84 protein-coding genes and 1 pseudogene (1 of these 85 only partly in view) are annotated in these 82310 nt (G+C 70.5%); 32 read left to right on the top strand and 53 right to left on the bottom strand.

Features of this window, described 5'->3' with window-relative positions; translation table 11 throughout:
* Positions 1-113: 113 nt before the first annotated feature.
* From C1A38_RS04940 to C1A38_RS04920, 5 genes are all read left to right on the top strand, one after another.
* Entirely contained in the window at positions 114-1325 is a 1212-nt protein-coding gene (locus C1A38_RS04940) for a tetratricopeptide repeat protein (RefSeq protein WP_146017427.1), read from the top strand.
* Between the two features lie 262 nt (positions 1326-1587).
* On the top strand, positions 1588-2079 hold the full coding sequence (gene moaC / locus C1A38_RS04935; RefSeq protein WP_102656627.1) for a cyclic pyranopterin monophosphate synthase MoaC: 492 nt from the start codon (positions 1588-1590) through the stop codon (positions 2077-2079).
* Entirely contained in the window at positions 2076-2546 is a 471-nt protein-coding gene (locus tag C1A38_RS04930) for a MogA/MoaB family molybdenum cofactor biosynthesis protein (RefSeq protein ID WP_102656626.1), read from the top strand. The genes moaC and C1A38_RS04930 overlap by 4 nt, the downstream gene beginning before the upstream one ends.
* Positions 2547-2607: 61 nt before the next feature.
* The gene (locus C1A38_RS04925; RefSeq protein WP_102656625.1) at positions 2608-3816 is read left to right on the top strand and encodes a molybdopterin molybdotransferase MoeA; all 1209 of its coding nucleotides are present in this window, start codon (positions 2608-2610) and stop codon (positions 3814-3816) included.
* The gene (locus tag C1A38_RS04920; protein WP_102656624.1) at positions 3810-4229 is read left to right on the top strand and encodes a molybdenum cofactor biosynthesis protein MoaE; all 420 of its coding nucleotides are present in this window, start codon (positions 3810-3812) and stop codon (positions 4227-4229) included. Before C1A38_RS04925 ends, C1A38_RS04920 begins: the two co-directional genes overlap by 7 nt.
* A 4-nt stretch (positions 4230-4233) precedes the next feature.
* Here the strand turns inward: C1A38_RS04920 and C1A38_RS04915 are convergent, their stop codons facing one another.
* Both C1A38_RS04915 and C1A38_RS04910 read right to left on the bottom strand, forming a co-directional pair.
* Complete coding sequence (locus C1A38_RS04915; RefSeq protein ID WP_102656623.1) at positions 4234-5676, bottom strand: glycosyltransferase 87 family protein; 1443 nt, start codon at positions 5674-5676, stop codon at positions 4234-4236.
* A 204-nt stretch (positions 5677-5880) separates the two neighbouring features.
* Positions 5881-6426, bottom strand: a complete 546-nt coding sequence (locus C1A38_RS04910; protein ID WP_102656622.1) for a DoxX family protein — start codon at positions 6424-6426, stop codon at positions 5881-5883.
* A 134-nt stretch (positions 6427-6560) separates the two neighbouring features.
* Here C1A38_RS04910 and C1A38_RS04905 point away from each other — a divergent pair, with 134 nt between their 5' ends.
* A complete protein-coding gene (locus C1A38_RS04905) occupies positions 6561-7106 on the top strand; it encodes a GNAT family N-acetyltransferase (RefSeq protein ID WP_102656621.1) in 546 nt (181 codons plus the stop codon).
* A 20-nt stretch (positions 7107-7126) separates the two neighbouring features.
* On the opposite strand, the gene C1A38_RS04900 is transcribed toward C1A38_RS04905, so the two are convergent.
* On the bottom strand, positions 7127-7417 hold the full coding sequence (locus tag C1A38_RS04900; protein WP_233196622.1) for a hypothetical protein: 291 nt from the start codon (positions 7415-7417) through the stop codon (positions 7127-7129).
* 229 nt (positions 7418-7646) lie between these two features.
* Between C1A38_RS04900 and C1A38_RS04895 the strand changes: the two genes are divergently transcribed.
* Together C1A38_RS04895 and C1A38_RS04890 are read left to right on the top strand one after the other, a co-directional pair.
* Positions 7647-8414, top strand: a complete 768-nt coding sequence (locus C1A38_RS04895; RefSeq protein ID WP_102656620.1) for a DUF5753 domain-containing protein — start codon at positions 7647-7649, stop codon at positions 8412-8414.
* A complete protein-coding gene (locus C1A38_RS04890; protein WP_102656646.1) occupies positions 8411-8605 on the top strand; it encodes a DUF397 domain-containing protein in 195 nt (64 codons plus the stop codon). Before C1A38_RS04895 ends, C1A38_RS04890 begins: the two co-directional genes overlap by 4 nt.
* Before the next feature lie 27 nt (positions 8606-8632).
* Here C1A38_RS04890 and C1A38_RS04885 read toward each other — a convergent pair whose 3' ends face one another.
* The 7 genes from C1A38_RS04885 to C1A38_RS04855 form a co-directional block, all read right to left on the bottom strand.
* Positions 8633-9874 carry an ATP-binding protein gene (locus C1A38_RS04885; protein WP_102656619.1) on the bottom strand — a complete coding sequence of 414 codons (1242 nt, stop codon included), beginning with the start codon at positions 9872-9874 and terminating at the stop codon, positions 8633-8635.
* A gap of 135 nt (positions 9875-10009) precedes the next feature.
* The gene (locus tag C1A38_RS32540) at positions 10010-10507 is read right to left on the bottom strand and encodes an LppU/SCO3897 family protein (protein ID WP_102656645.1); all 498 of its coding nucleotides are present in this window, start codon (positions 10505-10507) and stop codon (positions 10010-10012) included.
* A 399-nt stretch (positions 10508-10906) separates the two neighbouring features.
* Positions 10907-14101: a UvrD-helicase domain-containing protein gene (locus C1A38_RS04875; protein WP_102656618.1), complete on the bottom strand. Its 3195-nt coding sequence runs from the start codon at positions 14099-14101 to the stop codon at positions 10907-10909.
* Positions 14102-14162: 61 nt separating this feature from the next.
* Positions 14163-15536: a metallophosphoesterase gene (locus C1A38_RS04870; protein ID WP_102656617.1), complete on the bottom strand. Its 1374-nt coding sequence runs from the start codon at positions 15534-15536 to the stop codon at positions 14163-14165.
* A gap of 14 nt (positions 15537-15550) precedes the next feature.
* Positions 15551-15796: a MoaD/ThiS family protein gene (locus C1A38_RS04865; protein WP_102656616.1), complete on the bottom strand. Its 246-nt coding sequence runs from the start codon at positions 15794-15796 to the stop codon at positions 15551-15553.
* Between the two features lie 2 nt (positions 15797-15798).
* On the bottom strand, positions 15799-16809 hold the full coding sequence (moaA, locus tag C1A38_RS04860; protein WP_102656615.1) for a GTP 3',8-cyclase MoaA: 1011 nt from the start codon (positions 16807-16809) through the stop codon (positions 15799-15801).
* A complete protein-coding gene (locus C1A38_RS04855; RefSeq protein ID WP_102656614.1) occupies positions 16806-17720 on the bottom strand; it encodes a fructosamine kinase family protein in 915 nt (304 codons plus the stop codon). Before C1A38_RS04855 ends, moaA begins: the two co-directional genes overlap by 4 nt.
* Before the next feature lie 228 nt (positions 17721-17948).
* Here C1A38_RS04855 and C1A38_RS04850 point away from each other — a divergent pair, with 228 nt between their 5' ends.
* Both C1A38_RS04850 and C1A38_RS04845 read left to right on the top strand, forming a co-directional pair.
* Positions 17949-18986, top strand: coding sequence for a DUF4192 domain-containing protein (locus C1A38_RS04850; RefSeq protein WP_102656613.1), 1038 nt, complete (start codon positions 17949-17951; stop codon positions 18984-18986).
* Between the two features lie 76 nt (positions 18987-19062).
* Complete coding sequence (locus C1A38_RS04845) at positions 19063-19773, top strand: GAP family protein (protein ID WP_102656612.1); 711 nt, start codon at positions 19063-19065, stop codon at positions 19771-19773.
* Between the two features lie 108 nt (positions 19774-19881).
* Here C1A38_RS04845 and fdhD read toward each other — a convergent pair whose 3' ends face one another.
* Positions 19882-20736 (bottom strand): formate dehydrogenase accessory sulfurtransferase FdhD, encoded by an 855-nt coding sequence (gene fdhD / locus C1A38_RS04840; protein WP_102656611.1) that lies wholly within the window; start codon positions 20734-20736, stop codon positions 19882-19884.
* A 73-nt stretch (positions 20737-20809) separates the two neighbouring features.
* Here fdhD and mobA point away from each other — a divergent pair, with 73 nt between their 5' ends.
* The 3 genes from mobA to C1A38_RS04825 all read left to right on the top strand — a co-directional run bounded on the left by mobA (position 20810) and on the right by C1A38_RS04825 (position 22886).
* Positions 20810-21475, top strand: coding sequence for a molybdenum cofactor guanylyltransferase (gene mobA, locus C1A38_RS04835; RefSeq protein WP_102656610.1), 666 nt, complete (start codon positions 20810-20812; stop codon positions 21473-21475).
* Positions 21472-21720, top strand: coding sequence for a DUF6457 domain-containing protein (locus C1A38_RS04830; RefSeq protein ID WP_013736545.1), 249 nt, complete (start codon positions 21472-21474; stop codon positions 21718-21720). Before mobA ends, C1A38_RS04830 begins: the two co-directional genes overlap by 4 nt.
* Before the next feature lie 86 nt (positions 21721-21806).
* Positions 21807-22886, top strand: a complete 1080-nt coding sequence (locus C1A38_RS04825) for a T3SS (YopN, CesT) and YbjN peptide-binding chaperone 1 (protein WP_102656609.1) — start codon at positions 21807-21809, stop codon at positions 22884-22886.
* Between the two features lie 128 nt (positions 22887-23014).
* Here C1A38_RS04825 and C1A38_RS04820 read toward each other — a convergent pair whose 3' ends face one another.
* The gene (locus C1A38_RS04820; RefSeq protein WP_102656644.1) at positions 23015-24898 is read right to left on the bottom strand and encodes a beta-propeller domain-containing protein; all 1884 of its coding nucleotides are present in this window, start codon (positions 24896-24898) and stop codon (positions 23015-23017) included.
* A gap of 66 nt (positions 24899-24964) precedes the next feature.
* The gene (locus C1A38_RS04815; RefSeq protein ID WP_102656608.1) at positions 24965-25423 is read right to left on the bottom strand and encodes an Lrp/AsnC family transcriptional regulator; all 459 of its coding nucleotides are present in this window, start codon (positions 25421-25423) and stop codon (positions 24965-24967) included.
* 68 nt (positions 25424-25491) lie between these two features.
* Here C1A38_RS04815 and ddaH point away from each other — a divergent pair, with 68 nt between their 5' ends.
* Entirely contained in the window at positions 25492-26316 is an 825-nt protein-coding gene (gene ddaH, locus C1A38_RS04810; protein WP_353505508.1) for a dimethylargininase, read from the top strand.
* 83 nt (positions 26317-26399) lie between these two features.
* Here ddaH and C1A38_RS04805 read toward each other — a convergent pair whose 3' ends face one another.
* Positions 26400-27596 carry an ABC transporter substrate-binding protein gene (locus C1A38_RS04805; protein WP_102656607.1) on the bottom strand — a complete coding sequence of 399 codons (1197 nt, stop codon included), beginning with the start codon at positions 27594-27596 and terminating at the stop codon, positions 26400-26402.
* Between the two features lie 77 nt (positions 27597-27673).
* Positions 27674-28471, bottom strand: a complete 798-nt coding sequence (locus C1A38_RS04800; RefSeq protein ID WP_102656606.1) for an alpha/beta hydrolase family protein — start codon at positions 28469-28471, stop codon at positions 27674-27676.
* 98 nt (positions 28472-28569) lie between these two features.
* Between C1A38_RS04800 and C1A38_RS04795 the strand changes: the two genes are divergently transcribed.
* Entirely contained in the window at positions 28570-29175 is a 606-nt protein-coding gene (locus C1A38_RS04795) for a bacterial proteasome activator family protein (RefSeq protein ID WP_102656605.1), read from the top strand.
* Between the two features lie 39 nt (positions 29176-29214).
* Here the strand turns inward: C1A38_RS04795 and C1A38_RS04790 are convergent, their stop codons facing one another.
* From C1A38_RS04790 to C1A38_RS04780, 3 genes are all read right to left on the bottom strand, one after another.
* The gene (locus C1A38_RS04790; RefSeq protein ID WP_102656604.1) at positions 29215-30030 is read right to left on the bottom strand and encodes an HAD family hydrolase; all 816 of its coding nucleotides are present in this window, start codon (positions 30028-30030) and stop codon (positions 29215-29217) included.
* Positions 30030-30851: an HAD family hydrolase gene (locus tag C1A38_RS04785; RefSeq protein WP_102656603.1), complete on the bottom strand. Its 822-nt coding sequence runs from the start codon at positions 30849-30851 to the stop codon at positions 30030-30032. The genes C1A38_RS04790 and C1A38_RS04785 overlap by 1 nt, the downstream gene beginning before the upstream one ends.
* A 220-nt stretch (positions 30852-31071) precedes the next feature.
* Positions 31072-31773, bottom strand: a complete 702-nt coding sequence (locus C1A38_RS04780; RefSeq protein ID WP_102656602.1) for a hypothetical protein — start codon at positions 31771-31773, stop codon at positions 31072-31074.
* A 203-nt stretch (positions 31774-31976) separates the two neighbouring features.
* Here C1A38_RS04780 and C1A38_RS04775 point away from each other — a divergent pair, with 203 nt between their 5' ends.
* The 3 genes from C1A38_RS04775 to C1A38_RS04765 all read left to right on the top strand — a co-directional run bounded on the left by C1A38_RS04775 (position 31977) and on the right by C1A38_RS04765 (position 33652).
* A complete protein-coding gene (locus tag C1A38_RS04775; protein ID WP_013736534.1) occupies positions 31977-32408 on the top strand; it encodes an OsmC family protein in 432 nt (143 codons plus the stop codon).
* Between the two features lie 125 nt (positions 32409-32533).
* A complete protein-coding gene (locus tag C1A38_RS04770) occupies positions 32534-32878 on the top strand; it encodes a metallopeptidase family protein (protein ID WP_199180080.1) in 345 nt (114 codons plus the stop codon).
* Positions 32879-32935: 57 nt separating this feature from the next.
* On the top strand, positions 32936-33652 hold the full coding sequence (locus tag C1A38_RS04765; RefSeq protein ID WP_102656601.1) for an AIM24 family protein: 717 nt from the start codon (positions 32936-32938) through the stop codon (positions 33650-33652).
* A gap of 6 nt (positions 33653-33658) precedes the next feature.
* Here the strand turns inward: C1A38_RS04765 and pheA are convergent, their stop codons facing one another.
* The 4 genes and pseudogenes from pheA to C1A38_RS04745 all read right to left on the bottom strand — a co-directional run bounded on the left by pheA (position 33659) and on the right by C1A38_RS04745 (position 36785).
* Positions 33659-34615: a prephenate dehydratase gene (gene pheA / locus C1A38_RS04760; RefSeq protein WP_102656641.1), complete on the bottom strand. Its 957-nt coding sequence runs from the start codon at positions 34613-34615 to the stop codon at positions 33659-33661.
* A gap of 127 nt (positions 34616-34742) precedes the next feature.
* Positions 34743-35222, bottom strand: a pseudogene (locus tag C1A38_RS04755) (hypothetical protein); the annotation flags it as partial.
* A 196-nt stretch (positions 35223-35418) separates the two neighbouring features.
* Positions 35419-35877: a hypothetical protein gene (locus C1A38_RS04750; RefSeq protein WP_102656600.1), complete on the bottom strand. Its 459-nt coding sequence runs from the start codon at positions 35875-35877 to the stop codon at positions 35419-35421.
* Positions 35878-36050: 173 nt separating this feature from the next.
* On the bottom strand, positions 36051-36785 hold the full coding sequence (locus tag C1A38_RS04745; RefSeq protein WP_102656640.1) for a hypothetical protein: 735 nt from the start codon (positions 36783-36785) through the stop codon (positions 36051-36053).
* Between the two features lie 163 nt (positions 36786-36948).
* Between C1A38_RS04745 and C1A38_RS04740 the strand changes: the two genes are divergently transcribed.
* Positions 36949-38148, top strand: a complete 1200-nt coding sequence (locus C1A38_RS04740; RefSeq protein WP_102656599.1) for an arginine deiminase — start codon at positions 36949-36951, stop codon at positions 38146-38148.
* Between the two features lie 12 nt (positions 38149-38160).
* On the opposite strand, the gene C1A38_RS04735 is transcribed toward C1A38_RS04740, so the two are convergent.
* The 12 genes from C1A38_RS04735 to C1A38_RS04680 form a co-directional block, all read right to left on the bottom strand.
* A complete protein-coding gene (locus tag C1A38_RS04735) occupies positions 38161-39045 on the bottom strand; it encodes a DUF5926 family protein (RefSeq protein ID WP_102656598.1) in 885 nt (294 codons plus the stop codon).
* Positions 39046-39115: 70 nt separating this feature from the next.
* On the bottom strand, positions 39116-39529 hold the full coding sequence (locus tag C1A38_RS04730; protein ID WP_233196627.1) for an ATP-binding protein: 414 nt from the start codon (positions 39527-39529) through the stop codon (positions 39116-39118).
* 67 nt (positions 39530-39596) lie between these two features.
* Positions 39597-40847 carry a sensor histidine kinase gene (locus C1A38_RS04725; RefSeq protein WP_102656596.1) on the bottom strand — a complete coding sequence of 417 codons (1251 nt, stop codon included), beginning with the start codon at positions 40845-40847 and terminating at the stop codon, positions 39597-39599.
* Positions 40848-40896: 49 nt separating this feature from the next.
* On the bottom strand, positions 40897-41688 hold the full coding sequence (locus C1A38_RS04720) for a glycerophosphodiester phosphodiesterase (RefSeq protein ID WP_013736523.1): 792 nt from the start codon (positions 41686-41688) through the stop codon (positions 40897-40899).
* A 6-nt stretch (positions 41689-41694) separates the two neighbouring features.
* The gene (locus C1A38_RS04715; protein ID WP_043726098.1) at positions 41695-42030 is read right to left on the bottom strand and encodes a rhodanese-like domain-containing protein; all 336 of its coding nucleotides are present in this window, start codon (positions 42028-42030) and stop codon (positions 41695-41697) included.
* 59 nt (positions 42031-42089) lie between these two features.
* A complete protein-coding gene (locus C1A38_RS04710) occupies positions 42090-43055 on the bottom strand; it encodes an LCP family protein (protein ID WP_455565546.1) in 966 nt (321 codons plus the stop codon).
* A gap of 172 nt (positions 43056-43227) precedes the next feature.
* Complete coding sequence (locus C1A38_RS04705) at positions 43228-44259, bottom strand: LCP family protein (RefSeq protein ID WP_233196619.1); 1032 nt, start codon at positions 44257-44259, stop codon at positions 43228-43230.
* Positions 44260-44605: 346 nt separating this feature from the next.
* Positions 44606-45832 (bottom strand): LCP family protein, encoded by a 1227-nt coding sequence (locus C1A38_RS04700; RefSeq protein WP_102656594.1) that lies wholly within the window; start codon positions 45830-45832, stop codon positions 44606-44608.
* Positions 45833-45922: 90 nt separating this feature from the next.
* The gene (locus C1A38_RS04695) at positions 45923-46897 is read right to left on the bottom strand and encodes an NAD-dependent epimerase/dehydratase family protein (RefSeq protein ID WP_102656593.1); all 975 of its coding nucleotides are present in this window, start codon (positions 46895-46897) and stop codon (positions 45923-45925) included.
* Between the two features lie 74 nt (positions 46898-46971).
* Positions 46972-48648, bottom strand: coding sequence for a monocarboxylic acid transporter (locus C1A38_RS04690; protein ID WP_102656592.1), 1677 nt, complete (start codon positions 48646-48648; stop codon positions 46972-46974).
* A complete protein-coding gene (locus C1A38_RS04685) occupies positions 48645-48998 on the bottom strand; it encodes a DUF485 domain-containing protein (protein ID WP_013736516.1) in 354 nt (117 codons plus the stop codon). The genes C1A38_RS04690 and C1A38_RS04685 overlap by 4 nt, the downstream gene beginning before the upstream one ends.
* A 191-nt stretch (positions 48999-49189) precedes the next feature.
* Complete coding sequence (locus tag C1A38_RS04680; RefSeq protein ID WP_199180079.1) at positions 49190-49885, bottom strand: flavin reductase family protein; 696 nt, start codon at positions 49883-49885, stop codon at positions 49190-49192.
* Between the two features lie 488 nt (positions 49886-50373).
* Here C1A38_RS04680 and C1A38_RS04675 point away from each other — a divergent pair, with 488 nt between their 5' ends.
* Together C1A38_RS04675 and C1A38_RS04670 are read left to right on the top strand one after the other, a co-directional pair.
* Positions 50374-51159, top strand: a complete 786-nt coding sequence (locus C1A38_RS04675; RefSeq protein WP_102656591.1) for a helix-turn-helix domain-containing protein — start codon at positions 50374-50376, stop codon at positions 51157-51159.
* On the top strand, positions 51156-51362 hold the full coding sequence (locus C1A38_RS04670; RefSeq protein WP_102656590.1) for a DUF397 domain-containing protein: 207 nt from the start codon (positions 51156-51158) through the stop codon (positions 51360-51362). The genes C1A38_RS04675 and C1A38_RS04670 overlap by 4 nt, the downstream gene beginning before the upstream one ends.
* Before the next feature lie 770 nt (positions 51363-52132).
* On the opposite strand, the gene C1A38_RS04665 is transcribed toward C1A38_RS04670, so the two are convergent.
* The 9 genes from C1A38_RS04665 to C1A38_RS04625 all read right to left on the bottom strand — a co-directional run bounded on the left by C1A38_RS04665 (position 52133) and on the right by C1A38_RS04625 (position 64034).
* Entirely contained in the window at positions 52133-53824 is a 1692-nt protein-coding gene (locus C1A38_RS04665) for an ABC transporter permease (RefSeq protein WP_102656589.1), read from the bottom strand.
* Entirely contained in the window at positions 53809-54573 is a 765-nt protein-coding gene (locus C1A38_RS04660; RefSeq protein ID WP_102656588.1) for an ABC transporter ATP-binding protein, read from the bottom strand. The genes C1A38_RS04665 and C1A38_RS04660 overlap by 16 nt, the downstream gene beginning before the upstream one ends.
* A 145-nt stretch (positions 54574-54718) precedes the next feature.
* On the bottom strand, positions 54719-56359 hold the full coding sequence (locus C1A38_RS04655; RefSeq protein ID WP_102656587.1) for a sodium/solute symporter: 1641 nt from the start codon (positions 56357-56359) through the stop codon (positions 54719-54721).
* Between the two features lies 1 nt (position 56360).
* Positions 56361-56744: a hypothetical protein gene (locus tag C1A38_RS04650; RefSeq protein ID WP_102656637.1), complete on the bottom strand. Its 384-nt coding sequence runs from the start codon at positions 56742-56744 to the stop codon at positions 56361-56363.
* 346 nt (positions 56745-57090) lie between these two features.
* Positions 57091-59172 carry a carboxypeptidase-like regulatory domain-containing protein gene (locus C1A38_RS04645; RefSeq protein ID WP_102656586.1) on the bottom strand — a complete coding sequence of 694 codons (2082 nt, stop codon included), beginning with the start codon at positions 59170-59172 and terminating at the stop codon, positions 57091-57093.
* Between the two features lie 123 nt (positions 59173-59295).
* Positions 59296-60069: a LytR/AlgR family response regulator transcription factor gene (locus C1A38_RS04640; protein ID WP_102656585.1), complete on the bottom strand. Its 774-nt coding sequence runs from the start codon at positions 60067-60069 to the stop codon at positions 59296-59298.
* Positions 60066-61292: a sensor histidine kinase gene (locus tag C1A38_RS04635; RefSeq protein ID WP_102656584.1), complete on the bottom strand. Its 1227-nt coding sequence runs from the start codon at positions 61290-61292 to the stop codon at positions 60066-60068. Before C1A38_RS04635 ends, C1A38_RS04640 begins: the two co-directional genes overlap by 4 nt.
* 44 nt (positions 61293-61336) lie before the next feature.
* Entirely contained in the window at positions 61337-62908 is a 1572-nt protein-coding gene (locus C1A38_RS04630; RefSeq protein ID WP_102656636.1) for a sugar transferase, read from the bottom strand.
* 265 nt (positions 62909-63173) lie between these two features.
* Positions 63174-64034, bottom strand: coding sequence for an Fpg/Nei family DNA glycosylase (locus C1A38_RS04625; RefSeq protein ID WP_102656583.1), 861 nt, complete (start codon positions 64032-64034; stop codon positions 63174-63176).
* A gap of 80 nt (positions 64035-64114) precedes the next feature.
* Here C1A38_RS04625 and C1A38_RS04620 point away from each other — a divergent pair, with 80 nt between their 5' ends.
* Positions 64115-65446, top strand: a complete 1332-nt coding sequence (locus C1A38_RS04620; RefSeq protein ID WP_102656582.1) for a glycosyltransferase — start codon at positions 64115-64117, stop codon at positions 65444-65446.
* Positions 65447-65518: 72 nt separating this feature from the next.
* Here C1A38_RS04620 and C1A38_RS04615 read toward each other — a convergent pair whose 3' ends face one another.
* The 5 genes from C1A38_RS04615 to C1A38_RS04595 form a co-directional block, all read right to left on the bottom strand.
* Positions 65519-65866: a hypothetical protein gene (locus C1A38_RS04615; RefSeq protein ID WP_102656581.1), complete on the bottom strand. Its 348-nt coding sequence runs from the start codon at positions 65864-65866 to the stop codon at positions 65519-65521.
* Between the two features lie 182 nt (positions 65867-66048).
* Complete coding sequence (locus C1A38_RS04610) at positions 66049-66762, bottom strand: CDP-alcohol phosphatidyltransferase family protein (RefSeq protein WP_102656580.1); 714 nt, start codon at positions 66760-66762, stop codon at positions 66049-66051.
* Positions 66746-67813 (bottom strand): iron-containing alcohol dehydrogenase family protein, encoded by a 1068-nt coding sequence (locus tag C1A38_RS04605; RefSeq protein WP_102656579.1) that lies wholly within the window; start codon positions 67811-67813, stop codon positions 66746-66748. The genes C1A38_RS04610 and C1A38_RS04605 overlap by 17 nt, the downstream gene beginning before the upstream one ends.
* Positions 67801-68532 (bottom strand): phosphocholine cytidylyltransferase family protein, encoded by a 732-nt coding sequence (locus C1A38_RS04600; protein WP_102656578.1) that lies wholly within the window; start codon positions 68530-68532, stop codon positions 67801-67803. Before C1A38_RS04600 ends, C1A38_RS04605 begins: the two co-directional genes overlap by 13 nt.
* 245 nt (positions 68533-68777) lie before the next feature.
* Positions 68778-69227, bottom strand: coding sequence for an NUDIX domain-containing protein (locus tag C1A38_RS04595; RefSeq protein WP_102656577.1), 450 nt, complete (start codon positions 69225-69227; stop codon positions 68778-68780).
* Positions 69228-69571: 344 nt separating this feature from the next.
* Here C1A38_RS04595 and C1A38_RS04590 point away from each other — a divergent pair, with 344 nt between their 5' ends.
* The gene (locus C1A38_RS04590) at positions 69572-70129 is read left to right on the top strand and encodes a PH domain-containing protein (RefSeq protein WP_102656576.1); all 558 of its coding nucleotides are present in this window, start codon (positions 69572-69574) and stop codon (positions 70127-70129) included.
* 125 nt (positions 70130-70254) lie between these two features.
* On the opposite strand, the gene C1A38_RS04585 is transcribed toward C1A38_RS04590, so the two are convergent.
* Both C1A38_RS04585 and C1A38_RS04580 read right to left on the bottom strand, forming a co-directional pair.
* Positions 70255-70974, bottom strand: a complete 720-nt coding sequence (locus C1A38_RS04585; RefSeq protein ID WP_102656575.1) for a GtrA family protein — start codon at positions 70972-70974, stop codon at positions 70255-70257.
* A gap of 63 nt (positions 70975-71037) precedes the next feature.
* Positions 71038-71565: a GtrA family protein gene (locus C1A38_RS04580; RefSeq protein ID WP_233196626.1), complete on the bottom strand. Its 528-nt coding sequence runs from the start codon at positions 71563-71565 to the stop codon at positions 71038-71040.
* 417 nt (positions 71566-71982) lie between these two features.
* Between C1A38_RS04580 and C1A38_RS04575 the strand changes: the two genes are divergently transcribed.
* The 3 genes from C1A38_RS04575 (at position 71983) to C1A38_RS04565 (ending at position 75578) form a co-directional block, all read left to right on the top strand.
* Positions 71983-73833 carry a phosphoenolpyruvate carboxykinase (GTP) gene (locus C1A38_RS04575; protein ID WP_102656573.1) on the top strand — a complete coding sequence of 617 codons (1851 nt, stop codon included), beginning with the start codon at positions 71983-71985 and terminating at the stop codon, positions 73831-73833.
* 32 nt (positions 73834-73865) lie between these two features.
* Complete coding sequence (locus tag C1A38_RS04570; protein ID WP_102656572.1) at positions 73866-74717, top strand: hypothetical protein; 852 nt, start codon at positions 73866-73868, stop codon at positions 74715-74717.
* 90 nt (positions 74718-74807) lie between these two features.
* Complete coding sequence (locus tag C1A38_RS04565) at positions 74808-75578, top strand: isoprenyl transferase (protein WP_102656635.1); 771 nt, start codon at positions 74808-74810, stop codon at positions 75576-75578.
* A gap of 24 nt (positions 75579-75602) precedes the next feature.
* Here C1A38_RS04565 and otsB read toward each other — a convergent pair whose 3' ends face one another.
* From otsB to C1A38_RS04550, 3 genes are all read right to left on the bottom strand, one after another.
* On the bottom strand, positions 75603-76427 hold the full coding sequence (gene otsB / locus C1A38_RS04560; protein ID WP_102656571.1) for a trehalose-phosphatase: 825 nt from the start codon (positions 76425-76427) through the stop codon (positions 75603-75605).
* Between the two features lie 67 nt (positions 76428-76494).
* Positions 76495-76848: a hypothetical protein gene (locus C1A38_RS04555; protein ID WP_013731586.1), complete on the bottom strand. Its 354-nt coding sequence runs from the start codon at positions 76846-76848 to the stop codon at positions 76495-76497.
* A gap of 159 nt (positions 76849-77007) precedes the next feature.
* Entirely contained in the window at positions 77008-77451 is a 444-nt protein-coding gene (locus C1A38_RS04550) for a helix-turn-helix domain-containing protein (RefSeq protein ID WP_102656570.1), read from the bottom strand.
* A gap of 264 nt (positions 77452-77715) precedes the next feature.
* Here C1A38_RS04550 and C1A38_RS04545 point away from each other — a divergent pair, with 264 nt between their 5' ends.
* The 6 genes from C1A38_RS04545 to C1A38_RS04520 all read left to right on the top strand — a co-directional run.
* Entirely contained in the window at positions 77716-78060 is a 345-nt protein-coding gene (locus tag C1A38_RS04545; RefSeq protein WP_102656569.1) for a hypothetical protein, read from the top strand.
* Between the two features lie 28 nt (positions 78061-78088).
* Positions 78089-78427 (top strand): hypothetical protein, encoded by a 339-nt coding sequence (locus C1A38_RS04540; RefSeq protein ID WP_102656568.1) that lies wholly within the window; start codon positions 78089-78091, stop codon positions 78425-78427.
* Positions 78428-78794: 367 nt separating this feature from the next.
* On the top strand, positions 78795-80210 hold the full coding sequence (phoH2, locus tag C1A38_RS04535; RefSeq protein WP_102656567.1) for an RNA 5'-3' helicase PhoH2: 1416 nt from the start codon (positions 78795-78797) through the stop codon (positions 80208-80210).
* Between the two features lie 286 nt (positions 80211-80496).
* On the top strand, positions 80497-81177 hold the full coding sequence (locus C1A38_RS04530) for an aggregation-promoting factor C-terminal-like domain-containing protein (RefSeq protein ID WP_102656566.1): 681 nt from the start codon (positions 80497-80499) through the stop codon (positions 81175-81177).
* A 251-nt stretch (positions 81178-81428) separates the two neighbouring features.
* On the top strand, positions 81429-82289 hold the full coding sequence (locus C1A38_RS04525) for a helix-turn-helix transcriptional regulator (RefSeq protein WP_233196618.1): 861 nt from the start codon (positions 81429-81431) through the stop codon (positions 82287-82289).
* Positions 82286-82310 carry the 5' end (the start) of a helix-turn-helix domain-containing protein gene (locus C1A38_RS04520; protein WP_102656565.1) on the top strand. Its footprint extends 659 nt past the window's final position, so the window shows 25 of its 684 coding nt (coding positions 1-25); the start codon lies at positions 82286-82288; its stop codon lies off the right edge, out of view. Before C1A38_RS04525 ends, C1A38_RS04520 begins: the two co-directional genes overlap by 4 nt.

Raw genomic sequence — 82310 nt, 5'->3', positions numbered from 1 at the left:
CACCTGACTCACTTCGAATACCGCTACCTACCCGAATCTTGCTGAGATCACCTGAGTACGCCCACGAACTGTCCGTCACTCAGGACCGCGGGGTGACACGTGACCGGGCGTTGGTGGATCTGGTCGACATCATGCTGCATCTGTCGTTTCCCATCGCAGAAGAACTCGAGTCTCGGGGTGTGCGTAAGTACGTGTCACTCGATCCGCCGCGCCTGCCGGATCTCTTGGCCGTCACGGCATCGCGCACGAAAGAATGGATGGAGGATGAGCGATCGACTCTGGTGGCGCTCGTCGTGCGGGCCGGCGAATGGGGGCACCATGACCATTCCTGGCGCCTGGCCCGAGTGCTCTGGCGATTCCTCTATGTTCGCGGCTATTACGACGACATCATCCGTGCGCACCTTGCCGGGCTGGAAGCCGCGCGGGCAGCCAAGAACGAGCCCGCCGCCGCCATCATGCACAACTATGTCGCCTCTGCCTATCTCCGCAAAGGCAACTACGCCGAGGCGCTGAATCACGTCCGTGCGGCAGTGACGTCCGCCGAGCGGCGCGGTGACTTCATCAACGGCGACCGCTATCGGGCCAATCTGGTCGCTGTTCACTGGATTCGGGGCGAACTCCACGAGGCAGTGCGGGTCGGGCTCGAAGGACTGCGCTGGCGGAAAGGCTTCGATCTCGGTGAACTGCCCAGCCCTCTGCCGAACGTGGGGCTCGCCCTGGCCTTGCTCGGCCGATACGACGAGGCGCTGCGTCTGCACCGCCTGCACCTCTACCTGGCCCGCCAGCACGGTAATCAGTTCCACCTGCTCAACGCGCTGAGCCACATCGGCGCAGTGAAGTGCCGGGTCGGGCAGCACAACGCGGCAATACGCGTGTTGCGAGCGGCGCTGGCGCTGCGGGAGCGTACCGGCCACCGCTTCGCGGAGGCAGAGGTACGCAACGACCTCGGTATCGCGTTACGAGGTTTGGGGCGGGTTGCTGAAGCGGCCGTGCAGCACGAGGCCGCCCGACAGTTGGCATTCGAGGCGGGTGAGCCGCATGCGCAGGCGGCGGCGCTCAACGACCTGGCACTGACCATGGCGATCCTCGGTGACGACAGCCGTGCGTCCGACCTGCACCACGAAGCATTGCGGTTGGCAACCCGGATAGCCCACCCGTACGAGCAGGGGCGGGCGTTGGCTGGGTTGGCGGAGCATCTGCTCGCCACCGATCCGGCGGAGGCGCGCCGGCACTGGGAGCGGGCACTGGCGATCTTCCGGCGGATGGGTGTGCCGGAGCAGGCGGAGGTGGAACGCCGGCTGGCCCAGGCGGATCAGGGGAGCTGAACCGGCTGGCAGCTGCGGTCGAGGGCGAGCGGCATTCGGCAACTTCCCACCGGCAAGGTTCTTATCGAATTTTTATCGCCACGTTCGATAGCGTCCGACTGTTCGGCGACGGGGGAGATTCCGCTGACGAGGGATCTTGTCGCGACCACCGCCGTCAGGTGACCCCAGCTACCTGACGGCGGGCCGGTGAGGAAGGGGCGGCTCTGTGGGTGCCGCCCCTTCCCTCAGCGCAGGGACCACGCGCACAGATAGGCTCGCCGGCGTGACCCAACCCGCCGAACTCAGCCATGTCGACGAGAGCGGCGCGGCCCGCATGGTCGATGTCTCCGCCAAGGAGGTCACCGGCCGCCTGGCGGTCGCCGCCGGTCGGTTGCGTACCACCGCTGAGGTGATCGAGTTGTTGCGCCGCGACGGGCTGCCCAAGGGGGATGCGCTGGCGGTCGGGCGGCTGGCCGGGATCATGGGCGCGAAACGTACGCCGGACCTGATTCCGCTGTGCCATCCGATCGCGCTGCACGGCGTCACGGTCGACCTGGCCCTCACCACGGACACGGTCGAGATCACCGCGACCGCTCGCACCGCCGACCGTACCGGCGTCGAGATGGAGGCGTTGACCGCGGTCGCCGTCGCCGGGTTGACCCTGGTCGACATGGTCAAGGCGGTGGATCCGGCGGCGAGTGTCGAGGCGGTACGGGTGCTGCGCAAGGAGGGCGGCAAGACCGGCCTGTGGCAGCGTCCGCAGGACCGACCGTGATCCGGGCCCGGGTGGTGGTGGCGTCCAACCGGGCTGTCGCCGGTGTCTACGCCGACACGAGTGGTCCGCTGCTCGTCGCGGGACTGCGCGAGTGGGGCTGCACGGTGGACGATCCGGTGGTGGTGCCCGACGGGGAGCCGGTCGGTCTGGCGATCCGACAGGCCGTGGCGGACGCCGTCGACGTGGTGTTGACAAGCGGCGGGACGGGAATCACCCCGACCGACCGGACCCCGGACGTGACTCGGGCGCTGCTTGACTACGAGATCCCCGGCATCGCCGAGGCGATCCGCGCCCACAGCCGCGACAAGGTGCCCACGGCGGCGCTGTCCCGGGCGGTGGCCGGGGTGGCGGGTCGAACGCTCGTGGTGAACCTGCCCGGCTCGACCGGCGGAGCGCGGGACGGCCTCGCCGTGCTGGGGCCGATCCTCACGCACGCGGTCGAACAGTTGCGCGGTGGCGACCACTGACCGAACCGATAGGCTCTCGCTGGTGAGCACGAAAACCGCAGACGCCGCCGGGTCCGGGCCGATGGGCTGGGAACAGGCGCGGTCGCGGGCGTACGCGGTTGGCCTGGCTGCCGCGCTTCCCACAGTCGACGTGCCGCTCGCCGACGCCGACGGGCACACCCTCGCCGAGCCGCTGGCGCCCCGGACCGACCTGCCGGCGTTCACCACGTCCAGCGTGGACGGCTGGGCGGTACGCGGCCCCGGCCCGTGGCGGATCGTCGGGCGGGTGCTGGCCGGCACGACGCCGGCTCCGTTGACCGAGGACGGGACGACCGTCGAGATCGCGACGGGGGCGATGGTGCCCTCGGGGGCATCGGCCGTGCTGCGGGTGGAGGAGTCGACGCGTACCCATGAGGGGTTTGTCGACGGTGTGCCGCGACCGGCACCGGAGTGGCGGCTGCCCGGCGAGGAGGCTGCCGCCGGTGAGGAACTGCTGCCGGCCGGGACCCCGGTCGATCCGTCGGTGATCGGTCTCGCCGCCTCCTGCGGACACGACACCCTGCGGGTACGTGCGCAGCCTCGGGCCGCGTTGCTGGTCTTCGGTGACGAGTTGTTGACCGCCGGTCCGCCCGCCGCCGGCCGGATCCGCGACGCGCTCGGCCCGGCCGTCCCGGCCTGGCTGCGGCGGTACGGCTGCCAGGTGCGTACGACAGATGTGGTCGGGCCGGTCGCCGACACGTTGCCCGCCCACGAGGCGGCGCTGCGCAGCGCGTTGGCCGAGGTCGACCTCGTCTGCACCACCGGCGGCACCATGCACGGCCCGGTCGACCACCTGCACCCCGCGCTGGCGACACTGGGCGCGGACTACGTGGTCAACACCGTCGCGGTGCGACCCGGCTTTCCGATGCTGCTGGCCCGGGTGACCGGCCCCGACGGGCGGACCCGATTCGTGGCCGGCCTGCCGGGCAATCCGCAGTCCGCCGTCATCGCCCTGGTCTCGCTCGTCGCGCCGCTGCTGGCGGGTCTCGCCGGCCGGCCGATGCCGGTACTTCCGCACGCCACGCTCGCCGAGCCGATTCCCGGTCGGGGGAACCACACCCACCTGGCCCTGGTCCGGCTCGATCGGGCGGCCGGGACCGCGCATCCGGTGCGGCACGTTGGTTCGGCGATGTTGCGAGGGCTGTCCGGGGCCGACGGGTTCGCGGTCATCGCGCCGGGCAGTTCCGGAACGGTCGGGGATCAGGTGCCGGTCGTACCGTTGCCGTTGCTGCCCGGGGAGCGGACATGGTGATCCTGATCGGAACCGTCACCGAACAGCCGTTGGATCTTGCCGCGCACGAGGCCGCGGTGGCCGACCACCGGGCCGGCGCGGTGGTCTCGTTCGCCGGGGTGGTCCGCGACCACGACCACGGGCGAGCGGTGGCCAGCCTGGAGTACGAGGGCCATCCGAGCGCCGAGCGGGTGCTGCGGGAGGTGGCCGCCGAGATCGCCGCGGACCCCGAGGTGTACGCGGTGGCCGTGTCGCACCGGATCGGCCCACTGGCCATCGGCGACGCGGCCCTGGTGGCGGCGGTCAGCACCGCGCACCGCGCCGCCGCGTTCGCCGCCTGCGCTCGTCTGGTGGACGAGGTGAAGGCCCGCCTGCCGATCTGGAAGCGGCAGGTCTTCACCGACGGCACCGAGGAGTGGGTGAACTGCCCCTGATGCCCTACCGTCGGCCGTACAGGATGGCGTTGCGGGCCATCCGGTCGGTCAGGAAGGCCGGCTCTGCGCCGGGCCGCCACGGCAGCGCGGCGACAAGCACGATCAGGGCCAGGATCAGGGAGTTCTCCATCACCGCGCCGAACAGGCCGTCGGCGTAGTGCGAGACTTCCGGCAGCTGATGTTCGTACGGCCAGATCGGTGAGATCAGGAAGAGCAGGTAGAGCCCGACGGCGGCGATGCCGTGCCGGATGCCGGTCAACGTCGGGTACCAGATCGGCGGGCGTAGCGCGGCCACTCCCGGAGGGCCGCCGTAGGGCCCTGCCGTGGCTCGGGCGACAAGTCCCCGACTCGCGTCGCGGCGGCGGATCGCCGCGTCGGCCAGCACGATGATCGCCGGGATCACCCAGACGAGATGGTGCGTCCAGGAGATCGGGCTGATCACGTTGGCGGTCAACCCGACCAGGGTGAAGGCGGTCAGTTCGTCGCCGTCGGAGTGCGCGTTGGCGGCCCGGGACAGACCGAGCGTGAGCACCAGTACGGCGAACGCGAGCCAGAGCAGGCCGGGGGTCTCGATCGAATCGTAGAGTCGGGCCAGGAGCCCGGCCAGCGACTGGTTGGGCGTCATGTCGGCCGCACCGACCCGCTCGGTCTGCCACAGCACGCTGCCGAAGTAGGCCCGGGATTCGGCTCCGACGATGCCGAAGCTGCCGATGGTGACGCCGACCGTGGTACCGATGGCCGTCCAGGCGACCCGCCACTGTCGAGTGATGATCAGATAGAAGATGAACAGGGCCGGGGTCAGCTTGACCGCCGTGGCCAGCCCGATGCCCACGCCGGCCCAGGCGCCGCTGTAGATGAACCGCAGCACTGGGCCGTCGGTGTCGGCCTGGTGCGTACCGCGACGGGACCGCCAGCGCAGGGCCACCATGTCCGCCATGATCAGGGCGAACAGCAGCAGGTTGACCTGCCCGTATCCGAGGGTCTCCCGGACCGGTTCGATGGCGGTCGCCAGCGGCGTGGCGATGGCCACCGTGTACCACAGTGGCCATCCCATCCGGTCGACGATCGGGCGCAGCAGCGCGGCCAGCACCACGGCCAGGGCGGCGATGCTCATCAACGCGTTCACCAGACCAGCCATGGTCACCGGCAGGTGCGCCATGGGCAGCATGGCCAGGCCCGCGAAGGGTGGATAGGTGAAACCCAATGTGGTGTCGGGTGCGACAAACTCGTACAGCTCATGACCGCTCGCCCACCAGACCACCGCACCGTGGTAGATCTTCATGTCGAAGAAGTTGTACGGCCGCCCGAATGCACCGATGGCAAGCCAAGCGGCATAGGCGACGGCGGCCACGATGCCGGTCCGTACGACTCTTCTTCGATCGATCCCACGCGTTACGCGACGGACTGCGGCGAGGCGGTCCAGCCTTCTACCGACATTCGTCGGCATGGCGTGGCCACCCCCGTACCAAGGTCGTCCTACCCGTCCAGGTCCGGTAGGGAGCCTAGAACGGCGCCTCACGTCAGTGCCTCCCGCGTTATGCGACCGTGTCCGATCCCACACATTCTTTTGACATTTCCACCGCGTTAACGCCTAGCGGGCGGTTCAGGTGATTCGCGGCCTTAGCGGGGGGTGGGGGCCGGTAATCGCAGGTCAGCCGGGAAGTCGACGGGCGGTGGCTGCGGACACGGCGGCGATGCGGGCCTCACGGCGGGCGGTACGCACGGCGCGGCTCACCGACCGTCGAGAGTGGTCGATGCGGTGCCCGGCCCGCCAACGCAGCCCCGGCTTTCCCTGAGTGTCGGCGGCGGCGAGCAGCAGTCCACCGAAGAGACCGATGTTCTTCAGGAAGTGAGTCTGGTGGTTGTGGCGCTGCGCCGGGTCCTCTTGACGCCAGAATGGATGCCCGGCCAGCGTCACCGGGACCAGGGTGCCCGCCAGGACCAGCGCCGCCGGCCGGGTGAACCGCCCGGTGGCGAGCATCAGTCCGGCACCGACCTGAACGGCGGCGTTTGCGCGGATCAGCGTCGCGGTGTCGGTGGGGATGCTCGGATGAATCCGTTGCAGCAGGGGCGTCACTCGATCGGTGATGGGCTCGGCTGCGGGTACCAGGCGCTCCGGCTGGGTGAAGTTGCGAGCGCCGCTGACCAGGAAGATGCCGCTGAGCATGGCGCGGGCGAGGAACCGTACGGGCGTCATGGACCAGTCATACCCTCTTCGGGCCGCGGTCACTCGCCACAACGGCGGATCTCGATCGACCGGGTGATGACGGACGGCGCGCCGATTCCAGCGACCATCGCGGATGGACGGGCCACAGGCGGTAACCTCGCGGCGTGACGACGCTGCGGCTACGACCCGAGGAGCCGGCTGACACCGGCGCGGTCCGTCGGGTGCTGGCTGCGGCCTTCGCCCGGCCGGACGTGGCAACCCCGCCAGAGGTACGGCTCGTCGAGGAGCTGCGCGGCGGCGACGCCTGGCTTCCGGAGCTGGCGATGGTCGCCGAGTACGGCGGTGAGATCGTCGGCTACGCCCTGTTCACCCGGGTCCTCGTGTGCGCGGACGAGCACACCGCCCCGGCACTGGCACTCGGCCCGGTGGCGGTGGCACCCCACCGTCAGCGGATCGGGCTCGGCACCTCCGTGGTGCAGGCCGGCCTGGAGGCGGCCACGGAACTCGGTGAGCGACTGGTCGTGGTGCTCGGCGACCCGGCGTACTACAGGCGTTTCGGGTTCAGCCGGGCCGACCGGATGGGTCTGACGAGCCCCTGGTCGGGGCTTGGTGAGCCGTGGCAGGCCCTGGTGCTGCCGCCGTCGACGAGCGGTGAGCCAGCCCCGCCGCAGGGCGAAGTCGTCTTCCCGCCACCCTGGTCCAAGGTCTGACTGTTCCCCGTGCGGACACCTCACCGGCTGGTCCGCGCCGAAGCGCGTCGAGCGGGGTACGGGACCGGCGCGACGTGCACCGGGCGGATCCCCTCCGGCATCACGAACAACTGACGCTTCTCGGTCGCGTCTCCGTGCCGGTCGAGCTGGTAGCAGTCGATCCACGTCCAGCCGTACGGCGGGTGGCGGTCGGTCAGTTCGCGGATCACGCGGACCAGGATCGGCACGTGGAACTGCGGAGACGCGTCCCGGTTCAGCAGGTAGACGCCGGGGCTCACCCGGGGAATCCCGTCCTCCCGACGGCCGGTCACCGGGCATCACGGTCGGACACGGGTGCCTCCTCGGCTACCAGCAGAGATGGAAGGGGCCGCCCCGGAGGTGCTCGCCGGGTCGGGGCGGCCCCGACAGCGCGACCAGCGGGTTCGGGTCCTCCACTGGCAGCGCCGTCCTGATTTCCACCTTTCCGGCGATTGCGTCCCCCATACACCCCGTATCGGAGTGGAGACTGAGTGTCCCGGGACGTCCAGGAGGGACCGCAGAGTGAACCGTGCCGTTGTAGCAGCCATGACCGAGGCGGGCGAGACCGCCGACACCCTCGCGGCGCAGGTCGGTGTCGACCCGAAGACCGCCGCGCGGTGGGCGAGCCATGGACGCATCCCGCGTCCGCAGACACGCCGGAGGGTCGCCGCGGTCCTCGGTCGCGAGGTGACCGAGCTGTGGCCAGACGTTCTCAAGCGGCGCGAGCCGGCCTGGTTCCGGCGGTGGGTGGACATCGAGCGCGAGGCGGTGGCGCTGCGCGCTTTCCAGTTGGCCTGGGTGCCGGGTCTGCTCCAGACCGAGGCGTACGCGCGGGCGACGCTGGCCGGGGAAAAGCTGACCACCGACGATGTCGGACGATTAGTGGAGGCCCGCCTTCAACGGCAGGCGATCCTGCGGCGGGACAACCCACCGATGCTGGTCGTGGTGCTCGACGAGTTGGTGCTGCGTCGGTCCGCCTACGGTGACCGGGCCCTGATGCGGGAACAGTGTGAGCACCTGGTGGCGTGCGGCACCCACCCCACCACGACGATCCACGTCGTGCCCGCGTCGGTCGGCATGTACCCCGGTCTGGGCGGACCCTTCACCCTCGCCGAACTGGACGACGGCAGCGTGCTCGGTCACGCCGACAGCCAGGCCGAGGCGAAGATCATCGATAACCCTGCGGACGTTGCTACCCTGGGCCGCAGGTGGGAACGCATCCGTGGCGAGGCCCTGTCGCGGACGCAGTCCCTGGAGCTGATCACGGAAGCGGCAGCATCATGGACATGACCGGTGCGCAGTGGCGTAAGAGCAGCAAGAGCGGCAACAACGGCGGTGACTGTGTCGAGGTCGCCGACAACCTCCCCGGCGTCGTCCTCGTCCGGGACACCAAGGACCGCGACGGCGGGACGCTCGCCTTCGAGCCGACGGCCTGGCACTCCTTCGTCGAGCTGGCAAAGGCCGGCAGCCCGACCGCCTGACACCCCTCAACCGAAGCCGGCCGACAGTCAGGCGGGTTGGGTGCGCAGGTAGCGGCCGAAGTGGGGGACGGTGAAGGCGACAGTGCCGCGTTCTCCGGAGTAGATAAGCCCCTTCTTGATCAGCGCGTCGCGGGCCGGGGAGAGGCTGGCGGGCTTACGACCGAGGGCGCGGGCGATCTCGGCGGTCGGCACCGCCGCGTCCATGTCGTCCCGTCCGCCGCCATCCGCTGCCCCCTCGACCAGGGAGAGGGCGGCCATCGCCCGCATGTACTCCCGTTCCGCCGGGGTGGCCCGCTCGAACCGGGAGCCGAAGAAGCCCACCGCCAACTCCGCCTCGGCCTCCGGCGCGGCAACCCGTACGTCGGCAGCGGTGATCGGTGAGCGGGGCGCGTGATCCCAGGTCGCCTTGCCGTACGCCTGGACGAAGTACGGGTAGCCGCCGGACTTCTCGTAGAGCAGGTCGAGCGCCTTCGCCTCGTACTCCACGTCCTCGCGCTCGGCCGGGGCGCAGAGTGCCTGGTCGGCGGCGATCCGGTCGAGCCGGTCGATGCGTTGGTAGCGGAACAGCCGCTCGGAGTACGACTTGGCCGCGCTCAGTACCGCCGGCAGGTGCGGCAGTCCCGCGCCGACCACGATGAGTGGCGCGCCGAGTTGGGACAGTTCGTGGCAGGCGGCGCAGAGCGCGGAGACCTCCTCCGGCCCGAGGTCCTGCATCTCGTCGATGAAGATGGCCACGCCGGTGCCGACGTCGCTGGCGACCGAGGCGGCGTCGGTGAGCAGCTCCACCAGGTCGATCTCGATGTCGCCGGAGTCGGCGCGTCCCCTGGCCGCCGGTACGTCGATGCCGGGCTGCCAGCGGTCCCGCAGCTTCGGGGCGGCACCACCCCGGCCGGTCGGGGCACCCCGTTGGGCGAAGGCTTTGAGCACCCCGAGGAAGGCGTCGATGCGGTCCGGTGCCCGGTGCCGGGGAGCGAGTTCCCGGACGGCCATGTGCAGGGCGGCGGCGATCGGTCGGCGCAGCGACTGATCCGGTCGAGCCTCGATCTTGCCGCTGCCCCAGAGCCGGTTGATGGCCTGCGATCGAAGCGTGTTGAGCAGTACGGTCTTGCCGACGCCCCGCAGGCCGGTGAGCATCAGGCTGCGTTCCGGTCGGCCGCGCGCGATCCGTTCCAGGACGATGTCGAAGACGTCCAGTTCCCGCCCCCGCCCGGCGAGTTCGGGCGGGCGCTGACCGGCGCCCGGAGCGTACGGGTTGCGGACCGGATCCACGAATCGCAGAGTATCGGGCCGTCTAGCCAAGGAGCTAGACATCGGTAGAGGAGGCTACGGCGTGTCGACCGTCGACATAAAACTAGTGCTGTCTAGCATCCACGCTAGACAGCACTAGTTTTGCCGATCGTCGACTCAGCCGCGTCGCTTCAGGCAGAGGACGAAGTCGAGCGAGTCCAACTCGCTGTCGTAGAAGTACCAGTTCGTGTAACCGTCGACCTTGGCGCACTTCGCCTCGGCGTCCTTCTCCCCGCTGGTCTTGCCGTCGAAGCGCTGCAACACCTCGTACGCCGAGGGTTCGCAGTCGGTGATCAGCAGCTTGGGTTTGCCGCCGGTCGGCGCGTCGTTGCGCACACACTGTCCCTGCTCGACGAACCGGGGATCGGTGGACGAGTTGGCGGCCGGGACCCCGGTCCCGGGGTCTTCCTCGTCGTCGGACGGATCGTCGGTCGGCAGCGGATCCTGGGTCGGCGCGGCCACCGCAGCGGGAGTCGACTCGTCCTGCCCGAGCAGGTAGAACGCCACCCCGCCGGCGGCGGCCAACACCAGCACCGCCACCAGCGCGGCGATCATCGGCGTACGACCGCGCCGACGCTCCGGCGGTGGCGTGGGTTGACCGGCGTACGCAGCCACCCCCGCGTCGTCCTGACGGACCTGGCCACCCTGCGGATACCCGCCATAGCCCTGCCCAGCCTCGTAGCCCTGCCCAGCGCCGTACCCCTGCCCAGCTTCATAGCCCTGCCCAGCGCCGTACCCCTGCCCAGCCTCGTAGCCGCCCTGGCCGGAGCCGTACACCTGCCCGGAGCCGTAGACGTGGCCGGAGTCGTACACCTGCCCGGGTTCGTGGGTCTGCCCGGAGCCGTACACCTGGCCGTGCACCTCGCCGGGTCGCGGCTCGTGCCACGGTTGCGGGCCGCCGCCCGGTGGTCCGTAGTTCGCCATGCACGCCCTCCTCCGTCACCCACGTCACGGTAGCGCGTACGCCGGCTCGGCTCGGCCCGGAAGGCAGCCGGTCAACTCTTCGCAGGTGGGTCAGATGAGCCGCAGCTGACGGTCCTTCGGACGGCGAGGTGCGTCAACGTCACCGAGTCGCTCGAACAGACCCGGATCGATCACATCAAGGAACGGCGACGGTCGGCAGTCGTGCTCCGAGCCGTGCCGGACCCGACGGGCCGCGTGGCTGACGTAGAGCCGATCCTGCGCCCGGGTCAGGCCGACGAAGAACAACCGGCGTTCCTCGGCGACCGCGTCGTCGTCGGGCGTCGAGCCCGGCCAGCGCAGCGGCAGCAGCCCGTCCTCGGCACCGACCAGGAAGACCACTGGGAACTCCAGGCCCTTCGCGGCGTGCAGGGTCAGCAGGGTGACCGCCTCGGCGCGCGGATCGAGGGCGTCCACCTCCGCGCCGGTGGCGAGCTGGGACAGGAACATCTCCAGGTCGTCGCCGCACCGGCGGGCCAGCGGCGTGAGCAGGTCGACGGCGGTCCGCACGTCCTCCGGGCGGACCCCGCCGGAACCGTCCAGGGTGGGGATGGCGAAGCGTTCGGCGAGGACCTGCCCGGCGAGGCGTACCCGGGCGGGCAGCGCGCCGTCCACGCCCGAGGCGTGCCGCAGCTCGCGGGCGATGGCCAGCACCCCGGGTCGGTCCCGCAGCCGGTCGTGCGAGCGCTTCTGCACCGGGATGTTCGCCCGGGACAGGGCATCCACGAGCGCGGCCGCCTGCGAATCGGTCCGGTAGAGCACGGCGATGTCGGAGAAGGACAGCGTGGTCGACCGGCCGTCGATCCGACCGGAGTCCAGCGACCGGTGCGACAGGCCGCCGACCAGTTCGTCGACGGTGCGTACCACGAAATCGGCCTCGTCGGCGACGGAGGCCGCGGCGTACCGACCCACCAGCGGGGCCTCGGGGTCGAGCCGGGCCGGATCCAGCCGGCGGCCCCGGACCAGCGACGACGGCGCGATCGCCTGTACCGCGGCGGCCAGGATCGGCGCGGAGGACCGGTAGTTGCGGTTGAGCCGGACCAGCCGGGCGTCGGTGAAGTCCTGGGAGAAGCGCAGGAAGTACCCGACGTCGGCGCCCCGGAACGAGTAGATGGCCTGGTCCGGGTCGCCGATCGCGCAGAGGTTGCCGTCGGCGGGGCTGAGCAGCCGCAACAGCTCGTACTGCACCGCGTCGACGTCCTGGTACTCGTCGACGAAGATCCACTGCCAGCGGTCCCGGTACCGCTGGACCAGCTTGCGGTTCTCGCGCAGCAGCGCGACCGGCACTGTGAGCAGCTCGTCCAGGTCGACCATGCCCTGCTTGCGCAGCAGCCCGGTGTACCGGGCCAGGTCGTCGCCGGCCTCCGCGCGAGCCGCTGCCCGCTCGGCGTCGTCGGCGATCCGGAAGTCGCCCGGCAGGCCCGCTGCCTCGGCGTTCTCCCGCAGGATGGTCAACCCGAGCGAGTGGAAGGTGCCCACCGTGACGTCCTCGGCGACCGGGCCGAGCAGGCCGTCGAGGCGGTGCCGAAGTTCCTCGGCAGCCCGTCGGGTGAAGGTGATCGCCAGACACTGCTCGGGGAAGACGTTCAGCTCGGCACAGAGGTACGCGATCCGGTGGGTGAGCGTACGGGTCTTGCCGGTACCCGGTCCGGCGACGATCAGCAGCGGACCACCGGGGGCCGAGGCGGCGACCCGTTGCATCGCGTCGAGCCGGTCGAGCAGCCCGGTGCCGACCTCCTCCATGCCGGCGAGCATCGGCTCGAACGGCTCGTGCGGAGAGGGCTGCGGGGCGATCGGCGGCGGTGGTGGGGCCGGTTGACGCTTCGGTTCGGCCTTGGTCGCCGGCCGCTTGACCTTGGCGACCGGCTTGTCCGCGTCGGCGGGTCGACGCTGCGCGGGGACCGGCACGTCGAACAGTGTCTCCTGGCCGCCCGAGGCGCCGGAGTTGCTCAACTCGGCCGGATCGAACAGCGTGATCACGCCGTACTCGCCGTCGTAGCCGGGCACCCGACGCACCTCGCCCCGGCGCAGCCGACCGATGCCCTCGGCGAGCAACTCCCCGCCGACCCGGCCGATCTCGTCCAACGGGGTACGGGTCAGGATCTCCAACTCGGGCCCGAGCGCGGCGACCAGGTCGGTGAGCTTCCCCTCGACCTTCTTCGATCGCGGCCCGACCTTGTTGATCTCACCGAGGATCTCGGCGAGCTGGATCAGATGGGTCACCTCACGGGCGTGCTCCGGCCGGTACCCGTGCGGGCGGTCGGCCAATTCCTCGACCCGACTGAGTACGCCCACCGTGAGCGGCTTGCCGCACTCCGGGCACCGCCCCCCGGCCTGCCGGGTGCGTTCGGGTGCCCAGTTCACCCCGCACAGCCGGTGGCCGTCGGCGTGGTACTTCCCCTCCTCGGGGAAGAACTCGATGGTGCCGGCCAACCCGTCGCCGGTGCGCAGCGCGTCCCGGATGCCGAAGTAGTCCCGAGGCGCGGCGAAGACGGTGGCCTCCCGGGCCAGCGCGGGCGGCGAGTGCGCGTCGGAGTTGGAGACCAGGCGGTAACGGTCCAGGCTGCCGACCCGCCAGTTCATCTCCGGGTCGCTGGAGAGCCCGGTCTCCACGGCGAAGATGTGCTCGGCCAGATCGGCATAGCAGTCGGCGATCGCGTCGAAGCCGGACTTCGAGCCCAACGCGGAGAACCACGGGGTCCAGATGTGCGCCGGGACCAGGTAGCCGTCCGGGCTCGCCTCCAGGGTGATCTCCAGCAGGTCCCGGGAGTCCAGGCCGAGGATCGGCCGGCCGTCCGAGCCCAGGTTGCCGATGCGGCCCAGCGCGGCGTTGAACCGGCCCACCGCGTCCAGATCCGGCAGATAGATCAGGTGGTGCACCTTGCGGGTCCGGTCGTCCCGCTTGTAGATCGTCGAGATCTCCACGCTGAGCATGAACCGGACCGGGTCGGTGTCCGCCTCGCTGGCCAGCCTCGGCGGCAGGCGGCGGGCGATGTCCCGCTCCATCTCCGCCGACAGCCGGTACAGGCCGGGCTCGGCCGGATGCAGCGTCTCGCGCAGATGGTCGTACCAGGCGGGGTGGGTGAAATCGCCGGTGCCGAGGACCGAGATGCCCTTGCGTCGCGCCCACCAGCCGAGATTCGGCAGGGTCAGATCACGGCTGCACGCTCGCGAGTATTTCGAGTGGATGTGCAGGTCCGCGACGAAGGGCGGCAGGCCACCGGGGGGTACGGCGCTGAACGGGGGCACGCCGCATCCTGCCACGACCGGTGGCGCTCCCGCGCGTCGCCACGCACGAAGGTGAGGTGCGCTATGCCGAGCGCAACTCCACGAGAGTGATCTGTGGCTCCGCGCCGACCCGGACCGGCGGGCCCCAGAAGCCGGCGCCGTTTGTGACGTACACCTTCGTGCCGTCCACCTCACCGAGGCCGGACACCACCGGCTGTTCGAGCCGTACCAGCAGATTGAACGGGACGATCTGGCCGCCGTGGGTGTGGCCGGACAGTTGCAGGTCGACGTTGTACTTCGCCGCCTCGAACGCGGCCACCGGCTGGTGTGCCAGCAGCACCACCGGGCGGGACGGGTCGCGGTCGGCGAGCGCGGCGGCGTAGTCGGCCGGGGCGGCCACCCCGGTACCCGCCGCGCTGACGTCGTTGACCCCGGCCAGGTCCAGTACACCGTTGCGGGTGGCGATCTCCAGCCGCTCGTTCTGGAGCACCCGCAGCCCGAGCCGGTCGACCTCGGCCACCCACTCCTCGACACCTGAGTAGTACTCGTGGTTGCCGGTGACGAAGTAGCTGCCGTGCCGGGCCCGCAGATCACGCAGGGGTGCCGCGGCCTCGCCCAACTCGGCCACCGTACCGTCGACCAGGTCGCCGACGACGGCGACGAGGTCGGCGTCCAGGCGGTTGATCGCGGCGACGATCCGCTCGGTGTGTATCCGACCGCGCAGCGGCCCGATGTGGATGTCGGAGACGGTGGCGATCCGCAGGCCGTCCATGCTGCGCGGCAGCTTGGCCAGCGGAATCTGCACCCGGTCCAGTCGCGGCGGACCCATCGCGGTGCGTACGCCACTGCCGACCAGACCGGCGGCGGTGAGCCCGGCGAAGATCGCGGCACCTCGGGCCAGCAGCAGCCGGCGCCCCGGATCGTGGTCCGGCCCGATCGCCCCGGCGGCCGGCGGCTCGCTCGCCTCGTCGGCGGTCGGTGGGGTGCCGGGCGTCGCCGGCTCGTCGGTCGCCGTGGTCGTGCCCGCCGTGCTGGTCGTGCCCGCCGTGCTGGTCGTGGCCGCCGTGCTGGTCGTGCCTGCCGTGGTGGTCGTGGCCGCCGTGCTCGGCGTGCTTGCCGGACCGACCAGCACCGGCTCCGGCGCGGCCACCGCCGTGCGACGGCGCAGCACCAGGCGGGCCGCCAGCATCGGGACTTCCAGCACCACGAGCAGCACCAGCAGGTAGAACATCAACGCGAGCCAGACGTAGCCCGGCCAGGCCAGCCAGTACATGCCGGCGCGGGTGCCCATCATCGTCGCCGGTACGAGCAGCGCCAGCACCACCGCGGTGACCGTGCCGATCCGCCGCCAGCGGCCGGGCCTGGTGGTGTCCTTGACCAGCCGCTTCCAGAGGTAAAGGTGGATCAGCCCGGTGATCAGGGCAAGGGTGGCCACGAAACCGAGTACCGCGAGCACGAGTGAAGTCCCCCTCAGCCGCCGGCGAAGGGAGGCAGGACGTCGATCGTCACTCCGGCCGGCAGCGGCTTGTTCCGATCATGACAGGTCACGCCATCGACCAAGAAGTTTGCCACGGCAAGCACAGGGGCCAGCCGACCGTGCCGCTCAGCCAGTTCGGTCAACAACCCGTCGAGCGTACGGCCCGCCGCAACGGTCTCCTCGCTGAGCCCGGCCGCAGCTCGCGCCCCGGCAAAGTAGCGGACGGTGACGGTCGCCATGGTCATCCTCCGATGGCCGACATCGGCCTGGCGGGTTGCAGGAAGCTCGGGTCGTCGATGCCGTGACCGGCCCGTTTGCGCCAGGTCGCGGCCGACCACCGCCGCGCCAACTCGTCGTCGTCGGCACCGGCGCGCAGCGCCCCGCGCAGATCCGTCTCCTCGGTGGCGAACAGGCAGTTGCGGACCTGACCGTCGGCGGTGATCCGGGTCCGGTCACAGTCGCCGCAGAACGGACGGGTCACCGTGCCGATCACCCCGACCCGGGCCGGACCGCCGTCGATCAGCCAGGTCTCCGCCGGGGCCGCGCCGCGTCCGGCCGGATCCGGGCTCAACTCGTACGCCCCACCCAACGTGGTCAGGATCTCCTCGGCGGTGACCATGCTCGCCCGGTCCCAGCCGTGCTGAGCGTCCAGCGGCATCTGCTCGATGAAACGCAACTCGTAGCCGTGGTCGAGGGCGAAGCGGAGCAACGCCGGTGCCTCGTCGTCGTTGACGCCGCGCATCAGCACGCTGTTCACCTTGACCGGGGTGAGCCCGGCGGCCGCTGCCCCGGCCAGTCCCGCCAGCACGTCGTCGAGGCGGTCCCGTCGGGTCAGCCGGAGGAAGCGATCACGATCCAGGGTGTCCAGCGAGACGTTCACCCGGTCCAACCCGGCGGCGTGCAGGGCCGGTGCCAGCCGGGCCAACCCGATGCCGTTTGTGGTCAACGAGATGCGGGGACGCGGGTCGAGGGCGGCCACGGCCGCCACGATGGCGGTCAGACCCGGACGGATCAGTGGCTCACCACCGGTGAACCGGACCTCGTCGACGCCGAACCGGTGCACCGCGAGCCGGACCAGCCGGATCACCTCGTCGTCGGTGAGCAGTTGCGGCCCGGCCAACCAGGGCAGCCCTTCGGCGGGCATGCAGTACGTGCAGCGCAGGTTGCACTTGTCGGTCAGGGAGACCCTCAGGTCCCGAGCGGTCCGGCCGTACCGGTCGACGAGGAGGCCCCCGGGCGGCGCGACGCTCATCCGTCGACGGTAGCGCGCCCGGCCCCGCTCAGGGCGGCGCGGGCCAGCCCGACGACCGAATCCCGGTACGCGGCTCCGAACAAGGCGGTGTGCACAAGCATCAGGTGCAACTGGTGCAGTGGCACCCGCTGTCGCCAACCGTCGGCCAGTGGCCAGGACTCGTCGTACGCGGCCATGATCCGGGCACCGTGCGGCGGGCCACCGAAGAGCGCGAGCTGCGCGAGGTCGGTCTCACGGTGCCCACCGTGCGCGGCCGGGTCGACCAACCACACCCGGTCGTCGGCTCCCCAGATCAGGTTGCCCGGCCACAGGTCGCCGTGGATGCGGGCCGGCGGCTCCTCCCCGCCGAACTCGTCGATCTGGGCGACGACCTCTTCGACGAGCCCGGCGGCGCGGCCGTCCAGGGCCTGGTTGTCGACGGAGCGGCGCAGGTAGGGCAGCAGCCTGGTCCGGGCGAACCAGTCCGCCCAGGGGCCGTCGTGCGGGGTGTTGTCCGCCGGCAGGGCCCCGATGAACCCGGGCCAGGACGCGCCGAAGGCGGACGCCCCGGCCCGGTGCAGGCCGGCCAGTTCCCGGCCGAAGCGTTCGGCGGCGTCGACGCTCGGCTCACCCGGCTCGATCCACTCCAGGGCGAGCAGGTCGGGCAGCGCCACCAGCACCTCGGGAACCGCGACCGTGTCGGCCTCCCGCAGCCAGCGCAGCCCGGCCGCCTCGGTGGCGAAGAAGCCCTCCGGCACCGGCTGCTGCGCCCGTTCCGGCCAGGTCTTCGCGAAGACCGAGTGGCCGTCGTCGAGCGTCAGCCGGGACGCGGCGCAGATGTCGCCGCCGCCGACCGGCGTCTCCCGGATCCGCTGGTGGGTCAGGAAGGTCGGCAGCTGCTCCGGATGCGCCCGCAGATACGCCAGATCCATGCCCCGCAAGGTATCGCCTCCGGCGGGAAGGAAGGGCACCTTATTAACGCCTCCGGTAGAGGAAGGGCCCCTTATTAACGCCTGCACCGTGGGCCTGTGCGTAGTGCAGGGGGTGGCGGACGGATCGAAACTGCGCCGACCAGGGAAAATACGCTGAGTAGCTGTGGATAACCGGCGTGTCGTCCACAGGGGCGGCGGCGCGTACCGCTCGGCTCGCAGGCTGGCCCCATGAACTCGACGGAGATTCCCCGGCTGACCGTCCGCTCGCCCGCCGACCTCATCGCCGCGGTGCCGTACCTGCTCGGCTTCCATCCGACCGACAGCGTCGTGGTGGTGGCGTTGTCGGCCTCCCGGGTGGTCTTCGTCGCCCGTGGCGACCTGCCCGGCGAGACCGAGCACGACGAAGCTGCCGGGCACATCGCGGCGGTCACCGCTCAGCAGAACGCCGATTCGGCAACCGTGATCGGGTACGGTCCGGCCGCCCGGGTGACCCCGGCGCTCGACGCGGTTCGAGGGGCGTTGACCGAGGCCGGCCTGGCCGTGCTCGACGCGCTGCGGGTCACCGACGGACGGTGGTGGTCGTACCTCTGCACCGAACCGGAGTGCTGCCCGCCGGAGGGAACCGCGTACGACCCGCAGGGCAGCGCGGTGCCAGCGGCGGCCGTCTTCGCCGGCCAGGTCGCCCTGCCCGACCGGGCGGCGCTCGCCGCTCAGCTCGCCCCGATCGGCGGGGCAGCGGCCCGGCACGCCGCGAAGCGGGCCGAGCAGCGGCTGACCGGGTTGCTGGCGGCGGCACCCCCGGCGGATCTGCTCGGCGCGCGGGCACTGCGGGCGGCGGGTGTGGCGGCGTACCGTGCCGCCCGGCGTCGGCACGACCGTGGTGCGCAGCTCACCGACGACGAGGTCGCCTGGCTGTGCCTGCTGCTGACCCACCTTCCGGTACGCGACCACGCCTGGGAGCGCACCGATGGCCGGGACGAGGACGTGGCGTTCTGGACGGAGTTGCTGCGTCGCGTCGAACCGGATCTGATCGCGGCTCCGGGGGCGCTGCTGGCCTTCGCCGCCTGGCGGGCCGGGCAGGGCGCCCTGGCGGCGGTGGCGTTGGAACGGGTGCTGGCCGTGCATCCGGAATACTCACTCGCCCTGCTGATCGACGACCTGCTGCGTCGCGGCGTGCCGCCGTCCCGGCTCGACGGGTGGCCGGCCGACGGGCCGGTGGTGGCACCCCGCCGAGAGCGGCGCAAGTCGCGCCCCCGTCGGCGATGACACATCTGACCGGGGCAGCGGGGTGGACCGCGACGCCGGATAATCGGCGGATGTTCCGGGCGGCGTCGGGGGGCGCATGAGCGTTGCACTGCTGCTCTCGCTCGTCGGGCTCGCCCTGATCGACAGCACCAGCATCGGCACGTTGTTCATCCCGGTGTGGCTGCTGCTGGCACCCGGCCCGGTCAGCGGCCGGCGGATCCTGACCTACCTGGGCACCATCGCCGGGTTCTATCTCGTGGTGGGGCTGGCACTCTACTTCGGCGGCAGCGGCCTGGCCGACGTGCTGGGCGGAGCGCTGGAGAACCGGCCGGTCATCTGGGCACAGATGGTGTTCGGGGTCGGCCTGCTGCTGGTGAGCTTCCGGTACGACGGCAAGCGCGGCGCCGGGACCGGTCGGGTGCTGCGCTGGCGGGATCGGGTCACCGCCGGTGACTCGTCCGGGCGCTGGCTGGTCGGGTTGGCGTTGTTCGCCGCGTTGGCCGAGGTGGCGACCATGCTGCCGTATCTGGGTGCCCTCGGTCTGTTGAGCACCTCGGGGCTGGACGTGCCGGCGGTGGTCGCCCTGCTCGGTGGATACTGCCTGGTCATGGTGCTGCCGGCGGTGGTGTTGCTGGGTGCGCGACTGGCCTGGCCGAGGCTGGTCGAGCCGGTCCTCGCCCGACTCAACGCGTGGATCGTCAGGTCGTCCGGGAGCATGCTCGGCTGGGTCCTGGGCATCGCCGGCTTCCTGATAGCCCGGGACGCCGCCGTCCGGCTGGGGCTGTTCGAGCTGCTCGCGAACCGCTGAGCGACCATGAGCCGCTCGCGAACCGCTGAGCCCGTGAGCCGCTGAATGCCCGTGAGCCGCTGAATGCTCGCGAGCCGCTGAATGCTCGCGAGCCGCTTAATGCTCGCGTCAGGCGCTCACCCGGTGCGGGCCGGTGTAGACGTTCATGGTCCGGCCGCGCAGGAAACCGACAAGGGTCATCCCGGCCTCGGCAGCGAGATCGACCGCGAGGGTGCTCGGTGCCGAGACCGCCGCGAGCAGCGGCACACCGGCCATCCACGCCTTCTGGGTCAGCTCGAAGCTGGCCCGTCCGGAGACGAGCAGGACGTGCCCGGCCAGCGGCAGTCGCCGTTCGCGTACCGCCCAGCCGATGACCTTGTCCACCGCGTTGTGCCGGCCCACGTCCTCGCGCAGCACCACCAGGTCACCGTCGGCGGTGAACAGCCCTGCGGCGTGCAGCCCGCCGGTACGGTCGAAGCCCCGCTGCCCGGCGCGCAGTCGCTGCGGCAACTCGGCCAGCAACTCCGCCGGCACGGTGAGCGGGTCGCCCGCCACCTCGAACATCGACCGGGTCCGCACCGCCTCGATGCTCTCCTTGCCGCAGACCCCGCAGGCGCTCGTGGTCGTGAACTGGCGGCTCGCCTCGGCAGCCGGCTCCGGCACGCCGGGTGCAAGCGCCACGTCGACCACGTTGTAGGTGTTCGGGGTCTCCGCGCCGGCACACAGCTGTGCGGTCGACACGTCGTCCGCCGACCGGATCAGTCCTTCGGCGAACAGGAAACCGAGCGCCAGGTCCAGGTCCGCGCCGGGGGTACGCATGGTGACCGACAGCGGGCGGCGGCGACCCGGCCCGGCCGCACCGACCCGGATCTCCAGCGGTTCCTCGGCGGCGAGGGTGTCCGGCCGACGGGTCAGTGTGCGCCCGTCGGCGGTGGCGTCGAGGTCCACGCGGAGCACCACGCGGCGGTCAGCAGCACGTCCCACCCCACCATCCTGCCCCGACCGCCGCGCCCCGGCCCGACCAGCCCTGGGAAGTGCGTGGCGTTACGGTGGCCCGGTGAGCGCGTACGCGGCGGTGGTGCTCGCCGGCGGTGCGGCCCGCCGGCTGGGCGGACTGGACAAGCCGGCGCTGCCCGTCGGCGGTGTGCCGATGCGGGAGCGGGTGCTCGCGGCGGTCGCCGACGCGTCGCCTCGGATCCTGGTCGGGCCCGGACCGGCCCCGGCGGGCGTACGACTGACCCGCGAGTCGCCACCGGGCGGTGGGCCGGTGGCCGCCACCGCAGCCGGGCTGGCCCTGCTCCACGCTGAGGTGCCGGCCGTCGCCCTGCTCGCGGCCGACCTGCCGCTGCTGACCCGGTCCGCCGTCGGTGAACTGCTGCGTCACCTCGACGCCCCACCCGCCGCGCCGAGCAGCGCCGAACCGTCCGCGCCGAGCAGCGCCCCACCTGCCGCGTCGAGCAGCGCGCGACCTGTCGACGGGGTCTGTTTCGTGGACGAGGACGGGCGGCGGCAGTTGCTCTGTGGGGTGTGGCGGCCCGCGGCGCTGCGCTCAGCCCTGGACCGGTTGACCGTTCGACGGGGCGATCTGGCCGGAGCCGCGTTGCGGGAACTGCTCGCCGACCTCGCCGTACGCGAGCTGACCTGGCCCGGTGACGGCCCTGCGCCCTGGTTCGACTGCGACACTGAGCGGGACCTGCGGCAGGCGGAGGAGTGGTCGCGATGACGGTGATGGACGACTGGCTCACGGCGGCCTGCGCGGAGTTGGGTGTCGACCCGGCCGACGTGCCGGTACAACCCGTGCTCGACCTGGCCCGGGACGTGGCCCATCAGGTGCTCCGGCCGGGTGCACCGGTCACCGCCTACCTGCTCGGTCTGGCGGTCGGCCGGGGTGCGGATCCCGCCGTGGCAGCTGCCCGGCTGACCGAGTTGGCCGGCACCTGGCCGGTCGAGTTGGGCGGCGACCGCTGACCGCGTGAGCGGTGTCCGATCACGGTCCGGGCTGATCCCTGTAGACGGCGGGCTCGGTAGGGTGGCCGGAACGGACGGAGGCGATCATGACGGCAGACCACCCCTCGGCACCGCCCGGCACGCCGGCACACCACGAGTCGATTCTGCTCGATGAGCCGAGCACGGCCGACCTACGGGCGAAGGTGACCCATGCGTGGCGGGAGTTCGCCCGGGCACTGGCCGACCGGCTGGCGGCCCTGCCACCGGGGGCCCACGTGGAGTTGACCCTCGACCCGACGGCCTCCGGTATCGACGACGCCGTCTACTCCGTCAGCGTCGACGTCACCGAGGACGGTGCGTTGACGGCGCGGGCGGTGGGCAACGCGACCCTGCCGCAGGGCTACCGGCTGGACCGGTCGGCGGTGGCTGACATGGTCGCGCTGGGCTGGTCGCCGCCGGGGGTGCTGGAGGGCTCCGGTGACCAGTTCGGCCTGCACTGCGCGGTGACCGAGAGCAGCCGGCTGGCCGCCCTGATCTCGCGTACGCTGCGCGACATCTACGGTGCGCCGCACCCGGCGTTCCTGGTCTACCTGATCGTCGACGCGGAGGGTGAGCCGCTTGCCGGTGCGCCACTGGGCACCGCACGCAGCGAGTTCGGTACCGGCCGGGAAATCGAGACCGATCTGGCGCAGGCGCTGGCGGACACCGCTGACTCCGGCGCGGACACCGAGGTGCTGGAGTTGGCCGAGCGGGTCCGGACGGTGGTGTCGACAATGCTGAAGTCCGACTCCGACCGGGTCCAGGTCGATTCCGACGGCGACATCAACATCCGTGCCGGCTCGGCGATGGTCTTCGTCCGGGTACGCGACAACCCGCCGCTGGTCGACGTCTTCTCCCCGGTCCTCACCGAGGTCGAGCCCACCGAGCGGCTCTACGTCAAGCTCTCCGAGTTGACCAACCGGATGCCGATCGGCCGGCTCTACTGTGCCGACGACACCGTCTGGGCGTCGATCCCGGTCTTCGGCCGCAACTTCCAGCCCACCCACCTGATGCTCGCCGTGCAGGTGATGACCGGCTTGGCCGACGAGTTGGACGACCGGCTGCACGGTGAGTTCGGCGGCAAGCGCTTCTTCGGCGAGGGGGACAAGCCGGGGCGGGGTGAGCACCGCACCGGCATGTACCTCTGAGCCCGCCGTCGGGATGCCGTCGAGACCAAGTCGAGGTGCCATCGAGGTCAGGTCGGGCGCCGTCGAGGTCAAGAGGTGGGGCCCGGAGATCCCCAGATACCGGGCCCCACCCCTCGGGGGAGGGTGATTCAGGTCGTCGGGATCCAGCCGAGGCTCTGGGCCGTGGCCGGATCGGAGGCCCGCAGGCCCGCTTCGGAGACGGTCCAGAGCACGTCGCCGATCACCAGTGCACGCTGTACGTCCGGTCGCCGCCAGGCCCGGTCACTGTCCGTCGTGGCGGTCGGGTGGGTGACCTGACCGATCTCGCTGATCCGGTCGGCGCTGACCCGCAGCAGCCGTAGGCCGGTGTCCACCGGTAGCACCACCAGGCCGGTGGCCGGCCAGTACAGGAAGGCGTGCGGGTCGTGCTCGGCGGCGGACCAGCCGGACGGCAGGTGCCACTGATCCAGTCGGGTCGGCCGGGCCGGGTTCCGGACGTCGAAGAGGGACACCTGGACGCCCTCGGTGCGGCCCTGTCCGTCGGCCTCCTGACCCACGCCGAGCAGCCGCCCGTCGGGCAGCGGATGCAGGTACGCGGAATAGCCGGTGATCTTCAGCTCGCCGGTCACCAGCGGCTTCGTCGGGTCGGTCAGGTCGAGTGAGTAGAGCGGGTCGGTCTGCCGGAAGGTCACCACGTACGCGACGGGCCCGAGATACCGCACGGAGTAGATGCGTTCGCCGCGTCCGAGCCCACCGACCGCACCGACCGGTACGAGCGAACCGCCGTCGCGGCGCAGCACCCGTACGGTCGACTCGGATCGGCGTTCCTCGCCCCAGACGTCACCGACGGTGGTGGCCACCCGCAGGTGCCCGTCCCATTCTGAGAGCGCGTACTGGTTGATCAGCCAGCCCGGCACGGTGCCGGCGGCGAGGTAGCGGGGACGACCCGGCTCGCTGGTGTCGAACTGGTAGATCTCGGTGACCTGGTCGCGGACGGTGGGTCGCCAGCGGAGCAGGCCCATTCCCGGTTGTGGCTGCTGACCGGCGAGGTAGAGGCTTCGCGCCGTGCCGTAGACGGTGGTCGCGTCGGCGGCGACGCTGACCGCGTCGCCCGCGCCCAGCCGGTCGGCGGCGAGGTCGAAGCTGAGCACGGTGAGCAGCGAGGTGCCGGTCATCCGCTTCGGACGGCTGAGTCGATCGCAGTCGACCCGACCGGTGTGCCGCTCGTCGCCGGCCGTCCACTCGTACTCCGGCAGCCAGGACTCGATCCCGGCCCGGTCGATGACCGCGCGGTTCTGCCGGGTTCGGGCCCGGTCGCTGCCGGTCGCGTCGAGCGGGAACTCGATCCGGGGTGCGGTGCGGACCACCACCCGCGCCGTGTCGCCGGTCAGCCGGCCGTCGAGCAGGCTGCCCTCGATCCGGTACGAGCCGAGCACCGCGGGCGCACCGGCCAGGTCGACCAGGAACAGGCGGGCCGATTCGACCGGCGGTTCCGGCCAGGCTCGGTCCACCGCGACGAACGGCGACCCGTCGGCCAGCACCAGCGCCCGGTCGCCGTGCAGCAGCAGCCGGTACGAGCCCCAGTAGGCGCCCTCCTGCGCGCCGGGCAGGTCGAGTAGGCCGGTGATCCGTCGGCTGGCCGGGTCGATCACCCGCAGCACGCCGGAGGTGACCGTGACGATCCGTCGGCCGTCGGTCTTCACCACGTCCGGCTCGTCCGCGTCGGCTTCATGGTTGTTGGTCTTCGAGTGGTCAGGCGCGGCGTAACCGGAAGCTCCCTCTGCCCCGGCCGCGACGGCCGTCCGGGCACTCAACAGCGTGCCGTCCTCGAAGCCGTACGGCCCCACCGAGTCGCGGGCCGCGGCGCGCAGTTCGGTCAGGGCCTCGACGCACGAGTCGAACGAGGTCAGGGCGGCCACCGGCACCATCACCGACCCGGGCGGCCGGACCGGGTTCGGGCCGGCGGTACTGCCGGCGAGCAGGGTCAACGCGACAAGGGTGCTACCGACCGCGACGACTCTGCCTGCCCGCATCATGTCCGCTTCGACGCCGCCGGTCGTCGTCCGGTTCCGCACCGGCCGCGAGATCCTGACCGACGGTCAGCTGATCGACGGGCCGACGCCGGGGGACTCGACAAGCCGGGAGAGCACGATGGTGCTGCGGCTGGAGGTCACGAAACCCTCCGCCCGCAACCGCTCCAACGCCTGTTCAAGGTGGGCGATGTCGGCGGCCCGCAGGTGCACGAGCGCGTCGGCCTCCCCGGAGACCGTGTACGCCCCGACCACCTCGGGATGGCGGCGCACCGCGGCGCCGATCTGTGCCGGGGTGGTGCGGCCGGCGCAGAACAGCTCGACGAACGCCTCGGTGGTCCAGCCGACCGACGCCGGGTCGACGATGGCGGTGAATCCCCGGATGACCCCGGCGGCACGCAGTCGGTCCACCCGTCGCTTGACGGCTGGAGCGGAGAGTGAGACCCGGGTGCCGATATCCGCGTACGAGGCACGGGCATCAGCGACGAGCAATGCAATGATTCGCTGGTCAACCGCGTCGATCTGCAACGTTCCGCTCCTGAGAAGCAATGGTCGTGGCTGTTACGAAAGTCTGAGCCTACCTACTCTTAGTGATCGTGGACCAGCAGCGAGTGCCGCGAAAGCGGACATACCTCATGTGCTCACCGGAGCATTTCGCGGTCGAGTACGCGATCAACCCGTGGATGGACGTGACCATGCCGGTAGACCCGGAGTTGGCCGTCAAGCAGTGGGACCGCCTGCGGGAGACCCTTGTCGGTCTGGGGCACGAGGTGCACCTGCTGGCTCCCGAGCCCGGACTGCCCGACATGGTCTACGCCGCCAACGGCGCGTTCAGCGTCGACGGGACGGTCTACGGTGCCCGGTTCAAGCACCACCAGCGCACCGCCGAGGCGGCGGCACACCGGGCGTTCTACGAGGCGCAGGGCTGGCGGTTCATTGCGCCCAACGAGACGAACGAGGGCGAGGGCGACTTCGCGTACCTGCCGGAGGCGCACGGTGGGCTGATCCTCGCCGGGTACGGATTCCGTACCGAACTGGCCGCGCACGCCGAGGCGCAGGAGGCGCTGGGCCGCCCGGTGATCTCGCTGCGGCTGGTCGACCCGCGCTTCTACCACCTGGACGTGGCTCTCGCCTCGATCGACGACGGCAACATCGTCTACTACCCGGGCGCCTTCTCCACGGCCGGCCAGAAGGTGCTCGCCCAACTCTTCCCGGACGCGGTGCTGGCGGAGGCGGAGGACGTCCTCGCCTTCGGACTCAACCTGGTCAGCGACGGCGCGAACGTGGTGCTCAACAGCGAGGCGACCCGGCTGGCCGGGCGACTCAAGGCGGCCGGCTACACACCGGTGCCGGTGGAGTTGGCCGAGCTGAAGAAGGGCGGCGGCAGCGTGAAGTGCTGCATCGCCGAGTTGCGGCACTGAGCGGACGACGAGCAGGGTCGCCGACCCTGCTCGTCGCGGCGATGAACCGGGGTGGCCAGCCCAGCGTGGTCAGCTCAGGGTGGTCAGCCCAGCGTGGCCAGCTCGCTGACCATCACGTTCGACAACACCTGGCCGTCGTGCTGAACCTCCCGCAGGTACCACTTCTGCTGCGGGGTACGTGGCTGGTTGAACTGCCAGGCACCGCGCGGGCTGTCGATCTGACCGATGCGGCCCAGCGCCAGGTTGACCGTCTGCGGGGTGGGGTCCTCGCCGGCCAGGCGGATCGCCTGGTCGAGCACCTTCGCCGCGTCGTACGAGGCCATCGCGTAGGTGGTCGGCGAGGCGCTGTGCTTCTTGCGGTACGCCGAGGCGAACCGACGGTTGGCGGCGTTGTTCAGGTCGGCGGAGTAGTTCAACGCGGTGCGGATGCCCAGGGCGTCGTTGGCCGGTCTGACGCTCTCCAGCACGGTGCCCTCGGTGAGGAACCCGGGAGCGTAGATGCCGCCCTGGAAGCCGGCGTCGCGGAGCTGCATGATGAACTCCGCCGCCGCCGGGCCGGAGTAGAAGCAGAAGACGGCCGACGGGTTGCGGCTCAACGCGCGGTCGATGTCCCGGACGAAGGCACCCTTACCCGGGTTCGCGTTGTTGGTGGTGAAGATGACCTGATCCGCGATGCGCGGGTCGGATTCGCCGAACTCCTGGCGGAAGCCGAGCAGCACGTCGTCGCCGCCGACGGCCGACTCCGGCATGACGATCGCCATCCGGTCGTCGGGGCCCAACGCGTCCCGCAGGTAGCGGCCGAGCGCCCGGCCCGCCTCGTCGAGCACGTACGAGGTGCGCCAGATGTAGACGACGCTCTGGAGGCTGGAGGGCGAGGCGTTGGAACCGATCAGCGGCACCCGGGCCTGCTCGATGGTGTCCCGGATGCCGAACATGACCGCCGAGGAGGCGACTCCGGTCAGTGCGAGCACGCCCTGTTTGAGCAGTCCGTCGACGGCGGCCTGACCGGACTTGACGGTGTCACCCTCGTCGGCGACGAGCAGGTTTACCGGATGGCCGCCGAGCCGGCCCTCGTTGAGATCCAGATAGAGCTGGAAGCCGTTACGCAACTCGTCACCGACGGCCTTGCCGACTCCGGACTGCGGTGCGACGAGCCCGACCTTGACCGGACTCTTCGGCTTCGCGGGCTCCTCGGCGTCCGAGGCACATCCGGCGGCGAGGCCGCCCGCGCCGAGCGCGGCCAGCATCTGGAGTGTCCGCCTACGGTTCATCTGCGACACCGGGTTCCCTTCGGATGTACTGCCGGGGCCTCCCGCCCCTCCGGCGTTCTACCTGCTTAGCGACGCTGCGTCAATGGTTAATGATCTTCAACAAGAGAACGGAACGCGGCGGTAACCTGCGGCCAGGCCGGAGACTCCGGGTCGATGAGCCCGAAATGTTCGCAGTCGGGCAGCTCGACAAGGTGCATATCCGCACCTAGCGCCTGTGCGGCTTGCACGTACGCCCTGCTCATGTCGACCGGAACGTGCTGATCCAGGGTGCCATGAATCACTACCGTCCGTGTTGAGGGAGGCGGGGTGATTCGCGGGTCAGCGACCTCGTAGCGATCGGGCACATCGGCCGGCCCACCACCCAACAACGCCGCCACCGCGCCGGCGTCCAGATCCAGCCGGTACGCCTCGGCCAGGTCGACGACCGGGGCGAGCGCGAGCACCCCGCCGACGTCCTGCGGTGAGTGCGTCGCGGTGTGCAGCGCGAGATGACCGCCGGCCGAGTGGCCGACCAGGATCGGCGGCACCGGCGCGACCTGACCGGGCAGCGCAGCGGCGGCCAGCCCCGGCAGTGCGGACACCCCGGAGCGGACGTCGGTCAGCGTGCCGGGCCAGCCACCACCGGGTTGCCCGGTCCGGCGGTACTCCAGTTGTGCCACCGGAAAGCCGAGCCGGGCCAGCCCGACGGCCAGCGAGTCGGTGTGCCGCCGGTCGTACTCCACGCGCCAGAAACCGCCGTGCACCACGATCACCAGTGGGCGGGGCACGGCCGCGCCGGGCGGGCGGCGCAGATCGGCGACCTGGTCGGGATGCTCGCCGTAGGCGACGGTGAGGTCCGGCTCGGGCGCGGGTCGGCTGAGCACGGCGCGGGGATCGGGCGACATCGGCCGACGGTAGCGCGGCTGGTCGGCGGCCGACCGGACGGGTCCATCGCACCTTCTCGGCCGGGCCGGCAGGCGACGACGGGGATGGCTGAGTCAAGATGGATGCCATGACCGAAGCGCGTACCGCTGGACAGAACGACGAGCCTGGCCGGGACGGCACCGGGCACTCGGGCACCGTGGTGGTGGTCGGCCCGGACGGCCGACCCGTCGGCACCGTGCAGACCGACGACGGCCAGGGTGAGGACCCCACTCGCCTGGTCGAGCAGCCGGCGAAGGTGATGCGGATCGGCAGCATGATCAAGCAGCTGCTGGAGGAGGTCAAGTCCGCGCCGCTGGACGACGCCAGCCGGCATCGGATGCGGGAGATCCACGAGCGGTCGATCGTCGAGCTCAAGGAAGGGCTGGCGCCCGAGCTGCGCGAGGAGTTGGAGCGACTCTCGCTGCCGTTCACCGAGGACCAGGCCCCGACCGAGGGCGAGCTGCGGATCGCCCATGCCCAGCTGGTCGGCTGGCTGGAAGGGCTGTTCCACGGCATCCAGGCCGCCCTGGTCGCCCAGCAGATGGCCGCCCGGGTGCAGTTGGAGCAGATGCGCTCCGGCCGGCAGGCGTTGCCGAGCGGGCCGGGCGGAGCGGCCCTGCCGGGCATGCCCGGCCTGGGCCAGGTGCCGGGCGGCGAGGGCCACAGCACCGGCCAGTACCTCTGACGATCGCTGCGGGGTGCGGCGTGCCGCGCCCCGCAGCCGTCAGTCCACCCCGAAGACCTTCTCCAGGTACGCCGCCACCCCGTCGACCGAGTTCGCCGCGGTGACCTCGTCGGCGATCTCCCGTACGGCGGGGTGCGCGTTGGCCACCGCCACCGCCCGGCCAGCCCAGGTCAGCAGCGGTACGTCGTTGGGCATGTCGCCGAAGGCCAGCACCTCGTCCGCCTCGATGCCGAGCCGGTGGCAGTACCACGCGAGGCCGGCCGCCTTGGTCACCCCGGCCGCCGAGATCTCCACCAGCCCGGACCGCGAGGAGTGGGTGGCCTCGGCCAGTCCGGCGAGCGCGGCGGCGACCAACTCGGTGAACCGGTCGGGATCCTGCTGCTCCTCGGCCCGCACCAGCAGCTTCACCGCCGGCAGCGAGTGCAGCTCGTCCGGAGTCGCCACGACCCGGATCGCCGTGTCGTCGGCGTCCCAGCGCATCGGGTAGTGCGCCTCGTGCCGCATCTGCCGGCTGTCGGCGATCTCGACCGCGAAGCTCACCCCGGGCACCTCGGCGCGCAGCCGGCGGGCCACCTCGGCGAGCAGATCGGGGGCCAGCGGATCGGCGCGCAGCACCTCGTCGTTCACCGGGTCGTAGACCACCGCACCGTTGGCGCAGACTGCGGGCACCGGCTCGGCCAGTTGGTCGTACACCAGTTTCAGCCAGCGGATCGGTCGGCCGGTGACCAGCACGACGGGCGTGCCCCGGGCGGAGATCCGGGCCAGCACCTCGGCGGTGTGGGCGCTGAGCGTCGCGTCGTCGCGCAGCAGCGTGCCGTCGATGTCGCTGGCGACCAGGCGTGGGAGTGCCTCCATCACCTGGACAGTAGCCGGTCGAGGTAGACCGCCACCCCGTCGTCGTCGTTGCGCAGGGTCACGTCGTCGGCCACGGCACGCAACTCGGCGTGGGCGTTCGCCACCGCCACCCGTGCCCAGCCGGCCCACTCGAACATCGGCAGGTCGTTCGGCATGTCACCGAAGACCAGCACCTCGGCCGGGTCGACGCCGAGGCTCTGCGCCACCACACTCAGCCCGGTCGCCTTGTCCACCCCTGACGGGCTGATCTCGATGAAGCCGAGCCCGGCCTGGGTGAGCGCGGCCAGGTGCGGCGGGATGATCTCCCTGGCGGCCGCCAGCAACTCGTCGACATGGTGGTCGGCGGTCCGCGCGAACGCCTTGATCACGTCTCCGGCCAGGCATTCGTCGCGGGTGCGTACCTCGAACCGGTCCTGATACGGCCAGGCCGGGTGGTAGTCGCCCCACAGGGGGGCGTCGTGCTCATCGGAAGCCTCGACCATCACCGTCAGCGGGCCGACCGCGGCTTCCAGGTCGGCCAGGAGGGTAGCCAGCACCTCGCTGGAGAGCCGTTCGTCGCGCAGCACCACCGGCCCGGCCGGGTCGCTCTGGTCGACCACCCGGCCGCCACCGGCCATCACCAGGAAGTCCGCCGCGCGGATGTCGTTGCGGGTCAATTCGGTCAGCCGCGGGCCCCGGCCGGTGGCACCGACCACCGGAATCCCGGCCGCACGCACCCGGTCCAGAACCTCATGGGTGTACGCCGACACGGTGTCGTCGCTGCGCACGAGCGTCCCGTCGAGGTCGGTGGCGATCAGCTTGGGCAGGCCCGGGCGGGTCATTTCTCCTCCTTCGCCCACCGCCGTCGCAGCCAGCCGTTTCCGGTCGTCAGGTGGCGACCCGGCGTGACGGCGGGCAGCAACCGTACCTCGTCGAACGGGTCGCAACCACGGCTTCCAGGCGAATCGGATGCGGCGAGCGGAAGGGCTGTTGCTTAACGTCCGGTGGCCCGCTCAACGTGCGGTGGTCTGCCGGGGCGGCGTGGGGCACCGATCAGTCGGCTCAGGGCTCGCGGGCGAAGGGCACGGTGGGGGTGACGGTGATGTCGATCGGCCGCCCGCCCTCGTCCTCGTCGGTGTCGTCGATCTGGCGGTGGGGGCGGGGCTGACGCCGACCCGGCTCGCTTGTCGCACCCTCGGGCCTGGTGGTGGTGCGGGCGAGGGCGATGGCGAACAGCAGGACGGCGGCGAAGGCCGCGACCAGTCCTCGCCCCAGCTCGACTGCGAATCCGTCTTCCGTGGAGTAGGCCAACGCCGCGCGGCCGCCGCCGTCTTCGAGGGCGACGGCGGTGGCCACCAGCACGGCGACCAGACCCACGGCCAAGGCGAGGCCGGCGACCCGGGCATTGGCGCGTACGTTGTCGGTGCCGCGCAGCGCGAGGGCCACCGAGACGCCGAGCATCAGCATCCCGACCAGGTAGCCGACGCCCAGACCGCCGATCTCGGACACGTTGCTCGGCAACTCGATCCGCTCGCTGCCGGTGGGCAGGGTGACGGTGACCCATTCGCCGAGCAGGGAGGCGAGGGTGGCGGCGACACCGAGCCCGACGAGCAGCAGCGGTACCCGGTGGTCGTGGCCGAGGCCGCCGAGGGCCGAGCGCCACCGACTCGTGCTGGTGGTCTTCTCGTCCTCCGTGCCCCACTCAAGGACGCTTGTGCTCTCGGAGCGGTCCTCCTGGCGGGGAATGGGGAGGTCATGGGTCACCGCTGCGCCTCCTTGTGGCCGGGCGGCCTGCTCGTGGCCCTGCTGCCTGCTCGTGGCCCTGCTGCCTGCTCGTGGCTTGGCTGCGTGCCCAGGGCGGGGTCTGTGACGAATTCTGGCACAGCCCACCTCTCCCGTCGGGGAACGTGGACGCAGCTGGCGGGGTCGGTCGCCCGGCGGGTGCGCGTTCGACTAGCGTCAGCTGCATGCCTATTCGTACCGCTTCCGCACGCTGGCAGGGCAACCTCCCCGAAGGGTCCGGCACCATTCGCACGGGCAAGGGTGGACTGGAGGGCAACTACTCCTTCAAGTCCCGCTTCGAGGAGGGTGAGGGCACCAACCCCGAGGAGCTGATCGGCGCCGCGCACGCCGGCTGCTTCTCGATGGCCTTCTCCAAGGCCCTCGCCGACGCCGGCACGACGCCGACCTCCGTGGAGACCACCGCGAAGGTGCACCTGGACAAGACCGACGCGGGCTTCACCGTGACCCGCATCGCTTTGGAGACCGTCGGTGTCGTTCCCGGCATCGACGAGGCACGCTTCGCCGAATTGGCCGAGACCGCCAAGCAGAACTGCCCCATCTCCCGCCTCCTCTCCCCCGGCGCCGAAATCACCCTCACCACCCACCTCTCCTCCTGACCCCCACCCCTCTGACCGCCGCGATCTTGCACTTTCGGTCGACGAGATGAGGCTTACGTCCCGTTATGCGGCGACGAAAAGTGCAAGATCGCGGGGTGGGGGTGGGGGAGAATGGTGACGTGGCGGTGGAGATGGAACGGGAGCGGTTCGAGGAACTGGTGGGGGAGGCGCTGGACGAGGTTCCGGAGGAACTGCTGGCGCTGATGAGCAACGTGGTGATTCTGGTGGAGGACGATCCTCCGCCGGGGGAGGATCTGCTCGGCCTGTACGAGGGACACGCGTTGACCGACCGGGGGTGGGACTACGCAGGTGTCCTGCCGGACCGCATTCTGATCTACCGCAACCCGATCCTGCGGATCTGTGACACCGAGGACGACGTCGTCGAGGAGGTGGCGGTGACCGTGGTGCACGAGATCGCCCACCACTTCGGCATCGACGACGAGCGCCTGCACGACCTCGGGTGGGGTTGACGGTTTGCGCAGCTGACCTATCGTCTCGACCAGGCACGGCCGAGTACGGAGGAAGACATGCGCAGCGAACTGTTCTCAGCGGCGAACCTGGAGCAGGAGTCCGCACAACCCGGCATGCGGCTCCAGAACTCCAAGATGCTGAAGATCGAGCTCAACGGCGAGATGCTGGCCCGCGTCGGTTCGATGGTCGCGTACCAGGGGCATGTGCAGTTCCAGGCGCTCGGCTCCGGCGGGCTGGGTAACTTCCTCAAGCAGAAGCTCACCGGCGAAGGCGTGCCGCTGATGAAGCTCACCGGCCAGGGTGACGTCTTCCTGGCCGACTTCGCCAAGGACGTACACATCATCGACCTCGAACCGGGCGACGCGCTGTCCATCAACGGCTCCAGCGTGCTGGCCTTCGACCCCAGCCTCCAGTACGACATCAAGATGGTCGGCGGGGCGGGCATGGCCTCGACCGGCCTGTTCAACTGCGTCTTCACCGGTCACGGCCGGATCGCCGTGACCACCCGCGGCACCCCGGTGGTGCTCGCCGTCGACGCGCCCACCTATGTGGATCCGCAGGCGGCGGTCTGCTGGTCGGCCGGCTTGCAGACCGGCTACCACCGAGCCGACCAGCTCGGGTTGGGCACGCTGCTGGGCCGTACCACCGGCGAGGCGTACACGATGAGCTTCGCGGGACAGGGCTTCGTCGTCGTCCAGCCGTCCGAGGAACCGCCGATCATGGGCAGTGGTCAGCAGGATCAGGGTGGGGCGCTCGGCGGCCTGTTCCGGTGAGCCGACTCAGCTCAGCTCGCCGGCCCTGAGCCGGGCGAGCCAGGCCGCGGCGTCGGCGTAGTCGGCGTCGGAGAGACCGGCCGGGGCGGGCACCGGCTGCTCGCCCTCGGTCCCGCTCCACCGGTGACGCGGATAGGAGCCGAGGAAGCGTACGTCGGCGCAGACCCGCCGTAGCCCCTGAAGCGCCTCGCCCAGCCGGACGTCGGCGACGTGGCCGGTGCAGTCGAGGAAGAAGACGTACTCCCCGAGGGCCTTGCCGGTCGGCCGGGATTCGATCCGGCTCAGGTTCACACCCCGGACCGCAAGCTCCATGAGTACGGACAGCAGCGCGCCGACCCGGTCGTGCGCGATGTACACCGCAAGCGTCGTCACGTCGTCGCCGGTCGGAGGCGGCGGCGGGCCCGGCCGGGCGACCAGGGCGAACCGGGTCACCGCGTCGGGATGATCGGCGATCTTGTCAGCGAGCACCGTCAACCGGTGTCGCGTCGCGCCGACCGGAGCACAGATCGCCGCGTCGTACTCGCCGGTGGCCGCGCCGGCCGCCGCCGAGCCGTTGGAGAGTACGTCGATCACGGTCGCGTCCGGCAGGTACGTCCGCAGCCAGCCGCGACACTGCGTGGACGCCTGCGGATGGGCGGCGACGGTGCGAACCGCCGACAGTGAGGTGCCCGCACGCGCACCGAGGACGAACTCCACCGGCAGGATCACCTCGCGGGTGATCACCAAAGGCTCGCCCTCGGCCAACTCGTCCAGGGTCACCCCGACGGCGCCGCCGATCGAGTTCTCCAGCGGGACCAGCGCGGCGTCGGCGTCACCGGCGCGTACCGCGTCCAGCGCCTCACCGACACTGCGGGCCGGCGTACGGGTGCCCCGCTCGGCCGCGGGCAGGGTGCGCAACGCCTGCTCCGCGAAGGTCCCCTCGGGGCCGAGGAAGGCGAAGCGGGTCGGCGGTGTTCCCGGCATGGCGTCCAGCCTACGCACCCGGGGTGGGCGAGGTGGTCGAAGGCGTCGCAGCGGGCGTCGTCGGCAACGGCGTCGGTGTGGTCGGGAACCCCGTCGGCAACGGCACGGTGACCGGGGCGTCGTCGCCGCAGGCCAGCCTACGGACGCCGGGCGGCGCGGTGACCCGTACCTCGACCGAGCACACGTCGGTGCCGGCGGTGACCAGCCGTAGCGCGCCCGCCTGCCGGCGGGTGACCACGTGCAGCGGCTCGTAGCCGGTCACGTCCAGCGCGGTGAAGTGCCAGTCCGCGGCGCACAACGGGCCTTCGCTGACCTTGACCTTGGCGTTGCGGGGCAGGAGACCGGAACGCCCCCGGACCAGATTGACGACGCCCTGACCCGACGGTTCGCCCCGGCAGGCCGCGGCGACCAGGCCGGGGTCCGTAGTCGGAACGGCCGTGCCGGCGACGGGCGGTACGGCGACGGAGGGCGGGGGTGTGCCGGGCGCGGGGGGACTGGGAGTCGCCGTGGCGGTCGGCAATCCGGATGTGCCGCCATCGCGCACCTCGGGAGGCTCGCCACAGCCGGACAGCAGCAGCCCGGTCAGCGCCAGGACACCGGCAGCCACGCCGATGCGCGGGCGCGAGTCGGGGCGGGCCGGGAGACGGCCGGCAGCGGCGCGACGGAGGGGACTGGGCGGCACGGGAGCGATCCTCGGGGAATGCGGGGGCGTGCATGGGGTGGGGCCCATGGTAGGAGGATCCGTTGCCGTGGTGGAAGACCGCACCGACAGCGGCCCGCGAGCCTGCGCCGGTGACCGGTGCTCAGACCTCGGAGAAGAAGGTCAGCGAGCCGGCGACGGCGCCACCGGCGAGCACCGGGGTGGAGACCGCGTCGACTGTCGCGTCGGGACCACCGACGATGGCCGACTCGATGCGTAACAGACCTCGGGCCAGGCGGCCCGAGGTGAGCGCGAGCAGTGGCGGGATCTTGTCGATCTCCGGCTCGGTCAGCTCGCCCCGGTTGGCGGTGAAATCCAGCAGGCGCAACCCGCCGTCGAGCAGCGGCAGGCCGATCAGATCCTCCGGCGTACCCAGACAGAGCAGCTCACAGCCGGCGGCGGAGACGGCCACCACCCGCGTCTGGTCGTCGATCAGCAGGCAGGGCTCGTCCGCGCTGGACACCGTCGCCGACCAGCGACCGATGTTGTCGCACTCCTGCTCTGTCGGTGTCCCCGTCGTGGGCGCGAACACTTCCGAGAGCGAGAGTTCGACGTGGGCCACCGCGCCTCCTATGTACACCAACGGTACGTCCACGCTAGCCGGTCATCGCGGCGACCGCCGACCGCGCGTCGCGCATCGGGTCGTCGGTGGGATCGGTGTCCCGGTCGGCAGCGGAGCCGGCCGGGACGAGTACCGAGCCGGGACAGCCCGGCCGCGTGGCGTCGTCGCAGACGTTACCGGTGGGTGGCCGCCTTGTCAGCGGCCGTTCGGCCGTCCTCGTACCACCGGTAGTCCGCCGCCGGCTGGTGTCCACCGGTGGTCCAGGTGCTGGGATGCTGGGCCACCCGGGAGAGCTTCTCCGCCGTGGCCGGACTGATCCGGTTGCCGCCTGCGACGAGCAACCGGTCGAGTTCCCGGTGCGTGGCCATCAGGCAGTCCTTCGGCAGGCCGTAGACGCTGATCACGCCGGAGCCGACGAAGGTCAGCACCGGCGTGACCGGAATCGGATGGCCGACAGCCGAGGTGAGCGCCTTGCTGGCTCGCCGGGCGTCCCGCCGGGCCTCCGTCACGTACGGCGGACGCTTGCCGTTGATCTGCACCACGTCACCGGCGACCAGCACGCGAGCCCGACCGTGGTCGGCGATGGTGACCGCGAAAAGGCCGCTGGGACCGATGGCGAGGAACCCGGCACGGTTGTCGTCGCTCTCGTCGAGCAGCACGTCGGCGGGATCCACCCGGGGCCAGTCGACAACGTGCCACGCCGGCCCGAGGTGGCCCAGTTGGCCCAACGCGCGGGCACCGGCTGCCTCCAGCCGCCGCGCGCCACGCTCGGCCCGGCGACGCCGGGCCCACTCCAACGGGGACGGACGAGCGGCCACCCCTGCCGCCTCCGTCCGGGGGTGCGGTACCGCCACGGGCGGCAGTGCCCGGGGCGAGGGTACGGCTCGACGAGCGGGGAAGACAGTCATCGCGACCTCCGGCAAAAGGTCCCTCGAAGTTACGTTCCCACTACACTACGTTGCTGGTCCGGGTGGTCGGCAAGCCGGAGCGCCGGAATGACTGCGGATGAATGCCGTATTCATCCACAGCTGTTTTCCCAGATGCCGCCAAACCCTGTCCTACGCTGCGAGAGTGAGCCACTACGTGGACAGTGAGGTCGGTCGGCTCGGCAGCGTGCTGTTGCACCGACCGGGGCCGGAACTCGCCCGACTCACCCCACGCAACAACGACTCCCTCCTGTTCGACGCGATCCCCTGGGTGGGACGGGCACAGGAGGAGCACGACGGGTTCGCCGACGCGCTGCGCGCCCGCGACGTCGAGGTGCTCTACCTGACCGACCTGCTCACCGAGACGTTGGCGGTGGCCGACGCCCGGCACGAACTCACCGAGCAGGTGCTCGACTCTCCCCGGCTCGGCGACACCCTGCGGGCCCGGGTCGCCGCCCACCTGTCGTACCTCGACCCCGCCGCCCTCGCCGGCGTTCTGGTGGCCGGGCTGGCCCACGAAGAACTGAGAATCGGCCGGGACCGCCCGGGTGGACTGGTGTACACCCTGATGGACCGGCACGACTTCGTCATCGAACCGCTGCCCAACCTGCTGTTCACCCGGGACTCGTCGTTGTGGATCCGGGACCGCGTGGGCGTGACCAGCCTGGCCATGCCGGCCCGCCGCCGGGAGACCACCCTGACGGACGCGATCTACCGCCACCATCCGCGGTTCGCCAACACCGAGTTCGTCTACCGGCCCGAGTTGGAGCACCTGGAGGGCGGCGACGTCCTGCTGCTGGCGCCCGGGGTGCTGGCCGTCGGGGTGGGCGAGCGGACCACTCCGGCCGGTGCCGAGCGACTGGCCCGTCGGGTCTTCGCCGCCGAACTGGCCCACACCATCCTCGTCGTGCCGATCGCCCAGGAACGGGCGACCATGCACCTCGACACCATCTGCACGATGGTCGACGTCGACGCGGTGCTGATGTACCCGAACATCGCCACCTCGCTGTCGGCGTACACCGTGATCGCCGGCGCCGACGGCGACGACCCGCGGGTCGACGGGCCGGCGCCGTTCCTGCGGGCGGCGGCCGACGCGATGGACCTGGATCAGCTCCGGGTCATCGACACCGGCCTCGACCCGGTCACCGCCGAGCGGGAACAGTGGGACGACGGCAACAACACGCTGGCGTTGGCACCCCGACTCTGTGTCGGCTACGAACGCAACATCGAGACCAACGCGCAGCTGGAACGGGCCGGCATCGAGATCATCCCGATCGCCGGATCTGAGCTGGGATCCGGCCGAGGCGGCCCCCGCTGCATGTCCTGCCCCCTGCTGCGGGGGTGAGAAGGGCGACCCTCAGCGCAGGGTGAGCTGGCGGCCGAGCAGACCCTGCCGGGACCGGCGGGCCGCCGCGTCGATCGGGCCGGTCTCGGCGAGCGCCTCGGCGTACCGCTTGGCGAACTCGGCGACCGGCTCCTCCCAGTCGCCCGCCGGCACGTCCTCGGGCAGATCCCAGACCGGCACCAGTCGCCCGTGCGCACGGAACATGCCCGCGAACTTGGTCGACTCACCGAGGGGCAGCGAGCCGGCCGCGCTCAGCCGCGCCAGGGCGTCCAGGGCGGCCTCCTCGTCCTCGGGCAGCACCCAGCGCACGTGCGCCTTCTCCGGCACCCGGCACCAGTACGCGGCAGGTGCGGCAGCCAACCGTACGGTCGGGTAGATCGCCGCGTTGGCCCGCTCCAGCGACGCCTGCACGGTCGGGTCGTCGACGGCCTCCGGAACCAGCCAGAACTCGAACCCCTCGTGCAGGGTGATCTCCAGCGGGCCGTCGGCCAGGATGTCCTGAAGTCGGGGCCCGGGACCGGGCAGCGGCGGCACGGCGACCGGCGCGCCCGGTTCCGTCCGCAGCGCGCAGAGCAGCGACTCGGCCAGATCCCGCGACACGTCACCGGACTGCTGGTGCCGCTGGAGCCCGATGAAGACGCGCCCGTCCTGCCGGCTCATCGCCGGTGCGGCCATCGGCAACACCGTGGCCAGCGTGATCGGGCGGTCGCCGTACTCCTCGGTCAGCGCCGGGGTGAGCCGCAGCGGAGCGGAGGCGGCGGGCACCAGCTCGCGCAGGGCGATCCACTCCGGCTCGTCGGCCAGCCCTTCGAAGGGGCGGGGCACGAAGACGTCGCGTACCCGCTCCCGCTTCGTGCTCGCAGTGGCCGCCCGCTGGTTCTTTCGACGCTTGCTCACGGCGACACAGCCTAGAGGCCCCGGCGGCACCGCGTGGGCCGGACCCACCCCTGCCACCTTGGCGGGCCGTTCAGCCGGCGGTCACCAGGCCCGGACGTTGCGGCACGGGATCGAAGTCGGCCCAGACGCTCTGCCCGAGACCGTCGCGTTCCACGCCCCACCGGCTGGCCAGCCCGGAGACGATGTGCAGGCCACGGCCGTCGGCCGCGCCCAGGTCGGCGGGCCGGATCTGCGGACCGCAGGTGGCCCCGCCGTCGGTGACCTGGAGCCGGACCTGGGTGCCCCCGGACGTGGCGCGCAGCCGCCAGGACACCCGGACCACCCCACCGGGCAGCGGGTCGGCGTGCCGGACGGCGTTGCCCACCAACTCGGCCAGGACCGCCACCAGGTCGGCGAGGATCGCCGGAGTCACCGCCTCGGCCAACTCGGTGGCCAGCCGGTGTCGGGCGACCCGCGCCCCGGTGGCGTGGTGCGGCACCACCACGCACCACGCTCGTTCGACAGCTGTGGTCGACACCTCTGCCCCTCTTCCGCCCCCGTGCTCCCACCGGTCACCTGGAGGGCAGTCGCATCTCTGCGACCGTACCTCCGCCGGTCCTCGGCCGAAGGAATACCCATCCATTCTGCTGTTCAACGATCCGACGGACGAGATAGAGGCCCAGACCGGTGCCGGGATAGCGCCGCCGGTCGCCGGAGTCGCCCTGCCAGAACCGTTCGAAGGCGCGTTCGACGTGATCCGGGTGGATGCCGATGCCGCGGTCACTGACCTGGAGGCTGACCGTCCGGCCGTCGGCCGCTGCGCTGATCTCGATGGGCGAGCCGGGTGGGGAGTACTTTCCTGCGTTGGTGACCAGTTCGGTGAGCACGGTGGCGAGACTCTGCCGGTGCCCGACCGCTCGGGGCAGGTCGGCCGGCACCTGGAGCGTGGCGCGGCGGCGCAGGTCGGCCGGCAGGTTGGCGACGGCGACCCGGAGCGTCTCGGCGAAGTCGAACGGGGCCGGGGGACCGTCGCCCGGCCACACCTCGGCGGCGGAGGAGAGCAGTCGGTCGAGCAGCCGGGCCAGTTCGTTCGCCCGTTGCCCGATGACCCGGGCGGCCTGCCGCCGGTCGGCCTCGCCGAGCGACTCCCAGTGGTCGTTGAGGGTGTCCGCGTACCCCTTGATGACGGTCACCGGGGTACGCAGCTCGTGGCTGGTGACGGCGACGAAGAGGTCCCGTTCACGGTCGTGGCGTTGCTGGTCGAGGGCGTCCCGCAGGTCCGGCCCGTCGGCGCGGGTCCCGACCGTCGGATCGTCACCCTGCACCGGCAGGCGGCTGTGGTCGCCGTACATGTGCGCGATGCAGGTGCCGAGGTAGGCGACCACTCCCCGTTCCTCGGTGCTGGGTTCCTCGGCGTCGGCGGGGTAGAGAGCGTGCAGACTGCCGACGGTGTGCCCGCCGAGTTCCGCCCGGGACACGACCATGCGCAGCAGGCCACGGCCGGCCAGTTCGACGGCGAGTTGGTTGGTCAGCTGGTCGGTCCGTACGCACCGCACGCGCGGCCCGGAGAGCAGGCAGGTGGTGGCCGGGTCGTTGGCCGGCACCGGCCGACCGACGATCCACTCGGCGGCGCCGGTGGCGGCGATCACCCGCCCACCGCTCGGCGCGAACTCCACGAACGCCATGCCTGCCGCACCGAGGGCCGGCTGGGCCATCCGGAGCAGTCGGTTCAGGACCGGCAGGCCCGCGTCACCGGAATTGATCATCTCGATGATGACGGTGTGCCCGGCTATGAGGGCCGAGTAGTCGGTGCGGTCCGGCATGACCCAGAGTGTGCACCGCAATTCGTGTATCTGGGCACCCCCGAGTGGGTTACCGGGCCAATCGGGCAAGCGTGTGCGCCGGACGGTCGGTGATCACGCCGTCGACCCCGGCGGCCAGCACCAGATCGAGGTCGTTCGGCTCGTTCACCGTCCAGACGTAGACCTGGTTGCCGGCTGCCCGCAGGGCGGGCACCAGCATCGGTCGGGCCCGCACCAGCCCGATGCCCGGACCGGCGATGCCGGCACCGAACGGCAGGCGACCGAGGCGCAGCCAGCGCGGCAGCACCTCCAGCAGCAGCACCGTCGGCAGCGCGGGAGCAAGAGCCCGGATCCGGCGTACGGCCAGCGGGGAGAACGACATCACGGTGACCTGTACCGGGGCGTCCGGGCGCGGTTCGGCCAGCCCGTGGCGACGCAGCAGGGCGACCAGTCGGCGCTCCACGTCCCCGCCGTGGCGGGACGGGTGCTTGGTCTCCACCAGCAGCCGTACCGGGCGACCGGCGGCGAGGACCGCCTCCAGCAGCCGTTCGAGGGTGAGCAGCCGGGTGTGCGACTCGTCGAGCACCTCGTCACCGTCGGGCGGTACGCAGCCCGGGTGCCAGGAACCGAAGTCCAGGCTCTCCAACTCGGCGAGGGTACGGGTGCTGACCGGCCCCCGGCCGTTGCTGGTCCGCTCCAACCGGCGGTCGTGTACGCAGACCAGGTGCCCGTCGCGGGTCAGCCGTACGTCGCACTCCAGCCCGTCGGCACCCTCGTCGAGCGCCCGCAGATAGGCCGCGAGGGTGTGTTCGGGCAGGTCGTGCGAGGCGCCACGGTGCGCGAATACGAGGGGTGCGCCCATTGCGCCCTACAGGACCCGGCCCGGCTGCCCGTTGTCGGCGACCACCGGCCGTCCGGCGCTCGCCCAGTCGCCCATCCCGCCCGCGACGTTGCGGACCTGGTCCCACCCGTTGCGCATCAGGTACGCCACGACCTGGGCGGAGCGCCCGCCCGAGCGGCAGATGACAGCCACGTCGCGGTCGGTCGGCACCTCGGCGATCCGGGCCGGCAATTCCATCATCGGCAGGTGGTGGGCCTCCGGCGCGTGACCGGCGGCCCATTCGTCGTCCTCCCGGACGTCGAGCAGGTACGTGTCGTCGGTGATCTCGGAAACGGTCACGGTGGGTATCTGGGATCCGAACACGGGTACCAAGGGTAGATCCTCGGCGGGCCCGGCGAGGATCTACGCCACCCAAGGCTCCGTCAGAGCTGGGTCACCCAGCGCGGATGCGCACCTGCCCACTGCGGCATCCGGGTGCCGCGAACCGCGTCGAACAGTCCTTCACCGCCGTTGTCGAGCAGGACGTAGGAGACCTGGTCGATGGTCTGCGGGTACGACGGCACCTGCACACCGCGCAGTCCGTCGGTGGAGAGTCCGCGCAGGGCGAGCAGCAGATCCTCCACCGGTACGCCGTTGGTGTCCACGGTCAACGACTCGCCGACCGCCTTGATGAGCTGGTGCATCTGGACGGGGTTGGTGCGTACCCGGGTCTCGCCCGCACGTTCGAGCATCGCCCCCAGCAGCTGCTGCTGGTGGGTCTGCCGGTCGTAGTCGCCGCCGGGCAGGTCGTAGCGCTGGCGTACGTAGTCCAGCGCCGCAGCGCCGTCCATCCGCTGACAGCCGGGCTGGAAGACCCGGTTGGTGTGGATCGAGCGCACCTCGGTCCGTACGCACATCTCGACGCCGTCGAGCAGGTCGATGACGCTGCGTAGTCCGGCGAAGTCGACAAGGGCGGCACCGTCGAAGCGGATCCCGGTGAGCCGGGTCAGCGTGGTGGAGAGCAACTGGGCACCGGACTGGCCGCCTCCGCCGTACTCGTAAGCGGTGTTGATCTTGTCTTCGCCGCCCGGCCAGCCGGCCGCGGCCGGGATGCTGACCAGCAGGTCCCGGGGTACGGAGACGAGGTAGCCCTCACGCAGCCCGGCGGGGACGTGCACGATGAGGATGGTGTCGGTGCGTTGCTCCGGACCGGTGTCGCCGGGACGCCGGTCCGAGCCGACGAGCAGGTAGTTGAGCGGCCCGTCCAGGTCGGTACGGTCGGTGCGGGCGGACGGATCGAGCAGCTGCTCGTGGGTGATGGTGCGTTCGTACCGGTCGGCGAGCACCCGCAGGCCGACCACGGCGACCGCCGCCAGCAGCACCACCACCAGCCCGGCTCCGAGCAGCACGCGGGCCCAGCGCGGATGCCGGGAACCCTTTCCCGGCGGCCGCGTCCCGCCGTCGCGCGCCCGACTGGCCGTGACGTCCCTCCCGCTGACCCGACCTGAACACTTCTCATGTCAGGCTAGGAGAGGCTTACGCAGCGTGACGGGGGTTTGCGGAGATCCGCGCCCCCGCCGGTCACTTCCGGTTGGAGATCACCTCGGGGTTGTAGAAGACGAACTCGGCGAGCTTGTCCTGCCGGACCGCCCGGAACATGTCCAGGGTCTGCTCGTCGAGCGCCTCGTTGCCGTTGCCCTTGGCGTTGTAGGTGCCGCCGTTGGTCTTGAGCATGATCAGCTCGTTGCCGGTGACGCCGCGCATGGTGAAGACGAAGTCCTCCACCGAGACGCCGCCGGTGTCGAGGATGAACGCCTTGCCGGCCGCCTTGATCAACTCGTTCAGCTTGACCGGGTTGGTCAGCGTGCCGTTCTGGCTGGCCTTCTTCGCCATCGCCTTGATCAGCTGCTGCTGGTTCTGCTGGCGGTCGTAGTCGCTGTTCGCCAGACCGTAGCGCTGCCGGGAGAAGTCCAGCGCGGCCCAGCCCTCCATCTCCTGGCAGCCCTTTTTGTGCACCACCGGGGTACGCGGTTTGCCGGTCTTCTTGGCGTCCGCGTTCCACATCGGTTTGCCGTCGACGTACGACATGTGGGCCGACTTGACGTCCTGCTTCGGGCAGATCCGCACCGAGCCGAGGGCGTCGATGACGTTCTTGAAGCCGCCGAAGTTGATGATGGCTGCGCCGTCGAAGCTGACCCCGGTCATGTTCTTGATCGTCTGAGCCATCACCTGGGCGCCACCCTCCCAGCCGCCGCCGTTGCGGGCGCCGACCTGGAACGCAGCGTTGATCTTGTCGACCCCGCCGGCGTAGTTGCCCTTCGGCCACGCCGGGATCTGCGCCTCGGTGTCCCGGGGAATGGAGATCAGGTACGCCTGGTCGTGGGTGGCCGGGATGTGCAGCACGATGATGCTGTCCGCCCGGACGTCGTCGGCGGCCCAACGTTCCCGGGCGTCCACGCCCAGCAGCAGCATGTCGATCGGGCCCTTGAGGTCGGACCCGCCCTCGGCCAACGTCTTGCCCGCGTCGCCGAGCAGGTTGCGCTGGGTGATGCTGCCGGTGGCCTGGCTGATCACCGCCTTGCTGCCGACGATGGCGACACCGCTGGTCATCATCAGTACGGCTCCGGCCACCACGGTGAGTCGGGCCCAGAGCGGATCCTTGCGCCGCGGACGCCCTTTCCCGGCCTTACCGGATCGCTTCCTGCCCCCGGAAGGCGGCGGTGGGGTGGCGGCCGCATGAGGTGGTTCGAGCAAGGCGGAACTGTGAACCGGCATGCGCGCTCCAGCTCTTGTGTAGCAAAAGGGGGCGGAGCCACTTTACGTACGCAATCCCGCCGAAGCGAGTTCTCATGACGGCCAGTTACTGTTCTCCGCCGCGTCATCCTGGCGAAATGGCCGAACGGTCAGGATCAAACATCCGATCAGCCGTTGGCTCACAGGAAGGGTTCAGCTGACTCCGTCAGCCATTGCCGCTGGTCGACGGCTTGTTGGCCGACATCCACTCGGCCATCGTGTCGGCGGACATCGCGCGGTACATGGCCAGGGCCTTCTCCCGGTCGGAGACCACCACCGACTCGCCGTTGATGGTCTGGCTGCCCAGGTGCGGGCTGGTGACGAAGGTGAGGTTCTCGCCCCGTAGGTTGCGGAACTGCACCGCCATGTCGGTGAGCGAGAACTCCTGGTCGACGGTGACCGCGTCGGTGACCGACCGGAGGAAGGCGTTGAGCTTCTTCGGGTTGGTCAACGTGCCGGTGCTCGCCGCTTTGTCCATCAGGGCACGCAGGAACTCCTGCTGGTGGCGCATCCGGGCGAAGTCGCCGTCGGGGAACTGCTTGCGCTGACGGATCCAGTCCAGCGCCTCGGTCCCGTTCATGTGGTTGGTGCCCTTGGTGAACTTCCGGTACGGCTTGTGGATCGAGGTGATCGTCCGTTCCACCTCCAGATCCACGCCGCCGAGAGCGTCGGTGACCTGCTTGAAACCGCCGAAGTCGATCGCCATCACGTGATCGATGTGCACGTCGGTGAAGCACTCGACCGTGCGTACCGCGAGCGGCAGCCCGCCGAAGGCGAAGGCGGCGTTGATCTTGCGGCGCTGGCCGGAGGCGCAGTCCGCGCCGGCGCTCTCCGGGATCGGCACGTACAGGTCGCGGGGAATGGAGACCAGGTACGCCTTCTGGTGGTCGGCGGGGATGTGCATGACGATGATCGTGTCGGCCCGCCACTCACCGGGCCGGTCCATCGGCGCGTCCGGATCCCGCGAGTCGGTGCCCACCATGAGGATGTTCAGCGCGCCGTCCACCGACTTCGCCGGCCGACCGCCGGTGATCTCCGAGAAGGGGTCGGTCCGGGCCAGGTTCTTGTCGAGGCTGCGGGCGTAGAACCAGGCCCCGCCGCCACCGATCAACGCCAGCGCCAACACGATGACGCCGGCCACCAGGGCGATGCGCCGCCAGTGCGGTCCCCGCCTGCGGGGCGGAACACTGCCCGGTCCGCCCGGCCCCAGCGGCCCACGCGGGCCGCCCGGGCCGCCGGCCGGTACCGGCTCCTCGTCGTAGCCGGGCTGCCACTGGGCGGTGTCGGCCGGTCGGGCGGCACGCCCGCCGCGACCGGGGCCCGGCACCGCCGCGCGCCCGGCGCTGCGGTGCAGGTGAGGGAGCCGGTGGGCATCGGGGCTGGTCGCTGACATGTAACTCAGGGTACGCAGCCCCGGCCACTGTTGCCCTGAGTCGAACCCCGCGCCGTGTCGGACCTGTCGCCTCGCGTCGGGTCGGACCGGCTAGGCCAGCCGCTCCCGGAAGTGGTCGATGGTGCGTCGCAGGCCGACCTCCGGCGTCACCGTCGGCTCGTAGCCGAGCACCTCGCGGGCGAGGCTGAGATCGGGTCGGCGCATCTCCGGGTCGTCCGCACTGCGCGTGACGTACGTCACCTCGGAGCTGCTGTCGCAGAGTGACACGATCGTCTCGGCCAGTTCCCGCATGCTCACCTCGTGCTCGGTGCCACAGTTCACCGGCCCGCTCTCGGTCGAGTCGAGCAACAGCAGGATGCCCCGGACCAGGTCCGCCACGTAGCAGATCGAGCGGGTCTGGTTGCCGGTGCCGTGCACGGTGATCGGCTCACCGCGCAGCGCCTGGGAGATGAAGGTCGGGATGGCCCGCCCGTCGTCCGGCCGCATCCGGGGGCCGTAGGTGTTGAAGATGCGCACGATGGCGGTGTCCAGACCCCGACTGCGTCGGTACGCCATCGTCGCGGCCTCGGAGAAGCGCTTGGCCTCGTCGTAGACGCTGCGGATGCCGATCGGGTTGACGTTGCCCCAGTACGTCTCCCGCTGCGGGTGTTCCTTCGGGTCGCCGTACGCCTCGGAGGTGGAGGCCAGCAGGAACCGGGCACCGTCGGCGACCGCGCGGTCCAGCAGGTGCAGGGTGGCCACCGAGCCCACCCGCAGGATCTCCACCGGCAGCTTCTCGAAGTCGGTCGGGCTGGCCGGTGAGGCCATGTGCAGGATCGCGTCGAAGCGTTCCGCCAGCGCGGGATGATCCGGCAACCCGTCGGAGATGTCCGCCTCGACAAGTGTGAAGGTCGGCGTGTCGAGCAGGTGGGCGACATTCTCCTTCGAGCCGGTGACGAAGTTGTCCACCGCGACCACCGTGCAGCCACGGGCGATCAGTGAATCCACCAGGTGCGAGGGAACGAAGCCGGCGCCGCCGGTGACCAGGACCCGGTGACCGGGGCCGAAACGCTGCTCAACCTTCATGCCGCCAAGCCTAAAGGAGGGGCCCCCTGTTAACGCCTCGCGTACTACAGGGGGCCCCTGTTAACAGGTGCGGGTCAGTGCGCGCCGGCACCGGTCAGGGAGCGCACCTCCAGTTCGGCGTACTTCTCGTCGTCGCTCTCCTTGGAGATCACCGTGCCGATCCACCCGCAGAGGAAGCCGAACGGGATGGACAGGATGCCCGGGTTGGACAGCGGGAACCACTGCCAGTCGTGGTCCGGGAACATCGCCGTCGGCGCACCGGAGACCACCGGCGAGAAGAACACCAGCACCACGGCGGCGAGCAGACCGCCGTAGATCGCCCAGACCGCGCCGGAGGTGTTGAACCGCTTCCAGAACAGGCTGTAGAGGATCGCCGGCAGGTTGCCCGAGGCGGCCACCGCGAAGGCCAACGCCACCAGGAACGCCACGTTCAGGTTCTGCGCGAAGATCGACAGGGCGATGGAGACCGCGCCGATCACCAGGGCGGAGATCCGGGCGACCTTCACCTCCTGCCGTTCCGAGGCCTGCCCCCGCTTGACGACATTGGCGTAGAAGTCGTGCGCCAGGCTGGAGGAGGAGGCCAGGGTCAGACCCGCGACCACGGCCAGGATGGTGGCGAAGGCGACCGCCGCGATGATCGCCAGCAGTGCCGCACCGCCCAGGTCGCCGCCGAAGAAGTCGATCCCCAGGGCCTCGGCCAACTGTGGTGCGGCCGTGTTGCCGGCCCGATCCTGCTCCCGGATGGCGTCGCCACCGACCAGCGCCGCCGCGCCGAAGCCGAGCGCCAGGGTGAGCAGGTAGAACGAGCCGATGATGCCGATCGCCCAGAGCACGCTCTTGCGAGCCGCCTTCGCCGTCGGGACGGTGTAGAAGCGGATCAGGATGTGCGGCAGGCCGGCGGTGCCGAGCACCAGCGCGATGCCGAGGGAGAGCAGGTCGACCTTGTTGTAGAAGGTCTGTGTCGCGTTGCCGGCGACCTCGACGCCGTACCTCAGACCGGGTTCCAGGAATGCGGTGCCCTGACCGGAACTCGCCGCCGCGTCACCGAGCAGCGAGGAGAGGTTGAACTTGTACTTCGCCAGCACCAGCAGGGTCATCAACAGCGCGCCGCTCATCAGCAGGAACGCCTTGACGATCTGTACGTAGGTGGTGCCCTTCATGCCACCCACGGTGACGTAGATGATCATGAGGGCACCGACCATGATGATGGTCGCCACCTTGGCGGTGTCCGCATCCATGCCCAGGAAGGTGGTGCCCGGCCGAATGCCGAGCAGCAGTGCCACCAGGGCGCCCGCGCCGACCATCTGCGCCAACAGGTAGAAGATCGAGACGGTGATCGTGGAAACCGCCGCCGCCGTACGCACCGGACGCTGACGCATCCGGAACGCCAGCACGTCGGCCATCGTGTACCGCCCGGAGTTCCGCAGCAGCTCCGCGACCAGCAGCAGCGCCACCAGCCAGGCCACCAGGAAGCCGATCGAGTAGAGGAAGCCGTCGTAGCCGTAGAGCGCGATGATGCCGGCGATGCCGAGGAAGGACGCGGCGGACATGTAGTCGCCGCCGATCGCCATGCCGTTCTGGAAGCCGGAGAACGACCGACCGCCCGCGTAGAAGTCGGTGGCCGTCTTGGTCTGCCGGCTGGCCCAGATCGTGATGGCCAGGGTGGCCGCCACGAAGACCAGGAACAGCACGATTGTCAAGTTGCGGGCGGTGGTGTTGCCCGCCTCGACCGCGAGAACGACTGAGTTCACGACTCACCTCCGGTGAGCTCGCCGCGGATCTTGTCGGCCACCGGGTCGATCTTCCGGTCGGCGTACCGGGAGTAGAGCCAGGCGATGAGGAAGGTGGAGACGAACTGGAGCAGGCCGAAGACCAGCGCAACATTGATGTTGCTGCCGAACAGTCGGGTGCCCATGAAGTCTCGCGCGTACGCGGAGAGGATCACGTAGAGCGCGTACCACAGGAAGAACGCGATGGTCATCGGAAAGACGAAGCCGCGCAGTGCACGACGCAGCCCGGCGAACTCGTCGGACCGTTGGACCGCGAGGTACCGCTCCGGTTCCGAGTCGGTCGGCGCGGTAGCGGGGGTATCCGTGGACATTTGATCACCACCTTCACAGACGTCAGGAGTCTCGCGCACGGTAAAAAACGCGCTCCCCGCCGGAAAAGGGTGAATATCGGCACCGGTCGACAACTGCGCCGAACGGCGGCACCGCTGCGCTCAATGACCTGGCTCACACCGCTGACCGGTAACCGCACGGCAGCGGGCAGGTGGTTGCGGCTCGGGTGGGATCAGCCGAGCTCGTGGTAGCGGCCACGGTGGTGCAGCAGCGGCCCACCGTCGTCCGTCAACTCCACCCGTTCGATGGTCGCCTCGACCAGCAGGCTCCATCCGTACTCCCGCGCCTCGTCAAGCCGGCAGCCGACCCAACCGCCGCCGTCGGCGGGCACCGGCCCGTAGGGCGTCTCGGCCCAGCTGTCGATGGCGAACAGGCCGCCAGGGGAGGGGAACAGGCCGGCGAACCGGTCGGCGAGCTGGCGGTGCGTCGGGCTCAACGGTGCCACGGCGAACCGACCCGCCTCCTCGACCGCCGCCCAGAGATCCGACTCCGCGTCGATCAGGCCGAGCAACCGGCCCGGATCACCGTCGGCCACCAGCGTCGAGGAAACCGTCAAACCCGCCGGCCCCGGCGCCGTCCACAGCGTCACCGGCGCGGCGAGCCGACCCCGAAACCGGCGTACGGGCGAACGCTTGTCGGCCGGTACGGCGAACGGATCGCTGTGGTGGATCTGGGCACCCGGCTCTGGATTCACGTGAAACATTGTGACCCGCTCGGCCTGGCCGCGTGCCCGCGCCCAGCCGACGAACCGCTGATAGAGCTCGGACCGGTGTCGCTGCCCGCCAAGCTGAGCAAGCTGGTCACCGGCCTCCAGCATGAGCGTGCCGAGGTACACCAACAGTGCGGTCCGGTCCTCGCGATACTCGATCAACATCCGCAGCCGGGCCGGCTGGCAGGGCCAGGGTGCCCCACAAGCACGACATCGCCAGAGCGGCCGCATCGGCAGGTGCGCCACCAGCCGGGTCACGTTGCGGCCACCCGGAGCCCGGTCACGTCGCAGCCACCCGGTCACGTGTCGGCTGCCCGGTCGGGTGTCGACTGCCTGGTCGTGTCGGCTGTCCGCTCGGGTGTCGACTGCCCGGTCGTGTCGGCTGTCCGCTCGGGTGTCGGCTGCCCGGTCACGTCGCGGCTGACGGCGAGCAGTCGAGTCGTGGAAACGGCACCGGTGCCTCCTTCGCTTCGGGGGCCGCCCCGGTCGGGGGAATGACCGAGACGGCCCGTCGCAGGACCGACCGCCGGGATCGTCGCCTCCACCGGCCGGGCCGCGTGTTTCCACCCTGGACTCCGAGCTGAGCCCAGGGGAGGATGCCAGCGGTTACTACCCAGCGCGTTCGCGTACTTACCGAATGGGTGAGCATGAACTTCGAAATGTGGATCAGAGCGTTGAAGGCCGCTCGCGCCGCCGCCGGGGTATCCCAGGAGGGACTCGCCGCCCTGATCAAATGGAGCCCGTCGCTGATCGCCGCCATCGAAACCGGCCGCCGCCGACCGACAATGGAGTTCGCAGTCGCCTCCGACGAAGCCCTGCACACCGGCGGCCTCCTCGCCGAGCTGCTCAAGGAGGCCGACCGGGAACGCGGCCCCTCCTGGTTCGCCGCATGGCGGGGCTATGAGCAGGAAGCCACCCGGTTGCGCGCCTTCGAACCCTGCCTGGTGCCCGGACTGCTGCAAACCGAGGAGTACGCCCGAGCCGTGATCTCGGCCGGCGGACTCCACCAGCCGCCCATGGTCGACGAACTGGTAGCCGTCCGAATGGAACGCCAACAACTCCTGCAACGGGACGACTCACCACAGTGCGTGTTCCTGGTTGACGAGACCGCCGTGCGCCGGCCGGTGGGCAGTCCAGCAGTACTCGATGCACAACTCGGCCATCTGTTGACCGAAGCGGAGCGGTCACACGTCCGCATTCACGTGGTGCCGCTCAACGTCGGCGAGCATGTCGGGCTCACCGGCGGATTCGTGCTAGCCGATCTGCCCGACGGTGAGCAGGCGATTTACCTGGAGAACGCCGCTCGGGGGCACGTCGTGAACGACCCGGAGATGGTCCGTCTGATCGACCGGAAGTGGGATAGCCTGCTCGGCGAAGCACTGTCCACACACGCCTCGCTTGACCTGCTCCGAAAGCTGAAGGTGACGTCATGACTGCTGCCAAACCCCGCTGGCGCACGGCGACCCGTTCCGGCGACACCGGTGGCAACTGCGTCGAGGTAGCGGACAACCTTCCGGGAATGGTGCTGGTGCGCGACAGCAAGGACCGCCCCGGCCCAGCACTGACCTTCACCCCAGCCGCCTGGCACGCGTTCCTCACCCTGGCCCGCGAAGCAGCACCCTCCGCTCTTCGCTGACCCCTCGCCGAGCGACGGCGTCGACGTCAATGTGGCGCAGGTCGTCGTACACAAGAGGCCGGAACAGGGCTGAACACGCCAACTCGCCGTGCGCGGGTGTCTCCAAGCGGCCCGGCGGGGGCGAAGGTGGGTCGCAGCAGGGCTCGATCTTGCGCGAGGGGCGCTCCGCTCGGGTGGGATGGCGCGCGATCCGAGCGTGATCATGCTGGGGAAGGCGGCAGTCTGGGGTTTATCCACAGGGGCAGCGCGCGGGGTGTCTGAGCTGACACCGTCTGGGTATGTCCAGATCGCCTCGTCGGCCGCCGCAGTTGCGGGGGCGCATCTTCCGTGGTTCGCGCGCGATCTCGCGTGGCCTGCTCACCCGCACGAGCTGCGTAGTTCCGCCTGGCGGCCGCTCTTTCGCGGCGGTCGACCTGGCGGATGCCGGTGCCGAGTCGCCGCAGGAGTCCCGCGCTCGGGTTCGGCTCGTGTTGGCCGGGCTGCCGCGTCCGCGTACCCAATGGGTGGTGTCGGCCCAGGGCCGGTTCCTCGCCCGTCTCGATCTTGCTTGGCCGGACTATCGGGTGGCGATCGAGTACGACGGCCTCTGGCACGACAACCCGGCGCAGTTCGACGCGGATCGCCGACGGCTCAACCGAGTGGTCGGCGGTGACTGGATCGTCCTGCACCTGACTGCGAAGCGCCTCCGCGAGGACTTCGACGGCTTCGTCGCCGAGGTGCGGGCCGCCCTACGCTCCCGCTCCCACGGCCACGGCCACGGTCGTGGACCGTCAGCGGCGCGGGGTGACGGCGGTCAGCAGTTCGGGCTGGCGGCGGTCCAGGGCGTCTCCGGCCAGGTAGGAGCCGAGCAGCGCCACGCCGACGCCGTAGAGGACACCCAGGGGCAGGCCCAACCAGAGCCAGGCGTCGCCGAGCAGCGCGGCGGCGATCACCGTGGGTAGGCCGGTCGCGGCGGTGGCGACCATGGCCACCAGGGCCAGCAGGCTCTTGGTCACCCCGGCGCCGCTGTTCATCGCGAACGGGTTGCTCGTCTCGGGCAGGGAGTACGCGGCGAGCACGGAGACGAACGAGTTGACCGCCAGCCCTGCGCCGAAGGTGGCGATCAGGGTGCCGGCCATGAAGCCCATCCAGGTCGGCTCGCCGAGGATCAACGCCATCACCACGGACACGAGGACCAGCATGGGCAGTACGTAGAGGGAGAAGGCGACCATCCGGGCGCGCAACTCCAGGCGGCCGGGTATGCCGGCGATCACGTTGGCCGCGTACGCGCTGCCGTCGAAACCGAACTGGTTGGCGAGGGTCATCGCGGCCAGCAGCCCGACGAAGAGCATGGAGAGGCTGACCAGCAGCGGTGAGGTGTCGGAGGGCAGGCTGAAGCCCTGCTCGCTGTCGATGCTGAAGCCCTGCCCACCCACGTTGACCATGACCGGCACGAAGAGGCCGATCACCGCGATGGTGATCAGGTTCGCCCGCCGTCGGGCGTCCCGCCACCAGTAGCGGGCCTCCCGGGCGACAAGTGCGCCGAAGCGGTCCCGGCGCAGCCAGCCGGCCGCCTGCGGGAACAGCTGGGCCACCGCGCCGCCGCTGACCTCCGGCTTGCCCTTGGCCGACCCGGTGCTGGCCGTACCGATCATCGCCGACTCCAACGAGCGCGACCACCAGGCCAGCAGCGCGACGATCGTCACGACGGTGATCAGGAGTTTCAGCGGTGCCGCCCAGGCCCGGCCCTGCGCCACGTCGATGCCGGCGGTCCAGGGTGCGCCGAACGGTGTCCAGCCGATCACGGTCGCCGCACCGGTGAGCCGGTCCCAGTCGGTGTCCCGGATCGCGGCGAGACCGGCCAGCTGCAACGGACCGAGCAACGCGGCGGCCACCGCGAGCAGGACCGCCGCCAGGTCGCGTACCCGGCGGGACCGGAGCATGCTGGCGAAGGCGCTGGTCATCGCCCGTGCGGCGGCGACGCAGAGCAGCAGTCCGGAGATCACTCCGAGGACGGCCACCGCGGCAGCGGGCCAGCCACCGAACGCCCCGGCGGTGACCACCAGACCGGAGAGCGCCACCAGTACGGCGACCGTGGGCACGCTGACCAGCGCCGCAGCGAACAGCCCGGTGACCAGGGTCCGGCGGGACAGCGGCAGCAACGCGAAGCGGGCCGGGTCGAGTGTCTCGTCGACGCCGAAGAAGACCAGGGGCAGCAGCAGCCAGCCGAGCACCGTCAGGCCGCCGGCGAACGCGGCGACCAGCAGCGCGTACCGGTCCTCTCCGGCGAGCCCGGGTGCGGCCAGGCCGAAGAAGGCGGTGGCCGCGAGCCAGAGCCCGACCAGCGAGCCGATCACGAACAGCACGGCCCGCCAGGCCTGACCGCGGAAGTTGTTGCCGATCACCCGCAGCTTGAGCCGGACGAAGTGCCGCGCCTTGACCGGGTGTACGCGGCTGGCCGGGTCGGTCACCGGGACAGCCACGACAACTCCTCGCCGGTTGCCGTACGCCCGCCGACCACCTCGACGAAGACCTCTTCCAGCGAGCGCTCCCCGCGTACCTCCTCCAGGGTGCCGACCCGCTTGATGGTGCCCTCGGCGAGGATCGCCACGTGCGAGCAGAGGCGCTGCACGACCTCCATGACGTGACTGGAGAAGACCACCGTCCCGCCGCCGGTGACGTACCGCTGGAGGATGTCGCGGATCAGCGCGGCCGAGACCGGGTCGACCGCCTCGAAGGGCTCGTCCAACACCAGCAGCCGAGGTCCGTGCAGCAGGGCGCAGGCCAGGCCGATCTTCTTCTTCATGCCGGCCGAGTAGTCCACCACCAGGGTGCGGCCGGCGTCGGAGAGGGCGAGCACGTCGATCAGCTCCGCCGCGCGCTGGTCGACGACCGCCGGGTCCATGCCGCGCAGCAGCCCGTGGTACGCCAGCAGCTCGGCGCCGCTGAGCCGGTCGAAGAGCCGTACGCCGTCGGGCATCACCCCGAACAGCCGTTTCGCCTCGACCGGGTCGGCCCACACGTCGCGCCCGAGCACCCAGGCGCTGCCGGCGTCCGGTCGCAGCAGCCCGACGGCCATCGACAGGGTGGTGGTCTTGCCCGCACCGTTGGGGCCGAGCAGCCCGTAGAACGAGCCCGCCGGTACGTCCAGGTTCACTCCGGCCACGGCGACCTTGCTGTCGAATCGTTTGGCCAGGCCACGCAGCGCCATCGCAGGGTACTCGCCAGTCATGTGACAGACCGTATCCGGTGGCGGCCAGCGCTCCCTGAGCCGCCAGGCTGAGCTTGACTCATCCCACAGTCGTAGGCGTCATCCGCTCCGAGTGTTAATAAGGGGCCCTTGCTCTACACGAGGCGTTAATAAGGTGCCCTTCCTTTCACAGTCGGAGGCTGTCGGGGGCGTGCAGGCGGAGCATGGTGCGGCCGGTGTCGGCGGGGGTACGGCCACGGGTAGCCAGCGAGACCGCGACCATCACCGTGAAGGCCAGCGGCACCGTCCAGGCGGCCGGCTGCGCGGTGAGGGTGGCCGGCCAGCCGCTCAGCGGCGGCCCGAGCACGGTGATCAGCACCGCCGACACCGCCGCTCCGCCGCCGACCAGGATCCCGGCGGCCGCGCCCGCGTCGGTGAGCCCGCGCCACCAGATGCCGAGCACCAGCAGCGGGCAGAAGCTGGACGCGGCGACGGCGAAGGCCAGCCCGACCACCTGTGAGACGTCCAGCCCGGAGACGTTCAGCGCGAGGATCAGTGGTACCCCACCGGCGATCACCGTGGCGAGCCGGAAGCCGCGCACCGAACCACGGCCCAGCACGTCCGTGGAGATAACCCCGGCGACGCTGGTGAGCAGCCCGGACGAGGTGGACAGGAAGGCCGCGAACGCCCCGGCGGCGACCAGGGCGGCCAGCAGGCGACCGGTGGTCCCGGCACCGAGCGCCGCCTCGGGCAGCAGCACCACCACCGCGTCGGTCTGGCCGCTGACCAGCAGTTGTGGGGTGTAGATCCGACCCAGCACGCCGTAGATCGTGGGCAGCAGATAGAAGACCCCGACCAGGGCCAGCACCACAAGCGTGGTCCGGCGGGCGGCGGCGCCGTCCGGGTTGGTGTAGAAGCGGACCAGCACATGCGGCAGCCCCATGGTGCCCAGGAAGGTGGCCAGGATGAGCGAGTACGTGGCGAACAGTCCCCGGTCGTCCGAGCCGGCGGTGCTGGGCAGCAACCAGTCGGTTGTGCTGGTGGCGGCCCCGGACACCTCGGGCACCGGCTCGCCGGCCGCGAAGGTCAACTCGTCGCCGGGGTTCACCAGGCGGCTCTGCCCGTCGGGCAGGGTCAGGACGGCGCGATGTTCGACCACGACGGTGGTCGCGGTCCGGAAGGTCGGCCCGTCGGGCGGGGTCACCGCCGGCCGCCCGTCGGCCTGCCACTGCAGCGCCAGGAAGATCGCGGGTACGGCGAGCGCGGTCAACTTCAGCCAGTACTGGAACGCCTGCACGAAGGTGACCGCCCGCATCCCGCCCAGCGCCACGTTGGCGGTCACCACCACCGCCACCACCAGGGCACCCACCGGGTACGGGGAACCGGCCAGGGTGGCCAGCGTCAGCCCGGCGCCCTGCAACTGCGGCACCAGGTAGAGCCAGCCGATGAAGATCACGAATACGGTGGCGAGCGTGCGCAGTCGGCGGGAGCCCAGCCGCAGTTCGCAGAAGTCGGGCAGGGTGAAGGCGCCGGAGCGGCGCAGCGGTGCGGCGACGAAGAGCAGCAGGGCCAGGTAGCCGGCCGCGAAGCCGACCGGATACCAGAGCACGTCCACGCCGTACTTGAGGATCAGCCCGGCCACGCCGAGGAAGCTGGCCGCCGAGAGGTATTCACCGCCGATCGCGGCGGCGTTCCAGGTCGGGCTGACCACCCGCGAGGCGACCAGAAAGTCGGAGGTGGTGCGCGCCAGGCGCAGGCCGTAGAAGCCGATCCCCAGGGTGGCCAGGGTGACCGCCACGATCGCCGGTACGACGAGGTCGTTTGTCACCTCAACGCTCCGGCCGCTGGACCAGGTCGGTGAAGTCCTGCTCGTTGCGTTCGGCCAGCCGCACGTACGTCCAGCCGACCGCGACCAGGAACGGGAAGGAGAGCACTGCGAGCAGCAGCCAGGGCAGGTTGACACCGAGCACTGTCATTCGGCCCACCGAGGGGGCGATGGCGAACAGCCAGGGCAGTCCGCCCAGCCCGACCAGGACCACCGCCGACAGTTGCAGGGCCAGCGCGAGTTGGGCGCGTACCAGGCCGCGGATCAGCGTCTCGCCGACCCGGGTCTGCTGGGTCAACTCGGTACGGGCACCGCCGGCCCGGTGTCGTCGGCCGGAGACCTCGGCCAACACCACCCTGGTACGCGCCGCCGGCCCCGATCCGCGCAGCTGCGCGGCAGCCGGCCCCGCAGCCTGAAGCGGCTCCCCAGCCCGGGGCGCTTCCCCAGCCCGGGGCGCTTCCCCAGCCCGGGGCGGCGATGCAGGCTGAGGCGGCTCCGCAGCCCGGGGCGGCGGGGCGGCCCGCAGCGGCGGGGCGGCGGTCCCGGCTGGCTCGGCTGGCTCGGGTCGGCGGGGTGCCGGTGGTGAATCCTCGGCGGCCACCCCGGCAGTCTCGTCTGCCCGACGGGAATGTCAAGCGGCTGTGGACAACCTGTGGACAACCCGCGCGCCCTGTGGACGAAGCGGTGGACAAGGGGTGGCGACCATGGACGGCCACCACCCCTTCCCGCTCGACTCAGCTGGTCGGGATGGCCATGTCGATGCTCAGCGACCCGGTCGCAGGCACGGTGAACCGGGCCAGCCGATCGACCCCTTCGGGGTCGGTCACCCGGTAGCGGCCCGAGTGCATCTCGCCGTCGGCGACGAGGTGCAGGTCGTAGCTCAGGAAGATCCGCTGACGGCCGGTCAGACGCATGGTGAGCTGCCCGTCGGAAACCCAACCACTGCCCGTGATGTCACCGGTGTCGACGCTGTGGGCGAGCACGAAGCCGTCCCGGAACGGCGTGCCCTCGGTGTTCGTGACGGTGCCGGTGACCTCGACGCCGGGGCCGATCGTCGCATCGAGGGCGGCCGTCGAGTTGGCGGTGACCGTCACCGGTGCGGCGGTGAACCGGCTCGGCGCGTTGCCCGACCAGACGGTCGCGTACTCGTACCGGCTGAAAACCACCGGCCACGCGTACGGGCCCAGCCGGGTCAGGGTGTAGTGACCCTGATCGTCGGTGCGGGCGTCCTCCGCGCCGACGCCCGGGTGGCCGGTGAGCACCGACACGCTGACGTTCCGAATCGGGGCGCCGGTCTGGGCGTCGGTGACCTGGCCGCTGATCTGCCCCGCCCGGTCGAGTTGCACCGTCGGGGCAGTGGCCACGGCACCGACCGTGGCGGTGACCACGGCGGCCTCCCGCTCGTCACCGGTGCCGCCGTTCGGGCCGACCCACTGCCGGCCGTACGTCAGGTCCTGCGGCACGACGAACAGCTTGTGGTCGCCGTCCCGCAGCGGCCCGACCTTGACCTGGCCGCTGCGGTCACTGCACTCGAAATTGGTGTCGGGCAGGCGAACCTGCTTGGCCAGGAAGGCCCTGACACACACGCCCCGCAGGGGTGCCCCGCTCTGTCGGTCGACCACGGTGGTGGTGATGACCGCTCCCGGGCGCAGCTTGATGGTCAGCTCGGCGGTCCGGTCGGCCCGTACCCGTATGCCGGTGCGTTCCCGGGGGAAGTACCGGCCGTCCGGCGCGTACAGGTAGATGTCGTGCCGGCCCTCCGGCAGATCCGGGATGAGCACCGTGCCGGTGCCGTTGCTGCACTGATCGTGGGCGCAGAAGTTGGCCACCGGAGCACCGGTGACCGAGTCGACTGCCCGGATCCGCAGCGCGCCGGTGCCGAGCAGGGCGTCGGTGATGCTGGTCTGCTGCCCGCCGTGCACGGTCACCAGATCGGCGAGCTCCGGCACCAACTGTCCCCGGTAGTACTGCTGCCGGTCGCCCGCGTACAGGCCCACCCGGTAGGCCCCGGCGAGCAGTTGGACGTCGAATCTCCCGTCGGCGTCGGTCTGCGTCCAGGTGCCGGTGTACATGTTCGGCGTGTACACGGAGATGTCGGCGTCTCGCAGCGGCTGGCCGTCGGCGGTGGTGAACCGGCCCGACAGGTTGCCCACCGGCAGCACCGTGTCGTCGGCCACGATCTGCGCGTCGGCGGTCACGTCGAAGACGGTGGCCTCGTCCTCGTCGATCTTCCCCGGCACGTACTGGCTCTGGTACGAATCGGCCACCGGCTCGAAGCTGACCCGGTACCGGCCGGCGATGACGGTCATCTCGTACCGTCCGTCGTCGTCGGTGCGCGCGCTGCCCCAGGTGGAGGCGCCGATGGCCTGACCTTCGACGCGCAGGTCGGGCACCGGATCGCCGGCGCTGTCGATGATCCGACCGGTGATCGTGCCGGTGGCGAACAGTTGCTCGTCGACGGTGCTGGTGTTGCCCGCCGTCACGGTGACGGGGTCCGCGTCCCAGGAATAGAGCTGCTGCCGGTGGTACTGCTCCGGTCGACCACCGGGTTGGTAGCCCACCGTGTAGGAGCCCGCTGCCAACCCGTTGAGGGTGTAGTTGCCCTGGGCGTCGGTGGACGTCTGCGCAATGATGTTGTAGCTCCCGGTTCGGTAGACCAGGACCGGAACGTCGGGGGCGGCGGTGCCGGCGCTGGTGGTCAGCCGACCAGTGATCGTTCCAGTGGTGCTGGCGAGGGCCGGGGTGGCGCCGGGCAGCACGACGGCCAACGCGGCGATGCCGGCCAGTACGGCCCGGCGGATGTGGGGCAGTTGCATGGGCGTCCAAACGTGAGGCTGCGGGGCGACCCGTGCAGGCACCTGCCCGGCCGACCCGCGCCCCGTATCGAATCGGCACCACGAGGATAGGCCAGCGCCGATCTTTCGGTCTGCTGTGGACGCTCAGCGGCTCCATTCCTGCTTCGCGGCTCGGACCAGCTTGTCCTTCAACTCCCGGGTGTGCCGCCGACTCACCGGCAGCTCCGCGTCGTCGACCACGACCACGTAGCCGGAATTGACAAGTCGAAGCTCGGCGATCAGCCGCAACTGCACCAGGTAGGACCGGTGGATCCGGACGAAACCGGCGTCGGCCCACCGGTCGGCGAGCGTCGCCAGGGACACCCGCACCAGGTGCGAGCCTTCTGTGGTGTGCAGCCGGGCGTAGTCGCCCTGTGCCTCCACCCAACGCACGGCCGAGCGGGGCAGCATCCGGGTGGAGCCGGCCAGCTCGACGGGGATCGTCGGGTCCTCCTCGGCGCGGGCCAGGGCCGCCGGATGCGACGGCAGCACCCGTGACCCGACGACTCGACGCAGCGCCTCGGCGAGCCGCTCCGCGCGTACCGGCTTGCGGACGTAGTCGGTGGCGCCCAGGTCGAAGGCGTCCGCGGCGCCGTCGTCGTACGCGGTGACGAAGACGATCGCCGGTGGCCGGGCGAACTGACGCAGCACCCGGGCCAGCTCCATCCCGTCCAGGCCGGGCATCCGGATGTCCAGGAAGATCACGTCGACCTCGTCGTCGCGGAGCACCCGCAGCGCCTCGGTGGCGTCGCCGGCCGTGTGCAGCCGAGCCACCCTGGGGTCGGTACGCAGGTGGTACGCCAGCTCGTCCAGGGCCGGTGGTTCGTCGTCCACCGCCAGCACCCGCAGGAAGCCGGGCGTACCGCCGTTGCCGGTCACGAACGCGCCCGTACGCCGGGGTGGAACTTCGGCACCCGCATGCTCACCTTCGTGCCTGACCCCACGCCCGTCTCCACCACCAGGCCGAAGTCGCTGCCGAACACCGAGCGGAGTCGTTCGTCGACGTTCGAGAGGCCGACGTGCTGGCCCGGGTCGTCCCCCGGATCACCGGTGGCCCCTGCCAGCTCGGCGATTCCGGCGGTAAGTGTGCCCGGATCCATCCCCACTCCGTCGTCCTCCACCGTGATGTGACATTCGGCGCCCGCGTCACGCGCCTCGATGCTCACCATGCCCGTGCCGGGCTTGCGCGACAACCCGTGCCGGACGGCGTTCTCGACCAACGGTTGAAGGCACAGGAAGGGCAGTGTCACCGGCAGCACCTCCGGGGCGATCTGGAGCCGTACCTGAAGTCGGTCGCCGAAACGGGCCCGTTCGATTGTCAGGTAGCGGTCGATCGACCGAAGCTCCTCGGCCAACGTGGTGAACTCACCGTGGGCCCGGAACGAGTAGCGGGTGAACTCGGCGAACTCCAGGATCAGCTCCCGTGCCCGCTCCGGGTCGGTACGGACGAACGAGCCGATCGCGGTAAGCGCGTTGTAGATGAAGTGCGGGCTGATCTGCGCCCGCAGCGCGCGGACCTCGGCCCGCGCCAGCCGTTCCCGGGACGAGTCCAGCTCGGCCAGGGCGAGTTGGCTGCCCGCCCAGCGGGCGGTCTCCATGGTCGCCTGCACCAGGCCCGGAGCGGGCACGCCGTCGGTGACCGCGATCATGGCACCGGCCACCCGGCCCTCCGCGCCGGCCATCGGCGCCACCACCGCACCCCGGATCGGGCAGTCGATGCGGTCGCAGAGCAGTTCGGCCTCGCCGAGGACGGTGGACCGCTCGGTGGCCACCACTCGCTGCGCCGCCGCGCGCAGCTGGTCGGTGTGGTGCGCACCGCGTCCGTCGAGGGCGAGCACCTCCTCGGTGTCGGTCAACGCCAACCCCGCCGCGCCGACCAGGCCACGCAGGTGCCGGGCCGCTTTCGCCGCACCCGCCGGACTCAGCCCGGCACGCAGCGGCTCGGCGGCCAACCCGGTGGTGTGCAGCACCTCGTAGGTGGCCCGCTGGCTGGCCGTGGCGATGCCCCGCCGGCCACGCAGCCGAGCGACCGCGACCAGGGCCCCGGTGAGCACGACGACCAGCGACAAGACCCCGATGCCGGCCGAGAGGTTGCCACCCACGTTGATGATCCTGCTGGTTACGGTGGCTCAGGGAAAGAGCTGATTCAGTACGCGCCCTTGCGCGCCAGCACCACGCCCACCGTGCGCCACAGGATGCTCAGGTCGTACGCCAGCGACCAGTTGTCGACGTAGTAGAGATCCAGTCGGACGGCCTCGTCCCAGGACAGGTCGGAGCGGCCGGACACCTGCCACAGCCCGGTCATTCCGGGGCGGACCAGCAGCCGGCGGCGTACGTCGCCGAGGAAGTCGCCGTCGTCGGCGGGCAGCGGTCGCGGCCCGACCAGGGACATCTCGCCCATCAGCACGTTGATCAGCTGCGGCAGCTCGTCCAGCGACGAGGCGCGCAGGAAGCGGCCCACCGGGAAGACCCGCGGATCCTGCTTCATCTTGAACAGCATGCCGTCGGTCTCGTTCTGGTCGACCAGGCTGGCCAGCCGGTCCTCCGCGTCGACGTACATGGTGCGGAACTTCCACACCCGGAAGGTGCGCCCCTCGTGCCCGACCCGGGGCTGACGGAAGAAGACCGGACCGGGATCGGAGATCCGGATGGCGATGGCGATGACGAGGAAGGCCGGAATCAACGCCAGCAGGCCCAGCCCGGCGGCGACCCGGTCCATCATGTTCTTGGCCAGCAGCGCCGGCCCGGACAGGGTGGGCTCCTCGACGTGCAGCAGCGGCAGGCCCTCGATCGGGCGGATGTGCACCCGAGGGCCGGCGATGTCGGTCAGCTGCGGTGCCACCACCAGGTCGACCCCGGAGCCCTCCAACTGCCAGGCCAACCGGCGCAGCTCGCCCGGCTCGGCGCTGGCCGAGCCGCAGACCGCGATCGTGTCGCCGCCGACCTCCCGCACCAGGGCCAACACGTCACGGCCGGCGTACACCGGGACGGGGGTCTGCACTCCCTTGGCTGCGGCGTAACCGTCGGTGATGTGGATGGCGACCGGCACCAGCCCGGCGGCGGGGTTACGGGTGACCGCGGTGTAGACCTCCAGGCACTCCGGCAGGGTGCCGACCAGCACCATCCGGTGGGCCGCCTGCTGGGTGTTGCGGCGCATCACGTGCAGCACGAAGCGGGTCAGGATCCGGCCCAGCAGGATCAACAGCAGGGCCAGCAGCAGGGCGGTGCCGACGGTGAACCGGGACAGATCGGTCTTGGTGGCGAAGGCGAGGAACGACACGGCCGCGCAGACCGCCACGCCGGCCCGGATCACCCGCTTGAACTCGTCCGGCCCGAGACCGAGACAGCGTCGGTCATAGGCCCCGCTGAACCACAGAATCGTCAGCCAGCCCAGCGGCAGCAGCAGGAAGGCCACCGTGTGGAACCAGGTCGGGTCGTTCTGGGCCTCGTGGAAACCGGCGGTGGCCTGGTCGAAGGTGCGGATCGCGGTGAAGCTGGCGAACGCCGCCGCCGCGAAGTCGAGCAGCAGCAGAATCGCGGTGTACGGCCGATGCCAGCGGGAGACGCGTCGTCGAGCCCGCGCCCACGCCGAGCGGGGTACGCCGTTGTGTGACGGCGGGTTCGGCGGCTGGATCTCGAAGCTGTCGACGTGCCGCACGAGTCTGCTCCGGCCTTCGTTGGTTACCGGGCGCTGGAGGCTTGTCGTCACCTCACCCATGTCCTCCCGCATGACCCGCACCGCTTACTCGCCGTAAGGGCCCGAGTCTCCCACCGTTCCAGTTTCCCACGCGGATTCCGCCTCGACGCCGACCCGAGGGACATTGCGTGACGGACTCGCTTTCGCCTGGGATCTGGCCGGCTCCACGCCATCCGGAAGCCGGGGACCGGGCCACTATACCGATGGATGGCGGCCCGGGAAGAGTGCCGGACCGTGGTTGCGCACCCCGCGTCCGATTCCGCTCCGTAGTCAAGCGTGTCGTTACTCACCGTACAAGTCTGGACAGCCTTCGGTCAGCAAGGGGCTTGCCGCCGGTCTGGCAGGTCGGGCAGTACTGGAGGCTCGAATCGGCGAAGGAGACCTCACGCACGGTGTCGCCACAGACCGGGCAGGGCAGCCCCGTACGGGCGTGCACCTTCAACCCGGAGCGCTTCTCACCCTTCAGTTCCGCGGCCCGTTGCCCCAGCGAGCGGGTGACCGCGTCGCCGAGCACCCGCCGGGTGGCCGCGTGCAGCGTCGCCATCTGCTCGTCGGTGAGCCGGTCGGTCAGGACGAACGGTGACAGCTTCGCCGCGTGCAGGATCTCGTCCGAGTACGCGTTGCCCACCCCGGCCAGCACCGCCTGGTCGGTGAGCACCCCCTTGATCTGTCCCCGGCGGCTACGCAGCGCCCCGGCGAAGGCGGCCAGATCGGCCGAGAGCGCATCCGGCCCGAGTTTGGCCACTCCGGGCACCGCCTGCGGATCGGTCACCAGGTAGACGGCGAGCTTCTTCTGCGTACCGGCCTCGGTCAGGTCGAAACCGGAACCGTCGTCCAGGCGTGCCCGCAGCGCGATCGGGCCCTTGCCCGGCCGGAGCGGGACGGTCGAGGCGAACGCCTCCCGGTAGTGCAGCCAGCCGGCCCGGGCCAGGTGCACCACCAGGTGCAGGTCGCCGTCGAAGACGACGTCGAGGAACTTGCCGTGCCGGCGGGCGTCGGTCACCGACCGGCCGGTGACTGCGGTCAGCGCCGGATCGTACGTCTTCAGGGCGCTGATCGCGACGGCCTCCAGCCGCTCGACGCGGCGACCCACCGCGCGCTGTCGCAGGTAACCCGCGAGCGCCTCCACCTCCGGTAGTTCGGGCATCGTCCAACGGTAGCCTTCTTTCCCGTGAGCGCGAGGAATGAGCTTGCGAGTCCCGCAGTCGTGAACGAAAGACGAATCCCGTGAGAATCGTGGTGGCGCACAACCGGTACCGGGAAGCTCAGCCCTCCGGTGAGAACACCATCGTCGACGCGGAGATCTCCCAGCTCACCGCCGCCGGTGTGGAGGTGCTGCCCTTCCTGCGCAGCTCCGACGAGATCCCGTCGATGCCGAAGACGGCGAAGGCACTGCTGCCGATCTCCCCGATGTACGCCCCGAAGGCGCAGGCCGACCTGTCCCGGCTGCTCACCGAGCACCGGCCGGACGTGCTGCACCTGCACAACCCGTACCCGCTGCTCTCGCCCTGGGTGGTGCGGACCGCGCACAAGCACGGCGTGCCGGTGGTGCAGACGGTGCACAACTACCGCCAGGTCTGCTCCTCGGGGCTGTACTTCCGCGACGGGGTGATCTGCCAGGACTGCCGGGGGCGGGCGCTGGGGGTGCCGGCGGTCGTGCACCGCTGCTACCGGGGGTCGCGGGCGCAGAGCGCGCTGATGGCCACCACCCTGGCCGTGCACCGGGGCACCTGGAAGTCGGTGGACCGGTTCATCGCGTTGACCAGCGCGGTCGCCGACCACCTGCGCGACTACGGCATCCCGGACAGCCGAATCGTGGTCAAGCCGAACGGCATTCCCGATCCTGGTACGCCCGCCCCGCTCGGTCAGGGCTTTCTCTTCCTCGGCCGGCTCTCCCCGGAGAAGGGGCTCGGCCTGCTGCTGGAGGCGTGGCGTCGGCACCCCGACGGGGCGCTCGGGCCGCTGCGGGTGGCCGGTGACGGTGAGTTGCGTCCGCTCGTCGAGGCGGCGGCGGCCGAACGGGCCGATGTGACCTTCCTCGGCCCGCTGGACCGGGCCGGGGTCCGCTCGGCACTGGCCGCGAGCGCCGTGGTGCTGGCCACCTCCACCTGGCACGACGTGCTGCCCACAGTGATCATCGAGGCGTTGGCCAGCGGCCGTCCGGTCCTCGGCACGGCGCTCGGCGGCATCCCGTACCTGGTCGGCGCGGACACCCCCCGCGAGCCCGCCGGCACCGGCCCGGCGGTGATCGCCTCGGCCCCCGCCCCCGCCAGCCCCGGCGGACCGGCTGCTGCCGGCGGGCCGGGTGGCGTCGGTGGCATGGCCGGTCTGGGCAGTGCCTCCGGGGTGGCATCCGCGCTGCCGGCCGGGGTCCTGGCCGGTGAGGCCGGCTGGGTGGTGCCGCCGGAGCCGGCGGCGCTCGCCGCCGCGCTGCCGCTGGCCGCCGCCGGTGCCGCCGCACTCGCCGCCCCCGCCCGGTCCCGCTACGAGCGGGTCTTCCACCCCGACGTGGTCACCAAGCAACTCCTGGCCGTGTACGCGGGGCTCGCGCGCTCTTGATCGACGCTGTTACGCCGTAGTGGCGGTATCCCGCCTGCCCGGATACCGCCACTACGGCGTAACGAAGTCGATCTAGTAGGAAGTGAGCTTGTAGGACTGGAACTGGCCGGGGCTCCAGCCCCGCCAGATGCCGAGCCCCAGTCCGTAGCCGGTGCAGTCGTCGCTTGCGTAGGCGACGGCGTACACGGGGGTCCAGGCGATGGAGGTGACCGCGTCCTGCATCGGGTGGCAGAGGTCATCGACGGCGGTGTGGCGGGCGACCACGTAGGCGGAGTTCGCGGTGTACAGGACCAGGCCCTGGTCAGGCACCTTGAACGGTTCCCGCTCCACCTCCTTCGCGGCCGCGGGCGCGGCAGCCAGAGTGGTGGTCAGGGCTGCGGCGGCCAGGACCGCGGCAATCCGCTTGGCGGTTTTGCGCATGAGGTCTCCCAAGGGTGGGGTGGCGTGGGGAGCGAGAACATCAGCTTCGCCAGGAAGCGACATCCGTCTATGGGATCTTCTCATGGCATTGATTGAAGCGTCAACAATTGTCGATCACCTTGAAACCGGCGCGTCAACAGGGGGCCCTTCCTATGCGCGAGGCGTTAAGAAGGTGCCCTTCCTTACCAGCTGGCGCGGGCGGAGAAGGCGATGCTGGCGAGCAGGAAGCCGCCGTTGACGATCGTGAACGCCACGATCACCCAGAACACCAGCGCCGGAGCGACAGCCAGGACCAGGGCCGCCGCGAAGATCACCGCGCCGTAGTCGCGGACCAGCTTGACCAGGCGTACGGGCAGCGAGGTCGAGGTGACCATGCTTGCCGCGTTCGGGCCGGACTGCATCACCGAGGTGACCAGGTTGACCATCCAGCTCCCGGCGAACGCGGCCACCAGCCACACCGGAGTCGAGGGGCGCTGCGCCACCGCAGTCGCGGACAACGCGGCGACCAGGGCGATCTGAGCGGCCACGTCACAGAGCACGTCCACCCGGGCGCCTGCCGCACTGCCCTGGCCGGTCACCCGGGCCAACTGGCCGTCGGCGCAGTCCAGGGCGTACGCCACCTGCCAGCCGACCAGGGCGAGCAGCCCCACCAGCCAGGCCGGTACGTCCCCGGCGGCGACCGGGCCGGCGAGAGCGACCACGGTGGCCGAGGTGGCCAGCCCGAGCACCAGGTTGGTGATGGTCAGTGCGGTAGGCCGGAGCCCGAGACGCTGGGCGACGAGCGCGAAGACCGCACCGATCCACTGGCTGACCGACTCGCTGAACAGGCCACCGCCCCGGTTCACCCGGTGGAAGTCGGCGACCGTGGGGTGGGTCGGCTCAGCCAAGGTGCTCACGGAGGGCGTCAACGTAATCTCCCAGCCGGGTACGAAGGTCGTCAGCGGACAACGCGAGGTGTTCGAGGATGGTGTAGCGGTCCGGCCGGGTACGCGGCGCGAAGGCGACCGCCTCGACGAACTGCTCGTCGGTGAGACCCAACTCGCTCGGCCGGGTGGAGAGGCCGTGCCGGTGCAGGCAGCGGGCGAGCTGGCCGAAGCGCTCCAGGTCACCACGCAGGAAGGTGCAGAACAGCGAACCCAGGCCGACCTGCTCGCCGTGCGAGCCGGTGCCCGGGTAGAGGTGGTCGATGGCGTGCGAGATCTCGTGGTCGCCGCCGCTGGCCGGCCGGCTGGAACCGCAGACCGACATCGAGATGCCGCCCAGGATCAGCGCCTCGGCCAGCGTGGTCAGGAAGGCGTCATCGGTGATCTTGCCGGGGTGGTTGACCAGGGCCTCCGCCCCGGTCCGGGCCAGCGTCAGGGCCAGTCCGTCGATCGGCTCGTCGCGTACCTGATGGGCCAGCTCCCAGTCGGCACAGGCGCTGAGGTTGCTCACCGCGTCGCCGATGCCGGCCTGGGTCTGCCGATCCGGGCCGTTCTCCACGAAGTCGAGGTCGACCAGGACGGCGATCGGGATGTGTACGCCGTACGACCCCTTGCCGCCCTCGTGGCTCAATGAGGCCACCGGGGAGGCGATGCCGTCGTTGGCGAGGCTGGTCGCCACGGTGACCATCGGGAGGGCGTAGCGGGTGGCGGCGTACTTGGCCGTGTCGATGGTCTTGCCGCCACCGATCCCGACCACCGCGTCGTAGTGTCGGCGGCGCAGTTGGTCGCCCAGCGCGTTGGCCGAGTCGACAGTGCCGCCGCTGACGGTGAAGATGTCGGCCGATCCGAGCGAGGGCCGGCACAGGTCGGCGATCTTCTCGCCCTGCCCGGGGCCGACCACCAACGCCACGTCGCCGCCCCCGGAGATCCGCCGGTCGGCGAGCAGCGCGCCGAGGTCCGACACCGCACCGCGGCGGACCTCGATCGACAGCGGCGTCGTGACGGTACGGGCTAGTAACGGCACGCGATCTCCCGAGCCCGGGCCAGGTCGGCGTGGTTGTCGACCTCGACCCAGGACACGTCCCCGATCGGAGCGGCTCGCACCTCGCCACCCCGGTCGGCGAACTCCTGGTAACCGTCCTCGTAGTACAGGTTCGGGTCGCGTCGCCAGGTCGCCTCCAGCGCATCGGCGAGCGCCTCGGCCACCTGCGGCTCGATCAACGTCGCGCCGATGTACTCGCCGTACGCCTCGGCCGGGTCCATCAGCTTGGTGATCCGGGTGAGCTGGCCGGCGGCGTCGAAGGTGGTCTTCATCTCCTCCTCCGCCAGCGCTTTGATGTTGTCGATCGCCAGCAGCACACCGGGACCACGCTCGGCGAGCAGCGTCTTCTCCACGCTCACCGGGTGCACCGTGTCACCGTTGACCAGCAGCACGCCGCGGGCGAACCAGTCCCGGGCCAGCCAGAGCGAGTACGCGTTGTTCCACTCCTCGGCCTTGTCGTTGTGCACGAGGGTGATCGTGACGCCGTACCGGCGCTCCAGGTCGGCCTGGCGTTCCCGGACGGCGTCCGCGGCGTACCCGACCACCACCACGACGTCCGTGAGTCCCACCTCAGCCAGGTTGCGCAGGGCGATGTCGAGGATGGTGATCTCGCCATCCACCGGCACCAGCGCCTTCGGCAGGGTGTCGGTGTACGGGCGCAGCCGGCGACCCGCGCCAGCCGCCAGCACCATTCCGACCATTCCGGTACCAGTCTCTGTCTCAACGGCGTTCACCGGAGGAGGATAGCGCCGTCCCGTGGGCTGCCGTCGGCCCAGCCGGACAGCGCTGCCAGGTCGGCCAACATCTCCAGCCGCCGCGACCCGGGTCGCCCGGCACCGCGCGCCCAGGTGGCGGCCCGCGACCAGTGCGGCTTACGCGACAAGGGCGGCTGTGCGGCGTGTGCGCTGGTCCGCCGCTGTCGTTTGCGCTGGTCCGCCGCTGTCGTTCAGGAAGGAGTCGACCTCAGCAGGGCGAAGGCTCGCTCCGCGATCTGGCGGATCAGGCCTTCGTTGACGTGGCGGTGCTCGTCCAGCACGTCGACATCGTCCGGACCGAGCCAGCGGTACTCGGTGTGCTTGCCGGCCTCCAGCACCGGTGCGGTCAGGTCACCATCGACCCGGACCAGCCAGTCGTACTCGATCCGGGTCAGACCATCGTCACCGACGTAGCGGAACTCACCGACCGGGCCGAGGATCTCCGCCACCTGCCAGCCGGTCTCCTCCAGGACCTCCCGACGCAGGGCCTCCTCAACGGTCTCGCCCGGTTCGACGTGACCACCGACGATGTCCCAGCAGTTGGGGAACAGGCGGCGGTCCGCCGACCGACGCTGAAAGAACAGCCGCCCCTCAGGGTCGACGATAAGCGCTCCCGCACACCGCAACGGCTCGACGGACACCCCAGCACCCTAACCCTCCCCCACCCCACCCACCCACCACCCACTCCCTCCCCGCCGCCGACCTCCTCCACCTCCGCTAAACCCCCACCCCTCGCGCCCCTCGCGCTCGGCCCGTCGCGCGCGCCCCTCGCGCTCGGCCCGTCGCGCGCGCCCCCCGCGCTCGGCCCGTCGATCTTGCAGTTTTGGTCGGGGTTAAAGGTGCATATCGGGGCGTAAGGGGGACCGAAAGTGCAAGATCGGCGAGGTGTGGGTGGACGGGGTGGGGAGGGTGGCCGCGTGGTGGATGTGGCGCAGTGGGGGTGGGGGGTTAACGTCTGCGCGTCCGGTTCTGCGAGGAGGTATCCGTGGCGTTCCCCGAAGACGTGCTCACCGAGGACGAGCACGTCGTGCTGCACCTGCGTCCGCACTGGAAGGCCCTGATCCGGCCGGTGGCGGTGCTGGTGCTCGCCATCGCCGCGGTGGTGGTCGGCCTGGTGTTCCTACCCTCCGGTGGAGGCGGCTCCATCACCCTCGCCGTGATCGGCGGGCTGGCGGTGCTGGCCGTACTGGTGCTGGGTGCGTGGCCGTACATCGTCTGGCGCACCACGCACTATCTGTTCACAAACGAGCGGGTGGTGCTCCAGCACGGGGTCTTCTCCCGGGAGAGGCGGGACATCCCGCTCAGCCGGGTCAACGACCACTCGATGAACCAGCAGTTCGTCGGGCGACTGCTGGGCTATGGCACGCTCACCATTGAGTCGGCCGGCGAGCGGGGCCAGTCGGTGCTGCCCGACGTGCCGAAGGTCGACCGGGTCCAGACCAAGCTCTACGAGCTGGTCGAGGCGTTCCACGACAAGCACTCGTTGGGCGACGGGGAGCTGCGCGAGATCCTCGCGGAACGCGACAACAAGTCCGGCCTCTGAGCCCCCGACGCCTGAGCAGCCCGACCAGGCACGGGAGTACGCCCGACAGCGAGATGACCCAGCTTGCGTTGACGCAGCGAGAGCGCCCGCCGGACTCGGCGGGCGCTCTCGGGCGTTCACACGGATCAGCGGCGCCGGAAGCGGCGGTGCGCCGGGGCGGGCTGGAGTTCTGCCGCCAGCTCGGCCTCCAGCTCCTTGTCCAGCGCGGCGGTGAGTTCGGCCTCGTTGCTCAGGGCCGCGGCGCGGGGCTGGAGCGGCCGAGGCGTCAGGCTCGGCGGCCGGGTGGCGGGTGGTTCCTCTTCCTCCAACTCGGTGACGGACTCGGCGAGTTCGGCCACCGGATCCATCCCGGCCATCGTGTCCCACTCGTCGCGGGGCAGGCCCTGCCAGGCCGGCCTGGCCTCGGCGGGCGCGGCAGGTTGGAAGACGAACGTGCGGTACGACCAGAAGCGGAACAGCGTCGCCAACACCACACCGCCGGTCTTGGCCACGTTCAGCGCCAACAGGCTGGTCATGCCCAGCCCGTACTTCGCGGCGGCGAGGACACCGAGTTCGATCAGCAGGCCCGCCCCGTTGAACAGGAAGAAAAGGGCGTATTCCCGCTGCATGGCCGATTTAGGGCGATCTCGGTACGTCCAGTGCCGATTCATCAGATATGACGTGATTGTCGCCACCACCGTGGCGATCACCGTCGCTTTCAGCTGACCATCGACAAAAATCGTCAGGGCGAGGGCGTTGAACACCGCATAATTGATGACGGTGTTGATGCCACCGACCAGGCCGAATTTGAGCGCCTCATGGATGAACTTCTGCCAGCGCTCAGGCAGCAGACGGACAAGAGGCATGCGTAACACCTTAGGGCAGTGGGCTCGGGCCGGCAGGCTCCGGCCGTACGGGTGGGCGGGAGGTCACGCCCCGCGGTCCCGGTCAACTTCCGCGGCGACGGGAGTTCCCGTATCCACGAAGACGAACCGTCGGTACGACCAGAATCGGAACAGCGTGCCGAGGCCGGTGCCCACGACGAAGCTGGCGATGTTGTCGGCCAGCCGGGTCTGGAAGACCTCCGGCCAGATGCCGCCCAGGCCGTAGCGGCTGATGGCCAGGCAGGCCACCGCGATGCCCAGGCCCACCGCGTTGAAGAAGAAGAACAGCGCGTACTCGCGGGCCGGGTGGGAGCGCTGGCGGTGCCGCCACGTCCAGAACCGGTTGCCCAGGAACGCGAACGTGGCCGCGATCACCGTGGAGATCGTCTTCGCCGTGATCTGTTCCACCCCGGCAGGGCCGATCAGGTAGTTGAACAGGGCGAAGTCGATGAGAAAGGCCACTCCGCCCACGGTCGCGAACTTGCTCATCTCGCGCACGAGGTGACCGAAACGGTCGCGCAGGGAGTGGATCAGACCCGATCGGGTCTGCCGGGAGCCTGGCTCTCCGGTCATCGTGGCGGCCACCGTGCGAGCGTACCGGTTGGTGGCCCCGCAGGCGGGTAGTGACGACCTGCGGTGTCCGGTGGCGCGGCGGTGCGGACGGGCACGAACGGAGCGTAACCGGACCGATTCAATCCGGAGTCGATTTCCGCTACCTCCCAGCAGGTGCCAAAGCGCCGTCGCCGGGTGGCCTTGATAGAGGTTCACCGCAAGATTTGCGTGAAACTGCGCGCGAAAGCGGGTAAAGGGCCGTGAAGCGGCAGCGTACCCGTACCTTGTGCAGTTCTTCACAACCAGTCCCACTGACTGTGGAGGTCCCTCGGTTTACGCTGAGCGCAATCCCAGGTTTCCACGAAGGCGACGCACAACGCGCGCCGAGACTCGTGCACTCCAATAGACCGGTCAGCGTCGACCACAAGGAGAAGTGTCATGGTTGCTCCGGCCACCGTTCGGGGTATCGATCAGGCCCCGACGTCCCACCCCAAACTGCTCGCCTGGGTCCGTGAGGTCGCTGAACTGACCACCCCTGACCAGGTGGTCTGGGTTGACGGGTCCGATCAGGAATGGCGTCGCCTCACCGATGAACTGGTCGAGGCCGGCACCCTCATCCGGCTCAATCCCGAGAAGAAACCGAACTCGTTCTATGCCCGGACCGACCCGACGGACGTCGCCCGGGTCGAGGAGCGGACGTTCATCTGCTCCGTGGACGAAGCGGACGCCGGCCCGACCAACAACTGGATGGCGCCGGCCGAGATGAAGCGGACGATGACCGATCTGTACCGCGGTTCGATGCGCGGTCGGACGATGTACGTCATTCCGTTCGTGATGGGTCCGGTCGAGGCCGAGAAGCCCATGTTCGGTGTCGAGATCACCGACAGCCCGTACGTGGTCGCCTCCATGCGGATCATGACCCGGATGGGTGCCAAGATCCTGGAGGCGATGGGTGACGACGCGGACTTCGTCCGCGCTCTGCACTCGATCGGCGCCCCGCTGGCCCCCGGTCAGCAGGACGTGGCCTGGCCGTGCAACGAGACCAAGTACATCTCGCACTTCCCGGAGACCCGGGAGATCTGGTCGTACGGCTCCGGCTATGGCGGCAACTCACTGCTCGGCAAGAAGTGCTACTCGCTGCGGATCGCCAGCGTGATGGGGCGCGACGAGGGCTGGCTCGCCGAGCACATGCTGATCCTCAAGATCACCTCGCCGGAGGGCAAGGTCTACCACATCGCCGGTGCGTTCCCGTCGGCCTGCGGCAAGACCAACCTGGCCATGCTGGAGCCGACCATCCCGGGCTGGAAGGTCGAGACCATCGGCGACGACATCGCCTGGATGCGCTTCGGCCCGGACGGTCGCCTCTACGCGGTCAACCCGGAGTTCGGCCTGTTCGGCGTGGCACCCGGCACCGACTGGAAGACCAACGCCAACGCCATGCGGACCCTGGACAAGGGCAACTCCATCTTCACAAACGTCGCCCTGACCGACGACGGTGACATCTGGTGGGAGGGCATGGGCGAGCCGCCGGCGCACCTGATCGACTGGAAGGGCAACGACTGGACGCCGGAGAGCGACAGCCTCTCCTCGCACGCGAACAGTCGGTTCTGCACCCCGATCGCCCAGTGCCCGATTCTCGCCGAGGACTACTACGACCCCAACGGCGTGCCGATCGACGCGATCCTGTTCGGCGGCCGGCGGCGGGACACCGTACCGCTGGTGACCGAGGCCCGGGACTGGGTGCACGGTGTCTACATGGGCGCCACCCTCTCCTCGGAGACCACCGCCGCCGCCTCCGGCGCGGTCGGTGTGGTCCGCCGTGACCCGATGGCGATGCTGCCGTTCATCGGCTACCACGGTGGCGACTACTTCCGGCACTGGATCGAGATGGGCAAGGGTGCCAACGGCGACGAGTCGAAGCTGCCCAAGGTCTACTACGTCAACTGGTTCCGCAAGGACCCGGAGGGCAACTTCCTGTGGCCCGGATTCGGGGAGAACTCCCGGGTGCTCAAGTGGGTCATCGAGCGGATCGAGGGTCGGGCGGAGGCCGTCGAGACGCCGATCGGCATGGTCCCGACGCTGGACTCCCTCGACGTCGAGGGCCTGGACATGACCCCGGAGGACGTCCGGATCGCGCTCAAGGTCGACCCGGACGAGTGGCGCGACGAGCTGCCGATGGTCACCGAGTGGTTCGAGAAGTTCGGTGACAAGCTGCCCGGTGTGCTCTGGGCCGAGCTGGACGCCCTGCGGGCACGACTCGACGCGGAACAGTCGCCGCGCGGGGTGTGATCGAGGCGGGATCCGAGGCATCATCGGATCCCATGAGGACGGCCGCCGAGACCGAGGTCCGGCGGCCGTCCGCCGTCCGGGCCATGACCGTGCTGCTCGCCGTGACCGCCGCGGCCACCGTCGTGGTCGAGGTGCTCAACTGGTGGTACGCCCCGGAGCAGGGCTTCGGGCTGGCGGTACGCACCGGCTGGGCGATGTTGCGGTCGATCGGCTTCCTGCTGCTGATCGGTCACGTACGACGAGGGCGTACGGTGGCCCGCCCGCTCGGCCTGATCCTCGCCGTCACGACCGTCTTCGCGGTCGGGCGGCTGATCGTGCCCCGGCACGGCGTGCCACCGCTGCCCGGTCTGCTCGGGTTCGCCCTGCTCACCGCGTTGTGTGTCGCCGTGGTCTGGCTGCTGTACCGCTCCCCGGCCATCGCCGGCCATCTGGTGCGGCACCGGCCCCGCCTGGTCATCGAGCGCTCCGGCATCTTCTGGCGGGAAACGCCCCAACGCCGACCGGAGGCCAACGCCTGGCTGCTGACCAGCCGGGTCGCCGCGTTCACCTACAGCCCGCTGATGCTCGTACCGGCGCTGGTGGCCGTCGCGGAGATCCTCGACGGCCGGCCGTTCGCACTGCCCGCGGTGCTGTTCTGGTTGGCGGCGGGGATCGCGACCAGTTACCTGGTGCTGTTCTGCACCGCGTTCCTGATGCGTGGCAAGCGCTGGGCGGGCATCCTGCTCGTGGTGATCACCGTGATCGTGCTCGCGGTGGACCTTCCGCTGTGCTGGTGGTTACTCGGTGTGGATGGCCTGATCCGCGACGGCACGCCACTCGTCGCCGCGGCGTTCCTCGCCCTCTATGGCGTACGCCGTGCTTCCACGGCCGCGCCCGCGTCCTGAGCTGGGGCGATTCGACCGGGTCTCGGCCGCTCGGTGCGGTATCTGCCACCGGCACGCTCTCCTGCGCGCGGGCTCGCTACTCTGCAAGTGATGACTCTGCGGAAACTTCTCTACTCCGTCTACGAGCGGCGGCTGACGGCCAAGCTCGCGGGCCGTCCGGTGCCCCGCCACGTGGGCGTGATGTGCGACGGTAACCGCAGGTGGGCCCGGGAGATGGGCTTCGTCGACCCGAACGACGGGCACCGGATGGGTGCCGAACGGATCAAGGAGCTGCTGCGGTGGTGTGACGCGGCCGGGGTGGGGCACGTGACGCTCTGGCTGCTCTCCACCGACAATCTCTCCCGCCCCGCGACGGAACTGGACCCGCTGCTCCAGATCATCGAAGATCTGACCACCGAGCTGGCCGAGGCGGGCAACCCCTGGCGGCTGCGGATGGTGGGCGCGCTCGACGTGCTGCCGGCCCACCACGCCGCCGCGCTCAAGGCCGCCGAGGAGCGGACCCGGGACCGCAGCGGCGGCGCTCAGGTCAACATCGCCGTCGGGTACGGCGGCCGCCGGGAGATCGCCGACGCGGTCCGCTCGCTGCTGCTGGAGCACGCGGCCAACGGCGGCACGCTTGAGGAACTGGCCGGTTCCCTCGACGTCGACGACATCTCGGAGCACCTATACACCCGCGGCCTGCCGGACCCGGATCTGATCATCCGGACCAGCGGAGAGCAGCGGCTGTCCGGCTTCATGCTCTGGCAGTCGGCACACTCGGAGTTCTACTTCTGCGAACTCAACTGGCCGGACTTCCGCCGGGTCGACTTCCTCCGCGCACTGCGCTCGTACGCCACCCGTCAGCGCCGCTTCGGGGCCTGACCAGGTCGGCCGTTCTTCCGGCCGTCAGGTCAGGTGATGGGTGGCCTCGGTGAGGAAGTCGCCCAGGGCGGCCGGTGAGTCGATGGTCAGGTCGGCGGCCTCGGCGACCTCGGCACCGGTCTCCGGGTTGGCGACAGCGACGCAGACTCCCATGAAGTCGGCATCGGCGGCGGCGCGGGCCCGCAGCGCGGCGAACGCCTTGATGTCGGAGACGTCGTCGCCGAAGTACCAGGCGCCCCCCGCGTCCTGCACCAGCTCGTCGATGACCATGCCCTTGTCGCGGTCGACCGGCGGCTTGATCTCCAACACCATCCGGCCGATCTGCACCCGCAGCCCGAGGCGTTCGGCCTGGGCCCGGCCCCACTGCTCGACCGTCTCCGCCAGCTGCGGGGCGGTACGCCAGTGCAGAGCCACCGACAGCCGCTTGTACTCCACCAGGGCCTGTGCCGGAAGTTCGGCGCGGGCCAGGTCGGCCAGCTCGCTCATGGTGGGCACGAAGGGCAGGGCGGCCGGCTCGGTGACCGTCTCGCCTCCGGAGTGGCTGTGCTCCAAGCCGTACAGGCCGTAGAGGTCCACGCCGCTCAGCCCGTCGAAGTGCTCCCGCAGGAACTCGACGGGCCGGGCGGAGACGATCGCGATCCGCCGTACCACCGGGGCCAGCGCCTCGATAGCGGCCAGCACCTTCGGCGCGGGCTGCACCTTTGTCGGGTCGTCGGCGACGGGCGCGAGTGTGCCGTCGAAGTCGAAGAAGAGCACGGTCTCGCCGGCCCGGTCGGCGGTGATTCGCCAGGCCTGGTCGGCATTCAAAGGGATCTTCGGCGGTTGGTCGCCCAGATTCAACGGTGGCACGCGCCACAGCGTACCCCGGCTTTTGGCGATCAATCCTGGCCCGAGTCGGCTCGTTCGGCCCTTGCGCTCAGCGTTCGGCGGCTCCCCGTCCTCGGCGACCGAACGGCAATACGGCCGCTTCCTGACCGTGACTGAGCAGGTAGCCCTCCACGAATCCGGCGTTGCGGTCGCCGGTGTGCGCCTCGATCTCCCGAAGTCGCTCGACCAGGAACTCGGTGAGCGCGGTGACCCGGTCGTTGAGCCGCTCGTGCAGCTCAGCGATCACGGCCAGGACGATCGCGGTGCTCGCGGCGACGAGCGCGACGAGGTTGACGAGCAGCGGAAGCTGCCCGCCGTCGAGGGCCAGGGTCACCGCGTTGCCGGTGACGCAGAGTGTCACCGAGACTGTTGCGACCACGACTGCCGACCATTTCAGGGTCATGAAAGACCCTCCTTCTGTCCCGCAGGGCTGGGTTCGGCCTTGTCCCGTCCCCCCGCCGACGACGAGCCCAAGCAGTACAGATACGGACGCTAGCGTGCCCGATCCCGCCCCGAAGCGAAACGAATGAGGCTGACCTGCTGTTCTTTCGCCATCTGAGAACTAGCTGGCCGCTTCCCCTCGCTTTCGGACACCGGTCGGAAGGGTCGGCCGGTATGCGAGGTAACGAATGGTTTCTCTGATGTGGAACTTCTCCGCGTCCGACACGTCGGGGTCGACCAGGCGTCGGAGCAGCGCCTCCACGTCGGGGTCCATCGGCGGGGGCGTCGAGGTGGACCGGTGTCGGGAGGAGGTCCGATCCCAGCCGAGTGCCGCGAAGGCCGGCGTCGGGTCGAGGCCGAGACCTTCGCAGAACGCCACCACCCGCTCGGCCTCCGGATCGCTGGCCCAGTCGCCGCGTACCCAGCGGTTGATCGTCTGCCGTGAGACGCCGGTGCGCCGGGAGACCTCGGTGCCGCTCCATGCCCTTGTGGCACGGGCCTCGTCGAGGGCCCGTCGGACGAAGGTGGCGAAGGCGATCTTCCGTGCATTGGCGGTCTCGGTCACCTCGTGACCGTACGACCGTTGGACCTGAGTAGGCGTCCTCGGCACGCCTTTGTCACGCTTACGTGACGCCGACGCTGACTGGTCAATCAGGGTTCCGACATTCTTCCTGAGGGGTGTCACCTGGGCAGGATAGATGTCCGTAGGTGCGGGGGCAAACGCACGAAAAGCTGATACTGTCACGCCCATGGGACAACCTACGGTGTGTCACGTGCCTGAGACGATAAGTGCTCACCTGCGTCACGCGCCCGGTGCACGGGAGGTGCGGTGACCGAACTCGCAACCCGTGCGCAGGCCTTCGGCCTGATCGCGGAGGGTGTCGCCGCAGGGCTCAGCGCGCCCTGGCGTCTTTACCTGGCCCGGGGCTGTCGCTACCTCTCGCTCAGTGTCGGCGACCGGACCGAGTGGAACGCCTGGCGAACTCACCTCGGCTGCCCGGAACTGAGCGTCCGGGTCTATGACGCCGGCGGCGAGATCCGCCGGTCGTCGGTGGCCGAAGTGGTCCTGGACGGCTGCCGGATCAGCGTCGAGCTGGTCGAGGAGGTCGGCACCGACGACCTCGACCGCCTGCTGGTGACCGACCCGACCACCGTCGAGCCGGAGGAACGATGAGCAACGTGCGAGGCACCGGAGCGGCCGGATGAGTCCCTTCCTCGCGATCTTCCTGGTGCTCGTGCTCGCTGCGACGAGCTACGCGGCCGGACGGCTGCACGGGCAGCTCAGCTACCGGATCGGCTACCGCTTCGGATATCGGCAGGGCTACTTCGACGGTGACCGCGGCGCCTGGAACCGCCGACGACGCGACGCCCAGGCCGCGATCGCCACCGCCCTGGCGGTCACCACCACACCGGCAAACGCCCGGGTGCCGGCCGCCGTGGCTCAGCCCGGCACCACGTACACCGGATCGTCGTTCACGACGCCGACCGCCTCGGTAACCGGGCGGCACCCGACCGGCACCCTCGTGCGACGAACCGGCTGAGACCGGTCGACGGGCTCGCGGGCCCGTCCAGAAACGCGGCGTACCGCTCGATCGGGCGTGTGCCGCGCGGGATCACGGCCAGACCGGTGGCGGTGGTCCCACCGGCCGGGGTGCGCGCAGGGGGCATGCATCCCGGCCGGTTCACCCCGCCCGGCCCAGGCTCGTCACCGGTGGGACGTTCTGAATCATGCTCTAGCCGGGACGGTTGCGGGGAGCTAGCGTCTAGGCATGGCGCGGGATTGTCCCGAGCCAGCCGGCCCGCCCGGCCTGCGACCTCGCGCACGGGGCCCGCATCCGCCCCGTGTCCGTCGGGCACCGGAGGAGGCGGACCGCGGGTGGCCGGGTGCCCATCCGCCGGAGCAGGCCTGTGACCACTCGCCGTACGACCGCCGGGGCCGAGCAGAGCCCGGCCGCGACTGCCACGACCCGCCGCACCACTCGGAGCCGCCGCACCGCGGCTACCGCGTCGGCCGACACCAGGGAGCCCCGACCAGCGGGGCAATCCTTCGTCCTGGACACTTCCGTCCTGCTCAGCGACCCGGCGGCGTTCCACCGTTTCGCCGAGCACGAGGTGGTCCTGCCGCTGGTGGTGATCTCCGAACTGGAGGGCAAGCGACACCATCCCGAGTTGGGCTGGTTCGCCCGGAAATCCCTGCGCATGTTGGACGAGCTACGCGTACGTCACGGACGGCTGGACCGTCCGGTGCCCGCCAACGACGACGGTGGCACGCTGCGGGTGGAGCTCAACCACACCGACGACGGGGTGCTGCCACCGGGCTTCCGCAACGAGTCCAACGATGCCCGGATCCTCTCCGTCGCGTTGAACCTCGCCGCCGAAGGGCGGGAGGTGACGCTTGTCAGCAAGGACATGCCGCTGCGGGTCAAGGCCGCCTCGGTCGGGCTACGGGCCGACGAGTACCGGCACGGTCAGGCGAGCGATCCGACCTGGACGGGGATGGCCGAGCTGGATCTGGCCGAGGAGGACATCGCCCGGCTCTACGGCGGGGAGAGCATCGACGCGGACGCCGCTGCCGGCCTGCCGTGTCACACCGGTCTGGTGTTGCACTCCACCCGCGGGTCGGCTCTCGGTCGGGTGCTGCCGGACAAGACCGTCCGGTTGGTCCGTGGTGACCGGGAGGCGTTCGGCGTACACGGCCGCTCCGCCGAGCAGCGGATCGCACTCGACCTGCTGCTCGACGAGTCGATCGGCATCGTCTCGCTCGGTGGCCGGGCCGGCACCGGCAAGTCGGCCCTGGCGCTCTGCGCCGGCCTGGAGGCGGTGATGGAACGCCGCCGACACAAGAAGGTGATCGTCTTCCGCCCGCTGTACGCCGTAGGGGGCCAGGAACTCGGCTACCTGCCGGGCTCCGAGTCGGAGAAGATGTCGCCCTGGGCGCAGGCGGTCTTCGACACGCTCGGCGCGGTGGTGCACGAGAACGTGCTGGAGGAGGTCACCTCACGGGGTCTGCTGGAGGTGCTGCCGCTGACCCACATCCGCGGGCGCAGCCTGCACGACGCCTTCGTCATCGTCGACGAGGCGCAGTCCCTGGAGCGTGGCGTGCTGCTGACGGTGCTCTCCCGGATCGGTCAGGGATCCCGGGTCGTGCTCACCCACGACGTCGCGCAGCGGGACAACCTCCGGGTCGGCCGGCATGACGGCGTCACCGCGGTGATCGAGGCGCTGAAGGGTCATCAGCTCTTCGCGCATGTCACGCTCAGCCGTTCGGAGCGATCTCCGATCGCGGCGATGGTGACCGATCTGCTGGAGGACATCCCGCAATGATGAGCCTTTAGGGCGTGTTCCCACCCATTTTTTGAGTGACGCACGTCACAATTGAGTCTGGTCGTTTCCCATCGGCCTCACTGTGCGCGATGGTGTCCAACGGGCGCCCACGCACCGCGGGCATCAACGGTGGCCGTTCGCCACTCCCGCCAGGGAGCGGACAGCCACCGGACATGACGGCGGTGTGTCTACGGTGACCGGCGAGCCGGTCGCGGGCGCTCGCGGTGCGCTTCGGCCCGGTGGGCCGGTCACTCCGCGTCCCTGACCCCGACGAAGGGATCACCACGTGAGTCGGCTGTGGAGCCGGTTCGCCGCCCGTGGCGTTGCTGTCGTGCTGCTCTCTGGGGGCGTGGCCGGCGGCTTCTACCTCAGCGATGACCGCCAGACGCCGCGCCCGGATCCGGGCGCGCAGGTGGCCGGCAGTGTCACCCAGATCGACGTCGACTACCGGCAGGAGCAGCAGGTCTCCCGCCAGGTGCGGGCCGCTCGCCAGCAGGCCGTCGAGACCCGCAAGCGCGCCCGCGCCGCCGCCGAGAAGGCCCGCAAGGCCGAAGAGGCGGCACGCAAGAAGGCCGCCGAGGAGAAGGCCGCCAAGGAGGCCGCCGCCGCTCGGGCCCGGGCCCTCAAGCCGTACGACGGGCCGATCCCGGAGTCCTGCGCGGAGTACAGCGGAAACCGGAAGACCGGCTGTGCCCTCATGATCGACGCGGGCTTCAAGATCGATCAGTTCCCCTGTCTGGACAAGCTCTGGAACAAGGAGAGCGGCTGGAACCCGCGGGCCCACAACAACTCCTCAGGAGCACACGGCATCCCGCAGGCCCGCCCGGGCAACAAGATGGCCACGGTCGGCTCGGACTGGGAGACCAACCCCGTCACGCAGATCAAGTGGGGACTGGGCTACATCAAGGGTCGCTACGGCACCCCGTGCAGCGCCTGGAACCACTCGCAGAACACCGGCTGGTACTGACCTGTCAGCACATCGGCGGGAACGAGGACAGCCTCCTCGTTCCCGCCGATGCGCGTTGATCGAGCCAGGGGGATGGGGCGTACCACCCGGAGTTGGGCCCGATGCGGATGCATCCGGGCCGCGTCGGACCCAACCGCCGCCCCCGTGGTCGTACTCACTCTGTCTGGCGGGGTGGAGATCCACCAGGCGCTCCCGGCACACGAAGCCTCACATCGTGTGGTGCGTACCGTGCGGCGTTCGGAGGTGTGATCGTGAGCGAAATCGTGGGTCAGGTGCTGCGGCACTGGCGCGGTCGTCTGACGCGCGAGGACATCGGGCTACCGCCCCGGTTGCACCGCCGCCGCAGTGGCGGCCTGACCCAGGAGGACGTCGCCGAGGCGGTGGGGTACGGCCTGCGCGCGTATGTGGACCTCGAACGCGGCAGTCGTGGCCGACCCAGCGCCGACCTGCTGGAGCGGGTCGCGGAGGTGTTGCGCCTGGACGCCGACGAGCGCCGTACGCTGTGGGTGACGGCGACCGGCACGTCCCGGCCGGCGCAGAGCTACGCGACCGATCCCGACGCCGGCCTGACCCAGATGTGCGAGCAGATGGACTGCCCGGCTTACGTCACCGACGCGGCCTGGCAGGTGCTCGCGGCCAACCGCGCTGTCGCCCAGTGGTTCGTCGACTTCGGATCCGTACCCACCGCAGAACGCAACATCGCCAAGTGGATCTTCGGCAACGTGCACGCCCAGCACGTCTTCGTCGATTGGCCGCGCTTCGCGGACGAATTCGTGGCCCGCTTCCGCGCCCTGTACGCGCCGATGGCCGGCAACCCGGGATTCTCGGCACTTCTCGACGATCTGCTCGGCTACCCCGAGTTCGCCGCCCGATGGGCCGCCACCTCGATGATCAGTGTCGACCCGCCCACCGCACGCCGCTTCTTCCGGGAGCCCGGTGCCGACCTCGACGATCCCGGTGTGCCGCTGGACATGGTGATCCTCGCTCCGATGGCACCGGAGGACGGCCGACGCCTCGTCGTGTTCCAGTTTCCGCCCGGCTACACGCCGCCGTCGCCGTCGGTCGACAGCGGGCCTGACAACTGTCCGGTCTGCACGCGACTGCGGGCATGACCCCGGCCCAGCCCGCGGGGG

Source organism: Verrucosispora sp. ts21, assembly GCF_002879555.1.
Classification (GTDB): Bacteria; Actinomycetota; Actinomycetes; order Mycobacteriales; family Micromonosporaceae; genus Micromonospora; species Micromonospora gifhornensis.
This window is presented reverse-complemented; position numbering and strand designations above follow the sequence as displayed.

Coding starts and splice junctions, on each gene's coding strand:
- C1A38_RS04865 (WP_102656616.1), bottom strand. CDS start 15,796: ATGGCGACCGTCACCGTCCGCTACTTTGCCGGGGCGCGAGCTGCGGCC.
- C1A38_RS04845 (WP_102656612.1), top strand. CDS start 19,063: ATGAGCGTTGCACTGCTGCTCTCGCTCGTCGGGCTCGCCCTGATCGAC.
- C1A38_RS04820 (WP_102656644.1), bottom strand. CDS start 24,898: ATGCGGGCAGGCAGAGTCGTCGCGGTCGGTAGCACCCTTGTCGCGTTG.
- C1A38_RS04825 (WP_102656609.1), top strand. CDS start 21,807: ATGACGGCAGACCACCCCTCGGCACCGCCCGGCACGCCGGCACACCAC.
- C1A38_RS04695 (WP_102656593.1), bottom strand. CDS start 46,897: ATGAAGGTTGAGCAGCGTTTCGGCCCCGGTCACCGGGTCCTGGTCACC.
- C1A38_RS04855 (WP_102656614.1), bottom strand. CDS start 17,720: ATGGATCTGGCGTATCTGCGGGCGCATCCGGAGCAGCTGCCGACCTTC.
- C1A38_RS04925 (WP_102656625.1), top strand. CDS start 2,608: ATGGGCTGGGAACAGGCGCGGTCGCGGGCGTACGCGGTTGGCCTGGCT.
- C1A38_RS04580 (WP_233196626.1), bottom strand. CDS start 71,565: ATGACCGGAGAGCCAGGCTCCCGGCAGACCCGATCGGGTCTGATCCAC.
- C1A38_RS04790 (WP_102656604.1), bottom strand. CDS start 30,030: ATGGAGGCACTCCCACGCCTGGTCGCCAGCGACATCGACGGCACGCTG.
- C1A38_RS04800 (WP_102656606.1), bottom strand. CDS start 28,471: ATGTCGCCCGATCCCCGCGCCGTGCTCAGCCGACCCGCGCCCGAGCCG.
- C1A38_RS04570 (WP_102656572.1), top strand. CDS start 73,866: ATGAGGACGGCCGCCGAGACCGAGGTCCGGCGGCCGTCCGCCGTCCGG.
- C1A38_RS04915 (WP_102656623.1), bottom strand. CDS start 5,676: ATGCCGACGAATGTCGGTAGAAGGCTGGACCGCCTCGCCGCAGTCCGT.
- C1A38_RS04565 (WP_102656635.1), top strand. CDS start 74,808: ATGACTCTGCGGAAACTTCTCTACTCCGTCTACGAGCGGCGGCTGACG.
- C1A38_RS04555 (WP_013731586.1), bottom strand. CDS start 76,848: ATGACCCTGAAATGGTCGGCAGTCGTGGTCGCAACAGTCTCGGTGACA.
- C1A38_RS04625 (WP_102656583.1), bottom strand. CDS start 64,034: ATGCCCGAACTACCGGAGGTGGAGGCGCTCGCGGGTTACCTGCGACAG.
- C1A38_RS04685 (WP_013736516.1), bottom strand. CDS start 48,998: ATGTCCACGGATACCCCCGCTACCGCGCCGACCGACTCGGAACCGGAG.
- C1A38_RS04795 (WP_102656605.1), top strand. CDS start 28,570: ATGGATGCCATGACCGAAGCGCGTACCGCTGGACAGAACGACGAGCCT.
- C1A38_RS04850 (WP_102656613.1), top strand. CDS start 17,949: ATGAACTCGACGGAGATTCCCCGGCTGACCGTCCGCTCGCCCGCCGAC.
- C1A38_RS04645 (WP_102656586.1), bottom strand. CDS start 59,172: ATGCAACTGCCCCACATCCGCCGGGCCGTACTGGCCGGCATCGCCGCG.
- C1A38_RS04775 (WP_013736534.1), top strand. CDS start 31,977: ATGCCTATTCGTACCGCTTCCGCACGCTGGCAGGGCAACCTCCCCGAA.
- C1A38_RS04575 (WP_102656573.1), top strand. CDS start 71,983: ATGGTTGCTCCGGCCACCGTTCGGGGTATCGATCAGGCCCCGACGTCC.
- C1A38_RS04910 (WP_102656622.1), bottom strand. CDS start 6,426: ATGACGCCCGTACGGTTCCTCGCCCGCGCCATGCTCAGCGGCATCTTC.
- C1A38_RS04615 (WP_102656581.1), bottom strand. CDS start 65,866: ATGCGCAAAACCGCCAAGCGGATTGCCGCGGTCCTGGCCGCCGCAGCC.
- moaA (WP_102656615.1), bottom strand. CDS start 16,809: ATGAGCGTCGCGCCGCCCGGGGGCCTCCTCGTCGACCGGTACGGCCGG.
- C1A38_RS04745 (WP_102656640.1), bottom strand. CDS start 36,785: ATGACTGTCTTCCCCGCTCGTCGAGCCGTACCCTCGCCCCGGGCACTG.
- C1A38_RS04920 (WP_102656624.1), top strand. CDS start 3,810: ATGGTGATCCTGATCGGAACCGTCACCGAACAGCCGTTGGATCTTGCC.
- C1A38_RS04720 (WP_013736523.1), bottom strand. CDS start 41,688: ATGGGCGCACCCCTCGTATTCGCGCACCGTGGCGCCTCGCACGACCTG.
- C1A38_RS04705 (WP_233196619.1), bottom strand. CDS start 44,259: ATGATGACCAGCGGTGTCGCCATCGTCGGCAGCAAGGCGGTGATCAGC.
- pheA (WP_102656641.1), bottom strand. CDS start 34,615: ATGCCGGGAACACCGCCGACCCGCTTCGCCTTCCTCGGCCCCGAGGGG.
- C1A38_RS04585 (WP_102656575.1), bottom strand. CDS start 70,974: ATGCCTCTTGTCCGTCTGCTGCCTGAGCGCTGGCAGAAGTTCATCCAT.
- C1A38_RS04600 (WP_102656578.1), bottom strand. CDS start 68,532: ATGGTCGGAATGGTGCTGGCGGCTGGCGCGGGTCGCCGGCTGCGCCCG.
- C1A38_RS04700 (WP_102656594.1), bottom strand. CDS start 45,832: ATGTCAGCGACCAGCCCCGATGCCCACCGGCTCCCTCACCTGCACCGC.
- C1A38_RS04890 (WP_102656646.1), top strand. CDS start 8,411: ATGACCGGTGCGCAGTGGCGTAAGAGCAGCAAGAGCGGCAACAACGGC.
- C1A38_RS04675 (WP_102656591.1), top strand. CDS start 50,374: ATGAACTTCGAAATGTGGATCAGAGCGTTGAAGGCCGCTCGCGCCGCC.
- C1A38_RS04630 (WP_102656636.1), bottom strand. CDS start 62,908: ATGGGTGAGGTGACGACAAGCCTCCAGCGCCCGGTAACCAACGAAGGC.
- C1A38_RS04765 (WP_102656601.1), top strand. CDS start 32,936: ATGCGCAGCGAACTGTTCTCAGCGGCGAACCTGGAGCAGGAGTCCGCA.
- C1A38_RS04540 (WP_102656568.1), top strand. CDS start 78,089: ATGAGTCCCTTCCTCGCGATCTTCCTGGTGCTCGTGCTCGCTGCGACG.
- C1A38_RS04670 (WP_102656590.1), top strand. CDS start 51,156: ATGACTGCTGCCAAACCCCGCTGGCGCACGGCGACCCGTTCCGGCGAC.
- C1A38_RS04660 (WP_102656588.1), bottom strand. CDS start 54,573: ATGACTGGCGAGTACCCTGCGATGGCGCTGCGTGGCCTGGCCAAACGA.
- C1A38_RS04725 (WP_102656596.1), bottom strand. CDS start 40,847: ATGCCGGACCGCACCGACTACTCGGCCCTCATAGCCGGGCACACCGTC.
- C1A38_RS04830 (WP_013736545.1), top strand. CDS start 21,472: ATGACGGTGATGGACGACTGGCTCACGGCGGCCTGCGCGGAGTTGGGT.
- C1A38_RS04785 (WP_102656603.1), bottom strand. CDS start 30,851: ATGACCCGCCCGGGCCTGCCCAAGCTGATCGCCACCGACCTCGACGGG.